The sequence below is a fragment of the Paraburkholderia sp. HC6.4b genome, assembly GCF_014200875.1.
GTDB classification, from domain to species: Bacteria; Pseudomonadota; Gammaproteobacteria; order Burkholderiales; family Burkholderiaceae; genus Paraburkholderia; species Paraburkholderia tuberum.
The window spans coordinates 115,344-229,745 of the sequence record NZ_JACHDC010000014.1 but is presented as its reverse complement, the minus strand read 5'-3'; the positions used below and the strand labels follow the sequence as shown (position 1 = coordinate 229,745).

The window sequence follows — 114,402 nt, the reverse complement described above, 5'->3', positions numbered from 1 at the left end:
GATCTGCGTCTCGGCGCGTTCGACGTGCTGGTCGGGATCAACCTGCTGCGCGAGGGGCTCGATATTCCCGAGGTGTCGCTCGTCGCGATTCTCGACGCGGACAAGGAAGGCTTCCTGCGCGCCGAGCGTTCGCTGATCCAGACCATCGGCCGGGCGGCGCGTAACGTGAACGGCAAGGCGATTCTGTACGGAGACAACATCACGGATTCGATGCGTCGCGCGATCGACGAAACCGAGCGGCGCCGTACGAAGCAGATCGCGTTCAACGCCGCGCACGGCATTACGCCGCGCGGCGTCGTGAAACGGATTCGCGACATCATCGATGGCGTGTACAACATCGACGAAGCGCGTGCCGAGTTGAAGGAGCAGCAGACTCGCGCGAAGTTCGAGGACATGTCCGAGAAGCAGCTCGCCAAGGAGCTCAAGCGCCTCGAAAAGCAGATGATGGAGCACGCGAAGAATCTCGAATTCGAGAAGGCCGCGCAGACCCGCGACCAGCTAGCGCTGCTGCGTCAGCGCGTGTTCGGCGCGAACGTCGGCGACCACGTGTCGGGCGTCGAATAGCTAGCGTCCCTCCACCGCTTTTGTCCACCACGAAAGGGCGCGGCCATTCGCCGCGCCTGTTCACATCGGCCGGCGCTTTAGCTCCCGCTGCAGCCGTCGGCGCAGCCAACTTGGCCGTGACGAATTCCGTCCCTGTTTCCCCGCCGCACGAAGGTTTCTTAAGCGAGCCTTAAGACCCTGCTGACATCAGGCAGAGTGTGCTGACAGGTTTGTTCTCGTCAACGATCGATGATAAACTCGCCCCAATATTGAGAATGGTTCGCATTTAAATTTACATCTGACTTGCGGCCGCAGTGTTTCAATGAAATCGATTCCAGTCTGATAGAAACAAGGAGCTTCAATGCGGATTTCTTCCTTTGTGCGCGGTGGCGCGGCAGCGGTAGCTGCTGTCGCGGCGCTGTCGGCCTCGGCCGCCGAATATCCGATCGGCAAACAGCAGATCCAGGGCGGCATGGAAATCGGCGCGGTCTACCTGCAGCCGGTCACGATGGAACCCGAAGGCATGATGCGCAAGGCGTCGGATTCGGACATTCACCTCGAGTCCGACATCCACGCGGTCAAGAACAATCCGACCGGTTTCGCCGAAGGCGACTGGATGCCGTATCTGCAGGTGCACTACGAACTGACGAAGGCCGGCTCGAACCAGCCGTTGAAGGGCGACCTGATGCCGATGGTCGCGAACGATGGTCCGCACTACGGCGACAACGTCAAGCTGCAAGGCCCGGGCAAGTATCACCTGAAGCTGATCGTCGAACCGCCGATGCAAATGGGCCACATGGCGTTCGGCCGTCACGTCGACAAGGAAACCGGCGTGGGTCCGTGGTTCAAGCCAATCACGCTCGAATACGACTTCACCTTCGCTGGCATCGGCAAGAAGGGCGGTTACTGATCGGCGCGCGGTGCCAACGCGGTCGCTCAACGTATCAGTGAATGCAGCAGACGGCGCGCGGACAGTCGGAGTCATATCTGGCATTGGCGCGTCGCGTTTTCCGGAAAGGGCAATGAGAATCAACCGAAAGATCGCGATGCTTGCCGCCGCGTTTTGCCTGGCGGCCACGGCTCATGCAGCCGACCTGCCGACCTTCAAGCTCGAAATGAACGACGGCAAACTGAACCCGGCCCGCATCGAAGTGCCGGCAGGCCAGCGTATCAAGATCGAAGTACGCAACACCGGCAAGGGCGCGGCCGAATTCGAAAGCGTGCAGTTGCGTAAAGAGAAGGTTCTGGCGCCGGGCGCCGATTCGTTCGTCGTGATCGCTCCGCTGGAGCCGGGCGAATACAAGTTTTTCGACGACTTTCACCAGCAGGCGCAGGGCGTGATCGTCGCGAAGTAAGCAGTGGTCTCGATCGAATGCGAACGCGAACTCGCCACGGCAAGCGGGCGCTGTCGGTCGCGCGAGGCAACGGAAGCGGGCAGTAGAAGGATCGAAGGGAGAGCTTGAATGGGTCAGATTCTGTTCGTCGTGTGGCGGGAGAGCGTCGAGGCGCTGCTGGTCGTCGGCATCCTGTACGCGTGGTTGAAAAATGGCGACGACGACGCCCGCCGCGGCTTGCCGTACCTGTGGGGCGGCGTGGCGGCCGGCGTGATCGCGGCGGTGGCGCTCGGCGCGGCGCTGGTCGGCTTCACCGAGGTGCTCTCCGGTGACGCGCAGGATTACTTCCAGACCGCGATGGTGCTCATCGCCTGCGTGCTGATCGTGCAGATGGTGCTGTGGATGAAGCAGCACGGCCGCACGCTGAAGCGCGACATGGAACAGTCGCTGCAAAAGAGCCAGCGCGATTCGAACTGGTGGGGCGTGGCGCTGCTGGTCGCACTGGCGATCGCGCGCGAAGGCAGCGAAACCGTGATCTTCCTGTACGGCCTCGGCTTTGGCCAGTCGGGTCATGTCGGCGGCAGTCAGATGCTCGCTGTCGTGATCGGTCTCGCGCTTGCGTTCCTGACCTTCTACGTGTTGCAGCTCGGCGGCAAGATCATCTCATGGCGGCTCTTTTTTCGCGTCACCGAAATCATGCTGCTGTTCCTCGGCGCGGGGCTGTTCCAGACCGGCGTCGACAAGCTGATCGACAAGGAAATCCTGCCGACGCTCGTCGACCAGCTGTGGAATTCGTCGGCGATTCTCGATGACTCGAGCACCTTCGGTTCGCTCGTCGCGACGCTGACCGGCTACCGCGCGCATCCGGCGCTGATGAATCTGCTCGCCTATGCCGTGTATTGGGCGGTCGTTTATCTGCTCGTGCGCCGCGCCAGTCGCAAGCCCGCGCAGCAGACGGTAGGGCGCGCGGCATGAGCGCCGTGATGGCTTCCCGGCCGGGCCGCCTCGCGGCGGCCGGCCAGTGGATGCAGCGCCACGGCGCGGTGATTCGCGGCATCCAGTGGGTCGTGGTCGCGGTGTATGTGTTCCTGATCGTCGTGCCCGCGCTGATGCCGCTGCCGGACGACACCGCGCATCTGTGGAACAACCTGACGCTCGCCGCGCAGTTCGTGTTCTGGGGCATCTGGTGGCCGTTCGTGTTGCTGTCGATGGTGATGCTCGGCCGCGTCTGGTGCGGCGTGCTGTGTCCGGAGGGCGCGCTCGCCGAATTCGCGAGCAAATTCGGCCGCGGCCGCGCGATTCCGCATTGGATGCGCTGGGGCGGCTGGCCGTTCGTCGCGTTCGGCATCACGACGATCTACGGGCAGATGGTGAGCGTCTACCAGTATCCGAAAGCGGTGTTGCTGGTGCTCGGCGGCTCGACCTTCGCGGCAATCGTGATCGGTCTGCTATACGGACGCGAGAAGCGCGTCTGGTGCAAATACCTGTGCCCGGTCAACGGGGTTTTTTCGCTTCTGTCACGGCTCGCGCCGTTTCACTACAAGGTCGACGAAGACGCGTGGCGCCGCTCGTATAAGAACGGCGAGCATGGGCATCGCGTGATTCCGATCAACTGCGCGCCGCTCGTGCCGTTGCGCAACATGAAAGGCGCGGCGGACTGCCATATGTGCGGCCGCTGCAGCGGACACCGCGATGCGATCGCGCTGACGTGGCGCAAGCCGTCGACCGAAGTCGCGCAGTTGGGCGACAAGAACGCGAACCCGTGGGACACCGCGCTGATCCTGTACGGCCTGCTCGGCATCGCGATCGGCGCGTTCCACTGGACCGCGTCGCGCTGGTTCATCGACCTGAAGATGTTCGCCGCGACGTGGCTCGTCGATCGCGACATCACGTGGCCGCTCGACACCAACGCGCCGTGGTTCCTGTTCACGCATTACCCCGACCAGAACGACGTGTTCTCGTGGCTCGACGGCTCGCTGCTGATCGGCTACATCCTGTCGACGGCGCTTGTCTACGGCACCGTGCTGCTGCTGTTGCTGACGGGCGCGACGCGCATGCTCGGGCGCTTCGACGCAACGCGTCTGCATCACTTGACGCAGGGGCTGATTCCGATCGCGGGCGCGGGCGTATTCCTTGGTTTGTCGGCGACGACGCTGTCGCTGCTGCGCGCCGAGCACGTGTCGCTGTGGTGGGCGTCGGATCTGCGCATCGCAATTCTCGTGATTGCGAGCGCGTGGAGCGCATGGCTCGCGTGGCTCGTCACGCGCCGCTACAGCGAGCGCTTCGTGCAACGCGCGCTGGCGATGCTGTGGTTCGTCGCGGCGCTGGCGGTCGTCAATAGCGCGTGGTGGCTGATGTTCTGGGGCTGGGCCTCGAAGTAAGTCTTTAGCCTGTGTCCGGTGCGAACGCAGGCGCAAGCGCAAACGAAAAGCCGTGGGATGGTCACATCCCACGGCTTTATCATTTTCAGCGATGTACGCCGTTGCGCGCATCGGCTTTCGAGCGAGAACCAAAAAAGCGGCCTGGCTTGCTGCGACGGCTGGCTTGGTGTCTGCACGAAGGGGTCTAGTTCTCGCGTGCAAACCGTCGTGGCTGGCTAATGCCTAACACCTCTCTGGGAGGTGGTCCCCACAATACCCGGTACTTACCTCGTGTTGCCTTGCTACTTCGTCAGGATCAGCTTGCCGAGGCGCGTCGCACGCAGTTGATACGTGTCGCCGTTGTGCACGATGCTGATGTGACTATGGCCTTGCAGCAGCGCGTCGCTGCGCACGACCCGTTCCGACGTCTCGCTCTGGCCGGCGGTGCGTTGCGCGCCGGGTTTCGCCGCGGGCACGGCCGTCGTCGACGATTTCGGGCGGCTGGTTAGCGCGGCCGCCGAGCGGCGCAGGCTGAGCGTGGAGGAGCGAGTCATATCGGTCATTCGTTTTAGCTTGTTCGTCGATTCGATGTGATCATTCTAAATGATAACCATTCCTATTTACAAGATCGAGAAATTGATCGGATCCGACTTTTTGATAGCTGGATGAAAGTGCGTCTAGATGGCGATTCTGGAAGCCATTCTGACATGGCCCCGCGAAAGCGCGGGCAGGGCGCCCGCGCGGTATGTCAGTGCAACGGTCCCGGTTCCTGCCCGGCCGCGACGTACTGGCGGATCAGCCGCACCGTATCGATATCGTTCTCGCGATACGCGGACTTGACGATCTCCTGCGTCTGCACGGCGTCCTGGTCGGTCGAGACGGGCAGCGTGGTCGCGTACTCGAAGCGTAGGAACAACTGCAGCTCATCGGGCTGCTCGATCGTCATCGTCAGTGAGCCGCCGACGTGCTCGGCGGTCGGCAGGATGTCGTAGCGCACGCTTTCGCTTTCCTGCAGCGTGACGCGATCGCGCACGGTGGCCTGGCCGTAGTGCAACTCACGCTCGAGCACATTGCCGTCGCGCGACAGGATCGTGCAGCTGTCGAGACCGATCACGAACAGTTGCGGCTGCTCGGCGCGCAGCACGAGCCCTTCCCACAGCTGCTCGCGGGTCATCGATTCGACGAAGGGATTCAACGGATCGTTGATCTGAATAAGGTGTTCGAAATTCAAGACGACTGCGTCCTATGAAAATATTGCAATACCCGTGACCCGAACGGACGGCGTCCGACCGTCCTATGCGCGTTTGCTGCGACTGTTAAGCGACCGCGAGCGCGGAGCGGATCGAGATCGTGTGCGTGAGGATCTTGTGCACCGGGCACGCATTGGCAATTTGCAAAAGCCGTTCCCGCTGCTCGCCGGAGAGTTCGCCATCGAGCATGATCTGACGGTCGATCGTCGAGCCTGCGTCGCCGGTTTCCATCGACAGTTTGACGCGTACGCCCGCGAGCGGCCAGCCTTTGCGCTGCGCGTACATCTTTAGCGTGATCGACGTACAAGCGCCGAGGCTCGACAGCAGCAGCGAGACCGGCGTCGGGCCGCGGTCGCCGCCGCCTAGCGATTCGGGTTCGTCGGCAAGCCAGGTGTGCTTGCCGTCATCGAATACGACCTGGAAATTCGTCGAACCGATGTGGGCGGTGACGGTGGGCTCTGCCATGCGCGGCTCCTCTGCTAGGGATCTAATAGCGTCGCGCGCCGCGGACTGTCGAAATCAACGCGGGCCGCGCGACATGAGCCGATATTGTGAACGAATTTAGCGGCGTTCGCGGCCCGTGGCGGATGATTTGGCGGCGCGCGTGGCTGGTGGCAAGCTTCGCCTCGCGCCGACAGGCGTGACAAACGCGCGGCACGCGCTCGCCTGTCAGTGCGTGATCGCGCCCATCCGCCCGGCCTGATAGTCGATCACCGCCTGACGAATCTCGTCTTCGGTATTCATCACGAACGGGCCATAGCGCACCACCGGCTCCTTCAGCGGCACACCGCCGAGCAGCAGTACTTCGAGTGGTTCGTCGCCGGCCGTGATGGTCACCGCGTCGCCGTCGTTGGCGAACACCACCATCGTGCGCGCGTCGATGTCCGCGCGCGCGTCGCCTTCGCCATACACGCCCTTGCCGGACAGCCCATACGCGAACACGCGATAGTCGGCCGGTACCGGCTGGCGGATCGTCGCGCCCGGCTGCAACGAGAAATGCTGATACAGGATCGGCGTGCGCGTTTCGATCGCGGCCTTGACGCCGAGCGCTTCGCCCGCGATGACCTTCACGCGCACCTGGCCGTCTTCGGACGTCGCGGCCGGAATGCGTGTCGACGGAATTTCCTGGTAGCGCGGCGCGATCATCTTGTCGCGACGCGGCAGGTTCACCCATAGCTGCAGGCCGTGCACGCGACCGCCGGTGCGCGTGAATTCCGGGTCCGGCATTTCGCTATGCACGACGCCCGCGCCCGCGGTCATCCATTGCACGTCACCGGCGTGCAGCGTGCCGGAATGGCCCGCCGAATCCTTGTGGCCGAACTGGCCCTCGAGCACATAGGTGACCGTCTCGAAGCCGCGATGCGGATGATCGGGCGCGCCGATCGCCTCGCCTGGCGCATAGTCGACCGGCCCCATTTCGTCGAGCAGCAGGAACGGATCGAAGTCCATCAGCAGACGCGTCGGAAACGGTCGATGAACGATAAACCCGCCGCCCTCCACTGTGCGAACCGACGGGAACGTGCGTTCGATCGTGCGTGACGTAGTCATCAATATCACCTCGAAAAATGGGAATAGCGCGATTTCTGAAACATGGGGCTATTATAGGGACCGTTTTTGGCGGTGCCAGACGTCCCTCAGCAATGGATTGTTCTATTCATGGAACGATGAGATGAAGATCGATTCACACAATCTGAACGACCTCATGTACTTTTCGCAGGTCGTCGAACATGGCGGATTTTCGGCCGCCGAGCGGGTGCTGGGCATTTCGAAGTCGCGCCTGTCGCGTCGGCTCACGGAGCTGGAAGCGTCGCTCGGCGTGCGCCTGTTGCAGCGTTCCACTCGCAAGCTCGCACTGACCGAAGCGGGGCAGCTGTTCTACCAGCACTGTCAGGCGATGCTCAGCGAAGCGCAGGCGGCGGTCAATGTCGTGCAGCAGCTGCGCTCGTCGCCGCGCGGCACGGTGCGCGTCAGCGTGCCGGTTACGATCTCGCAGACGATTCTGTCGACGATCCTGCCGGAATTCATGCACCGCTTTCCGGAGGTGCGCGTCGTGATGCGCGTGACGAATCGCGTGGTCGATCTGTTCGAGGATTCGATCGACGTCGCACTGCGCGTGCGTTCGGATCCGCCGGAAAACGCGAACATCGTCGTGCGGCCGCTGTGGCGCACCGAGCAGATGCTGGTCGGCGCGCCGAGCCTGCTGCAGCAGAATGCGCCGCCGCTGACGCCGGGCGACCTGAACCGCTTCGAAACACTCGACGTGCCGACGAGCGACGGCCGCCACGTGTACAACCTGATCTCGCCCGACGGCACGCGCCATGCTCACGAACACGAGCCGCGCCTCGTGACCGCCGATCTGATGACGATTCGCGAGGCGGTGCTCGCCGGCGTCGGCATCGCCGCATTGCCGGAGATGATGTATGGAGCCGCGTTGAGAGCGGGGCAACTGTCGCCCGTGATGCCGGGCTGGAGTTTTCCGACGCCGCAGTTGTACGCGGTGTTCGTGTCGCGTCAGGGGATGGTGCCGGCCGTGCGCGCGTTCGTCGATTATCTTGTCGAGATGCTCGATCCGGATGAGGGCAAGCACATCATCGGCGAGTGTCCTGAGCGCGCCGAAAAAGCGGCGGCGCAGGCATCGGTGGCGAGGGCGTCCTCCGCTGCGTCGGCGGCGGTTTCATGAGGCTCTGTGGCAACTTGAGGGGGCACGGTGCGCCGCGGGTCGCTAGCGCGCTTCGGAAATCGTTTTTAGCATTTAAGCGCGGCCTGTCATGATTACTTTCAATGGTCGTTTGCTTGAATGCGCGCGCACACAGGCATATAGTGAAATCCCTTTCGCTAAGGAGTGTCCTATGCGAAAACTCATGGCCGCTATCATAGCGGGCCTGATAGGGCTGACCGCGTTGTCCGTGTCGACCACGGCCCTCGCATGCGGTGATAAAAGCTATCAGTCTTCGGCCGATGGCAAATGATCCCGCCGCCCGAAGGCGCCGAGTGCGCACAAAAAAAGGCCTTCATCCGACGATGAAGGCCTTTTACTTTTTGGCCCTGTTTAAAAGGGTTTTCCCGTAGACGAGCGCGCTGCTCCGCTTGCCGCTCCGCGTGCCACGTTACCGTTTACTTCGCTTTGGGCTGCGTGACGAAACCGATCTTCGTCAGTCCGCCAGCCTGCGCGGCCGACATCACCTGAGCGACCTTCTCGTACGGCACCTTGCGGTCCGCATCGAGATGCAACTCCGGCTGCGGGCTCGCCTGCGCGGCCGCGGCGATCTTCGCGGCGAGCGCCGCATCGTCGACCTTGGTGCTGTCCCACAGCACGTTGCCGTCCGCGTCGATCGACACCGTCACGTGCGCGGGCTTCGTGTCTTCCCTCTGACTGCTCGCGTGCGGCAGATCGATCTTGACCGCGTGACGGATCACCGGAATCGTCACCATGAAGACGATCAGCAGAACCAGCATCACGTCGACGAGCGGCGTCATGTTGATCTCGTTCATCAGGCCGTCGTCATCGTCTCCGGCGAAAGGGCTCATTGCCATTGGGATGCCTCGTCGATCAGTTGGCGCGGGTTGCGAGACGCAGGCCGTCGCCGCGCTTGGTCGACGACAGACGGGCACCCGTTACGAAGAACGCATGCAGCCCGTGCGCGAAGCGGCTCAATTTCGCGACGATCGCCTTGTTGGCGCGCGTCAGCGCGTTGTAGCCGAGCACGGCCGGAATCGCGACGAACAGACCAAACGCGGTCATGATCAGCGCTTCGCCGACCGGGCCGGCGACCTGGTCAATCGACGACTGGCCGCTCGCGCCGATCGCGAGCAGCGCGTGATAGATGCCCCACACGGTCCCGAACAGGCCGACGAACGGCGCGGTGCTGCCGATCGACGCAAGAATCGCGAGACCGCTCTGCATGCGCGCGACGCTTTCGTCCATCGTGTCTTTCAGGCAGCGCGTGATCCAGTCGGACACGTCCATGCGGTCGTGCAGATGCGGCTGCGTCTGGTGATGATGGTCGGCCGCTTCCTGGCCCGACAGCGCGAGCGCGAGGAACGGGTTGTCATGCGGCGTCGAGGCGCCGCCGCCGAGCTTCTTCACGCCGTCGGCGAGGTCGTCCGAATGCCAGAACGCCTGCTCGGCGTTCTTCGTCAGGCGCTTCAGGCGCATCACGTTCCAGCCTTTGACGACGATCACGCTCCACGACATCACCGACATGATCAATAGCGCGAGCGCGATACCGCGCGTCACGAAATCCCCTTGCGCCCACACGTGTGCCAATCCGTAGTTTTGCATTGCAATTCCTTGTTTTTGAAATCTTGCTTCAGTCGGTCAGATTGAAGTTGAAAGGCTGGGTGTACGCGGCCCTGACGGGTTCGCCGTTCTCGAGATACGGCTTGCAGGCGCTCGCGCGTACGGCGGCCAAGGCCGCGTCGTCGAGACGGCTAAAGCCGCTGCTTTTCTTCAACTCGATGTTCTCGAGCTTGCCGTTCAGACCGACGACGAAGTGCACGTACGCGGTGCCGGATTCGCCGCGGCGCCGCGATAGAGCCGGGTATTCAGGCTGGGTGATATTGCAATCGAGGTGCGACACGTTTTTCGGCGCGCTGATTTCCATCGTGGGCTTGCCGATCGCGGGCGCTGCCGCGGTGGGCGGTGTCGCCGGCGCGGCGGGCGCGGGCGGCGTCGGATCGGGCGCCGCGACCCGCGTCGGCGATGGCGCAGCGGCCTGTGGCAACGGAGTTGGCGTCGGCTTGGGCGTCGGAGCCGGCTTCGGCTGGGCTTTCGGCGTCGTATGGACGGGCGGCGTTGGCCGGGGCGGCGGCGGAGCGATCGATTGCAGCGCGACCGGCGCGGCGAGCGGCGCGGGCGGCAGCAGTTCGGCGGTCATCACGTGCGATTCGAGCGCGACCGGCACAGGCTCGTGACGCAGCGTCATGATCACGGCGAGCAGAGCGACGTGAACCGCGGCGACTATGGCAGTGGCCGTCAGCGCGCGGGAATTCGGTCGGGTGGACGACGCCAGCGTGGCGCTGGCGGAAACGGGATGCGGAGCCTGCATGGTCAGTGTGGCAGTGCACCGTGCGGGCGGCGCGTCAAACAGGGCATCGTCATGTTCGGAAAATCAGCAGCGAAATGAACAAAGTAGTCACGAAACCAATCAGCAATTCCATCTCGAACTCCTTTCGAAGGGGGAGCGGGGTAGCTGGCTGGTACGAGTACTGGCTTGCTGACGGCGGTGGGATAACGCAGTACGGTGGACAGTACTGCGGTTGTGTTGCAGACGTGCGGCACATTCAACGTCGCATCGGAGCGTTACATAAAGCGTGCGTGAAGCGGAGGGGCTTTAGACGCACCGACACGGCTTGCACCGGGCCCTGCTAGCTGAGCTCAGGCTGCCTTGCGCTCGTAGAACGCGACTTGCACGACCTCGGCGACGCTCTGCACCTGCCGATGCTCGACCACGCCGCAACGGCTCGCGCACACACCGCTTTGCAGCATCACGTCACGCACGGATTCCTCGCATTTGCCGCAGCACGAGGCGACGCCGAGTTCAAACTGCAACTCGTCGAACGAGTCGATGCCGTCCGCAATCGAGGAGCGGATTGTGCGGTCGGATACGGATTTGCAGACACAGACGATCATGGCAGGCGTCATAGCTAACGTTAATGCGAATTATTATCATTTTGTTTGTTTCGTTTGGCAAGCGTCCCGTGCGATTTTTTGTAACAAAACCAGACTCTTAGAATGGATTTCGTCGGCAGGAAGGGCGGGGCGCGCGCCGGTTGCCGGCGCTAGGCGGCGCGAGAATCCGATGCGGCCGTGCGGCCCGACGGTATCGATACCTGCTCGACCGCGGCCTCGATCCGCAGCAGCGTGGCGGCGAGTTGCTGCTGATGGATGCCGTCGTCGGTGGAATAGAAGCGCGGCAGCGGCGTGCCCCCGGCCGACGCGGCGGCGCGCAGGCCGTGCTGCTCGAGCACGCGTTCTAGCTGACGCGCGATCGCCACGCTCGTATCGATCAGCGCGAGCCGCTCGCCGACGATGTCGCGGATCGCCGCGTCGAGAAAGGGGTAATGGGTGCAGCCGAGCACCAGCGTGTCGGCGCCCGCGTCGAGCATCGGTTCCAGGTAGCTGCGCAGCAGTGCGTGCAGCTCGGCCGAGCCGACGTCGCAACGCTCGACCGCCTGCACGAGCCCGTGGCCGGGCTGGCACAGAAAGCGGCAGTCGGCGGCGTAGCGTTCGAGCAGCCCCTGGAAGCGGGCGCTGCGCAGTGTCGCCTGGGTCGCGAGCACGCCGGCGACGCGGCTTTTCGATTGCAGCGCGGCGGGCTTGACACCCGGCTCGACGCCGACGAGTGGAATCGGCAGCTTTTCGCGCACCAGCGCGATCGACTGCGCGGTCGCCGTATTACATGCGACCACGAGCGCCTTCGCGCCTTGTGCGGCGAGCCATTCGCCGATGGCCAGCGTGCGGTCGGTGATGAAGTCGTCGTCGCGCTCGCCGTAGGGCGCGTATAGCGAATCGGCGACATACAGCAACGCCTCGTCAGGCAGTTGCGCGCGCACCGCGCGCAACACGGACAGGCCGCCGAGCCCCGAGTCGAAAATGCCGATCGGCGCCTGCGACGCGGCGCCAGCGGCAACACTGCGGACAGTCGGGGACGGCGAAGGGGCGGGCATAGGCGAAAAAAACGAGCGTGAAGTGGCGGTCGGCGAAAAGGGTGAAACCACGGTGAGGCGCGAACGAGCGCGCAAGTATATCGCCCGTGCGGTACGGTCCGGCGCGAATGCCTGCTGGGCAGGCGTCGTGCCGCTACCGCGCGGGATGCTTCAGCGTGCTTCGATCAGGACTCGACCGAGCCCATCGCGCTTTGCTGGTAGTTCTGGATACCGACCTTGTCGATCAGATCGAGCTGGGTTTCGAGCCAGTCGATGTGCTCTTCGGTGTCGTCGAGAATCTTCGTGAAGATTTCGCGCGAGACGAAATCGCGCACCGATTCGCAGTAGGCAATCGCCTCCTTGCAGGTGCCTTGCGAAATCTGTTCGAGCTTCAGATCGCATTCGAGGATCTCTTTGGTTTCCTCACCGATCAGCAGCTTGTGCAGGTCCTGTAGATTCGGCAGACCGTCGAGCATGAAGATCCGTTCGATCAGCATGTCGGCATGCTTCATTTCGCCGATCGACTCGTCGTACTCGTGCTTGCCGAGCTTGTCGAGGCCCCAGTGGCCGTACATTCGGGCATGCAGGAAGTATTGATTGATCGCGGTCAGTTCGTTCTTCAACTGCGCGTTCAGATATTCGATGACCTTCTTGTCGCCTTGCATGTTATTTCCTTTTTCGGGAACCTTGAATTTCCAACAACAATAAACGCCATGTCCAAAAAAGCCAAGAGATCCGATACAACTGTTGGCGGCGTTGGCGGCCTCGTGCGTGCGGCGCCTTGCGCATGCATGACGCACGGAAAGAAAAAGCCGGGATCGCGGCCCCGGCTTTTCGACTGACCTGAGTAGCGTTAATCGCGACTCATCAAGCCGTGGCGACCGGAATCTTGCCGATCTTGGCTTGCCATTCCTTCGGGCCGGTCTGGTGCACGGAGGTGCCGTTCGAATCGACGGCGACCGTGACCGGCATGTCCTGCACGTCGAACTCGTAGATCGCTTCCATGCCGAGTTCTTCGAACGCGAGCACCTTCGCGCTGCGGATCGCCTTCGACACGAGGTACGCCGCACCGCCGACGGCCATCAGATACGCGGCCTTGTGCTTCTTGATCGCCTCGATCGCGATCGGGCCGCGCTCAGCCTTGCCGATCATCGAAATGAGGCCCGTTTGCGCGAGCATCGTCTCGGTGAATTTGTCCATCCGCGTCGCAGTGGTCGGGCCCGCCGGGCCGACCGCTTCGTCGCGCACCGGATCGACCGGGCCGACGTAGTAGATCACGCGGTTCGTGAAATCGACCGGCAGCTTCTCGCCCTTCGCGAGCATGTCGGCGATGCGCTTGTGCGCGGCGTCGCGGCCCGTCAACATCTTGCCCGACAGCAGCAGTGTCTGGCCCGGCTTCCAGCCCGCCACTTCTTCCGGCGTCAGCGTGTTGAGGTCGACGCGCTTGCTGGTTTCCGTGTTCGGTTCCCAGTGCACCTTCGGCCATGCGTCGAGCGACGGCGCTTCGAGCCTGGCGATGCCCGAACCGTCGAGCGTGAAGTGCGCGTGGCGGGTCGCCGCGCAGTTCGGGATAATCGCGATCGGCTTGGATGCGGCGTGCGTCGGCGCGGCCATGATCTTCACGTCGAGAACAGTGGACAGACCGCCGAGGCCCTGCGCGCCGATACCGAGTGCGTTGACCTTCTCGTGCAGCTCGACGCGCAGTTCTTCGATCCAGTCCTTCGGGCCGCGCGCGATCACGTCCTGAATGTCGATCGGGTCCATCAGCGATTCCTTCGCCATCACCATCGCTTTCTCAGCGGTGCCGCCGATGCCGATGCCGAGCATGCCCGGCGGGCACCAGCCCGCGCCCATCGTCGGCACCGTCTTCAGGATCCAGTCCACGATCGAGTCCGACGGGTTCAGCATCGCGAACTTCGACTTGTTCTCCGAGCCGCCACCCTTGGCCGCGACCTGCACGTCGACGGTGTTACCCGGCACGATCTCGTAGTGGATCACGGCCGGCGTGTTGTCCCTGGTGTTCTTGCGCGCGCCTTCGGGCGGGCTCACGATCGATGCGCGCAGCACGTTGTCCGGATTCAGATAACCGCGGCGCACGCCTTCGTTGATCATGTCGGTGACGCTCATCGTGGCGCCGTCCCAACGCACGTCCATACCGACCTTCACGAACACCGTGACGATGCCGGTGTCCTGGCAGATCGGGCGCTTGCCTTCGGCGCACATGCGGCTGTTGGTCAGGATCTGCGCGATCGCGTCCTTCGCTGCGGGGCTCTGTTCGAGTTCGTACGCGCGGCCGAGCGCTTCGATGTAGTCGAGCGGATGGTAGTAGCTGATGTACTGCAGCGAATCAGCGATGCTCTGAATCAGGTCTTCCTGTTTGATGACGGTCATGGCTAGCTCAGTGGGGAGTGGCGCTTGTTGTCGGATCGCAGCACGGTGCGGTCAGTCTTGCGCCTTCATGGGAGTGGAAATTCTGGTGCCACCCACGGCGTGCAAGGCCGCGGGTCCTTCGAAATGTTTGGGGTGCGTGTGCGTGGTGTTCTGGTCGGGGCTGATGAAGGTCTTCAGCAGATGGATCGACGAGATGCTGATCAGCGCCATCGACAGCTTCACTTTCAGCACGCCGGCGTTCACGTGATCGAGCCATTCCGGTTCGTCCGGATGACCGTCGAGGCCGAGGCGCGATACGAACGTTTCATAGCCGCCGATGATCACCATGATCAGCATCAGCCCGAGGTACAGCGGCACCTGCAGCCAGCGGCTCATGAAAACGAGGTGGGGCAGCGCGCGCATGGGGCGGCGCGGACGGGCGGAGGCGGGTCGCGAAGCGGACATAGGCAACGGTCAGATGAAGCGCAGGTGACGGAACAGGGGGCCAGGCGCCGACGGCGGTGCGGGGCGCGGCCACCGAAGGGGCGCGAGACTCGCGTCAGGCGCGCCATTGTACAGCGTCGGTCGAATCTGCTGCTTTGCGGCGGGCAGCGCCCGCCACACCGGAATTACGATGCGATCGGCGGCACGCTGCGCGCCTTCAGGCTCGCGAGGCCGATACCGGCGACCACGCAGGCAAGCGCGATGCCGTGCGCGAGCGTGGGCCGCTCGCCGAGGAACTCGATGCCGTAGAGCGCCGCGGCGACCGGCAGCACCGCGCTGAACACGCCGGCAAGACTGCCCGGCACGTGACGGATGCCTTTCATCCACAGCCAGAACGAGAAGATGCTGGCCGACAGCCCGTACCACAAGACCAGCATCCAGACGCTCGACGGCACCGCGCGATAGTCGAAATGCGCGAGCGAGCCGGTGCCGGCCGTCGCATCCGCGCCCGCCTGGACGTGCGCGACATTGATGACGACGACGCCGACGATCGCCAGCGCGATCGACGCGAGCGCGCGGCCATCGGGCCGCTCCTTCATGATCAGCCACGACAGCAGCGCGACGACCGCCGGAATCGTGCTCGTGATCACGCCGGCCGCGACCGCGCTGGTACGCGCGACGCCGTTGAGCATCAGCAGCGTGAAACCGAAGGTGCCGAATAGCGCCTGCAAAAACAGGTTGATCCATTCATCGCGTTTGACGCGGCGCAGTTTGGTCGCGCGCAACAGCGGCCAAAGCACGGCCATCGCGATTACGAAACGCAGCAGCGCGAACAGCGGGACGGGGACGAAGGCGACGATCGATTTACCGATTCCGACGTTGCTGCCGACCAGCAGCATCGAGGTAATGAGAAGCAGGGCGTAGCGATTCAAGCTGGAATCCGGACGGCTAGTTCAGTTAGCATTGTAAAAGGCCGTGCGAGAGAGCGTAAGGGTGCGAAAGCGGGCGCGCTGGCGGTGCGTCGAGTTCGCATCAGCGGTATGCAATGTGCTGCGAGTGAGCGTAGAAGGCTCTGTAGACCGGGCGATCTTTTTCGCGCGCATCTCGTCTGATCAACGCGTAACTGCGTCGATGGCTGGCGCGATCTAAGGGTTTTCGCTTGCAGATCAATACGATGCGCGTAAGTGGCCGGTAAGTTGCAGCGCTTATGGTTAAGCCTTGACGCGGAATAGGATCGCGCAGGGCGCCCGCATGCACGGATGTTGCGATGCCGCACGCACGCGCGTTTGACGGTATCGCGAGGTGGGAGACAGCGCCGCTCGTGGCGGCTCGCACGGGATAAGGCCCGCGCGCCCGACGCGCGCCGGTACAGGTTTTACGTTTCATCTTCACCAAGGGGTTGTCGATGTCTGCGATTGAATCGGTTCTTCAGGAACGCCGCGTTTTTCCGCCCTCCGCTGACACTGCGAAGGGTGCCACGATCTCCGGCATGGACGCGTACCGGGCGCTCGCCGCCGAAGCGGAGCGCGACTACGAAGGCTTCTGGGGGCGTCTCGCGAAGGAGACGCTGAGTTGGCACAAGCCGTTTACGAAGGTGCTCGACGAATCGAAGGCGCCGTTCTACACGTGGTTCGAAGACGGCCAGCTGAACGCGTCGTATAACAGCATCGACCGTCACGTCGAGGCCGGCAACGGCGAGCGCGTCGCGATCGTGTTCGAAGCCGACGACGGTATCGTCACCAACGTCACCTATCAGGATCTGCTGCAACGCGTATCGCGCTTCGCGAATGCGCTGAAAAAACGCGGCGTGAAGAAAGGCGACCCGGTCGTCATCTATATGCCGATGTCGATCGAGGGCATCGTCGCGATGCAGGCGTGCGCGCGGATCGGCGCGACGCACTCGGTCGTGTTCGGCGGCTTCTCGTCGAAGTCGCTCAACGAGCGGCTCGTCGACGTCGGCGCGGTCGCGCTGATCACGTCCGACGAACAGATGCGCGGCGGCAAGGCTTTGCCGCTGAAGAACATCGCCGACGAAGCGCTCGCGCTCGGCGGCTGCGAGAAGGTCAGGAGCGTGATCGTGTACCAGCGCACCGGCGGCAAGGTCGCGTGGGACGCAGGGCGCGACCTGTGGATGCACGAACTCGCACAGGCCGAGTCGGACCAGTGCGCGCCCGAATGGGTCGGCGCCGAGCATCCGCTCTTCATCCTCTATACGTCGGGCTCGACCGGCAAGCCGAAGGGCGTGCAGCACAGCACCGGCGGCTATCTGCTGTGGGCCGCGCAAACGCTGAAATGGACCTTCGACTGGCGCCCCTCCGACGTGTTCTGGTGTACCGCCGACATCGGCTGGATCACCGGCCATAGCTACATTACGTACGGGCCGCTCACGCTTGGCGGCACCCAGGTCGTATTCGAGGGCGTGCCGACCTATCCGGACGCCGGGCGCTTCTGGCAGATGATCGCGAAGCACGGGGTCACGCTGTTCTATACGGCTCCTACTGCGATCCGCTCGCTGATCAAGGCCTCCGAGGCCGACGCTAAAGTGCATCCGAAGAGCTACGACCTGTCGACGTTGCGCATCATCGGCACGGTCGGCGAACCGATCAATCCGGAGGCGTGGGTGTGGTACTACGAGAACGTCGGAGGCGGCCGCTGTCCGATCGTCGATACGTGGTGGCAGACCGAGACCGGCGGCCACATGATCGCGCCGATGCCGGGCGCGACGCCGCTCGTGCCGGGTTCGTGCACGCTGCCGCTGCCGGGCATCATGGCCGCGGTCGTCGACGAAACCGGGCAGGACGTGCCGAACGGGCAGGGCGGCATTCTGGTGGTCAAGCGTCCGTGGCCGGCGATGCTGCGCAACGTGTGGGGCGATCCGGACCGCTACAAGAAGAGCTACTTCCCCGACGAGCTCGGCGGCAGGCTTTACCTCGCCGGCGACGGCGCGGTGCGCGACAAGGAGACCGGCTACTTCACGATCATGGGCCGCATCGACGACGTGCTGAACGTGTCGGGCCATCGTCTCGGCACCATGGAGATCGAGTCGGCACTGGTGGCCAATCCGCTCGTCGCGGAAGCCGCCGTGGTGGGCCGCCCCGATGCGACGACCGGCGAGGCGGTGTGCGCGTTCGTGGTGCTCAAACGTGCGCGTCCGCAAGGCGAAGAGGCCGTGAAGCTCGCGAACGACCTGCGCAACTGGGTCGGCAAGGAGATCGGTCCGATCGCGAAGCCGAAGGACATCCGCTTTGGCGAGAACCTGCCGAAGACGCGTTCGGGCAAGATCATGCGTCGTCTGTTGCGTTCGCTCGCGAAGGGCGAGGAAATCACCCAGGACGTGTCGACGCTGGAAAACCCGGCGATTCTCGATCAGCTCGGCGAGTCGATTTAAAGCGTTGTAAGCGGATCTGCGCGGACGGCGGCGGCGGTGTCGATCGACACGCTTGCGGGCACGCCGCGCAGACCCGTTATTCGAGCGGACGGCTTGCATCGCGGCGTTGCGCGGACAATCCCGATTGCCTCGCCGATGCCTTTTTGATACATAGGCGCATGGCCGCGCCGCACCTATCCTCCCACGCCAGGTTGAACCCCCCGCCCGAACCGCCACCGGTCTCGGCGGCGATGGCGCTGGCGCATCGCAAGTACTGGCGTTTCAACCTCGCGCTGATCGCGGTGCTGATGACGCTTGGCTTCTTCGTCTCCTTCGTCGTGCCATTGCTGGCGCCCGCGCTCGCGCAGGTGCACGCAGGCGGCTTCAGGCTGCCGTTCTACTTTGGCGCACAAGGCGCGATCCTGATCTACCTCGCGCTGATCGTCGTCTATATCGTGCTGATGCAGCGCGCCGATCGTCAGTTGCAGCACGCGTTCGAAGCGGATTCGCAGCGCGATGCGGCAAGCGGTCCCGCCGCGGATTCCACCAGCGGCGCGAACGATGACGTCACGATCGGCAAGGCCGCGCCGGCCGCGCGCGGGCGCTGAGCCGATGAAGCTCACGCATCGGCTGATCCGCTCGTACGCGCTCTATACGCTCGGCTTTCTGCTGTTCGTCTACGTGATGTGGCGCATCGAGCGCAGCACCGGTCCCGGGATGTGGATCGGCTATGTGTTCCTGTTCGTGCCGATCGCGGTGTATGCGGTGATCGGCGTGCTGTCGCGCACGTCCGACCTGGTCGAATACTACGTAGCGGGGCGGCGCGTGCCGTCGGCGTTCAACGGCATGGCGACCGCGGCCGACTGGTTGTCGGCCGCGTCGTTCATCGGTCTGGCCGGCTCGATCTACGCGACCGGCTACGACGGCCTCGCGTACATGATGGGCTGGACCGGCGGCTATTGCCTCGTCGCGTTCCTGCTCGCGCCGTATGTGCGCAAGCTCGCGCGCTACACGATTCCCGATTTTCTCGGCACGCGCTATTCGAGCAACGCGGTGCGCGGCCTCGCGGCGCTCGCCGCGATCCTGTGCTCGTTCGTTTATCTGGTCGCGCAGATCCAGGGCGTCGGGCTGATCGCGACGCGCTTTATCGGCGTCGATTTCGCGGTCGGCATTTTCTGCGGGCTCGCGGGCATTCTGGTGTGCTCGTTTCTGGGCGGCATGCGTGCCGTCACGTGGACCCAGGTCGCGCAGTACATCATCCTGATCCTCGCGATGCTGATACCGGTATCGATGATCGCGCACAAGGACGGCCTCGGCTGGGTGCCGCAATTCAGCTATGGGCGCCTGATGGAGCGCATGGAAGGGCTCGAGAAGCAGGTGCGCGACGCGCCGCTCGAGGAGCGCGTGCGCGACGACTATCGACGCCGCGCCGCGTTGATGCAACTGCGGCTCGATACGCTGCCGCAATCGTTCATCGAGGAAAAGCAGCGGCTCACGCAGGAGGTCGGCGATCTGCGCCGCCATAACGGTCCGTTGCGCGAGATCAAGGAGCGCGAGCGCGCGCTCGAACAGTTTCCGCGCGATGCCGCCGCCGCGCAGATCGTCTGGAGTCAGAAGCGCGACGACATGCTGATGCGGGCGAGCGCGCCGGTGCCGATGCAGGAACCGTTTCCTGCTGTCGGTGAGGAAGACCGGAGCACGCACGCGCGTAACTTTCTATCGCTGCTGCTGTGTCTGTCGCTTGGCACGGCGAGCCTGCCGCATATCCTGACGCGCTATAACACGACGACTTCGGTGGCGTCGGCGCGGCGCTCGGTCGGCTGGACGCTCTTTTTCGTCGCGCTGTTCTATCTGACCGTGCCGGTGCTGGCGGTGCTGATCAAGTACGAGATCCTGTCGAATCTGGTCGGCCATCATTTCGCCGATCTGCCGCAGTGGCTGATGCAATGGCGCAAGGTCGAACCGAGCCTGATCAGCCTCGCCGATACGAACGGCGACGGTATCGTGCGCTGGAGCGAGATACAGATGCAGCCCGATATGGTCGTGCTCGCGGCGCCCGAGATCGCGGGGCTGCCGTATGTGATGTCGGGCTTGATCGCGGCGGGGGCGCTCGCGGCGGCACTATCGACCGCGGATGGTCTGCTGCTGACGATCGCGAACGCGCTATCGCACGACGTGTACTACCACATGGTGGATCCGAACGCGTCGAGCCAGCGGCGCGTGACGATCTCGAAGATTCTGCTGCTGGGTGTCGCATTGTTCGCGTCGTACGTGGCGTCGCTGAATACGGGGAATATTCTGTTTCTGGTCGGGGCGGCGTTTTCGCTGGCGGCGTCGAGTCTGTTTCCGGCGCTCGTGCTCGGCGTGTTCTGGAAACGCACGACGCGGCTCGGCGCGGTGGCGGGGATGGTCGCGGGGCTCGTCGTGTGCATCTACTACATCGTGTCGACGTATCCGTTCTTCACGCAGATGACGGGATTCACAGGTGCGCGCTGGTTTGGCATCGAGCCGATCAGTTCGGGCGTGTTCGGTGTGCCGGCGGGTTTTCTCGTGGCGATCGGGGTGAGTTTGCTCGATCGAAAGGCGGACGCTTATACGATCGCGCTGGTCGACTATATCCGGCATCCGTAGGCGGTTTGCGCGGGGCTTTGGCCAGGGTGTGGCGCAGGGCGCGAAGTTTGCTATAATTCGGCTCCCCGCCGGAGAGATGGATGAGCGGTTTAAGTCGCACGCCTGGAAAGCGTGTATAGGTTAATAGCCTATCGGGGGTTCGAATCCCCCTCTCTCCGCCAGGACATCCAATGAATACGGGCCTTTCGGCCCGTTTTTCGTTTCTACCCGCACCAGTACCCACACGCGTGCACGCGGTGCAATTCCCCACCCGCCGGCGGCCATTTCGATGCGTCGTCTACGAACAACACAGGTCGGGGTTTTCGGGGGCTCGGCTCGACAAAGAGACTTACCGGGGAACAAATGAAAAGCCCCGCTCGGGGCGGGGCTCATTAAGGCCTGGGCCTAAGTCTTTCTGGCAGTTCGGTCGGCATGGCAAGAGAAGAAAATACCCGACCAGCTCCGTGGCATGCGTCGCCCCCGCCAAAGCTGCGCCATCTCCGTCGCGCGCGCGAGAATCCACATTGGGTCGTCTGCTCCAACGTCGGTCAACTCAACAATGTTGCGGGAATTGGGGCTCATATATCTAATCGCTGCCTCGGGGATACTCGACGATAAATGAGACAGGGTGTCGGTACTTCGAGGCGAACACCTCGGGGTGAAATGCAAACATTGTCGAGTGGATGCCCGGGTGATATCGAACCAACCTCGCGCGGCGACGAGTGGATTAATCGCTCAGAAGACGCTTCAATTCCTCGAGAAACGAAGCGGTCGTATAGCCCCACAACTCCGGGTCGAAATCTTGCCCGTAATCCGTTTCAAACGCTGAATCCAGATCATCCGGGTGCTCGTTTATGAACGAATCTATTTCGTGGATCATTTCGAGATGGCTTTCCCGTGGGCAGTCCCTCCTGTAGCACGAAACAATTTCCGGAATCGTTTCTCCCCATAAATCAGAATCCTGATTAAGGTATGCGCCAAACAACTGATAAAGTTTCGGGTAACGCTCTGACAGCATAATTTTCGCCTTCATCCAGCATATGCGGTAAAAATGTAGTACGGCATTCCATTGTAGGTTTGATATTTCAGTACAACGACAACCTCATTCATCCGCGTCATTTTTCCTGTCTGTCGTGCAATTCCATAGCCGACATCACTCGCCACACGCTGCGTCAGTGTAAGGGGGCCGCCACTACCTGAGCACTCCGCCCATTTCCTGATTTGTGTCGTATGGGCGCGCATTACTTCTGATATTGCCCATTCCGCCCGCTCCAGGTTCGTGAATGACGACACTCTTTTTCGATGCGGTTCAAGTCTCAGTCTTTCGCGCAATTGCGCTTCGGTCCGCCCCACGTGCTTTTCGAGTGTGTGCCCTCCCAGCCTCGGATTGAGCGCTTTTGCTTCATGCATTTGCAGATCGATCCGGCCCATCGTAACGCTGGCCACGCGTGCAGCCTTGATCGAGCCAGCGAACCCGAACGGCACGATCATATCGACTGACAGGCCGATGTTGTTCGCCATGTCAGGACCGGCGTTCATCGCCTCGGCCAGCTTCGCCGTACCTTGCTGGGTCAGCGTGACCGTATCCCGGCCCGTCCAGATTTGACGCAAACCTGCCGACGCCGTATCTGAGCCATGTACGCCGAACACAACACATCCGGCCTTGCTCGCCATCGTCGGTTCCGGCAGCACACATAGCGCTGCCGCCCCGACCATTTCCAGCACCCCGCCCACAACCTGCAAGCCGCCCCATAGCCGGTTGGAACGCATCTCGGTAGGGCTGATCGACTGACGGGAGAGCACTGCCGCTAGTTGCGGCGCACTGAGCACCACGCGCACGCCGTCCGAATTCTGTTGATACGACATTCCAGTGTCCTCTGTAGCTGTTGGGGCTGCTACGCTAGCAGGCGTCCCACAGGGGTATGGAATGGGCGATGGATGATTTTAGGCTTTCGCTTCGATCAACGAAATGTCAACATTTGTGCGCGCCGGAATGCGCGCCGTAGCGCGTATGGACAGTCTGGACAAGAACGGTTCCGTTCAGCAAGGCAGCGCTCGTATAGCGCAGCGTGGACATAGGGTTTGGCCATGCCCCCGTCGTCGCGCGTCGTTGTTCCAGCAGGTCCGTTCGGTGAGTGGCCGTCTCAACGTTGTTTGCCGCGGAATGCGCGAGCGCGCGCTGCGAGGTCTCGCGCATAGATCCGCCGGGACAGAACACAAAATCCGGTCAACGAGAATTTTGTGCACGCGGGATCGTCCCGAGAGGCGCGAAGCTTCGACAAGCCTCACCCCTCATCCCCCTCCCGCAACTCCCCCGTATTCCCCCGTTCCGCGCAAGCGCCCGTAACGGGCGGCCGCCCCCGCGTCGCCTCTGACAGCGTCACTCCCTGCTGAATCCCAGCCTTCGCCAGCATATGTGCGCTAATCGGCGCGGTGAGAAACAGAAACGCCGGAATCAGCAACTCATGCAGGCTCGCGAAGTTGTTATGCGCGCTGAAATACACCACCGACGCGAGCACGATGCCGCCCACACCGAGCGTGGTCGACTTGGTCGGACCGTGCAGCCGCATGAAGAAGTCGGGCAGCCGGGCGAGCCCGACCGCCCCGACCAGCGTGAACAGACTGCCGGCCAGCAGCAGCAAACAAACGATCGCTTCGACAAAAGTTTCCATCGGCATACCCCACGCTAGTTGAGTTCGATGATGTCGCCGCGCTGCAGGTACTTGGTGAGCGCGACGGTACCCACGAAACCCATCACGGCAATCAGAAGCGCAACCTCGAAGAGGATCGTCGAGCGCAAGCTGATGCCGTACACGACGATCAACGCGATCGCATTGATGTTGAGCGTGTCGAGCGCGACGATGCGATCGGGCAGCGACGGCCCGCGCACGAGGCGCCACAGCGCGAGCAGGAACGCGATGCCGAGGATCGCGAGCGAGATCGGAATCACGATGGCTAGCATGCGAAGATCTCCATCAATGGGGCTTCATAACGGGACTTGATGAGCGCGATGAGTGCCGCTTCGTCGCCGAGGTCGAGCACGTGCACGGAGAGGCGCGTGCGGTCGTCGCTGAGTTCGGCGCACAGCGTGCCAGGGCTCAGCGAGACCACGCTGATAAGCACCGTGAGCGCGATCTCGTGGGTGCTGTCGAGCGGCACTTCGATGAACGCCGGGCGCATCCGCCGCGTCGGGCCGAGCACGAGCAGCGCGACCTCGACGTTGGCCACGATGATATCGACCAACACATGCCAGGCGAGGAGCACGAGCAGCCACGGTCGGCCGAAGCGCACCGGTCGCAGCCACAAGCCTTCGGCGACGCGAAAAGAGATCACGTAGCCGAGCGCGGCGCCGAGCAGCAGATTGCCCGGCGAGACGTCGTTCATCAGCAGCACCCAGCAGATGATCAGCAAGACCGCGAGCCACGGGTGGGGGAAGAGCCTTTTCAACATCGTCAGTTCCCCTGTGCATCGGCCGTGGTCGCGGCGGCCGCTGGTGGCGAGGAGCGCGCCGCGGGCAGGATCGCGTGCACGTAGGCGGCGCGATCGAATAGCTGTGTCGCCGTATCGGTGAGATAGTGCCGCACCGCGCCCGCGCCGAGCGTGATGGCCACGACACAGCCGAGCAGGATCGCGCATGCGGCGAGCTTCGCATTACTGCCACGCGGTGCGCGCTCCTCTTTGCCGGCGGCGGCGCGCGCGGCCGGCGCGGCCCACATCAGGCGCGTGCCCGTGCGGCTCAGCGCGACGATCGAGAGCAGGCTCGACAGCAGTACGGCCGGCCACAGCACGACTGCCGCGCCGAGCGGCGTGGCGGCCAGCACCATCGCCTTGCCGAGGAACCCGGACAGCGGCGGCAGGCCCGCGGCGCCCACCGCGGCGATCAGATAGAGCAGCGCGGCGAGGTTCGATGGCCACGGTGCATGCGTGCGCGGGACCGCTTCGACCGTAGCTTCGGCTTCGGTGTGAGCCGGTTCCCCGACCATCACGGCGAGCGCGCCGGCCGTCTCGACCTGCAGCGGCTGCACCCGCGCCAGCGTCGCCACCGCTTCGCCGTCCGGGGCGGGCGAGATGGCCGCCGCGGCCGCGTCGTCGAGCGCTTCGAGCGAGCCGGGCTCGATCGAATTGGCATCGGCGGAAACGGCGGCATGGGCGGCGTGCGGGGTCGGGGCTTGCTCGGGTTCGAGCGTGTCGGCGAGCAGGAACAGCGCGCCAGTGCAGAGCGTCGTGCTGATCAGGTAGTAGAGCAGCGCGCTCCATGCGAGCGGCGTCTGTAGTGCGATCGCCGCGATCAGCAGACCCACCGAAACCAGCACGAGATAGCCCGTCGTGGTCTTGAGACTCGACACCGCCAACGCGCCCAGCGCGCCGAACACGATCGTCGCGATCGCGAGCCACCACGCCCACTGATGCATGAACGCATCGAGCACGCCGCCCGCCGCGCCGAACACGAGCGCGTCGCAGCGCAGCATCGCATAGATGCCGACCTTGGTCATGATCGCGAACAGCGCGGCCACCGGGCCGATGGCGCTGCGGTAGGCCTGCGGCAACCAGAACGACATCGGAAACACGGCGGCCTTGAGGCCGAACACGAGCATCAGCGTCGCGCCCGCGAACTGCGCGAGCGGCAGCGACTCCGGCCCGAGACGCGCCAGACGTTCGCCCATGTCGGCCATGTTGAGCGTGCCCGTGACGCCGTAGAGCACGCCGATCGCGACCAGAAAGAACGACGAACCGACGAGGTTCATCAACAGATAGTGCAGCCCGTTGCGCACCCGTCGCGCGCCGCCACCATGCAGCAGCAGCGCGTACGACGCGATCAGCAGCAGCTCGAAGAACACGAACAGGTTGAAGAGATCGCCCGCGAGGAAGGCGCCGTTCAGGCCCATCAGCTCGAACTGGAACAGCGCACGGAAATAGCGGCCGCGCCTCGCGTCCTCGCTCGAGGTGCCGAGCAGGCAGCAGACCGCCAGCACGGCGGTGAGCACCAGCATCAGCGCGCCGAGCCGGTCGAGTTCCAGCACGATGCCGAACGGCGCGGGCCATGCGCCGAGCGCGTAGCTGGCGATCTCGCCTTGCGCGGCGCGCGCCATCAGCAGGCACGCGACGGGCAGCAGCGCGATGATGGCGAGCGCGTTCAGCGCGCGTTGCAGGCGTTTCGCGCGCAGCGGCAGCACGACGATGACGCCCGCGGAAAAGAGCGGAATCAGGATCGGGAGCAGGAGAACGTGGTTCATTCGACGGGCGTCTCCTCGTCATTGACGTGATCGTTGCCCGTGATCGAAAACGAGCGCAGCGCGAGCACCACGGTGAAGGCCGTCATTGCGAAGCCGATCACGATGGCCGTCAGCACGAGCGCTTGCGGCACCGGATCGACGTATTGCGCCCCCGCCGCGATGACCGCTGGCTTGCCGATCGCAAGCCGGCCCATGCCGAGCAGGAACAGGTTGATCGCATACGAGAACAGCGTGATGCCGAGAATCACCGGCAACACGCGTGCGCACAGCAGCAGGTAGATGCCGCACGCGCAAAGCACGCCGATCGCGATGGCAAAGGCGGCTTCCATCAGCTTTTCTCCACGGACTGCATGTCCTTGTCGCGTACGCCGAGGTGCGAGACGATCGTGAGCGTCGTGCCGACCACCGCGCCCGTTACGCCGAGATCGAACAGCATCGCCGTGGACAGTTCGATCTCTCCGATCAGCGGCACGTGCAGGTGCCCGAACGCACTGGTCAAAAACGGCTGGCCGAACGCGAGACTGCCGAGCCCCGTGGTCGCGGCGATCAGAATGCCGAAGCCCGCAAGCGCGCGGTAGTTGAGGTGGATGCGCGACTCGGTCCACAGCACCCCGCTCGCGACGTACTGCAGCAACAACGCGATCGAGAGGATCAGCGACGCGATGAAGCCGCCGCCCGGCAGGTTGTGGCCGCGCAGGAACACGAACACGGCGACGAGCACGGTGAGCGGCAGCATCAGCCGCGCGAGGATCGCGAGCATCAGCGGATGCGATTGCGACGACCATGGCCGGCCATCCGGCCCCGCATCGGGCGACTTCAGGCGCAGCCCGCGCAGCAGCGCCTTGACGCCGAGCCCCGCGACCACGAGCACGCTGATTTCGACCATCGTGTCGAAGCCGCGGAAATCCACGAGGATCACGTTGACGACGTTGTGGCCGCCGCTGCCGGGCAGCGCATTGGCGAGGAAGTACGGAGCGATGCCTGGCAGCGGCGCGCTCGTCATGATCCTGTACGACACGGCGCCGAGCAGCGCGCCGCCCGCGAGCGCGAGCACGCCGTTGCGCAGCCGGACGGGGAGCGGCTCGACGGCGCGTTGCAGCGCGGGCAGGAAATAGACGGCCAGCACGAGCAGCAGGATCGTGACCAGTTCGACGGAGATCTGCGTGAGCGCGAGATCGGGCGCGGAGAAGCGCACGAAGGCGAGCGACACGAGCAGGCCGCAGGTGCTCAGCATCACGAGCGCGTAAAGGGTGCGCGCACGCACGCACACCACGCCGACGGCGAGCAACGCCATCAGCACGAGGCCGCCCAGCGTGAACGGATCGGGCGGCAGGCGCGTGTGGCTGCCGCTCCAGGTGTCGAGCGCGACGAGCGGCACGCCCGGCACGATCAGCATCGCCGCGATCATCCATGCGAGGTAGGCCGGCAGCGAGCGCGTCTCGAACAAGCGCACGATCACGCCGGCGCACTGTTCGAGACGCTGCACGAAGCGGTCGAAGATTTCGCTCGCGTTCAACTCGGTGAGCGCCGTGCGGCGGTGGCGGAACGCATTGCGGCGCAGGAAAAAGAGCGCCGCACCCGCCGCGAACGACACCGCGCTCATCACGAGCGGCGTATTGACGCCGTGCCACAGGCTCAGGCTGTAGTCGGGCAGCTTGCCGCCGAGCGTGACCCACGCGGCCGACTCGAGCAGCCTGCCGATGCTTTGCTGCGGGAACAGGCCGATCAGCAGGCACAGCGCCACGAGAATCTCGACCGGCAGCCGCATGAAGCGCGGCGCCTCGTGCGGCGGATAGTGCGGCAGATCGCGCGGCGTCTCGCCGTCGAAAAACACGCCCCAGACGAAACGTAGCGAGTACGCCACGGAGAGCGCCGCCGCCACGATCGCGATGACCGGCACGGCGAGGTTCAGCGGCCCGAACATGCTTTGCGCGAGTGTTTCGCCGAAGAACATTTCCTTCGAGAGAAAACCGTTGAGCAGCGGCACGCCGGCCATCGACAGCGACGCGACGCTCGCCAGCACGGCCGTATGCGGCATGTACCTGCGCAGGCCGCGCAGACGGCCCAGATCGCGCGTGCCGGTTTCGTGATCGACGATGCCCGCGGCCATGAAGAGCGACGCCTTGAACACCGCGTGGTTGACCGTGTGAAAGAGCGCGGCGACAGTCGAGAGCTGCGTGTCGAGGCCGAACAGCAGCACGATCAGGCCGAGATGGCTGATGGTCGAATAGGCGAGCAGGCCCTTCAGATCGCGCTGCAACAACGCCAACCCCGCGCCGCCCACCAGCGTGACGAGCCCGGCCACTGTCGCCGTGTAAGCCCACAGGTGGGTACCTTCGAAGAGCGGATAGAGACGCGCGAGCAGGAACACGCCGGCCTTCACCATCGTCGCCGAATGCAGATAGGCCGACACGGGTGTGGGCGCCGACATCGCGTGCGGTAGCCAGAAGTGAAAAGGAAACTGCGCCGACTTCGTGAACGCCGCGAACAGCGTGAGCAGCAGAATGGCCGGGTAGAGCGGATCGTGCTGCACCTTGTCAAGCTGGGCGAGCACGTCGTTCAGCTCGTAGCTGCCGCATACGTGGCCGAGCAACAGCACGGCCGCAAGCAGCGCGAGACCGCCCGCGCCGGTAATGGTGAGCGCCATGCGTGCGCCGCGCCTCGCGTCGGGCCGCGATGGCCAGAAGCCGATCAGCAGGAACGAGACGAGGCTCGTCAGTTCCCAGAAGATGACGAGCAGCAGCAGGTTGTTCGACAGCACGATGCCGAGCATCGCGCCCATGAAGAGCAGTAGCAGCAGGTACAGACGCGGCAACGAATCGCTGCCGGCGAGGTAGTAGCGTGCGTAGATGAAGACGAGCAGGCCGATCGCGAGTACGAGCAACGCGAACATGAACGAGAGGCCATCGAGGCGCAGCGACAGCGCGAGGCCGATGTCGGGCATCCACTCATGGCGCCATTGCAGCACGTCGTGGTCGCCCATGCGCACGCGCTCGCTCAGCAGCAGCGCGCAGCCGAACAGCGCCGTCGCGAACGCGATCCAGGTGCAGAGCGCGGCGGCGCGCGGCCTCGTGAGCGCAATGAGCGCCGCGGCCATGAACGGAAGTAGGACGAGCCACCCCAGTACCATTCGATGCCCTCCGGGAGTTCGAGTGTTAGACGGTGTGGCTGGCCGGTGGGACTGGGCCGGCGTGCCGCCAGCCGGGCGGCTGCCCACGGGGCACAATCATAGCCGCAAACAGCCCGGCAGTTCACATCGATACATCAAGCATAAATACCCACCGCGAAGCGCGCGGCGAGCCAGACTGATGCCCAATCGTGCCCATTGATGCGGACGCGCGTTCGATTTAACGCCCGTCGCGTGACATACGGCGCGCTGATGCACCGTAATCGGCAAACTTGACGATCAATCGAGGCGCCAAATTGAAAGGAACTGAACTGGATCTGTATGCAACTGAAGAGCCAGGCCACACTTTGGCTTTCAATCTTTTCGATGGCACATGGGTGTCCGATGTGCCGGGCTACGGTTTAGGTATGGCCCCCATTTCGACGATGGGCGTCTCCACTGGTTCGAGATCCGCCTCCTTTGTGCATGCCCTCCGGTCTTGCTCTAAACTAGCGCCCGCCCAACCCACGCCCCGATGCGCCCTGTCACGAGCAACAACCGATGCCCCCAGCCTCCATCGATCCCGCCGATTCCCCGCATTTCAGCCTGCCGAAACACCCGCCGTTCCAGCGTTTCTGGTGCACCCGCATCCTGTCGTCGCTGTCGTTCCAGATGCTCGCGGTCGCGATGGGCTGGCATGTCTACGCGCTCACGCATAGCGCGTTCGCACTTGGCCTCGTCGGTCTCGCGCAGTTTCTGCCGATGTTCCTGCTGACGCTCGTCGTCGGCCATGTCGCCGATCGTTACGATCGCCGCCGCATCGCCGCCGTCTGCCAGAGCCTCGAAAGTGTCGCTGCATTGCTGTTCGCGATCGGCACCTTCGGCGGCTGGATCAGCGCGCCGGTCATCTACGTGCTGGCTGCCTGCGTCGGCGCGTCGCGCGCGTTCGAATCGCCGGCCGTGGCGTCGCTGCTGCCGGCCGTGGTGCCGCGCGGCTATCTGCCGAAGGCGACCGCGTGGGCGACGTCCGCCAATCAGACCGCGCAGATCGCCGGGCCCGCGCTCGGTGGTCTGCTGTACGGCATCGGTCCCGGTGCCGCGTATCTCGCGTGCACGCTGACGTTCGCGGCGGCGGCCGCGTCGGTGTGGAGCATTCCGTTGCAGATGAAGCCGGCGAGCCGCGCGCCCGTCACGCTCGAATCGATCTTTTCGGGCATCGCGTTCATTCGTCGCGAGCCGGTGATTCTCGGCGCGCTGTCGCTCGATCTGTTCGCGGTACTGTTCGGCGGCGCGACCGCGTTGCTGCCGATCTTCGCGCGCGACGTGCTGCACGCGGGCCCGCTCGGTCTCGGCCTGTTGCGCTCGGGCACGGCGATCGGCGCGCTCGCGGGCACGATCTGGCTCGCGCATTTTCCATTGCGCAACCGGCCCGGCGCGGCGATGTTCGGCGGCGTGATCGTGTTCGGCATCGCGACGATCGTGTTCGGGCTGTCGCATCAGTTCCTCGTTTCGTTGTTCGCGCTGATGGTGCTCGGCGCGTCGGACACGATCAGCGTGGTGGTGCGGCTGTCGCTCGTGCAATTGCGCACGCCCGATGAAATGCTCGGCCGCGTCAGCGCGGTCAATTCGTTGTTCATCGGGACGTCGAATCAATTAGGCGAGTTCGAATCGGGCCTGACCGCGGGATGGTTGGGCGCGCAGCCGGCGGTGCTGGTCGGCGGTGTCGCGACGATCGCGATCGCGCTGTTGTGGATGCGGTTCTTTCCCGAACTGCGGCACACGCGCACGCTCGAGCGCGAAGAGGCGCTCGCGGCGAGCGCCTGATTGCCAGGGCCTGGGCGCCATCGCCCGATCCATGACACGACGAGGAGACGAACCACATGAGCCAGTCCGAACTGCACCCCGCCGCGCCGGTCGCGGCGACGATCTATCGTGGCGAATCCGTCGAGAACACGCATCTCGCGCACGTCGCGGTCGTCGATGCGGATGGTCGTCTGCTGTATTCGTTCGGCGACCCCGCGCGCATGACGCTCGCGCGTTCCGCGGCGAAGCCGGCCCAGGCGCTCGCGGTGCTCGAAACCGGCGCGCTCGAGCGTTGCGGTTTCGACGAAGCCGATCTCGCGCTGATGTGCGCATCGCACAGCAGCGAGCCGCGTCATATCGAACGCACGCGCGGCATGCTCGCGAAAGCGCAGGCGAGCGAGGCCGATCTGCGTTGCGGCGGCCATCCGCCGTTATCGGATGCGGTGTACGTCGACTGGATCCGGCGCGGCTTTGCGCCCACCGGCGTGTGCAGCAACTGTTCGGGCAAGCACGCGGGCATGCTGGCCGGCGCGGGTTCGATCGGCGCGGCGCTCGCCGGCTATGAGCTGCCCGGGCATCCGTTGCAGGTGCGTGTGAAGCAGACGGTCGCGAGCGTCTGCGATCTGCCCGACGAGGGCGTGCAATGGGCGATCGACGGCTGCAATCTGCCGACGCCGGCGTTTGCGCTCGACCGGCTCGCACGTCTGTTCGCGAAGCTCGCGGCGGCGCAGGATCAACAGGAAACCGAAGCCGCCGCGACGACGCCGCGCGCGGCCGCGCTCGCGCGCATCTATCGCGCGATGACGTCGTACCCGGAACTGGTCGGCGGGGAGGGGCGCTTCTGTACGCTGCTGATGCAGGCTTTCGATGGCGCACTGGTCGGCAAGGTCGGCGCGGACGGCAGCTATGCGATCGGCGTACGGGCATCGCGGCAGACCGCGCGGCTCGGCGCGAAGGGTGCGCTAGGCATCGCGCTGAAGATCGAGGACGGCAATCCCGCCGTGCTCTACGCGGTCACCGCCGAGTTGCTCGCCGTGCTCGATATCGGTACGCCTGAACAACGCGCGGCGCTCGACGGCTTTCATGCGCCGCAGCGCCTCAACACGATGGGCGTCGAGATCGGCCGGATGGACTTCTCGATCGAGCTTGCCGCGCATCGTTGAGCGCGGCGACCCGATTCACTGCTCGACACCCCAGAGCTCAAGCCGCCGCCGCCTTCGCCGGCGCGGCACCCAGCGCATCACGGATCGCATCGGCGAGCTCGCTCGCCGCGAACTTCGCGACATAGCCGTTGGCGCCCGCGTTCTTCACATGCGCCTCATTGGCCGCGCCCGTCAGCGACGAGTGAATGATCACCGGAATATCGCGCGTGCGTTCATCGGCCTTGATCTGGCGCGTCAGCATGAAGCCGTCCATCTCCGGCATCTCCAGATCGGTCAATACGAGCGCGATGGTGTCTTTCGCGCGCGCGCCGTTTTTCTGCGCTTCGCGCGCGACCTGCTGCAGCGTCTGCCACGCTTCCTCGCCGGTCTTCGTCATGATGTAGTCAGCGCCGATCGCGGTGAGCGCCTGTTCGATCAGCTTGCGCGCGAAGCCGGAGTCGTCGGCGGCGAGGATCTTCGCGCCGCGGCGGATGCCGAGCGCCTGGCCGACCGAGGCCGGATCGACGCTCGGATGCTGCGACGGGAACACGTCGCGCAACACCTGCTCGACGTCGATCACCTGGGCGAGGCGCGAGTCGCCGGTATTGCCGTCGATGCGCGCGATGCTCGTGACGAGCTTGCCGCCCGCCGAGCCATCGGCCGACAGCACCTGGTTCCATTCGAGTCGCACGATGTCGTCGACTTCCTCGACCGCGAAGGCCTGCGTCGAACGCGCGAATTCGGTGACCAGCAGGATGTTCAGGCCGCGCGTCGGCTCGCAGCCCATCAACCGCGGCAGATCGATCACGGGGATGATCTGCCCGCGAATGTCGACCGCGCCCATCACGTAAGGCGACGATCCGGCGATCGGCGTGACGGTCGGCATCGTCGAGATTTCGCGCACCTTGAACACGTTGATCCCATACAACTCGTGCGCGTCGCTGCCCGGCACGTGGCCGAGGCGGTATAGCAGCAGCTCGAACTTGTTGGAGCTCGTCAGGTTGCTGCGTTCGGTGTGGCGCTCGTGATTGGCACGGTGGTCGTCTGCCATCGGAATCGTTCTCCAGAATTGCGGTGCTGAGCGGTGCTGAGCGTTGCCTGTATCTGGTTATCGGCGCCGATGGCGAAAAATTCAGCACTGCGTGGCAGCGTCGAGCGGCGCGCGATTCACACGAATACGGCAAACGTGTGCGCATTCATATGAGGGTTACCTAAGGTTACAGAAGCGACAGCAGCGTTTCACCTGCCCGACGGCGTGGCTTCTAGAATCGGCAGCGATAAAAGCGTGGCGCCGCGCTGGGCTCGCAAGCAGTCCGCAGCGTTTTGCATCGCACGCTTCGTTCGCGGCGCACACGTGTCCGTCGTTTTGCTTTCAGATGCTTTCACCTCAAGGAGAACGTATGATCCGCCTGCCTTCCGTCCCTTCCGTCGCTTTGGCCCGCATCGCCACCGTTGCCTGCTTCGGTGGTCTTCTGACGGCCGCCTCGGTGGCCAGCGCGCAGAGCGCCGCGTCCACGGACACGGGCCGCCTGCATGCCGCCGACCAGACCTTCATCGCGGACGGCACGCAAGCCGTCGCGACGCAGCGCGATGCCGCGCGTATCGCCACCGCGCGTTCGGCCGACCGCGACGTGAAGGCCTTCGCCGAGCGCGTGTCGAGCGACGACGCCAGGATCACCGACGCGTTGCGCGCGGCGAGTCCGCGCGGTGTCGACGTGCCGAAGAACGATCCCGATGCGGCCGTGCTCGCAAGCATCAACCATCTGCGCGGCGCGGACTTCGACAAGGTGTACATCGAGCAGGTCGCGCTCGCGGGTGAACAGAAGGCGCTGTCCGCTTTCCAGGCGGAAATCGCAGCGGGCCGCGACGAGCAGTTGAAGGCCGCCGCGAAACAGGCGCTGCCGACGATCCAGCAGCACTATGCGATGGCGCAGGATCTCGCGAAGCGCAAGCATCTGTCCGTGGCCGCGCAATAAGCGGCGTCACGTCGCTACGCGGCAGGCGGCGGTACTTCGAACCCGGGCTTTTCGGCGATAATCGTGCTCTTCTTCCGACGATTCTTCGCGCCTCCGATTCCAGGTACCGCATGAGCAAGCACGCCAGTCTGCCGCAACAGTTGGACCATCTGCTTCGACAAGCCGTCGCGCTCCAGCAGAACGGCGCGCTCGTCGAAGCCGAGGAGCTGTATCGCGAGATACTCGAACTGAAGCCGAAGCATGGCGACGCGTTGCGCTGGCTCGGCGAACTCGCGCTGCAAACGGGCCGCTTGCAGGAAGGCATCGATCTGCTGAAGAAGGCGCTCGTGGTCAACGCGAGACAGCCGGCCGTGCATTCGAATCTCGCCTATGCGCTGAACGCGTTGCAGCGCCATGACGAAGCGCTCGCGTGTGCCGAGCGGGCGCTCGCGATGCAGCCGAAATTCGCCGATGCGTTGAACAATCGCGGCAACGCATTGGCGGCGCTGAACCGTCCGCTCGATGCGCTCGCGAGCTACGAACGCGCGCTTTCGCTCGTGCCGGAGTTTGCGCCGGCGTGGAACAATCGCGCATGCGTGCTGCGCGATCTCGGCCGCTATGCCGATGCGCTCGATAGCTGCGACCAGGCGCTCGCGTTGCAGCCGAACTATCCGGACGCGTGGAGCAATCGCGGCAACGTGCTCGGCGATCTGAACCAGCCGCACGAAGCACAACACTGCTACCAACGCGCGCTGGAACTTGCGCCTGCTTTCGTCGATGCGTGGAACAACCTCGGTCTCGCGCAGATCGATCTGAATCAGCGCGAACAGGCGTTGTCGAGCTATCGGCGCGCGCTTGCGTTGAATCCGGCGTCGGTCGAAACGCACTGGAACCAGGCGCTGTGCCTGCTGCAAATGGGCCGCTTCGATACCGGCTGGCGCGAATACGAATGGCGTTGGGAGCGCAGCCGCATCAAGGCCGGCAGGCGCGCGTTCGCGCAGCCGTTGTGGCTCGGCGATGTTCCGCTCGACGGCAAAACGATCCTGCTGCATGCGGAGCAGGGCCTGGGCGACACGTTGCAGTTCTGCCGCTATGCGCCGCTCGTTGCGAAGCTCGGCGCGAAGGTCGTGCTCGAAGTGCCGGGCGCGTTGTTGCGATTGCTGTCGACGCTCGATGGTGTCGATCAGTTGATCGAAGCGGGGCAGCCGTTGCCGCCGTTCGATTGTCATTGCCCGCTGCTGAGCTTGCCGCTTGCGTTCGGCACGAACGAAGCGAGCATTCCGGCGGCGACGCCGTATCTTTTTGCGCAGCCGGCGGCCGTCAGCGAATGGCGTGAGCGGATCGAACACGACGGCAACATCAACGCGGATGCCAACGCAATCAGGCCGCTGAAAGTCGGCCTCGTCTGGGCCGGCGAGAACCGCGCGCATATCGCCGAGCTGCGCAAGATCGACGCGCGTCGGTCGCTCACGTTCGAGCAACTCGCGCCGCTCCTCGAGGTGCCGAACGTTCGCTTTTTCAGCGTGCAGAAGGGCGCGGCCGCACCGCAATTAGCAGAAAGCGCCTACGGTGAACGCGTCGCCGATTACACCGGGCTGCTGCACGATTTCGCCGATACCGCCGCGCTCGTCGCCAGTCTCGATCTGGTGATTTCGGTCGACACCTCCACCGCGCATCTGGCCGGCGCGCTCGACAAACCCGTCTGGATCCTGAACCGCTTCGACACCTGCTGGCGCTGGTTGCTCGAACGCAGCGACACGCCGTGGTATCCGTGCGCACGTCTGTTCCGTCAACCGGCGCTCGGCGATTGGGGCGGCGTGATCGATGCCGTGCGCGATGCATTGGTGAATCTGAGCGCCCCGCCTTCGTGACGCCTTCGGGCGGACACGCGTAGACTGAACTTCCGTTCATCGATGGCAATGCCACGGAGAGTTCTTCAATGGAATACAGACATCTGGGTGCATCGGGTTTCAAGGTGCCGGTGCTGAGTCTCGGCACCGGTACGTTCGGCGGCAAGGGTGAATTTTTCCAGGCGTGGGGCGCGACCGACGTCGCCGAAGCGCGGCGTCTGATCGACATCTGCTTCGACGCGGGCGTCACGATGTTCGACACCGCCGACATCTATTCGAAGGGCGCGTCCGAGTCGGTGCTCGGCGAGGCGCTGAAGGGCAAGCGCGACAAGGCGATCCTGTCGACCAAGGCGACCTTTCGTTTCGACGACGATCCGAACGGCGTCGGCTCGTCGCGCTTCCATCTGATCCAGGCGGTCGATTCAGCGCTCAAGCGTCTGCAAACCGATTACATCGACCTGTTCCAGTTGCACGGCTTCGACGCGAAAACGCCGATCCCCGAAGTGCTGTCCACGCTCGACGACCTCGTGCGCGCGGGCAAGATCCGCTATATCGGCGTGTCGAATTTCTCCGGCTGGCATCTGATGAAGTCGCTTGATATCGCCGACCGTTACGGCTATCCGCGCTATGTCGCGAATCAGACCTACTACTCGCTGGTCGGGCGCGACTACGAGTGGGAGCTGATGCCGCTCGGCGTCGACCAGGGCGTCGGTGCCGTGGTGTGGAGTCCGCTCGGCTGGGGCCGCTTGACCGGCAAGCTCAAGCGCGGCCAGCCGCTGCCGGAGACGAGCCGTCTGCACAAGACCGCCGACATGGGGCCGCCGGTGCCGGAAGACTATCTGTTCCGCGTGCTCGACGCGCTCGACGAAATTGCCGCCGAAACCGGCAAGACCGTGCCGCAGATCGCGCTGAACTGGCTGCTGCAACGGCCGACCGTCGCGACGCTGTTGATCGGCGCGCGCAACGAGGAGCAACTGCGGCAAAACCTCGGCGCGGTCGGCTGGAATCTGACGCCGGAGCAGGTCGCGAAGCTCGATGCGGCCAGCACGGTGCGCCCCGCGTATCCGTACTGGCATCAGGAAGGCTTCGCGGAACGCAATCCAAAGGCGGTTTGAGCGGCGGGTCGACCACGTTCCAGGCGCCGCAGCCGGTGCAATGCGCTGGTCCAGCGCGGCCGCACGCTGGACCAGCGCATCCCGTCAGGCCAAACCGCCATTGGCCCGCAATACCTGGCCATTGACCCAACCCGCATCCGGGCCGACCAGAAACGCGACCACGCCCGCCACGTCTGCCGGCTCGCCGAGGCGTTGCAGCGGCGGCATCTTCGCGAACGTCTCGATCTGCTCGTCGGTCTTGCCTTCGAGGAACAGCGCGGTCGCGATCGGTCCCGGCGCGAGCGCATTCACTGTGATGTTGCGCCCGCGCAGTTCCTTCGCGAACACACGCGTGAACGCTTCGACGGCTGCCTTGGTCGCCGTGTAGATGCCATAGCCGGGCAGGTTCAGCGCGAGCACGCTGGTCGAGAAATTGACGATGCGCCCACCGTCGTTCAGGCGCGCGGCCGCTTCGCGCAGCGTGTTGAAGGTGCCGCGCACGTTGATGTCGAAGGTTTGGTCGTAGAGTGCGTCGGGCGTGTCGGCGAGCGGCGTGGGCTTCATCACGCCCGCGTTGTTGACGAGCACATCCACCTTGCCGAGTTCGCGTTCGGTGATTTCGAACATGCGACGTACATCGCCGGGCTTCGACACGTCGGCTTGCACCGCGACCGCCTTGCCGCCAGCTTCGCGGATCGCGCCGACGAGCGCGCCGGCTTCGCCCGCGCTCGATGCGTAGTTGACGGCGACCGCGTAGCCGTCGTTCGCGAGCCGCTGTGCGATCGCCGTGCCGATGCCGCGCGATGCGCCCGTGACGATGGCGACTTTCGGTTGTGGGTTCGTGCTCATGATTGGTTTCCTCATAGAAGGTGGTGGATCGGTGAGGTGAATCATGAACGCTTTGCGCGCGGAGATAATCCGGTTAGACTCGCCATCATCATTCCATTTGCTTTAATAATCCGCCGCTATGGACCGTTTCGAGGAAATGCGCGTATTCGTGCGGATCGCCGAGCGCCAGAGCTTCACGCGCGCCGCCGACGATCTGCAAATTCCGCGCGCGACCGTCACCAACCTGATGAAGCGCCTCGAGCAGCGGCTCGGCGCGCGGTTGCTCGAACGTACGACCCGCACGGTGCGGCTCACGCCCGACGGCGAAGCGCACTACCAGCGCTGCGTGCGCCTGATCGCCGATCTGGAGGAGGCCGAGGGGGCGTTTTCCAATCTCGCGCCAAAGGGGCTATTGCGCGTGAACGTGCAGGGCACGCTCGCGCGACACTTCGTGGTGCCGGCGCTGCCCGCGTTTCTCGCGCGCTTTCCCGACATCGAGCTGATGATCGGCGAGGACGACCGGCTCGTCGACCTCGTGCGCGAGGGCATCGATTGCGTGCTGCGCGCGGGCGTGCTGCAGGATTCGTCAATGGTCGGGCGGCGCGTCGCGCAACTGCAGCAGGTGACGGTCGCGAGTCCCGCGTATCTGGCCACGTATGGCGAGCCGGCCGATCCTGACGCGCTGTCGACGCATCGCGCGGTCAACTACGTGTCGAGCGCGACCGGCAAGCCGGTGCCGCTCGAATTCCGCGTCGACGGGCGGGATGCCGCGCTCGTGCTGCCGTCGGCGGTGTCGGTCAGCGGCGCCGAACTGTACACGGGCGCGGCCCTCGCCGGGCTCGGCATCGTGCAGGTACCGCGTTACCGCGTGGATGGCGAGTTGGCGGCGGGGCGGCTGCGGGTCATTCTGGCGGACTATCCGCCGCCACCGATGCCGGTGTCGGTGCTGTATCCGCAGAACCGGCAGTTGTCGTCGCGCGTGCGGGTGTTCGCGCAGTGGCTGCGGGAGATTTTCGAGCCGGTGAGCTGAGGGAGCGAAAAACGCAAAGGAATGCGTTTTCGTGGTTAACGCCTGGACATGTGCGCCTCGCATAATGTCATTCTCAAGAGCGCAGAAAGCCGCCCGTGATCGAGGGTGGACGCACAGAACGACCGGGGGATCTGATCATGAATCGTTTTCGTTCGCTGGGTGTGGCGACGGGCGCGGCGCAGTTCGCCAGTGCCGACATCCTCAGCCGGATGAGCATGGCGTCGCGCCGGCCAGGCGCCGCGCGCCCCTTCGATCTGATTTTCGAACCGCGCGCGTGGCAGGGGCCCGCCGCGCCCGAGGCGACGGACCCGCAGTTCAAGATCCACGTGTTCGACACGATGCGCGCGTTCGAAAAACGCGGCGTCGACGCGATCGTGCTGCCGTGCTTTCTGAGCCACACCTTCATCGACGAACTCGCGGCCAACGTCAGCGTGCCGGTCGCCAACATCATGACCGCGCTGTCCGCGCACGTGCGGCGCACCTATCCGTCGGCGCGCCGAATCGGCGTGCTGACGTCGGCGGCGATTCGCACGAACGGCCTGTTCGAGCGCTACTTCGAAGCCGGGCAGTTCGACGTGTGCTATCCGCGCAACGACACCGGTTTCGACGGCGTGACGAGCGCCGTCTTCGGTGTCGGGGGCATCCGCGATGGGCGCCTGCACGGGCGGCCCGTCGAGCTGTTGCGCGCGGCGTGCGCGGATCTGGTCGCGCAGGGCGTCGACGTGATCGTGCCGGGGCTCGCGGAGATCGGCCTCGTGCTGCGCGCGCTCGGGCGCATCGAGGTGCCGCTCGTCGATACGAACCAGGTGTATGCGCGCTATGTCGCGGCGGCGCAGTACACGCAGCCGGAGCGGGCGTTCCGCCTCGGCGTGGTCGGCGGCATCGGGCCGGCCGCGACCGTCGATTTCATGGCCAAGGTCGTGCGCAACACGCCGGCCGCGCGCGACCAGGACCATATCCGGATCATGGTCGAGCAGAATCCGCAGATCCCCGACCGCACCGCGGCGCTGCTCGAGCGCGGCGACGATCCCACCCTCGCGCTGTACGCGGCCTGCAAGACGCTCGAGGACGGCGGCGCGGATCTGATCGCGATTCCGTGCAATACCGCGCATGCGTTCGTCGAGCGGCTCCAGCCGGCGCTGCGCGTGCCGATCGTCAATATGCTGACCTGTACCGCCGATTATCTGCGCGAGACCTTTCCGGGTCTGCGCGAAGTGGGCGTGCTGGCCAGCTCGGGTACGCTCGCGAGCCGCGTCTACGAACAGGCGCTCGACGCGCGCGGCCTGGTGCAGATCGCGCCGTCCGCCACTGCGCAAGCGCGTCTGATGAACGCGATCTACGGCCCGCGCGGCGTGAAGGCGGGGCACGCGTCGGGTGAATGCTGCGAGGACCTCGCGGCGGCTGTCGACGATCTGCTCGCGCAGGGCGTGCAGGTGATCGTGCTCGCGTGCACGGAGTTGCCGTTGCTGTTGCGCGAACCGGTGCTCGCGTGTCCGGGCGGGCGCGTGGTGCGGCTGGTCGATCCGACCGACGTGCTGGCGAGGCGCTGTGTTGCGTATGCGCTTGGCGACGGTGTCGCACGTGGCACACCGGCGGGCTGCGCGACGCCGGATGCGGCCGGGCGCTCGCGGGTTGAAAGCGCGCTCGGCTAGTCGGGTGGCGTGACCGCGGCACAGCCGTTTGCGCCTCGCCGCCGATCCAGAGGTCAATGCGCGCCCGAGCCCGCCATGGAAAACTGTATAAACATACAGTATAGTATCCCCCTACAGCCAGGCTTCCGGGCGCTCCTCGCGCCGACCCGGCTGCACCGAACTTGCGCGGTCGCGAGAGCCGGCCGTGAGAGGTGACCCACTCCTTCAGACGGTCGGAAAAATTGTCCTCCAACGACGCAACCCTTGACACCCTCGCTGACACTCCCCAAGGCGGCAACCCGAGCGGCAACAAGATCCAGGGCACGATCCGCATTCGCGGCGCCCGCCAGCACAACCTGAAAAACGTCGACCTCGACGTGCGCACCGGCGAAATGACGGTCGTCACCGGGCCGTCCGGCTCGGGCAAGTCGAGCCTCGTGTTCGACACGCTGTATGCGGAAGGTCAGCGCCGCTACGTCGAAACCTTCAGCGCGTACGCGCGCCAGTTCCTCGACCGGATGGATCGGCCGCAGGTCGACCGCGTCGACGGCGTGCCGCCCGCCATCGCGATCGACCAGACCAACCCGGTGCGCAGCTCGCGCTCCACGGTCGGCACGATGACCGAGCTCAACGATCACCTGAAGCTGCTGTACGCGCGCGCGGCCGAGCTGTTCGACCGCCAGAGCGCGTATCTGGTGCGGCACGACACGCCGGAGACGATCTACGCGGAACTGCTCGAGCGCACCGCGCAGGAGGAGCCGCGGCTCGTCGTCACGTTCCCGGTCGAGCTGCCGGAGTCGGCGTCCGCGCAGGAGGTCGAGCAGTGGTTGTCGGCGAGCGGCTATACGCGCGTGCAGGCGCAGCGCGAAGTCGATTCGCCGACCGGCAAGCGCAAGCTGCTCGACGTCGTCGCCGACCGCTTCCGGCTGCGCTCGGTGGATAAAGCACGCGCGATCGAGGCGATCGAGGCATCGCTGAAGCGCGGCGGCGGGCGCGTCAATATTTACGTGCTGCCGGCTACCTCGGACGAGCCGCAGGCCGAAGCCGCCGAGCCGCGCATCTGGCGTTTCTCCACCGGCTTGCACAGCCCCGAAAGCGATCTGCGCTATGCCGACCCGCAGCCCGCGCTGTTCTCGTTCAACTCGGCCTATGGCGCTTGTGATGCCTGCCGCGGTTTTGGCCGCGTGATCGGCGTCGACCTCGGTCTCGTGATCCCCGACGCGCGCAAGACGCTGCGCGAAGGTGCGGTCAAGCCGATGCAGACGCCCGCGTGGAAGGAGTGCCAGGACGACCTGATGCGCTACGCGGCGAAAGCGGACATCCGCCGCGACACGCCGTGGGGCGAGCTCAGCGAGCGCGAACGCAACTGGGTCATCAACGGCTCGCCGGACTGGAACGGCAAGTGGCAGACGCATTGGTACGGCGTCAAACGCTTCTTCGACTATCTCGAATCGAAGGCGTACAAGATGCATATCCGCGTGCTGCTGTCGAAATACCGCAGCTACACGCCGTGCGAAACCTGCGGCGGCGCGCGTCTGAAAACCGAATCGCTGCTGTGGCGCCTCGGCAGCAAGGCCAATGCGAACGACGTGCTCGCGCCCGCGCAGCGCTTCATGCCGCGCGGCGTGAAGTGGTCGCGCGCGCAGCTCGAAGCGTTGCCGGGCCTGACCGTGCACGATCTCATGCTGATGCCGATCGAGCGCATCCGCCGCTTCTTCGACGACATCGCGCTGCCGAGCGCGTTGCTCGACGACGCGCTGAAGCTGCTGCTCGCCGAAGTGCGCACGCGCCTCAAGTATCTATGCGACGTCGGTCTCGGCTATCTGACGCTCGACAGGCAAAGCCGCACGCTGTCGGGCGGCGAGGTGCAGCGTATCAACCTGACCACCGCGCTCGGCACGTCGCTGACCAAGACGCTGTTCGTGCTCGACGAGCCGAGCATCGGCCTGCACCCGCGCGACCTGAACCGCATCGTCGAAGCGATGCACCGGCTGCGCGACGCGGGCAATACGCTGGTCGTCGTCGAGCATGATCCGTCGGTGATGCTCGCGGCGGACCGGCTCATCGACATGGGTCCGGGACCGGGCGAACGCGGCGGCTCGATCATTTTCGACGGCGCGCCCGAGGCGATTCGCTCGACCGGCACGCTGACCGGCGAGTACCTCGGCGGCCGGCGCCATGTCGCGGATGCCGCGCACTGGTCGCGTCGCGCGGTCGACGCGAGCACGCCGCGCATCGTGCTCGAAGGTGCGAGCGAGCACAATCTGCGCGACGTCACGGTCGAAATTCCATTGCAGCGGCTCGTCTGCGTGACCGGCGTGTCGGGTTCCGGCAAATCGACGCTGCTGCAGGACGTGCTGTATCCGGCGATGGCGCGCCACTTCGGGCTCGCCACCGAAGCGCCGGGCGCGTTCAAGGCGCTGAACGGCGCGGACCAGGTCACCGACGTCGTGTTCGTCGACCAGTCGCCGATCGGCAAGACCGCACGCTCGAATCCGGCCAGCTACGTCGGCGCGTTCGACGAAATCCGCAAGCTGTTCGCGAAGGCACCGCTCGCGCAACAGCGCGGCTACGGCCCCGGCATGTTCAGCTTCAATTCGGGCGACGGCCGCTGCCCGACCTGTGGCGGCTCGGGCTTCGAGCACATCGAAATGCAGTTCCTCTCCGACGTGTACCTGCGCTGCCCCGATTGCGACGGGCGCCGTTATCGCGCGGAAATTCTGGAGGTGAAGATCGAGCGCGACCAGCCGGCGCGCGGGTTGAGCATTGCCGACGTGCTCGAACTGACCGTCAGCGAGGCTGCCGCGTACTTCGCGCAGGACGCCGAAGTATTGCGCGTGCTGCAGCCGATCGTCGACGTCGGGCTCGAATACGTGAAGCTCGGCCAGCCCGTGCCGACGCTGTCGGGTGGCGAGGCGCAGCGGCTCAAGCTCGCGGGCTTTCTCGCGGAGTCGGCACAGGCGCGCGGCGCACGCGGCGCGAAGCAGGTGATCGCGAAGCGTCTGTTCATGTTCGACGAACCGACCACGGGTCTGCATTTCGACGACATCGCGAAGCTGATGCAGGCGTTCGGCAAGCTGCTCGCGAGCGGTCATTCGCTGATCGTAATCGAGCACAATCTCGACGTGATCCGCGCGGCCGACTGGATCATCGACCTCGGTCCCGAAGGCGGCGACGGCGGTGGCCGCGTATTGTGCGCGGGCACGCCGGACGAAGTGAAAGCGTGCGCCGAATCGCATACCGGCGAGGCGTTGCTGCAATACGACCGCGCGATGGACACCGCAACCGCGGCGGAGCCCCAGGGCATCCCGCTGCAGAAGGCCCTGAGCGCGGCCCGCGCACGTCGCGCGATCGAAGGCGAGAACGTCGTGCGCATCGTCAACGCGCGCGAGCATAACCTGAAGGCGCTCGACGTCGACATTCCGCACGGCAAGTTCAACGTGATCACCGGCGTGTCGGGCTCGGGCAAATCGACGCTCGCGTTCGACATCCTGTTCCACGAAGGTCAGCGGCGCTACCTCGAATCGTTGAACGCGTACGCGCGCTCGATCGTGCAGCCAGCCGGACGGCCCGAAGTCGACGCGGTGTACGGCATTCCACCGACCGTCGCGATCGAGCAGCGGCTCTCGCGCGGCGGTCGCAAGAGTACCGTCGCCACGACCTCGGAGGTGTGGCACTTCCTGCGTCTGCTGTACGTGAAGCTCGGCTTGCAGCACTGCATTCACGACGGCACGCCGGTCACGTCGCAAAGCGCCGAATCGATCGCGGCGCAGTTGCTGCGCGATCACAAGGGCCAGCACGTCGGCTTCCTCGCGCCGCTCGTCGTAAACCGCAAGGGCGTCTATACGGACCTCGCGAAATGGGCAAAAGCGCGCGGCAATACGCATCTGCGTGTGGACGGCGAATTCGTGCCGGTCGATCCGTGGCCGAAGCTCGACCGTTTCCGCGAGCACACGATCGAGCTGCCGGTCGCTGACCTCGTCATCTCGGCCGATCACGAAGCGGAGCTGCGCGAAGCGCTCGATCAGACGCTCGACATCGGTAAAGGCATCATGCATCTGCTCGCGCCGCTCGACGGTCTGCACGACGCGCTCAACGGCGGCGAGTCCACCGCGAAGCTCGGCGACGTGAAGGTGCTGTCGACCAAGCGCGCGTGTCCGGCGTGTGGCACGAGCTACCCCGAGCTCGATCCGCGCATGTTCTCGTACAACAGCAAGCATGGCTGGTGCACGAGCTGCGTCGGCACGGGGCTGTCGCTGACGCGCGAGCAGCGGGCCGCGTACGACGACACGATCGTCGACGACGACAATCGCGGTCGCGAGCAGAGCCTGCCCTCGGAGGAGCAGGAACCGGAAGGACTCGTCGACGAGCCGTGTCCGGATTGCGCGGGCACGCGTCTGAATCCGGTCGCGCGCGCGGTCACGTTCGACTCGCAGGCGATCGTCGACGTCGCGCAATGGACCGTGTCCGACACGCGCGCGTGGATCGATACGCTGCGCATGACGGGCCGCGACGCCGAAATCGCGCGCGACGTGGTCAGCGAAATCGGCAGCCGGCTGCAGTTCCTCGAAGAAGTCGGGCTCGGCTATCTGAGCCTCGATCGCGCGGCGCCGAGTTTGTCGGGCGGCGAAGCGCAGCGCATCCGGCTCGCCGCGCAGCTCGGCAGCAATCTGCAGGGCGTGTGTTACGTGCTCGACGAGCCGACCATCGGTCTGCATCCGCGCGACAACCAGATTCTGCTGAACGCGCTGCGCAAGCTCGGCGACAAGGGCAATACGCTCGTCGTCGTCGAGCATGACGAAGATACGATCCGGCGCGCGGATCACATCATCGATATCGGGCCGGGCGCTGGCAAGCGCGGCGGCACGCTGATCGCGCAGGGCAGCGTCGCGGACCTGTCCGCGCAGCCCGATTCGCTGACCGGGCGTTTCCTCGCGCAGCCGATCGTGCATCCGCTGCAGCCGCGCCGCGAGGTCGTCGCGCCGGGCAAGCGTGCGGCCGCGGTGCCGGAGAACTGGCTCACCGTGCATGGCGGCAAGCTGCATAACCTGCGCGACGTGACGGTCGGCATTCCGCTCGCGCGGCTCGTCGCGGTGACGGGCGTCAGCGGCTCCGGCAAATCGACGCTCGCGCGCGACGTGCTGATGACCAATCTGCTCGATGCGGTCGGGCGCTCGGTGCTGTCGTCGCCGGCCACGCGCCGTGCGCGTGCGGCCGCCCAGGAGAAGCCGGCCGCGAACCGGCGTTCGAGCGTGCTCGCGCGCTCGGCGCCGCGCGCGCCGCTGAACGTCACGCACATATGGCAGGGCTGCGATTCGGTCACCGGCTGGGAGAGCATCGACCGCGTGCTGGAAGTCGATCAGACGCCGATCGGCAAGACGCCGCGTTCGTGTCCCGCCACCTACATCGGCGTGTGGGATGCGATCCGCAAGCTGTTCGCGGGCACGCTGGAGGCGCGCGCGCGCGGCTATACCGCGTCGCGTTTCTCGTTCAACACGGGCGAGGGCCGTTGCCCCGCATGCGAGGGCCAGGGCGTGCGCACGATCGGCATGAGCTTCCTGCCCGACGTGAAGGTGCCGTGCGACGTCTGCCACGGCCAGCGCTTCAATCCGGAGACACTCGCGGTCACGTGGCGCGGCAAGAACATCGGCGACGTGCTGACCATGGAAATCGACGAAGCGGTCGAGTTCTTCGCGTCGATTACGAACATCGGGCATCCGCTGCAACTGATGAAAGACGTCGGGCTCGGCTATCTGACGCTCGGCCAGCCGTCGCCGACGCTGTCGGGCGGCGAGGCGCAGCGCATCAAGCTCGTCACCGAGCTGAGCAAGGTGCGCGACGACATCACGCGGCGTGGCCAGAAGCCGCCGCACACGCTGTACGTGCTCGACGAGCCAACGGTTGGCCTGCACATGGCGGACGTCGCGAAGCTGATTCGCGTGCTGCACCGGCTCGTGGATGGCGGGCATAGCGTCGTCGTCATCGAGCACGATCTCGACGTGATCGCCGAGGCGGACTGGATCATCGACCTCGGTCCGGAGGGCGGCGTGGGCGGCGGTACGATCGTTGCGGCAACGGATCCGGAAAGCCTGTCGCGCGTGGCCGCGAGTCACACGGGCGCGGCTCTGCGGCCGGTGCTCGCGCGCACGGCCGCTACGTCGACGCTGGCCGGCGAAGGGACGAATGGCTGAGGCACGGTGACGAGCGGTGGCGCGGCCGTTGCAACTTCGCAGGTTGCAACGGCCGGCGCCTCGTCGCGTGTCCGCCACACATGATTGCTGCGCTGCATCCAATCATCCGAAGTTCGATCAATGCGGCGCATGCGCGCGTTTAAATCATACGAAAGAGGCCAGCGATGTTTCAAAATAGAAACATTTTTAGATCCCCTGATAAATCAGCATTTGGATATTAATTTGTGGTGCGGAGCGAATGCCACGGAAATGCCTAATGCCGCGGGCAATAAATTTACGCTTTGCGAATAAACTACCGAATTGCCCGGACATAATAGGGCGATAAGCAGTTCACAATTGAAACATTTTTGAACCGCGCAAGAAACGTACTCGGTAACGCGCATTGGCCGGGCTTCGCATTATCGGCAACTTTGTCCGAATGCGCGAGAGTGCCGTCCATCAAGGCTTTGCGGTAAGATATCCTCAAGCTCTTCGCGCGGCTTGCATAGTTGCCCGGCGTGTCGCGCGCTCATATCAATCGCTCAATAACCGCTTTTCCTCAGACATGGGCTGTCCTGATGAAACTCGTTTTTCAAATTTACTATAGCGATCCATTCCGCTAACATCACGCTTAATCCTTTATGCGGCTGTGTCTGCTTTTTCGCCGTAATAACGCATTCTCTCGTTCCGTCTGATGGCGGGGCAAATCGGGGTCCGCAACGTATGACCGTTTGGGGAAGATCATGCCGCACATGCACCTTGATACAACGAGAATTACGTGGCTACACACGCCCGCTTTGAACGTCCGTACTGCAGCGCGGCGAATCGGCATTCTGCTGTTCGACGGCTTCTGGCTGCTCGGCCCCGGTACCGTCGTGGAAATGTTCCAGACCGCCAATGAGTTCGCGGGCACGCGAGCGGGCGAAGATCCGCCCTACGAAGTGCAGTTCCTGTCGATGGACGGCGGCAATGTCGCCAGTTCGTCGTCGGCGCGCATCTGGACTGACCACATCGACACGCGCTTTGGCGGCGGTTTCGACGTGCTGTTCATCGCTGGCGGCTACGGCGCCCACGTGGCCGCGCGCGACGAACGCCTGCTGAACTGGCTGCGCGCCGTGCAATCGCGCACACGCGCGATCGAAACGATCGGCGAGGGGCGCCTCGTGCTCGAAGCGGCCGGCCCGACCGAGCATGACGGCCTGATGAGCCGCTATCCGGGCGCGAGCGCGAGCGAAGGCGCGTTCAGCGCGGCCAACGACCGTCACGACTGCGCCCGCAGCGCGCTGATGTTCATCAAGCGTGACCTGGGCGCCGAGCTTGCGCGCAGCGTCGCCGATCGCGTGATGCCCGGCATGGCTGCGACGTGGGTGCCGCTGCCGGCCGAGGGCGGCACGCTGAGCGTCGCCGAAAAGATTCGCGCGGCCGCGCGCTGGATGGAGGCCAACTGCGACCGTCCGGTCTCGGTCGCCGATGCCGCGCAGGTCGCCGCAATGAGCGAGCGCAATTTCCTGCGCCGTTTCAAGCACGAGATGCAGATCACGCCGTCGGACTACCTGCTGCAGGTGCGGCTGCGTATCGCGTGCAACTTCCTGACCGAGACCGAATTGCCGGTCGACAAGATCGCGCGTCGCAGCGGCACCGGCAACGGCGATCGTCTCGCGAAAATTTTCCGCAAGCGTATGGCTTTGTCGCCAACCGAGTATCGCGCCCGCAGCCGGGCGGCCAGTGAGGCGTAGCATGTATCTTTAGCATGCGATAGGGCGCCCGCGTTGCGGGTGCGCCTCGTCGGTCGGACGCGGTCGCGAGAGCGGCCGTATGTTCGCTGGCCAGCCTTTTTACGAGCACAGTGGCGATGGGCAACAGGGTCATGGCGACGGCATTGCCGGAGGTGAAACTCATCGAGCCGGAAGTGTTCATCGACGAGTTCGGCTTCTGCTTCGAGAGTTTCAGCGCGGACGAGTTTTCGGACGACGTCGCGCAGGGTTTCAACTTCGTGCAGGACCGCCATCTGCGCGCCGTGCATGGCGTGCTGCGCGGCTTGCACTACCAGGTGCAGCGTCCCCAGGGGCGGCTGCTGCGCGTCGTGCGCGGCGAGATCTTCGACGTCTCGGTCGACGTGCGCCTGAACTCACCGAACTTCGGCAAATGGAGCGGCGAGTATCTGAGCGAAGCCAACCATCGGCAGATCTGGGTGCCGCCCGGTTTCGCGCACGGCTTCGTCGTGCTGTCCGATGTCGCCGAATGCATGTGGAAGACCACCGAGTACTGGTTCCCCGAACTCGAGCGCTGCCTGCTGTGGTCCGATCCCGACATCGGCATCCAGTGGCCGATCGACTTTCAGCCCATCCTCGGCAGCAAGGATGCGGCGGGCCGTCGTCTGTACGAGGCTGAAAACATCTCGTGAACGACGGGGCCAACCCTACACTTCGGGCATCCAGTCAGTACGAGGTGCTCAACGTGAAGCGTCGCGCAAGCCATCCGCAATCCGTTCCGGTCCGCTATGTGTGTCGCGCGTTTGCGCCGCTCGGCGCGCAGGGGCTCAATTGCACGTGCGTGGATCAGACCATCGAGACGACCCGCGGCCGTGTGCTGCGTGGCGATTGCCATGTCGCGGTGTATGAAGGACACATCGTCGGCACGATGACGCTTTATGCTTCGGATGGCGAAGCATCGTGCGAGCTATACCGGCACGGCGATGTCGCGAGCCTGCGTCAGTTCGCGGTCGATCCCGCATGGCAGGGGCGCGGCATCGGCACGTTACTGATCGCGTTCCATGACGCCGCAGATCGCGTATGCGGCCTGAAGCGATGCCGCAGACGCCTCTGGCATACGGAGAAAAGAAGCGGAAGGAAAGCAGAATTGAAGCGCCCGATGCTTCGGCAACTATTGCAATATGCTGCGGCAAGTATTGCAACGGCGACAGCGGCCGCGCAATCCTCAACGCGGTACCCACGCAGCGCGGCCAGTTCGCATCGGGCGAGGCGTGAATTCACCGAACGCTGTATGCAGCCGTCAGCGTCGGATCACGCCCATCAGCAGGGTGACGAGGAAGATCACCAGGAAGATGAAGAACAACACCTTGGCGATTTCGGTTGCGCCCGCGGCAATGCCTCCAAAGCCGAACACCGCGGCGATGATGGCGATGATGAAGAAAATCACAGCGTATCGAAGCATGGTGCCTCCACCGGTGGATTGTTGAAATGACGTTTGAACGGCGCCCCGTTGCGTACGTCACGCGGCTTCACGGGTGAGATGCCGGCGAGCGGATTTCAGCAATAGATGTGCCATCGCTTGATTGCCGCCGACGTTCCAGCGATTCACGATCAGATAGCCGACGAGCGCCGCCCGCCAAGCGCAGCGGTCCGCCGCGCGCGGCGGCTGGCCCGTCGACGACATCAGCGGCCTCGCGCTGCGTCTGCCGGAGGTCGAGACGGGGCGCTATTCCGATGCCCAGGCGAAGGAGGCTGACCAGCAGTCGCTGCTGAAGTGTCCGGTGCTCGCGCGGCTGATGAACCTCGTGCCGCGCGACGAAGCCGATGCGCCCGCCGCGCGAGGCGAGCCGCAAGAATCGGCGCTGAAATCAGGCCCGCGTCGAACGCTCAACGCAATTGCGTGAACGCGAGCAGCAACACCATGCTGCCGATCGCGCCATCCAGCACGCGCCACGCAGTTGCGCGGCGAAACAGCGGCGCGAGCATGCGAGCGCCATAGCCGAGCGCGACGAACCACACCGCGCTGACCGTCATCGCACCGAGCGCGAAGGCGACCCGCGCGCCTTCCGGTTCACGCGCGCCGGCCGTGCCGATCAACAGAAACGTGTCCAGATAGACGTGCGGGTTGAGCCATGTGAACGCAAGCGTCATCAGGATCATCGGCAGCGCGCGTTGCGCAGGCGGCGCCTGATCGCGGGACGCGCCGGCCGAGCCATCGAGCACCGCGTGTCCGGGCCGCACCGCGCGGCGCAGCGCGCTGATGCCGAACCAGGCGAGATACGCGAGCCCAACATAGAGCATCGCGTGCACGAAGCGCGGGAAACGCTCCATCAGCACCGCGGCGCCGCCGACGCCCGCGCCGATCAGAATGAAATCGGACAACGTACACAACAGCACGATCTTGCCGACATGCGAGCGCATGATGCCCTGCCGCAGCACGAACGCGTTCTGCGCGCCGATCGTAACGATCAGCGACGCGCACAGCGCAGCGCCATGGGAAAAAGACAACCAGTTCATAAATGGTCCGGAAAAAGGAAAGCAGCGGGGATAGACGGGAAAATCCAACAGCGCTAGTCTGCGGGTTGGCATCTCATAAGAGAAGCTAATTTGCTTAATGCCGATTAAGGAACGCTAATGCTCGACTACGCCTTGCTCGACGCGCTGGCCGCCGTGGTCCGCCACGGCTCGTTCGACCGTGCCGCAAGCGAGCTCAATATCACGCCGTCCGCGGTGTCGCAGCGGGTCAAGCTGCTCGAGGAGCGCGTCGGCAGCGTGCTCGTGAAGCGCGGGCAGCCGTGCGTCGCGACCACCTCGGGCGCGCTGCTATGCCGCCATACCGAACGCGTGCAACTGCTCGAAGCGGAGCTGAAAGGCCGCCTGCCGGCACTGCCCGGCGCGCTCGTCGAGCAGTGGCCGGCACTGCGCGTCGCGGTCAACGACGACAGCGTCGGCACCTGGTTCATCGACGCGGTCGCGCCGTTCTGCGTCGAACGCGAAATGCTGCTCGACCTCGTGATCGACGACCAGGACTACACCGCGCAGCGCATTCGCGACGGCAGCGTGCAGGGCGCGATCACGACGCAGGCCGAACCGGTGCAGGGCTGTCGCTCGACGCGCCTCGGCCGCATGCGATACCTGGCGGTGTGCTCGCCGGCGTTTTTCGCGCGCTATTTCGCCGACGGTGTCACGCGCGACAGCCTGCGGCGCACGCCGTGCGTCGACTTCAATCCAAAGGATCAGCTGCAAAAGCGCTTCATGCGGCGCATTACGCGCGCGGAGCTCGATCCGCCGCTGCACTGGATTCCGCACGTCGCCGGTTTTTTGCGCGCGTGCGTGATGAGCCTCGGCTGGGGCATGTGTCCCGAGCGGATGATCGCCGGGCATTTGCAGCGCGGCGAACTGGTCGAGATCGCGCCGGGCAAGCATATCGACGTCGATCTGTACTGGCAGAGCTGGCGTCTGTCGATCGGCTGGCTCGACGATTTCAGCGCGATGCTCAGAAAGCGGGCGGTAGAGTTTCTCGATTGACTACGCGGCGGTGCCGCATGCAGAAATGCGGCAGCTGCTATAGCAACAGCTCGATCGAATGAAACAGGCGGCGCTGTTCCGGGTCCTGCGAGCGCGCGCCTTCGTCGATCGTCTCGCGCAGGCAGTCGAGAAAGCAGGCGGCCGCCGGGCTCGTGGGCGCGCCACGCCGCGACGTGATGCTGATGATGGTTTCGTCCAGCGTTTCACGCAGCGGGAGCGCCCACAGGTTTTCCTTCGCGCGTATCACCTCGACGAGCGGCCACGGAAAGATGCTGACCATATCCGTGTGCGCGAGCAGGCCCAGCACGATCGCGAGCGAATGCGCGAGCACGATCGTGTGCGGCACCGGCATGCCGCGCTTGACGAACAGATTGTTCGACATCGACTCGCGGCTCGCCGGGTCCCAGTTCAGTATCCATTCCGCGTCTTGAAGGTCGAGCAGCGTGCGGCAACCGGCCTTCGGATGGTCGCGCCGCGCGACCACCGCCGCATGCGTCGAAAAGAGCGGCGCGTTCTGAAACTCCGACTGCGGCGACGCGGGCGGCGGCCGACCGATCGAAAAATCGAGGCTGCCGTCGCGCAGACGCGGCTGCACGACCGCGAGCAGGCCTTCGAAAAATTCCAGTTGCACCTCCGGCATCCGCTCACGAAAACGCCGCACGGCAGGCGGCAGAAAAGTCAGCGCGACCCACGGCGTGACGCCGATCGACAGCTTGCCGGCCGCGGCTCCGCGCAACGCCTCGATCTCGGCTTGCGCGCGCTGCAACTGGCCGAGCACGAGCCGCGCATGCACGACGAGCGCACGGCCGAACTCGGTGAACGCGACACCGCTCGCGCTGCGCACGACGAGCGGCGCGTGCAGATCGGCTTCGAGCTCGCGCATCGCCTTGGTCACGGCGGCCGGGGAAAGCCCCAGCGAGCGGGCGGCCGCCCGGATACTTCCGGTATCGGCGATCGCCGCCAAGGTATTGAGCTGATGCAGTTTCATTCGAATGAGAGGCGTGACGGGGGCAACCAAGGGTTGGCACCGCAACGATTCTACGCCTGCCGCCCGAATATCGGCGCCGCTATGCTGGGTTCACGCTGACAGGGGCGCAACCAGTTGCATGGGATCGGACTAAGCGCTGAAGCGCCAGGTCCGATCGACAGGAGATGGCATGAACACGATGGTCATTCCGGCGGGCATCGCCGAAGTCGAACAGGAAATGATCGCGCTGCGACGCAGCATCCACGCGCATCCGGAGCTGGCCTACGAGGAGTTCGCAACCGGCGATCTGGTCGCCGACCGCCTGCGGGAGTGGGGCTACAGCGTCCATCGCGGCTTGGGGCAGACCGGCGTGGTCGGGCAACTGAAGCTCGGCCACGGCACCCGCCGGCTCGGCCTGCGCGCTGACATGGACGCGCTGCCGATCCACGAAACCACGGGCCTGCCGTACGCGAGCAAGCTGCCCGGCAAGATGCACGCATGCGGTCACGACGGCCATACGGCGATGCTGCTCGCCGCCGCCAGGCATCTGGCGCGCGAAAAAAGCTTCGACGGCACGCTGAATCTGATCTTCCAGCCGGCCGAGGAAGGGCTCGCCGGCGCGAAGAAAATGCTCGACGACGGCCTGTTCGAACAGTTTCCCTGCGACGCCGTGTTCGCGATGCACAACATGCCGGGCTTTCCTACGGCCAAGCTGGGCTTCATGCCGGGGTCGTTCATGGCGTCGTCGGATACGGTGATCATCAAGGTGATCGGCCGCGGCGGCCATGGCGCGGTGCCGCACAAGGCGGTCGATCCGGTCGTCGTGTGTGCGCAGATCGTGCTCGCGCTGCAGTCGATCGTGTCGCGCAACATCGCGCCGCTCGATATGGCGATCATCACGGTCGGCGCGATTCACGCGGGCGAAGCGCCAAACGTGATCCCCGAAACCGCCGAGATGCGCCTGTCGGTGCGCGCGCTGCGGCCCGAGGTGCGTGACCATCTGCAGCAGCGCATCACCGAGGTCGCGACCGGGCAGGCGGCCGTGTTCGGCGCGCGTGCCGAGGTCGACTATCAGCGCCGCTACCCGGTGCTCGTCAACGATGCAGCCATGACCGCGCTCGCGCGCCAGGTCGCGCTCGACTGGCTGGGCGTCGACGGGCTGATTCACGACATGCAACCGCTGACCGGCAGCGAGGACTTCGCGTTCCTGCTCGAACGCTGCGCGGGCAGCTATCTGATCATCGGCAATGGCGACGGCGAGGGCGGCTGCATGGTCCACAACCCCGGCTACGACTTCAACGACGCTTGCCTCGCGACCGGCGCGGCCTACTGGACCAAGCTCGCGCAGACGTTCCTCGTTTGACGCGGCGGCGGTGCGCGAGCGCCTTGCCGTAGCAGCCACAAGATAATGACGGAGACACAGATGGACTATTCAGCCACACCGCGGTCCGCGAGCGCCAATGGGCTCGATGCGCTAGATGTGCAGCGCCTCGCCGATGAACCTAAAAAGCGCGTCGGCCACGCGAAGGCGATCGCCGCGATCACGCTCGGCAACGGCCTTGAGTTTTTCGACTTCACGATTTACAGCTTCTTCGCGACGATCATCGGCAAGCTGTATTTCCCGGTCGAAGGTCAGCTCGTGCAGCTGATGCTCGCGGTCGGCACGTTCGGCGTCGGCTTCATCATGCGGCCGGTGGGCGGCATCGTGCTGGGGGGCTACGCGGACCGCGCCGGACGCAAGGCCGCGATGAGCCTGACGCTGTGGCTGATGACGCTCGGTTCCGCGATCATCGCGTTCGCGCCGACCTATGCGGCGATCGGCGTCGCGGCGCCGCTGCTCGTGATTCTCGCGCGGCTGATCCAGGGTTTCGCGCTGGGCGGCGAGGTGGGCGCATCGACGGCGCTACTGCTCGAATACGGCAGCGATCGCACGCGCGGCTTCTACGGCAGCTGGCAGTTCGTGAGTCAGGGAATGAACACGGTAGTGGGCTCGCTGCTCGGCGTTGCCCTGGCCGCGACGCTGTCGCCGGCCGCGCTCGAAAGCTGGGGCTGGCGCGTGCCGTTCGTGATCGGCATGGCGATGGGGCCGGTCGGCATCTATATCCGGCGGCATCTCGACGAGACGCTGCCGGGTGTTGAAGATGGCACGGCAGCGTCTGGCGGCGCTGTTGCGCAGGCTGCTTCGGATACCGTTGCGAAGCCCGCTGCGCAAGTTCCGTCGCTACCTGTGCGCGACCTGTTCCGCGACCACGCGTGCTCGATCACGACCGGCGTGCTGACGACGATCGGCGGCACCGCGGCGAACTACATCGTGCTGTTCTACCTGTCGACGTACGCGATCCGCATCCTGCATCTGCCGATGGCGACCGCGCTGTGGGCCGCGTGGACCGGCGCAGTGGTCACGGTGATCTGCTCGCCGTTCGCGGGCGCGCTGTCGGATCGGGTCGGCCGCAAGCGCGTGCTGTGGGTATCGCGCGTGCTGCTGATTCTCGCCGTCTACCCGGCCTTCATGACGATCAACGCGTCGCCGACGGTGCCGGTGCTGCTTGCGGTGGTCGCGGGCCTCGCGCTGCTCGTCACGTTCACCGCGGTGCCCAATATCGTGATGCTGCCCGAGCTGTTTCCGCGCGCGATTCGCGCGACCGGCATGTCGATCGTGTACTGCCTCGGCGTGTCGATCTTCGGCGGCTTCGCGCAGTTTTTCGCGACCTGGCTGATCCAGATTTCGGGCAGCAATCTCGCGCCGGCGTGGTATCTGATCGGTTGCAGCCTCGTGTCGTTGCTGCCGTTGCCGTTCATGCGAGAGACCGCGGGTAGGGCGATCGATTGACGTGATGGCGATCGGGGTCCGCTGAAAAAAGAGGCGCGATCTTTTCGATCGCGCCTCTTTTGCCATTTGCCCTGCTTCACGCTGACTATCGGATCTTGATGACAACCTTACCCTTGGTACGTCCGGTTTCGACATAAGCCAAAGCTTCCTGGGTCGACTCAAACGGAAAGACCCGATCGATGACGGGTCGTATCGCTCGCGCGTCGATCAGTGCGGCAATCCGGCTAAGCTGTTCTCCGCTGGCCCGCATAAAGAGAAATGTATAGCTGACGTCATGACGTTTCGCGGCCTTCCTGATGCCATAACTCAGAAAGCGCATCACCGTTTTCAGGAACCACGACGCACCGATCTCTTTCGCAAATTCGGCATCAGGCGGACCGGCGATCCCGATGAGCTTGCCGCCGGCCTTGAGCACACGCAGCGACTTCTCGATCGCATTGCCGCCTTGCGTATCCAGTACCAGGTCGTAGTCCTTCAGGATGGTCGCAAAGTCGTCTTTCGTGTAATCGATGACGATATCCGCGCCGAGTTGCTTCACCAGTTCGAGATTCCGCGCGCTCGCTGTTGTCGCGACGGTCGCGCCCACATGCTTCGCCAGTTGAATGGCGAAGCTGCCGACACCGCCCGAGCCGGCATGTATCAGCACTTTCTGCCCTTTCTTCAATTGCCCTTTTTCGATCAGCGCCTGCCAGGCGGTCAATCCCACCAGCGGGATTGAAGCCGCTTCCTCCATCGTGAGTGCTGTCGGCTTGAGGGCCACGCCATCCTCTTTGACCGCGATGAATTCCGCGAAAGTGCCGATGCGATCCTTGTGCGGGCGCGCGTAGACCTCGTCGCCGGGCTTGAATCGCCGCACGCGCGAGCCGACGCGCACGACGACCCCTGCCAGATCGTTGCCCAAAATCAGCGGCAAACGATAGGGCAAAATGAGCTTGAACTCTCCGTCTCTGATTTTGGCATCGAGCGGGTTCACGCCCGCGGCGTGGATCTGGATCAATACGTCGTCCTCGCGCGGCTCTGGAACCGGCATATCGCCGGATCGTAAGCCATTGTTGCGTCCATATCGATCGACGACGAATGCTTGCATCATGGTTCCTTGTCAGTGGCTCGTTAAGTCTGGTTGTTTCGCTGGCAATAGCACGGATGCAGAGCCTTTGAACAGGGAGGAGACAGTCACGTCGTCTACGTTGCCAGCCGCAGATCTTTGCGGATACCGGCGTCCACCAGTCCAGCGGGCGCAAATCTGCGCAGCAATCGCAGACGGGCGGCGAGTCCGCCAGCGGTATAGCGGAGTTTCGGACGAGCCGCGATGGCGGCCTGCAGTACGGTTTCAGCCACGACCTCGGGACCGTCGGCGCCCTCGACCACTTCCTTCACTCGCTTGTCCACGGCCGAGCGCACCTCGCGGTATTCGTCGAGAGGGGCGTCGGGCGCGATCAAGTTCGCGTCGAAAGGCGTCTTGATGTAGGCAGGTTCAATGACCGATACGCGAATGCCCAGCGTACGCAACTCATGGTCGAGCGACTCCGAATAACCTTCCACCGCGTGCTTGGTGGCGGAATACAGCGCCATATAGGGCATGGGCAGAAAACCGAGCACGGAACCGATGTTGATGATGCGGCCGCTGCGTTGTCGCCGCATATGAGGCACGACAGCACGCGTCATGCGGATGATCCCGAAGAAGTTCGTATCGAAGATCGTGCGTGCCTGGTCGATCGAACTCTCTTCCGCGGCGGCAGGGGCGACGCCGAAACCGGCATTGTTCACCAGCAGGTCGATGCGGCCCTGCAGGCGCAGCACTTCGCTGACGGCGGCTGCAACGGATGCATCGCTGGTCACATCGAGCGGCAGCATGTCGAACGACTGTTGGCCGGCTCGTTGGCCGCGCCGACTGGTGCCGTAGACCTTGTATCCGGCCTTCGCAAGCCGCTTTGCCGTGGCTTCGCCGATTCCTGACGAGGCGCCCGTCACGAGCGCTATTTTGGTTTGCATGATGTTCTTCCCAAGATGTCTTTGCGTGGTTGGTTGAGCATTCGTTTCACTAAAATATGATGACAGTCATATTTTTGGTCCAACGAAAACCGGCACAGGGCCGGCGTATTTACGCATCAGTCGGTGCGAGTTTTTTCAATGCCGCTTCAAGAAAACTCTCCGATAGTTTGGGGTCGTCGACGGCACGCGCCATCACCATCGTGCCAACCATTGTGGCGATCATCAAAAGCGCCTGTTCGTGCGCGCCTGGCTGACCCCAATCGGGCAATTGGCGCGCAACGACATCGATCATCTCCTTGATGCGGCGGGTGGCCGCGCGCCGTACGGCCGGCGCCTGGCGCGGCATCTCCGAGCCGAGGGCAGAGATCGGGCAACCGGTCTCGATGCTCTCGCAATGCTCCTTCGACAGATAGGCGCGCATCATCGCCGGCAACGCCTGTTCCGGCGGCACGGACGCGGCGATACGCTCCGACAGCGCCACGGATTCAGCTCCGGCGCGGTCAGCGGCTTCGGCAAGCAGCACCTCGCGCGACGGGAAATGGGCATAGAAGCCGCCATGCGTCAGACCTGCCTCCTTCATGATGTCAGCCACGCCCGTGCCGTCGTAGCCGCTGCGCCGAATCGCGCGTGCGGCGACCTCGACGATGCGCTCGTGCGTGATTTCCTTGCGGCTGGCTGGCTTCCGGGTGATGGATGGATTTTTCATGACGACCATCATATATCATTTCGGCGGGATTTGCAGGGGCCATCCAGAGACCGACGGTTCAGGCGGTAACCGCTAGAATTGCGGCTTTAGCCCGGAATACGCCAATGTCTTTTGCCTCGCTTGGCCTGATCGATCCCTTGCTGCGCAATGTGCAGGACCTCAATTACCAGACACCTACGCCGGTGCAGGCCAAGGCGATTCCTGCTGTGCTCAGTGGCAAGGACGTCATGGCCGCGGCACAGACCGGCACTGGCAAAACGGCGGGTTTTGCGCTGCCGCTGTTGCAACGGCTGGTGCAACACGGCCCTGCGGTGTCCAGCAACCGCGCGCGTGTTCTGGTGCTGGTGCCCACGCGTGAACTGGCCGAACAAGTGCTGCAAAGCTTTATCGCTTACGGCAAAGGCCTCGACTTACGATTTCTGGCCGCCTACGGCGGTGTGAGCATCAACCCGCAGATGATGAAGTTGCGCAAAGGCGTGGATCTGCTCGTCGCCACGCCGGGCCGTTTGCTAGATCTCCATCGCCAGAACGCAGTGCAGTTTGATCAGGTACAAACGCTGGTGCTGGATGAAGCCGACCGCATGCTGGATCTGGGCTTTGCGCGCGAGCTCAACGCCGTCTTCGCTGCCTTGCCCGCTCAGCGCCAGACCCTGCTGTTCTCTGCCACGTTTACCGATGAGATCCGCGCCATGGCGGCGGGCATTCTGCGCGGCCCGGTCAATATCAGCGTCAGCCCGCCCAATGCCACGGCCAGTAAGATCAAGCAGTGGGTGGTGCCGGTGGATAAAAAGAACAAGCCCGACCTCTTCATGCACCTCGTGGCTGAGAACGACTGGAAGCACGCGCTGGTGTTCGTCAAAACCCGCAATGGCGTGGATTACCTGGCGGCCATGCTGGATGAAGCGGGCTATGCGGTCGACACCATCCACGGCGACAAACCGCAACCCGCGCGCCTGCGTGCGCTGGAGCGCTTCAAGACGGGCGAAGTACATATGCTGGTCGCTACCGATGTGGCTGCGCGCGGGCTGGATATCGACGATCTGCCGCTGGTGATCAACGTTGATCTGCCGATCGTGGCGCAAGACTATGTGCACCGTATTGGCCGTACCGGCCGAGCGGGCGCCAGCGGCGTGGCGGTGTCCCTTGTGTGCGCCGATGAAGCCCCGCAACTGGCCGCGATTGAAGCGCTGATCCGGCAAACGCTGCGCCGTGAAGAAGAGCCGGGTTTTGAAGCCGAACACCGCGTGCCGCAAACTGGCGCGACGGGCCAGATCATCAAGAAACCCAAAAAGCCTAAGAAGCCCAAAGTGCCGCAAGCTGCGCCGGGCGCCATGCAGGTGCTCAGCAAAAAACCGCGCCCGCAAAGTGGCGAAAACAAACGCAAGCCTGCAGCGCAACGCGCTGTGGCCGCGGGTAAAGGCACAAGCTTGTCCAGCGGTAGCCCATTCAGCGTGCAAAAGCCACGCAGCAAACCGGCCAGCAAGCCAGTTGCGGGTTCACGTAAGCCGGCTGGCAAACCCGCTGGTGGTCGCGGCAAACGCTAACCCTGATCCGTGTGTGACGGCAACGCACACGCCATTCCATCTCACATCATCCGACCTTAGCGGATTCCGCGTTTGATCAACGGAATGAGCGAGTCGATCGTCGCAGGTGTTTGGACACCTGCGCCGGTGTTGATGGTCAGTCCCGCGAAATGATAAGCAGCCGAGAGCACGCATTGCGTGACCGGCAGGAAGCCTTGCAGATAAAGTTGCTGGTCGAGCGTCGCGGTAATGTATTTGCTCTGCAGCCCCGAAATCGTGGCCGGTGCCAGATCGATGCCACCAATGATGATTTGCCCCGGCTTCTTGCCAGCCTGCTGGAGCGCCTGCGGAATGAACCCGGTTACACCGCCGTGCTGAGTTCCAATCGCCTTCAGATTAGGGTGCGCCTGGATAAAGGCGACCAGGATCGGCACGGCGAGCGATGAATCGGAATCCACCTGAGGGGAGATATTGAGCCTGGTCACCTTTACGCCGGCCTTCTCCAGCGTTTCGGCAAGGCCACGGTCAGACTGACTGCGCACACTCTCGTTGAACACACCGTATTCCAGCGCCTCGTCGCCCTTCTTGATCCCAGCGTTGAGCATCGCCTGCGCGGTGATCTGCCCGCCGACGTAGAGTTCGACGCCGGCGTAGCCGAAGCCCTTCGCGTCGTAAAGTTTCTGGTTCTCGGGTAGCGGCGTGTTGCCGACGGTAACGATGATGCCCTGGTCTACCGCCTGCTTGATCAGTGGCGCGAAGGCTGGATCGCCCGGATGCCCCATGATGCCGATGCACGTCGGATGCGCCGCCATCGCCTGGCGAAACTGCGCAAGCATTGTCTCCGGGCTCCAGGCCGAGAACTGCTCGATCACCTTGATGCCTAAGGCATGCCCCGCGTCCGCAGCCCCGGTCTGACGTGGCAGCGTCGCGCCGTCGCCAGGGTTTCCGCCCATCTGCATATACATTGTCATACCGGCGCCGAGCGGCCCCGGCGTGGTCGGCTCAGTGGCACCGGCCGTCTGCGCGAGGCCAAACGCGAGAATACTCGCCCCCAGGAGGGACCCCGTCATGATCTTGATCATTTCTGCTCCTTTCTCCTGATTTAACGGCTTTATCGCCCCCCAAGCCTGAATCTTTCGCGCAACACGCGCAGCTTGGCGGGATTCTCTACCAACAGATGCAGCGTCACAGCGACGATGAACACCACCCCTTCGATCGCCTGTACCCAGAAGCCGGCGATACCTGTCGCAACAATTCCGGCCTCCAGCATGCCTATCACGAAAGTGCCGAAGAAGGTACCCACGATCGTCGCCGTGCCACCAAACACCGAGGTTCCGCCGATGAACACGCCGGCCAGCGCCGGCAGCAGATAGCCCTGCCCCTGGGTTGAAAAATAGTTCAGATTCTCGAGCGTGAGCAGCACCGTGGCGAAACCGGCCAGCACACCCATCAGCGTGAACAATTTCACCGTCTCACGCACGACATTGATGCCCACGACCTTCGCCACGTTTCGGTTGTCTCCGATGAACAGCAGGTGCTCGCCAAAACGGTGACGATTGAGGATGAACCACATGAACACTGCGAGCCCGAGCGCCCAGAGCGCTTGCATCGGGATCACACCGAACAACGTGCCCGCGAATACTGCATAGGCTGAACCGTTGGCGAGCTCCTGTAGCGCATTGGAGAGCCCGCCGGACAGGATCGAAGCAACCCCAGCCCAGAGGAACTGCGTGCCGATTGTCACGATGATCGAAGGCACACCGACCACCGCGACCAGCACCCCGTTCACCACGCCGACCAGCGCGCCGCCCGCCAATGCCGCGATCCCGGCTAACCAGGCTGATCCGGTGGTGTTCACGCACCAGGCGAACAGGAAGCCCGAGAATGCCATCACGGAGGGGAAGGACAGATCAATTTCCCCCGCCGCAACCACCAGAGTGAGCCCGATCGCCAACACCGCCAGCGGTGGCACGGTGGTCAGGAAGGAGAAGTAGATTGGCCAGCCTAAAAAGACGCGCGGTGCGGTTGCCATGAACAGGCCGACCACCAACGCGAACACGACCAGGCTCGGCACTCCCTCTATGCGTGCAAAATCCGGCAGGCGAAAACGCACCAGCCGCGCCGGCTGTTCGTCTTTTATCGGATCACTCACGTCCTTGCCCCGCAGCCAGCGCCGGCCCGTGCCCGCTCTGCTGTAGCGAAATCAAGAACCGGGTGAGTTCCTCGAGGCTCATCTCACCCGACTTCATATCCGCGACGATCCGGCCACGATCGAGCACGACGAGCCGATCGGCGAGCTCGTGCACATGGGCGAGGTTATGTTCGATGTAGATGCAGGCGCGGCCGGACTCCTTGATCGACCGGACGAAGTCGAGAACCTTACGTACCTCGCTAATGGCAAGCGCAACCGTTGGTTCATCGAGAATGATCAGATCGCTGTCGAAATACATCGCCCGTCCGATCGCGATGCCCTGGCGCTCGCCACCGGAGAGTTTCGCAATCAGCGAATCCGCGTCGATCCCCACGCCGCGGAAACCGAGCTGGCGCTTCAAAATATCGTTGGCAATGCGCCGCTGTTCGGCAACTTTGATGAAGCCGAACCGGTTGGTGATCTGCCGGCCGACAAAAAAATTACGCCACAGCGGCTGCTTCTCGCCCAGCGATTTTTCCTGATAGACCGTCTCGAAGCGCAGTCGGTGCGCCTCGCGCACCGAAAAGCGGTTCCAGTCGACCTCCTTGTCCCGGATGAACAGCTTGCCGGTGCTCGGCCGCACGACACCAGTCAGTACCTTGATGAGCGTCGACTTACCCGCGCCGTTATCACCGATCAGGCCGACGATCTCGTTCCGCCCAATGGCCAGATCGATGCCGGACAGCGCCCGTATCTTGCCGTAGGACAGGCTGATACCTTGGGCGCGCACGATATGCTGATAGGCGCACGTACCGGGCGCTGCCTGGTTCGGCATCACGCCACGCTCCAGCTCGAATGACCCACAGCGATGTTGTGAACGACGACAGCCATAGATCTTTCCCCTTTGCTTATCGATCGCCGCATCAACTTACATTGGAAATGTCCCTGAAATTTAGCAAGCCTTAGAGTCCAGTTCAAGAATCGCTTACGAGACCGCTCATATTTCATCGGGAAAATATTAGTCTTGGGCACTTGAACAACGCACAACCTGAGCGATAGAAGAAGCGCGTCAGAAGGGTCCCCACAGGACGAGCGGCCACAAACGCCCGGTCAAAAAGGCGCAAAAAGCAGAGGTATCGGCATGCATCCGCCACTCCAGCGGCTATTCTTCAGACACTACGACTAACGCGTTTCAGGCCGGCTCTGCGGGTCGTCGTCAGCCATTCCGCGCCCCACGCGGAAAGGGGGGTGTATGTCACGTCCAGAACTACCTCGGCCCGCGCGACGCGCACTGCGTCGTCGGCAGTCAGCCGGACGCCGGTGGCTCGTCATCGGCAGCGCGCTCACCGGACTGTGCTTTGCCCATGCGACGCTCGCGGCGGGCAAACTTCCACAAGGCGGCACTTACGTGGCCGGCACGGGCGCAATAGCAAGCCAGGCCAACGGCCTCGTGATCACGCAACCGGGTTCGACGCGCGGCGTGATCGAGTGGAACAGTTTTTCGATCGGCAGGAACAACAGCGTGACGTTCGACAACGGCTCGGGCGCGACGCTGAACCGCGTGACGGGCGGCTCGCCGTCCGCCATCTTCGGCAGGCTCAGTGCAACGGGGAGTCTGTATGTGATCAATCCGCAAGGCATCGTCGTGGGGCCATCGGGCGTGATCAGCACCGGTGGCCGTTTCGTCGCGTCAACGCTTGATGTCTGCAACGACGCGTTCATGCAGGGCGGTGGTTCCCTTACGTTGTCGGGCGACCCGAACGCAAGCGTGATCAACCTCGGCAAGATCAGTTCGAGCAGCGGCGATGTGTTCCTGATTGCGCGACACGCCGTGATCAACGCGGGCACTATCACAGCGCCCAACGGTACGGCCGAACTGGCTGCAGGCGAACAGGTGTTGTTACAGGACTCGGGCAGCAGCAGACAGGTGTTCGTGCAGACGGGCGGCCAGGGTACCGTGGTCAACAAAGGGCGCATAAACGCCGCGCAGGTCAGCCTGCAGGCCGCCGATGGGAACGTCTATGCGCTTGCTGGCGGCGGCACGCGCATCCGCGCGACGGGCACGGCGGATCGTGACGGTCACGTGTGGCTCGTCGCCGATGGCGGCCGTGTCAGTCAACTCGGCAAGATCTCCGCGAGCAACGCGGATGGCAGCGGCGGAACGGTCGACACGCAAGCGGCACAACTCGCATTCGGCAGGCATGCAGCCGTTCACGCGGGCCAATGGAACCTGTTGATACCCACATTCACAATCGATAGTGCGGCCACCCGAGCGTTGCAGCAGAGCCTGAATTCGGGCACATCGGTCGCGGTCACGACGACGGGCGTCAATGGCGCAACGGGCGACCTGAGCATTGCATCCAGCCTTATCTGGGAGGGAGCGGCTTCGCTGACGCTTGCCGCGTACCACAACGTCTCAGTGACGACGGGCACGACGATAGCGAACCGCGGTACCGGCAATCTGACCGTGCGCGCTGACGCAACGGGCAGCGACAATGGAGGCAGCATCGCGAATAACGGCATCATCGACTGGTCGGCGAGCACGGGTATCGTCAGTGCGCTGTACGACATCGGGGGCAACTACAGCGCGGGAACCATTCTGTTGAATCAGGCGTGGACGGCGCCACCTGACAGCGGTCTCGTCACGCAGTCGACTGCCTATGAACTTATCAACTCTCTCGCCGATCTCCAGAAAATCAACCAGGACCTTTCGGGCATCTACGCGCTAGGCAAGGACGTGGATGCAACGCCGCCGTCGGGCACGTTCAATGCGCCGATTGGCGCTTTCCCAGCGAGTCCTTTCACCGGACAGTTCGATGGCATGGGCCATACGATATCCAACCTCAAGATTCAGGCATCACCGTCGGACATCGACCCGGGCGTAGGTTTGTTTTCCGCCATAGGATCTGGCGGTGTCGTACGCGATCTGACGGTGCAAGGCGAGGTCAGTGGCACGGCTAACGCCGGCTACTATGGGATTCTGGCCGGCCTGTTGGATACTGGGCTCAACACCAGCACCATTGCGTCCGTCCACACCAGTGGTACGGTCGCGGTCGAGAACGCTCAAGAGGCGGGCGGCCTCGTTGGCTGGTCCGATGGCACTATCACACGGTCCTCCAGCAATGCTGACGTGTCGTCGTCTCAAGGTTTCTCCGATGGTGGACTCGTCGGCTACAACGGGGGAGTCATCAGGCAGTCTTTCGCATCGGGGAGCGTTGAGGGCACTTCGGCCTATGCCGGCGGGCTGGCCGGTCAAAACGCAGGAACGATCACGCAGTCGTACGCGACGGGTGCTGTCAGCGCGACTGATGCAGCCGCGGGAGCGCTAGTGGGAGTGAATCTATATAGCAGTATTGAGCAATCATTTGCCACTGGCAGCGTTCAAGGGCAGGGAGGCGGAGGTGGCATCGCGGGCTTCAACTACGGGCCAGTGACCATAAGCAGCGACGTGTTCTGGAATACACAGACGACCGGTGCCACCGTCGCTGTAGTGAGTGTGGCTAATGGCGCCCAGGTTGGCAACGCCCAGGGCCTGACCACCGCTCAGATGAGCAACCCCGTCAGCTTCGGTCCCACATACGACTTCGGACCTGGCGGGGTATGGGCCATGCCCGCCGGAGCAACGCACCCCGTGCTGCGGTGGCAACTGGGTCAGTAGATGGCGAAGGCTTGTCGGCAAGAGGGAACTCGACACGACGCAGATGCTGTCGTGAAAATCATTTGGGCGGGACAACTCCGGGAGGTCGGCGATGAATTGCTCCATTCGCGCGAGGCTTATCCAGTCTGCCTGGATCATCCTTCTGGCCGTGCCCTGTGCGGCATGGGCGCAATCGCAAACGATAGTCACGATCGCTGGCACTGGGGCGCAAGGGTAGAGAATCAGCGGCCCAACGCGCTGGCTAGCCAGGCGATGCATCGCGGGCCCCAGCACTTCGTTGTGCATTTTTGCGGCGCCACGTCGAAACGCTGCAGCCGAAGCGGCCGTTGAACCAGCGGGAAAACGCGCTCAGCGATGAGAAGCCTACCAGCGTAGCCACTTCAGACAGCGGCCGGTCGCCGCTACTGACATACCGCATCACCTGTTCAACCCGCACCGCATCGACAATCGACAGAAAGCTGCCACCCTGACGGGCGAGGTGGCGATTCACGGTCGTGCGATCCACGCCCAGATGCTGCGCGATCCGGTCGGCCGAGCAGGTGCCAGACGGCAAAAGCGCAATGACCAGTTTCCTGACCTTGTCGGACATGGTTGCGTTGGACTGAAGCAGCATCGAATCCAGATACTGGCGCACCTGCTGCGCCATGACCGGATCGTAAGCTGGAATCGCGGCGTCGAGATCCGCTGCGAGGCACACGATGCCGTCGAAATCCTGATTGAACTCAACGGGCGCGCCAAATACACGCGCATGCATGGCGAGGCTGGCTGGAGCGCTGTACGTGAGACAGATGGTGCGCGGCTTCCAGGCGGCGCCCAGCACCAGGCCCAGTGTCCGGTACAGGACGCCCAGTATCAACTCCGTTGCCTGGCGCATCGAGCCAGGCATGCCGCCCATGAGGTCTTCGCGGATGATGGCGAGTCCTGCCGTCTCCTCGACGCGCATCACCACCGCCTCGTTCTGCAGGCGCAGATAGTGCGCCATCGATTCGAGGGCGCGGCGCAACGTCGGCTGTTCCCGCATCGCAAAACCGAGAGGGCCAAGGTTGGACAGGTGGCGGGTCTCGGCCATGCGCAGCGCGAAATCCTCGACGGCAGCGGCCCGGGCGGAGGTTTCCAGCAACCGCGCCACTGCCTCGGCCGGAATCATGATGTCGGGGTTCAGCAACGCGGAACGGTCAATGCCGGCATCACTTAACTGCTGGTAAGGATCAAGGCCCACCGATCGGGCCACTTCGACGTAACTGGTCAGGGAGGCACTGCGAAGCAGATAGGACATATGGTTTTCCCTCGTGCATCAAAATGTAAATTTTTTGCCTCAATTTGTCAAACCGCTATTTGCCAGTAGTCCGATACTTGCCTCCAGAGACGCGTAATGACCAACGCGTACGGAAATTCGAGAAGTTCGAGAGGAGGCGAAACAATGAGCAATGAGACGAGCCGCAGCGCGACCCCGGTCTGCGATCAGCTGCGCGCAACCGGCAACTGGAATCCCGCCTGGGATGCGATTGCAGAACTCGATCCTGTCTGGGCCGAGAAATTCATGGCGATGGGCATGCACACCGTGATGTCGGGTGTGCTGGAACCGAAGGTGTTCGAGTTCCTCGCCATCGCGGTCGACGCGTCCTGCACTCATATGTATGCGCCGGGCACACGCCGTCACATCCGCCGCGCGCTCGAACTGGGCGCCACCAGGGAAGAAATCGCTGCGGTCTTACAGGCGGTTAGCGTCCTTGGCATTCATTCCTCCAGTCTCGGCGCGCCGATCCTGCTGGAAGAACTGGCCGCCTTCGAGAAGGCAAACGTCGACGCTGCGCAGGCCGTTGCCTGACGTCAGCGCCGTCACTTCATTAATTTTCAAAGAGGAACACAGACCATGCATTTCCTTGACGACTCCCTGCTGCCTGAAAACCAGGAAAAACTCGTGATCCAGGTGGCGCCCTATGGGCCGCAATGGATCCCCGGCGATTCGGACGATATCCCGGTCACGATGGACGAGCAGGTGCAGAAGGCCGTCGACTGCTACAACGCAGGCGCGACCGTGCTGCACGTGCACGTGCGCGAGGAGGACGGCAAGGGCAGCAAGCGTCTGTCGAAGTTCAACGACATGCTTGCCCGTCTGCGCGATGCTGTGCCGAAGATGGTGCTGCAGGTCGGCGGCTCGATCTCATTCGCGCCGGAGAATGAAGGCGAAGCGGCCCAATGGCAAAACGATGACACACGTCACATGCTCGCGGAGTTGAACCCCCGTCCGGATCAGGTCACCGTCGCAATCAACACCAGCCAGATGAACGTGATGGAGTTGATGACCGAGGCCGACATCGCGGGTACCTCGCTCATGAACCCGGCGCTGCAGGCTGCCTATCGCGACATGATCGTGCCGTCCAATCCCTCATGGCACGTCGAACACATCAGGCGTCTCGTCGCCAACGGCATCCAGCCGCAGTTCATGCTGGGGAATCTGACGCAACTCGAAACGGTCGAGCGTCTTATTCGCAACGGTGCGTATAGCGGTCCGCTGAATATCAATTACGTGGCAATTGGCGGCGGCGCGGCCGGGTTGCATCCCGCCGACATGATCGAGTTTGCCCGCCGCACCCCGGAGGGCGCGGTGCTTACGTTCGAAACGCTGAACCGGAACGTGGTGCCGATGAATACGCTGGCGATTGCGCTGGGCCTGCATGTACGGGTCGGTATCGAAGACACGCTGTTCGGCCCGAACGGCGAGCGGGCGACTTCAGTGCAGCAGATCGAGCAGATGGTGCGCATTGCGCGCGAGCTCAATCGCGACATCGCGAGCGGCGAGGATGCCCACCGCATCTATCAGATCGGCACCCAGTGGGGTTCGGTCGACGAGACGCTGGACAACCTGCGCATGGTACCTAATCGCACGCCCGGCCGGCGCGACGTGCCGGCACGCAAGGTCGCGTGAGCGGGGATAACGGGGCGCAACGCGGCAGCGTATCGCGTTCCGCCTCGCTCTGAACCTCTCAGGCATGGAGACAGATGATGTTCTGGAAGAAAAGCCCCTCTGCGGTTCTGGCATCGCTACTGGTGATCCACTTGCTGGCACACATCGACCGCAATATGCTGCTCGGTTTCTCGCCGCAGATCATTAAAGACCTGGCGCTCAGCAACACGCAATACGGCTTTCTGGTCGGCGCGGTATGGGTGCTGAGCTTCGGCGTGATGGCGATGTTCATGGGCACCCTTGCGGACCGCTTCAGCCGCACCCGGGTCATCGCCGCCGGCGTGCTGATCTGGAGCGCCTGCACGCTGGCCTCGGGCCATGCCCAGAGCTTTGAGCAGATGGTGGTGGCGCGCTTTTTCGTTGCCAGCGGCGAGGCGGCGCTGGTACCTGCCGCGGTGGCCCTGCTGGCTGAACTCTTCTCGGAGAAGCGACGAGGCACGGCAATGGGGCTGTTCTTCATGGGGATACCCATGGGCGTCGGCTGCAGTTTCCTGCTCGCCGGCAGCTTTGGCGCCACGCATGGCTGGCGGACCACGTTCTATGTCCTTGGCATCGTCGGCGTCGCCGTTGCCTTGCCGCTCGCGCTGCTCAAGGAAGACCGTAGCCAGCTCGCACCGCAGGAACGCGGCGCACCGTTCGTAGCCCAGGCGCTCGCGGTGTTGCGCACCGTCGGCAGCAACCGTGCGCTGGGCTTCGTGATCGTTGGTTTCGTACTGGTGCACCTCGTTTTTGCCAGCTTTTCCTTCTCGCAGTTGTGGCTCGTCAACGAGCGCGGCATGAACGCGGCTGGCATTGCCACCAGGATCGGCGCGCTACAACTGGTGTTCGGCACGCTGGGCGCGGTGATGGGTGGCGTCATGGGCGATCGTGTGGCGAGCAAACTGCGCGGCGGACACGCCAGCTTCATGGCGCTCCTTGTCGTGATCTGCGCGCCGTTGATGCTGGCCTGCCGTTTCGTCCCGGTCAGTTCGCCGCTGTTCTACATCGGCATGTGCGCGGGATTCTTCCTGCCGCTGGCGGTGTACGGCCCGGGGGCGGCGGCGATCATGAGCATGGCACCCCAGAAGATGCGCTCGACGATCTTCGGTTTCACGATGCTGTCGATCAACGTATTCGCCCTTGCCATCGGCACCGTGGTCATCGGGATGGCCGCCGACCATTTCATCAAGGCTGGCGCCACCGCTCCGCTGACGGGTGTCCTGATCGCCACTGACGTGCTGACGATCAGTTCGGCGCTGTTTTTCGCCCTCGCGGCGCGCGCCTCGCGCAGGCAGCGTGCGCTCGCGCTGCAAAACATACAACCTGCGAGGTAATGGACATGCAAGACCAACGTCGGAATCTGGAAGGGCGCGTCGCCCTCGTCACCGGTGCCGGTCGCGGGATGGGCGGTGCCATCGCCGTGGATCTGGCCCGCGCCGGTGCACGGATCGCGATCTGCGACATTGACATGCCGGCTCTCGAAGAAACGCGCGCTGCCGTGCAAGCGGCCGGCGCACCGTGTCTGGCGCTGCGCTGCGACGTCTCGTCCAGCAGCGAAGTCGCCAACCTGTTCGCCGCGATCGTCGAGCGCTTCGGGACGTTGCACATTCTCGTCAACAACGCCGCGCTCGTGCCGAACACGCCGATCGATACGGCGCGCCGCAACAGGCATTACGCCTATCTCACCACGCCCGTGCAGCGGCAATCGCTGGCTTTCACCAGCAGCATCAGCGACGAGGAGTGGCATCGTTACTGGGACGTCAACGTGCACGGCCTCTTTTACTGCACCCGCGAAGCGCTCAGGCTGATGCAGCCGCAGCGCGACGGCAGGATCATCAACATCGCGTCGATTGCGGGCATCTCGGCCATGAGCGCCCATAGCCCGCACTACAGCGCCACCAAGGGCGCGGTGGTTGCCTTCACGAAGTCGGTCGCAGCCGAAGTCGCGGGTGCCAATATCTTCGTCAACGCGATGGCGCCAGGGGGTGTGGCCACTCCCGAATTCACGGAATACTTCGAGGCCGCCGGTGAGGAAAAGCGCAACCAGTTCTGGCAAGTGGTGCCAGCCGGACGCCTGGGCACGATGAAGGAATACGCCTCGACGGTGACCTATCTGGCCGGCGACCACTACCTGGTCGGCCAGGTGATCAGCCCGAATGGCGGCGTGGTGATATGACCGGGTGCGCCGCGTGACCTGAAGCGATCACGCCTGCAAATCCTTGCATCGACCTCTTCAGGATCAGCCATAACAATCAGTTGTGCAAATAGGATTGTGAGCGTTTCTGGAGATCGGTCTTTCACAAAAGACGACTGACCGGTAAACGACCGCAGGCGCTCAATGGCCCGAATGCTGCCGCGGGCGATGTCGGCTCGTGACTTTGCATTAAAGAATGGACGGACGAAATGAACGGTTTGATGCTGCAAAAGCAGTTGCTGATTTCCTCGCTGATCGTGCATGCCGATCGCCATCATGGGGATACGGAGATCGTGTCGCGGCGGGTAGAGGGTGACATCCATCGCTACACCTTCCGCGACTGTCACCGGCGCGCGCGACAGATGGCCAATGCGCTCACGAGTCTGGGCATCAGGCCGTCCGACCGTGTCGGCACCCTCGCCTGGAACGGTTATCGCCACATGGAGCTGTACTACGGCATATCCGGCATGGGCGCAGTGATGCATACGATCAATCCGCGCCTGCACGCAGACCAGATCGCCTACATCGTCGACCATGCGGAAGATCAGGTCCTGTTCTTCGATCTGACGTTCCTGCCGCTGGTCAAGGCCATTGCCGGCCGCTGCAAGACTGTCAAGGCGTTTGTCGCGATGACCGATCGCGCGCATATGCCGCTGGATACCGGCATTGCCAACCTGCTGTGCTACGAAGATCTGCTCGAGCGCAGCTCGTCGACCTACGTGTGGCCGAATTTTGACGAGGATACCGCCTGTGCGCTGTGCTACACGTCCGGTACCACCGGCAACCCGAAGGGCGTCCTCTACTCGCATCGCTCGTCGCTGCTTCACACGTTCGCTGCCGCACTGCCGGATGCGCTGAACTGCTCGGCGCGCGACGTGATCCTGCCGGTCGTGCCGATGTTCCATGTCAATGCGTGGGGCATTCCGTATGTCGCGTGCATGGTCGGGGCCAAGCTGGTTTTCCCCGGCCCCGGGTTGGACGGCCAAGCGCTCTACGAGCTCGTCGAAGCCGAGCAGGTCACCTTCGCGGCTGGCGTGCCGACAGTATGGCAAGGCCTGCTGACCTGGCTCGAGCAAGGTGGCCTGAACTTCTCGACCCTGAAGCGCACCGTCATTGGCGGCGCAGCCTGCCCGCCCGCAATGCTTCACACGTTCCAGGATGGGTACGGCGTGGAGGTCCTGCACGCATGGGGCATGACCGAACTGAGTCCGCTCGGGACCATCGGCGCGTTGAAAGCAAGGCACCTCGCAATGGGTCCGGAAGACCGTTGCGCCCTGCAATCCAAACAGGGGCGCGCGGTATTTGGCGTCGATATGAAGATCCTCGGTGAGAACGGCGAGGAACTGCCATGGGACGGCGTGAGCTCGGGCGATCTGCTGGTGCGTGGCCCATGGGTGGTGCGCAACTACTTCCGCAATGAAGGTGGCAACCCGCTGCGGATCGATGCCGACGCGCATGGCTGGTTCCCGACCGGCGATATCGCGACCATCGACGCCGACGGCTTCATGCAGATCACCGATCGCAGCAAGGACGTGATCAAGTCCGGCGGCGAGTGGATCAGCTCGATCGAGATCGAAAACCTCGCAGCCGCGCATCCCGCGATAGCGAGCGCGGCCTGCATTGCGGCGAAGCATATGAAGTGGGACGAGCGGCCATTGCTTGTCGCAGTGAAACAGCCCGGTGCACAGGTGACAGCCGAAGAATTGCTGGCGTTCTTCGAAGGAAAGATCGCGAAATGGTGGACGCCGGATGCAGTCGTATTTGTCGATGCGGTGCCGCTTGGCGCTACCGGCAAGGTGCTGAAGAACCAGCTGCGCGAAGCGTTTCAGGACTATCTGTTGCCGACTTAAGGAAGCAGGTGGCCTGGCGTGTTGAGTATTGAACGTACGTCTTGAACGTACGTCGTTACGGGTGGATTAAAGCTACAAAACTGGAGACGCAATGAAACTGAAATGGGTAGCTGCGGCCGCGGTGGCCGTCCTTGGAAGTCCGGCCTATGCGCAGTCGTCGGTGACGCTGTACGGCGTCGTGGATTCCGGTCTGCTATATCAAAGTACCTCGGCGGCCTCGTTCAGCCCGACGGCGAAGAATCTGGGCAAGGTCTATCGCTACAAGGACGGCGGGATCTACTCGAGCATCTGGGGCATGAAGGGGACCGAGGATATCGGCGGCGGCTATCACGTCAACTTCAAGCTGCAGGGATCGTTCGACAGCGGCACCGGCAAGTTCGGCCTGGCGGATACGCCGGGCGCGGTGGCGCAGTTCAACCAGTTCGCAACGGTCGGCGTGTCGGGACCGTTCGGCACGGTAAACGCCGGTCGCCAGATCGTGCCGATGGCCTACGCGATGGCCGATACCGACGTGCGGGCGGGCCAGTATTTCGGCAGCATCCTGACGGCATGGCTGGGCATGAACCAGGCCGCCGGCTGGTCCGGCACCAGCACCAATGGACCGATCGGCGCGCTGTACGACAGCAATGCGATCGTCTACGAGTCGCCGACATTCGCCGGCGTGTCCGCAGCGCTCGAATATGCGCCCGGCGGTGTGGCAGGCAGCTTCCAGGGCGGCACGCGCGAGTCCGCCGTGCTCAAATACTCGAACTATGGCCTCAATCTGAGAGCCGTCTACTACAACGGTCACGACACCAATCCCGGACCGACGACGGTGCCCACCGGACTCGCCAACAACCGCCTCTACTACCTCGGGGCGCTGTACACCTATCACGCCTTCTCCATGTCCGCGTCATATACCAACGGCAGGAATCCGGCGCACGCGAATCTGGTCAACCTCGACCTGTATTCGGCCGGCCTCGGCTATCAGTTCTCACCGGCATTCAAGCTCACCAGTGGCGTGTATTACCTGAAGGACGCGAACAATTCGGCCAACAAATCGCTCGAGGTCGCCGGAGGCGCCGAATACAGTCTGTCCAAGGCCACTTTGCTCTATGGCCAGGTGGGTTGGGTGAACAACCACGGAGATATGACGCAGACGATTACGTACGGCCAGCCCGTGGCGCCTGGCCTCGGGACGACGGCGGTCATGCTCGGGATACGCCACTACTTCTAGGGATCCTCCGTATTGAGCTCGAAATGAAGACCTCTGGCCGGTGAAGCGTGCCGGCTCGCCCCGCGGTAGCAGAACAGCGATTCCAACGGGGATCCCACAAGACTCAGGAAGATTGGAGAAAGCAATGAAGGTAATCAGGGCACTCAAACTGGCGGTCGGCGCACTGATCGTGACGACATGGATCAATGCATGGTCCCAGCCTGGCGAATCGGGCAGTGGGCCAGCGTCAACCGTCATGGCGTCGCCGGGCAGCGGCGCTTCGACGAGTTCCAGACAGGCTGATCGCGCGCTCGGCAGGAAGGTACGCGCTGCGCTCATGAAGGACAAGGAGATCAGTGCTTCAAACATCAGTGTCCGTGCGAGAGGTGGCGCGGTGACGCTGTTTGGCACGGTGCCCGATGCAGCGCAGATCGACAGGGCGGCCGGGGTTGCCGAAGCCGTGCCGGGCGTGACAACCGTGAAAAACAATCTGACACTCAAACGCGTATTCGGCCAGTAAGTTGTCATCCTAAGTAAGTCCGGACCGCTGCCAGGCTTGCACCGAAGCGACACCGCTCTGCCTACGACGTCAGTCCGCCGGCGCATCTGGTTGGCGGACGGCGCAAATGGATCGATTGCGCAGATGAGCCCGGTTTCGTCGAAGGGGTGACGGCATTCGTCGGGAGGCAAAACACCCAACGTCGACCGAGCGTGCCGCACCGTTCTTGAGCTTTAGCGAATAGACGAACCGACAGAAAAGTGCTGCTGTCGGTAACGTCCTACCTTGAACGAATCTCGGCAGTACAGAGGTCGCGCTGATGTGTGGCAATCTGCCATGTGTTTCCCCACGGATCTCTTACCATTGCTCGCCTGTCGCCGTATGGCATGTCGGTCGGAACTTCGAGTGAGATCGCATTCGCCGCAATCGCTCGCTGGTAGGTCGAATCGGCGTCCTCGACGTAGACATACAGAAATGCCGGCATCGGATCGCGAAGGCCGTCTGCGCCGCTAACCATCACGACGGAATCGCCGATCATGAGTTCGGCAGGCCGCCCGTGACGGAATTCGCCCTGTGCCTGAAACACCATCTTGATGAATGTGATCAGGTTTTCCGGATCCCGTACGACGATTCGGGGCGTGACGGTACGCCATCCATCGGGCTGAAATTTAGCCATGTTGGGCAGCCTCGGAAGAGATTCGCAAGGGCATTGTCCTCCGGGCGCCGGATGGCCGCAAAGGGGGGCGAACTCGGGCGAATCGGCATCTGGCTCGGTTCGGCCACAAACTGCCGGTCACATGCGCCGCCGGAAGGCCGCTCAGGCGTCGGCTCTGCTTCGCAACCGGCCATCTGATTGTCGCAAGGCGAGCGCTCGTTCAGCGGCCAGAAGGGACATCAATCTGGCTGGCCAAAGACGCCCTGTTCCACCGAGCGGAGGCATCTCCCCTGTTAATCCCTGTCAGCTTGCCGGATTTCGTGCCATGACGACCCATGCCGCGCCGTTGATCATCACCGACCCCTCGCCGGGGAGGCTCGCGAAGGCGGCACGAACTGCGGCGGAGGCACGGGCGCGGATGTCGTCGGGCTGACCAGCGAGCGCACGCGACAGCGGGCCGACCTCAAGCGTCATCCTCACTGCGTCGTCGATCGCCGCGTCCCGCGTTTCGCCCTCGCCGAATGGGACGGCCGCGTCGAAGGGCGAGATAACGATTTCGGTGAAACCGGCCGCCGTCAGGATGCGCGCCACGTGCTTCCGGTCGCCGAACGAAAACGGGCCGGGCGCTTCGGGATCGGGGAGCGCGCTCGGCGGGACGATGTCCTTGAGCGCGCCCACCGGCAGTCGCATCCAATCGTTCTCGGCCGCACCGCGCCAGCAGACGAAAGCGACCCGGCCGCCCGGCCGGAGCGCGCGTCGCATATGGGCGAACGCCGCTGTCGGATCGGGGAAAAACATCACGCCGAAACGCGAGAACAGAATGTCGAACGCGCCTTCGGGCAGCTCTGCGCTGCTGGCGTCGGCCACCTGAAACAGGGCCGGCGTATCGTGGCGCGCAAGCGCGCGCGCTCGATCGATCAGCGGTTCGGATATGTCCACGCCCAGCACTTGGCCCCCCGCGCCGACGCGAGCGGCCAGAGCCAGACTTGACGCACCCGCGCCGCAGCCGATGTCCAGCACGCGCTCACCCGTCGCGGGCGCGGCGGCTTCGATCGCGGCCTGGCCGAACACCGCCACCAGAGCGTCGAGCCGGGCCTGGTTGGCGACCCAGCGCTCCCCGCTTTGACCATTCCAGTCACCCACCTGATCAGCACTTTGCTTTGCCATGTCATCTCCTTGACTCGACGATCCGCCTTTCGCCGCGTCGATTTACGCCAACCTTTTCGAAGGCGACGACGCAACAAGGATCTGTGCTCTCAAACCACCATCGACTGCTGGGCGAAGATACCCGCCATCGCGCCCTGCGATGAAGCCTGGGTGACCGAGGGCAAGAAGGGCGTGGCGAGGTCGCCAGCGGCGTAGATGCCGGGCATGCTGGTTTGGCGGCGCTCGTCGACTTTGAGGACGATGCCGGTGGGCGTATCGACCGTGGCGAGGCCCAGTGATTCATGCAGGCGTGCGGACGGCTTGTTGCGCGGATGGGCGAACAGGACGTCGACCGCGACATTGCGGCGGGTATCGAGATTGACGGTGTTGATATGGCCCTTGTGATGGGCGATCTCGACGATCCGGCCATCGACGACAGGTATGTTGCGACGCGCCAGATCGACCTGGATATCGGGCGCAATGTCATGACCATCGGCGAAGACAGTCAGCTTGTCCGTCCAATCGCGGAACAGCCTGGCAGACTGGTGCGACTGCGGGCTGGACCAGACGAGGCCCCAATGCTGGCCGGCGACTTCAAAGCCGTCGCAATAGGGGCAGGGCACGATGGACGTGCCCCAGCTTTCGGCAAAGCCCGGAACATCAGGCATCTGGTCGGCGACGCCATAGCTCAGGATCAGGCGGTGCGCCCTCAGGCTTTCGTTATCGTCAGTGACGACGCAGAAATCGTCGATGGCGCCAGACACGCTCTCGGCCCGGGCATTGACCAGCCTGATCGTTGGATAGCGCGTCAACTGCTGCCGCGCCTCGACCAGGATGTCCAGCGGTGGCTTGTGATCGTGGCCGAGCAAGCCATGCGAGTGGCCTGCAAAGCGGTTGCGCGGCCGGCCGGTATCGAGAACCGTGACCTTGCGGCGGGCACGGCCGAGCTGCAGGGCGGCGGCGAGGCCGGCAAAGCTGCCGCCGACGATGATGACGTCATCCATGGTGATGGGCTCCGTGTTGTGATTGGAGGGGTGGGCTGGGCGTGGTGTGCAATATCGTCCAGCGATACGCGCTTGAGACGGTCAGCGAGTAGGGCTTCGGCATTGGCGAGAAAGTTGCTGATGGCTGTATTGATCGGCCCCACAATCCCGCATTCGATATCGCCAGGCGCCCCGGGGAAACCTGATTTGGGCAACTGGTTGAAACCTGTCCTTGGCTTGCACATTTAAGATACTGCGTGGTATCGTAGTGCAAGAATTTGAATACTGTCAAGTACTGGAATTGTTGTGACCGAAAACAGCCAGAGCCGGCGCGGCCGGCCCGCCAACGAGGCGCTTCGCCAAACGATCGTCGACGCCGCCTGCGAACTCTTTGTGGAATTGGGTTTTCAAGCGACGACCATGGACAAGGTCGCGCAGCGGGCGAAGATATCCAAGCTCAGCATCTATCGGCACTTCGAGAACAAGGAGGCGCTGTTCAGCGCGGCCATGGTGGCCCACTGCCATCAATTTGCACCCCAGGCCCTTTCTGAAAGCGTCGACGGTTCAGCCGAAGATCAGCTCATGGCGGTGGGATCATCCCTGCTTCGCACGCTGTTGAGCCCGGACGTCCGCAGTGTCGAAGCCATGGTTTTGGCCGACAAGACGAATCAAAAGTCGTTAAGCAAGCTCCATTACGAAGCCGGGCCCGCCCATGTCATCGCCCAAATCGAGGCCGTGTTGCGTCAGTTGCACGCGAAAGCGATTCTGAACGTACCCGATGCTCTCCGATCCGCCCGCTTGTTTGCCGCGCTTTTCAAAGGATCCGATCTTCTGCTTGTCGCACGCTTCGATGAGGCGAGAGCAGAGGATGACAACGAAATCGAATCCTATTGCCGGTCGGCCGTCGCCATGTTCATCGCCGCGCACGGTGGCATCTAAAGGTGCGCTATCGCGGCTTGATGAAGAACCCGCAGAGTTGCACACGCTGTTCGCTCTAAGCAATCTGTGGATGACGCGCGAACGACTGATGCGCGAGGCCGCTGCATGAGCGCAAAAGCCGCCCGCGCGGGCAGGCAATCGGCGCCTTCCTTATGCCGAACGTAGCGCTGCATTCGAGCCAGGTGCCGCACCGCTTCCACCGCATCGGCCCTATGTGGATGGCTCAGTGCGGCAAAACGAGTTCTGAACACCATCCCGAACCTTGCGGGCGCTTCCTTCGATCTGGTGAACGACAAGCTGATTGCTTATAGAGAAATCAAACTTAAGTTCGAGAGCAATTCGAGGGTCGAGCAAGACGTCATCCTTGCACGGCGTAAGCCGCCTCACCAACTCACGGGTCTAAGCGTCCGCAGAGGCCGATGACTTGTCCCCCAGGCGACGGCACGGAATGACCGTTCCACTCCGATACCTACCCTTAGAACAGAGACTGCTCGACCGGCTGCAACGGGTCGACTTGCGACGATCCTCCGTTGCGGGCCGGCAAGCGGTTCCATCGAACTATTGCATCGACCGGTTGAATCCGCCAGTGGAACTGGGACGTTCAAAGTTGCTTTGCCCCTTCAGGTGGGCGATAGTTCAGAGGGTGGAATGACAAACCCAAGGCCCGCCAGATATAGCCGCTCACTCCAGTTGTAGCAATTCTGTAGCAAACCAAAATTCACCCCGCAGTACCGCGCCCATAGCCCCACGCGGCAACAATCGACCGATATCCGAACGTTGCGATATGACAGCGCCTCTTCATCCAAAAAAACCGTCTTATTTTCGCTCGAAGTCTGTCACCATTTCATGCGACACCGACCGTGAGCGTAGCGTTGGTCCTGCATCGCGGAAGCGTGTCCTAACGGGAGAGTCCTGATGAGCAAGAAGTCCGAAGCGAGCGGTAAGAGCGGCGCGAATGAGTCGACCGCTGCGACGCTGGCCGCGCTGGCGAATTACATCAGTGAGTTCGTCATCAATGGGACGCTCGACACCAGATGCGCCGCGAAACTAGTTAAGCGCCTGAGAAAGGAAGCCGAAACCATTTTGGAAAATGGAAGCGCGACAAAGCTGGCACAAAAGGATCTGAAGAAAGCGTTCGACACGGTTGACGCTGCAGTCCAGGACCACGATGCGAAACTGCTGGTCACAGCCAACGCAGCACTACGTACAGCAGACGAGGGGAAAAAGGCGGAAAAGTAGCACTGAAGACTCGCGCGCCTTGACGCTGTAGTAGCTGCGTCCTTCGCCAAAAGCTGTCTCTCGCGCAGGGGCGTCCGCGTGACTGCTGGTGCTGATCAGAGGTTCGGCGAAGTGTCAAAAGGTCTCTTGCGACAAGCCGAGCTACACAAAGCGGTTCGCCGGCGCGTACGGCTCGAAGTATCGATCCATCACGCCGATGCACGCATTCAGGCTATGTCCGGCGCATGAAGGCAATGTAGGCGTTTCATGTCTCACCAGCCCGCCCCGCGCCCTCATCCAAACCGAACACAATAAGCAGGCGGCAAATGCGCTGAAATCAAATGCCAGCTTTCGCCGCCGTCGTCGGACGTCCATAGCGCGCCGGTGGTCGACGCCATTGCGAGGCGCGTGCCGGAGTCATCTACAGCGAGCCCGTGCCGATACACGAGGTCATACGCCGGTGCAGGCGGCAACCCGTTCGAGAAACGCTCGAACGTGCGGCCGCCGTCGCGTGTGCGCGTGACGACGAACTGGCCGTCCACCGGGGTCCGGCACTGGTCTTTCACGGCGGGCACAAACCACGCGGTGTCCGGCTCGCGCGGATGCACGGCAACCGCGAAGCCGAAGCTCGAAGGCTGCGCTTCGATCCGCTGCCAGTGCGCCGCGCCGTCGGTCGAGCGGAAGATCGCGCAGTGATGCTGCGCCCACAGCGCATCTGGATTTGCGGCGCATTGCACGACGCGGTGCGGGTCTTGCACGTTGGCATCGCCGCGCCGCTCCGGCGGCATGTAGTCGGCCTCCATGCCTTCGGCACTAACGCGCCAGGTCGCGCCGCCGTCGGCGGTTTGCCAGACGCCGCCACACGACACGCCGATCGTCACGTGCCGGCTGTCGCGCGGATCGACCATCACGGAATGGATGCCCGGCGCGTCGTAGCCGCCTCCGAACCATTCTCGGCGCTCCGGGCGATCCCACAGCGCCCGGTTGAGCAGCCATGTATCGCCGCCATCGTCGGAACGGAAGAGCCCGCCGGGAATCGTGCCGGCCCACAGGACGCCCGGCTCGTCCGGGCCGCCGGTTTCAAGCGACCAGATTTGCTGGAGCGTCCAGGGAGGAGCCGGCGGGCTGGGCACGGCCGCGCTCGCATTGTCCGCGCCGTCACCGGCATGCGTCTCGTCGGCAGGCTGCGGCGGGTAGACGGGGACCGCGCACTCTTCCCAATCCTCTATGCCCGCGCGCCGGCGATGCAGCTTCACGCCGAAGTGGCCGAGATTGAGCGCGGCATACAGCGAACCGTCGCGCGGATCAGGCAGCACCATGCTCACCGGCTCGCCGACGAAATACGGCTCACCGAGCGTCCAGCCGCCCTCGCCGTCGGCTTGCAGAACGAACAATCCCTTGCGGGTTGCAACAAGCAATCGATCGCTCATGTGGAGTGTCTCCTGTCGACCAGAGTTGGCGCTTTAGCGCTTACTCTGGTCCCATGCAAAGCTCGAGTAAGAGTGGAACCTTCTTATCCGCCCGACAACGCCTGTATGACGTAAACCCGGCTTTCCTCGCCGAGCGCATCGGACAGACGTTGTCGGTCGCGCACCGGCCGGCCGTCGACAAACACGGCGAGATGTCTTCGCAGTGAGCCCTGATCGTCAAGGATGTAGCCGCGCAGTCGAGGTTGCGCGGCGAAGACGGCCTTCAGTGCTTCGCCGAGCGTGCGCGCGTCGATCTCGCGCTCGGGCGTTGCGATATGCCGTTGAATCGAAGCAGCGAAGAAGATGTGCGCCATGGCGGGGTAGCCGAGCGGGAATGGCCTGTTCGTCGATTCTGCAGTTTAGACGATCCGCCGGGTGCTTCGGGGCATCGCCATACAACAGACGACAGGTTGCGCCTCCGAAGCGGCCGTTGCGGTGTCGCGAGTCCGAAAGTCGGCTCGGGGTCGCGTGCCGCCGAGCGCAGCCTTGCGAGGTTCAAGCTGCGCAGCCTAATACATGAGGCGGCACGCGGCCAACAGCCGCCCTTCCCATAGAACGCGCGAAGGCCGGCTTCCGCCTCGGACAGCGACGTTCAATTTCCGTGCGTGGCGATGCGCTAAACCCACGCATTTTTCGCTCGTCGCCACGGCGCAGCATCATTTCACATTGCCGAGCGCATCGAGCATCATTGACCAGATACAAACGTCTGCCGGTCGCCCGAACCGTTGCAGCCCGGGTCCTTAAATTTCGCGATCGATTTCGCGCAGCCTGCAAGCGTCATTACTGGCCGGTTGCGCTCTTCACCGCGCATTGCCCGACGATACTCTCCCCGTCACTGAATTTGAACGTGACGGGAACCGTCGAACCGACCGTCAGCGGCTTCTTTTCCTTCTCGAACATCACGTGATAGCCGCCCGGCGCGAATGCGAGTGTCCCGTTGGCCGGGACGGTCACCTTGTCGACCATGACCATCTTCGACGTGCTCCCGGTAGTCTGCGTCTGATGCAGCATGGACATCCCGAACGCATCGGTGCTAACACCTTCGAGATCGACGGGCTTGTCTCCCATGTTCATCAGCTTGAAGTAGCCTCCGGACGGCACGTCGCCCGGCATCGAGCGGATCCAGCAGTCGGACACCATCATGGCGCCCGACGAAGCGGCGAAAGCGGTTAGCGAAGCAGCCGCGAGCGGCAGCGCGATAGCCAGGCGGAAAAAGGGGTGGTGCATGGCATAACCTCCTGTTCTACGTTAAGGAAAATGTGATGGGCCGGTGAGACCTACGTCGCGGCACCGAGGCAAGGCTCGATCGTCATATCGGTCGCATGTCTACATGGTCGCTCCGCTATCCGCCCGTCGGCGACGTATGGCCCAGCACCGCAGCCAGCGCAAGTACGGCTAGCATGACGAGCGCTTCGACAGAGAGAACGCCGTCGAAGCGGCGTTGCGCGGCGGGGTAATCCGGATCGTTCCGCTCGGCAAGCACGAGCAGATCGGGCAGAATCGCCATCCGGTTCCAGCCGCCGAGCAATGTCGCCAGGACCACACATGCAAGCTTTGCGGCGAGCAACCGGCCCCAGTGTGTGCGCAGCAGCGGCGCGCTGGCCTGCGCCGTGTCCTGAACGGCGTTGTAGAAACCGGTGACGAGAACAAACACGAGCGCAGTCGTCGCCAGATGAGACAGCGCCGAGCAGAACGCAGCCCTCCGGCCGGGCGGACGGCCTGGTTCGCGTTCGAGCCGGCGCAGCAGGATCGCGGCGACGATGACACTGCCGGCCCAAAGCGCAGTCGCGGAAAGGTGGACGACGTGGATCGCCTCACGCCACGAGAAGTCGCCGGAGTCGGCCGCATGGCTCGCGGCTGCCTTGCCCGCGACCCACAGGACGAACCCCGCAGCAAAGAGCGCTGAGCCGCGCTCTTTCTTGAGGCCACTCAACGCCGCGAGCAGCGCGCCGGCAACGCCGATCGACCATGCCTTACCGAAGTGGGACTGCGTCAGTACTGGGGCGATAGCCGAACCAGCTTCACCGAGCGGCGAACCGCTCATGACTGCGGCCTGAAGCCAGAGGTACGCCAGGGCGGTGAGAGCGAGTGCGACTGACGCGACGGTCCGCCAGACTCGCGTCGTGTCTTGCCCAGGCAATCCGCTACGCGCGCCCAGCACGCCGCATGCAAGAGCGCCGGTAGCGACGGCAAACAGAATGTCCTGCATCGCGGCCAGTGCAATCTGGGCGACGACGAGCGGATCCACCGTTACTTCACCGTGAACGTGTAATGCCCCTGGGTGCGATGGCCGTCGTCGGCAACGGCGACCCACGAGACGGTATAGGCGCCCGGCACTAGGGGATTTAGCCCTACCGACATGTGCTTCCTGTTCGACGGGTCAACCGCAGCTTTGCCGCTCGTCACGGACTTGCCTCGCGAGTCGGTGACGGCGATCGAGCTGAAGGCGGGCTCCAGACCATCGTCGAAATCGATCGCCACGTCCTTCTGCGAGGTCGTGACGGTCGCACCGGCCCCCGGCGCCTCCTGGGTCGGGTAGGCGTGCGCCTGCGCGAGATTGCAGCCGGCGATCATCAGCGCGGCGATGGCCGCGCGTGCAATCGTGTGCAGTTTCATGAGAGGACTCCTTACACGTTAGAACAGCGGCTTGCCGAGCGTTTTCGGCGCAATATCGTCGAAGAAAAGATGGGCCTGTACCAGGATGCCCACATGCGAACCGCTCGCGCTGTTGATTGGTATCTGGGCTTCGACACCGAACTGGCCATAGCGGTTGATCCAGATGAACCCCGGATTGATCGTGCCAGTGGTTTGGCCCTGACTTCGCGATAGCGGAAACTCGACGATGGGAACAATGTTCGAGAGCGGCTGCGGCAAGCCGAAATCATGCACCTGCTGCTGCAGATAGGGCAGGCTGTACTGGACCGTGAAACCGTAGTCGAAAGAATTGGGCTGACCGGCCCCGGTGGTCAACGAAGGCCCAGCTTCGGCGGTAATGGCAACGGGTCGGAGATAGGCCAGTGAGTCAGGCAGATCGCCCATACCCTTGCCCACGTAGATCGTCGGCGAGATGGTCGAAAAGCTGTCCGCAATCGCGTGGCTGCCGGTTCCACCCAATTCCGCATGCACCCCGACTGAAGTCATGAATTCGTGCGGGGCGTTCACATACAGCAGATACTTCAGGCCGACTCCAAAGTTATCGAACCCGTGCGCAGTCGGATTGTTCTGCATCACGTAAGCGCCGTCGACGGACAGGGCAAGCCTTGACGTGATCAGCTTGTCGTACTCGAAGCTGAACGTATTGATGCTTTGATCGCCGTTGTCTCCAGGAACACGCTGATGCCCGTATTCGAAGTTAGCTTCATCGCCGACACCTGGATCATCGACAGCCAACGTTGACGGAAAGACGCGGTCGCCCGCGATGGCATGGGCAGCGGCTGGCGATGAGGCGAGCAGGAGCGCAGTTGCAGCGAACGAGATCGATGCCGTGGCGAAGAAGGGTTTGCCATGGCGCAAGGTATTGGCATTCATGTTTCATCCATTGATTGAGGTCGTCATTGCGCCGCCGCGAGTCTGTGAAGAGACACGACGACGCCTGGCGATGCGTTCGTGCACGGCATCGCCATCAGGGCTCAATTCAGGATGAAACGGGGGGCGCGCGCGGCTGGGCGGATGCCAGCGGTTCGACGCGACGGATGCTCTCGAACCGCGTCGCAATGCGATGCTGGATGGCCCAGACCGTGACCGCAAATTCAGGCTGGACGCTCGGCAGTACGGGCGTGTGCGCAATCAGGTTGCAGTAGCCGCAAGCATGCCAGTGAGCAGCCAGCGAGTGGGAGGTGTCCTCGTTGCCCGGCGGATTGCCTGGAGTCGAATGTGCGGAGCAGAGCGAGGCTGAAGGAAGCCCAGCCTCGTTGCGGTCAGCCAGTGCGTGCGAAACCGTCGGCGCGAGCGTTGCCATCAGGATTGCCAGCAATCCCAGATAGGAGCCCAATTTCCGGCAGAAGCAGCTCAGCATAAGGCCGACGATTCGATATTGGTCTGGTGAAGGTGAATGCGGCGCATTATGCCATGTGTTACTTGCAGGCATCGACCTATGACAGCTTGCCGCGTCAGACACGGCGACCCCAGGTACGCAGATGTAGCCTTGGCTGAGGCGCTTGGGTCCAAAGGCTCTTGCGATCGGTGTCGTGCTTCTGGACTGGAACCACGCACAGGCCGGCGCGGCTCTCGGTTACCGAGTTATCGCTAGTGCGCGGAACCGGTTTCCTGAATGACCGGACCCCGCTTGGCAACGGACGGCTGTCAGCCCCAAAGTCGAAGGTCTCTTTGGGGTCGACAACAGCCGAGCGCATCGGGTGGTAGCCGGCCCATCTCCAGCCATTCGCTCGCGTGCGCCCGCACCTGCTATTTGCTGATGGGTCTTCGGCTGGCTCGACTGAGCAAAACCGCCACAGCGACGGCGCCAGCCGCGGCGACCACGAAAGCTTCAACGAACGATTTCATGAGCCGTGGGAGCAAGGTGGCCGACATGCATCGGCGTCGGCAGCCTCACCAAAACTGAGCCAGCTTCAAACCACCTCAGTGGGCAAAGCAGATCTTTACTTCTCCCGATCGACCGCTCAAACCGACTCCCGCAGCACCAACTGATGCTGCAGGATGCGCGACGCTGGGCGTTGGCCGTCGAGCAGCGCCAGCAGCATTTCGGCCGCCGCGGCGCCCAGCTCGACCATGGGCTGGGCCACGGTCGTCAGCCCCGGCTCGAAGATGCCAGCGATGGGCACATCGTCGAAGCCCATTACCGCCACGTCGTGCGGCACCCGCCGGCCGGCTTTGCTAAAGCCCTTGATCGCGCCGATGGCCAACGTGTCCGACACGGCGAACACGGCGCTCGGTGGATCCACCACCGCCAGCAGCTTTGCCGCCGCCTGGCTTCCGGCGGCGTAACTATTGTCGCCAGTAACGCAGACAAGCTCGGGCGCAGGCGCGAGACCGGCGCGCAGTAGTGCCGCGTGATAGCCCTCGCGGCGCTGACGCGCATACAGGAAGCGCTCATCGCTGGTGATGAAGCCGATGCGCCGGTGGCCCTTGTTGATGAGGTACTGCACGGCATCCGTACCGGCCTGGCGGTGGTCGATGCTGACATAAGGCACGTCACTACCGGGCAAGAATTCCGAGCAATTGACCCATGGCTTGCCGTTCGCCGCCTCGCGCCGGGCTGCCGGGTCGGACATGGGCACGAGATTGATGACGCCGTCGCTCAGACTGCCGGCCAGCGTCGGCAGCGAGGCGTCCGCCGTGCCAGTCCAGGCTTCCAGGTCCGCCGGAAGCAGCGTGTAACCGGCCTGGCGACTGACCGCGCCGGCCCCGCGCACGATCTCGGCGTAGTAGGGGTTGGCGAAATCCGGCATGAGCATCAGCAGAATGCGACTCTGACCGGTACTCAGGCTGCGGCCGAACGGATTGGCCCGGTAGTTCAGTGCCCGTACGGCTGCCTCGACCCGCTCACGCGTGGCCGCCGCCACGGCCTTCGTCCCGTTGAGCACACGCGACACCGTGGCAATGGAAACGCCAGCCTCGCGGGCAACGGCTTCGATGGAGGGTTTGCTTCGCATTGGTTCGTTCAGGCAGCGGCGCGTTTGTCGCCCGCAGGAAGGTAATAATTTTAGCATCACGGGAAAAGGTTTTCCCCTCATGCGTCATCGAACCTCGAAACTGAGCGGGGATTCAGACTCGGCTTGCGGGAATCCATGGTGTTGCTGCAAACCGCAGCGTTATGCAATCTGCTTATCCGAAGCTCATCGCGTACTCCTGTTTGTGCCGGCCCCTGCTGCATAGGGTAAAGCACCTGTTCCAGGTAAACGGGAAAGCGCTTACCTTTTGACTTGCGCCCAGCTCCGTAGGCCATCCGTGCCGCATCCACCTTGACTCTTTGATTGACGACCATGAATCAAGCCTTGCCCATTTCCATCCAGATTTACAGCCTGCGTAATGCGGGCGAACTCGACCGGCAGTTCGACATTGCCGCCCAGGCCGGATTTCGCCAGGTGGAGCTGATCGGGTCCTTGCTCGAAAATGCGGCCGACACCCGGAACAAGCTTCAGGCGCGCGGCCTGAGCGCCTCCTCCAGCCACCTCAGCATGGCCATGCTGCGTGAGCGTTTGCACGAAGTGAGCGCGGCGTGCGAGACCCTCGGTATCACCCAGTTGGTCATGCCCGCGGTGCCGCCCGCCGAGCGCGACAGTGACGCCGCATACTGGCGGGCGCTCGGCAACGAGTTGGGCAGCCTCGCCCATCGGCTAGCCGCTCAGGGCATCGCCCTCGCTTACCACAACCATGATTGGGAACTCAGCGCCAAGGAGAACGGCGCAACGGCGCTGGAACTGCTGTTCGAGTCCGCCGGGGCAAGCCCGCTCGGCTGGCAAGTGGATGTAGCCTGGCTCGTGCGCGGCGGCGCCGATCCTCTGCCATGGCTTCGTCGTTATACGGGCCGCGTGGTCTCGGCCCATGCGAAAGACCTCGCGCCCGCGGGTGAAAAACTGGACGAGGACGGCTGGGCCGACGTCGGTCACGGCGTCATGGATTGGCCCACGCTGGCCGCCGCCTGCCGCGAAGCGGGCGCGCGTTTCCTCGCCGCCGAGCACGACAATCCCAGCGACGGCGAACGCTTCGCCCGCAATGCCTTTGCCTATCTGCACCAGCTCGGAGCCTGATCCATGAAACCTGTCTTCGTCGGCATCATCGGTTGCGGCAACATCAGCGATGCCTATTTCACCGGCGCGGCGAATTCGGAATTCGTCCGCATCAAGGCCTGCGCCGACTTGCGTCCGGAGGCCGCCCGAGCCAAGGCCGCGCAGCACGGCGTTGCCGCGATGACGGTGGATGCGCTGCTGGCCGACCCCGACATCGAAATCGTCATCAACCTTACGGTGCCGCACGCGCATATGCCGGTAAGCCTGCAGATTCTGGAGGCGGGCAAGCACGTCTACCTCGAAAAGCCCCTGGGTACCGAGTTCGCGTCCGCACGCGCGATGCTGGCGCGAGCCGAGGCTTCGGGATTACGCGTGGGCTGCGCGCCGGACACCTTCTTCGGCGCGGCCCATCAGGCGTGCCGCGCGGCGCTCGATGCGGGCCGCATTGGGCGTGCCATTGGCGGGGCCGTGGCCGTGTTGTCCCGCGGCATGGAGTCCTGGCATCCCAATCCTGAGTTTTTTTTCAAGCCTGGCGGGGGCCCGATTCACGACATGGGCCCGTATTACGTGACGCAGTTGGTCAACCTGCTTGGGCCGGTGGCACGCGTGTCTGCTTGCGCCACCATCGGTTTTCCCCAGCGCATCGTCTCCAGTGAGCCGCTGAGGGGCCAGGTCATCGAGGTCGAGGTGCCCACCACGGTCAACGGTATCCTGCATTTTGAGGGTGGGGCCAACGTGGTGATGAGCGCCTCCTGGGACGTGTGGGCCCATCAGCGTGCGCCTATCGAGATCTATGGCACGGAAGGTAGCCTGTTGGGCGTCGATCCCAATTTCTTTGGCGGGAGTCCGCGCGTGGCTGAACGTGATAGCGGCTTTAAGCCGCTCGACACACAGGTCCATGCTTTTGGCGTCGACAACTTCACGTTGAGGAGTGGTGCGCGGGTGGCCAATTACCGCGCTGTGGGCGTGCTGGACATGGCCATGGCGTTGCGTCGAGGTCGGCCGCATCGCGCGAGCGGCGAACTGGCGTTACACGTGCTGGAGGTGCTGGATGCCTTCGAACGCTCGTCGCGCGAGGGGCGGCACATCGATATCGAGACCGTCGTGCAGCGACCCGTCGTCGTGCCATTGGGTCGAGGCGAAGAGGTGTTTCTCGCCGACTGACTCACCTGACTTCCAGAGTGATCAAGCCGGTTGCGACGTGATCCGACTGCGACCATCAGATCACGCCCCGGCTGATACAGCTCGCGCGACTCTCCTCGCCGCCGACTATCCACGACCGGGCACAGCCGCGCCGTCGCCGTTGCTCGCCGTCGCCGCGTCGCGCGTCTCGGGCATCGCCGCCCACACCAGCAGCACCGCGAGCGCACCGGCCGCCGCGAGGCAGAAGAAGCTCACCGTGTTGCCGAAACGATCGGCGACGAAGCCCGCCGCCGTCGTGCTCAACGTCGCGCCGATGCCGGCCGCGAGCCCGAACAGGCCGATACACAGGTTGTAGCGGCCCTTGTCGCCGGCGACGTCGGCGGCGATCAGCGGCAGCATCACGCCGAACACCGCGGCGCTCAAGCCGTCGAGCATCTGCACCGGCACGAGCAGATAGGGGCTGCTGATGCCCGCGAACAGCAGCGCGCGGATCGGCAACGCGGAGAAGCCGAGCAGCAGAATCGGCCGGCGGCCCCAGCGTTCGGCCGAGCGCCCGACCCACGGCGACATCATCGCGACGATAGCCTGCGGCACGATGATGCATGCCGCGATCACGAGCTGCACGTTGTCTCCCATGCCGGCCGTCACTTCGCCGGCGGCCAGGTTCAGCATCGCCGCGTTCGACAGATGGAACAGCACGATGCACGCGGCGAACAGCAGCATGCGCTTGTCGCGCAGCAGCTCGCGCAGGCTTTCGCGCCGCTCGAGCTGCTCGGGGGTGGGCGCCGCTTGCGGCAGCTCGATCGTGTCGGTGCGCTGGATCATCGCGAGCGCGATCAGCGCGGGAACCGCGAGGCCCGCGGTCAGGACGAACACCGCGCGCGGGGAGTAGTACTCGCCGAACAGTCCCATCAGACCGGCCGCGACCGCGCTGCCGATCGACGCCCAGCGCGCATTGCGGCCGAGCCGGTCGCCGAGATTCGCGCGACCCACCAGCGCGAACGAGATCGCCGCGAGCGCCGGCGTCAGCATGCAGCTCGCGAAGCCGTGGAACACCTCGGCGGCGATCACCGGCAGCACGGTCGGGCTGATCGCGAGCAGCATCGCGCTGAGGATGATCGCGCCGATCGCCCACGCGGCCGCCGCTTTCTTGTTGCGCAACGCGTCGACCGCGGCGCCGCCGGGCACCTGGCTGACCATCGCGCTGATCGTGCCGACCGACAGCACCATGCCGATCTCGCCCTGGGTCCACTTGTGCGATGCGAGGTAGGACGCGATGAACGGCCCGAAGCCCGTCTGCACGTTGGCGACGAAGAAGTTGAGCCAATCGAGCGCGCGCAGACTTCGCGCCGTGACCATAGTACGGACCGTCATCGGACCGCCCGTGCGTTGGAAACCGCGACGGCCGACGATGCGGCCGGCGGCGCCGAGGCCGCCGGCGCGGCGCTGGCGGCAGGCTGCGCGGGCGGCGCCGGCGACACCGCGCGAATCGGCTTGTCGCTCGCGTAGAGCGGCGTCGCGTTGATCTGCGCGTCGCTCAGATCGATCTGCGGATGCAGTTCCTTGTCGCGCGTGACGAAGCGCAGCGCCGACCAGTTCGCGGCGATCGTGCGCCGGTCGGGGCTGACCATGCCGCCGACGTCGAGGACGATCGCCTGCGGCTGCGCGTTGCCGTCGATCAGCACGTCGACCACACGGCCCACCTTGGCGCCGTTCGCGCGCTCGACGGTCGCATCGAGCAGCGGCAGTTCCAGCGGGTTCGATTTGTTCGCGGTGCTCGGCACGGCCGTCGGGTTCAGCGTGATCGGCGCCCCCTTCGCGGTCGGCGTGAAGTGGAACGCGCCCCACGGGAAGTTCACCTTGCGGTCGCCGACGCCGAGGAAGCCCTGCAGATTGACGACCATCTCGCGCGGCTTGCCGGCTGCGTCGGCGATCATGTCGACCGCGCGGCCGACCACCTTGCCGTCGGGCTTCTGCACCTGGCTGTCGAGCAGCGCGCGCGCGTCGCTGCGCTCGATCGTGCGCAGCACGATCAGCGGCGGCGGCGGCGGGGGAGGCGGCGGAGCCGGCACGACAACGGGCGGCGGCGGTTCGACCTTGTGCGGCTTCACGACCGGCTTCTTCGGTTTCTTCGGCTCCTCGGGCCCCTCGTTCGCCTCGCTCTCGACCGGCTCGGGCGCGGACGCGGCGAGCGGCGCGCTTGCCGGCTCGACCGGCATCACCGTCGCATCGACGATCGGCGCCTGCTGCGTACCCCACAGCAGGCTGCTGCAGCCGGACAGCGCGGCGAACGCGAACAGCGCGGCCACGGTGCACAGCCAGCGCAACAGTCGAAGCACATCGAGCGAATCAGGCGAATCGAGCGGGCGAAGCGATCCAAGCGGTCCAAACGGGACAATCGGCAGGCGCCCGGCGGGGCGCGGAAAACCGCCAGTCATCAGGAAAAACTCCACGGGCAGGTGCGGACCGGCGCGATGAGCCGCCGCGGTTGGATGGGATACGGCCCAGAGTTTAACCTGCGCTGCCGCGCGGGCAGCCTTTCGCCGGTTGCGTTGCAGGCGGTTTCGCCGATGCGCTGGCGGTATAGCGCTGCACGCCGCGTGCCTGGAACGCGATCGCCGGGGTGGGTTCGGCGCGTTTCGCGGCTGCCCGTATGCCGTAGGTGTATACGCGCGCAGCGCTCGCGCGAGCGACCGTCGCGCAAAAGATATAAGTCGCGCGACATGTCCGGCATGCCATTCATGCGATTGGACACATAGTTCGCTTCACCTACATTTCGACTCAGAAAAGCGTTACCCACACCAAGCAATCCACGAGACGAACCTGATGACGGCCGCTTTAGCGGCCGTTTCAGCGCGCTGATAAAGGAGGCACTCATCATGATGGAACCCCAGGCCCTCGCGAATGCCGACGTCGCGAGCGAATCCCTCGACACCGAATCATTCCGCGGTAAGGGCTTTCTCGACCGCTACTTCGACATTTCCGCGCGCGGCAGCACGCAGCGCCAGGAGATCGTCGCCGGCATCACGACCTTCCTCGCGATGGTCTACTCCGTGTTCGTCGTGCCCGGCATGTTCGGCAAGGCGGGCTTCGATACCAGCGCGGTGTTCGTCGCCGTGTGTCTGACCACGGCGTTCGGCTCGCTCCTGATGGGCGTGTGGGCGCGTCTGCCGATCGCGATCGGCTGCGCGATCTCGCTCACCGCGTTCACCGCGTTCGGCCTCGTGCTCGGCAAGGGCCTGCATCCAACCGTTGCGCTCGGCGCGGTGTTCCTGATGGGCGTCGTGTTCACGACGATTTCGGTGACCGGCGTGCGCTCGTGGATTTTGCGCAACCTGCCTGTCGGCATCGCGCACGGCACCGGGATCGGCATCGGCCTGTTCCTGCTGCTGATCGCCGCGAACGACGTCGGGCTCGTGGTCAAGAATCCGGGCGCGGGGCTGCCGGTGTCGCTCGGCAATATTGCGGCGTTGCCGGCGCTGATGTCGGTCGCCGGACTCGCCGCGATCGTCGGGCTCGTGCGGCGGCGCGTGCCGGGGTCGATCCTGATCGTGATCGTCGCGATCTCGGCGATCGGGCTCGCGATCGATCCCGCCGTAGCGTTTCACGGCATCTTCGCGGTGCCGTCGTTGAGCGCGCCGGGGCATGCGTCGCTGATCGGCTCGATGGACGTGAAGGGCGCGCTGTCGATGGCGGTGCTGCCGAGCGTGCTCGCGCTCGTGATGACCGCCGTGTTCGACGCGACCGGCACGATCCGCGCGGTCGCGGGCCAGGCGGGGCAGCTCGACGAAAACGGCCGCATCATCAACGGCGGCCGCGCGCTGACCGCCGATTCGCTGAGCTCGATCTTCTCGGGCCTGCTCGGCGGCGCGCCGGCGGCCGCGTATATCGAGTCGACGGTCGGCGTCGCGGCGGGCGCGAAGACGGGGATGGCGGCGGCGGTCGTCGGTCTGCTGTTTCTCGTCGTGATGTTCTTCTCGCCGCTCGCCGCGCTGGTGCCTTCGTATGCGACCGCGCCCGCGCTGATGTACGTGGGGCTGCTGATGCTGTCGAACGTCAGCAAGCTGCATATGGACGACATGGTCGACGCGATGGCGGGGCTCGTGTGCGCGGTGTTCATCGTGCTGACCGCGAACATCGTGACCGGCATCATGCTCGGCTTCGCGACGCTCGTGATCGGACGCGTCGTCAGCGGCGAGTATCGCAAGCTCAATGTCGGGACCGTGGCGATCGCAGTCGTGCTGGTCGGGTTTTATGTCGGCGGCTGGGCGATCTGAGTTTCGTGGCGGCTCCTTGACTTTCACGTCAGCGTCTCTAAACCTTAAGCTTGAGGTCAAGCCCTGCATCCGCAGGAAAGGAGACGCAGATGGAACCGCAACATCGCATCGGCAGCCAGGAAGAGTGGCTTGCCGCGAGCCGCGCGCTGCTCGCCGACGAAAAAGCGCATATGCGCGCCGGCGACGAACTCGCGCGCAAGCGCCGCGAATTGCCGTGGGTCAAGGTCGACAAGGTTTATACGTTCGATACGCCGGAAGGCCGCAAGACGCTCGCAGAGCTGTTCGACGGCCGCAGCCAGCTGATCGTTTATCACTTCATGCTGGGCCCGGACTGGGAAGAGGGGTGCGTCGGCTGCTCGTTTTTGTCGGACCATATGAGCGGCATTCTCACGCATCTGGTCCATCACGACGTCAGCTATGTGACGGTATCGCACGCGCCGCTCGAGAAGATCGACGCGTTCAAACGGCGCATGGGGTGGACCTTTCCGTGGGTGTCGTCGAGCGGCAGCGATTTCAATTTCGACTACCACGTGTCGTTCACGCCGGAGCAGCTGGCGAGTAAAAAGGCGTTCTACAACTTCACCGAGCAGGACGTCGGCATCGACGAACAGCACGGCCACAGCGTGTTCTACAAGGACGCAAACGGCGACGTGTATCACACGTACTCATGCTACGCACGCGGCGACGAGCGCTTCGTGAACATCTACGCGCTTCTGGACATCGCGCCGAAAGGCCGCAACGAGAACAGTAATCTGACCGACTGGGTCAGACATCACGACCGCTACGACGACCACGCGCGCGCGGCTTGCCCGGCGTGCGGATCGTACACGGTGTGAAGCGGTGAAGTGGTGAAGCGGTGAAGCGGGTCGACGAAGGGGGCGAGGGGCGCGCGCCGCGCTAGCTGGCGCGGCGCCTCTGTGCTGCACGAGCGCTGCATCAGCTCGCTACAGCGCCATCTCGAAGGCGGGTCTGAGGAACATTTCCATCGCCATCACGATGAGGCTCATCGCCGCGGCCGCGAGCGTCAGCACGCCGTATTCGTCGTAACGCGTGTCGTACAGACACGCGACGACGAACAGAATCGCCATCAGGTTAGTCAGCCAGTCGAAGTTCAGCGCGAAGCTCATCGGTCGAATCGGGGCGTGTGCGCGACGGTGGAATCGCACCGTCAGGTGCCCGCGATTTTATCGAAAGGAGCTTACGGATTCGCAACGACCGCGCTTACATAGCTTACGTCGCGCGGCGCGCAAAGCCGCGTCAAACGGTGCTTTGCGGCCCCGTCATGTCGCGTTCGATCCATTCGATCACCGACCTGCGCCGCGGTTGCCAGCCGAGCAGTTTGCGCGCGCGTTCGCCGCGCACGCGGCTGTTCGAGCCAAGACCGTACGAGGCCATTTCGTAGCCCCATTCCTGTTTCGCGTCTTCGAGCGGCCAGTCCTGCGGCGCGCCGAGCTTCATCGCGCGTGCGATCGCGGCGCTCATGTCGCGGAACGACGCTTCGCCGCTTTCGACGAAATAGAACGTGCCGGCAGGGGTTTTATCGAGTGCGAGGCGATACAGCTCGGCGACGTCGTCGATATGCACGTTCGACCAGACGTTGCCGCCGCTGCCCACATGACGCACGACGCCGCTTTTCTGCGCCTGGCGCACGAGTCGCGGCAACTGCACGCTCGCGCTGCCGGCCACCGCGCCGTGACCGTAAATCAGCGTGTTGCACAGCACGGCCGAGCGCACGTTGCGTTGCGCGGCGTCGAGCACCGTTTGATCGATCGCGACGCGCGCGGCCTTGTCGGCGGTCGGGGTGGGCAGCGCGTCTTCGTGATAGATGCGTGCTTCACCCGCTTCGCCGCCCGACGCATCGCCGACGATGCTCGACCCGCTGGTGTGCAGGAACACCTTGCCCGAACCGGCGAGTCCGTCGATCAGCGCGCGTACCGCGCCTTCGTGATCGCTGCTCGCGGCGTTGATCACCGCGTCGGCCGCTTGCGCTTCGGCGATCAGCAACGCGCGGTCGTCGAGCGTGCCGAGCACGGGCTCGATGCCGAGCCGCTGCAACTCGCCGCTGTGTTCGGGTTTGCGAATCAGCCCGCGCACCTGATGGCCGGCGCGCGCCAGATGCGCCGCGATCGAGCCGCCGATAAAACCGCTTGCGCCAGTAACGAAAATCTTCAAGACGTTCTCCTGAGGGAAATGCCACGACCGCAATCTCTTGCATGGGATCGGAGTAAGCGCTAAAGCGCCAACTCCGATCGACAGGCACGCAGTATCGCTCGCGCGGATTCTCGCAAAAAGCGTGTTAGTCTCAAATCAATCTTGATCTGAAATCAACAATGAAAACCTCCACCGACGAATTGCTGGTGTTCGTCACCGTGATCGACAGCGGCTCGATTACCGCGGCGGCCGAGAAGCTGGGGCAGACCGTCTCCGGCGTGAGCCGCGCGCTCACGCGCCTCGAGCGGAAGCTCGACACCGCGCTCGTGCGGCGCACGACACGGCGTCTGCATCTGACCGAGGAAGGCGACGCGTTCCTGCGGCGCGCCCGCGCGATCCTCGACGCGCTCGAAGAGGCCGAGGAGTCGGTCGCGCGCGGGCGGCAACGGCCGTCGGGGCGCTTGCGCGTCGATGCGGCGTCGCCGTTCATGCTGCATTGCGTGGCGCCGCATATGACCGCGTTTTCGGCGCTGTATCCGGAGATCCGGCTCGAATTGACCAGCAACGAGCGGATCGTCGATCTGCTCGAACAGAAGGTCGACATCGCGATTCGCATCGGCGCGCTGCAGGATTCGACGCTGCATGCGCGCGCGCTCGGCGAGAGCAGGCTGCGCGTGCTCGCGAGCCCGGCGTATCTGGCCGAGCACGGCGAGCCGACCACGCTCGACGCGCTGCACGCGCATCGGCTGATCGGCTTTACGGCGCCGGAGCATTTGAATCGCTGGCCGTTGCGCGAAGGGGGCAGGGGAACGAAGCGCGCCAAGGGGCAGCGCGACGAAGCCGCGCTGCTGAAGATCGAACCGTCGATCACCGCATCGAGCGGCGAAACCTTGCGGCAACTGGCGCTGTCCGGCTGGGGCGTCGCCTGTCTGGCCGACTTCATGACCGCCGGCGACGTGCGCGAAAACCGCCTCGTGCCGATTCTCGGCAACCTGCTCGTCGATGAACGGCAGCCGGTGCATGCGGTGTACTACCAGAGCGCATCGCTCGCGGGGCGCGTGCAGTGCTTTCTGGATTTCATCGTGGCGCGGGTCAAGCTCTGATCCGCGTCGCGGAGCCTTCTGTCCTATAACCCAGATATCGGCGGAGCCGGCGTGTTCGGCTTCCCGCCAGCGAAAGCGCGCCAATTTTGGCCAGATGGCGACCCGCGCCGCGAAGGTGTATATACAACTGTGGGCTAAATCACGGCGGCCACGCCGACCCATGCGTCCAGCACACGCCGCCTACGACCTGCCGCCAAACCTGCCGCGCTCCCGCCGAGCCACGTGCCAAATAATGGAAATCACCAGGCACGAAATCTCGAAAAACAAGTTGTATATACAAGGCCCGCCGGCTAGACTTATTTGAACTTGTATAGACAGGACGACAACCATGATTCTGAAGCCCGGCTACCTGAGCCTCCCGCAACTGCGCCAGATCGCGCGTGAGCAGGTCACCCTGCAACTCGATCCCGCAAGCCACGCCGCCATCGACGCGTGCGCGCAGGCCGTCGCCGACATCACCGCCAGGGGCGAGCCGGCTTATGGCATCAATACCGGCTTCGGCCGCCTCGCCAGCACGCACATTCCGCGCGATCAGCTCGAACTGCTGCAACGCAATCTGGTGCTGTCGCACGCGGTCGGCGTCGGCGAGCCGATGTCGCGCCCGGTCGTGCGTCTGTTGATCGCGCTGAAGCTGTCGAGCCTCGGCCGCGGCCACTCGGGCATCCGCCGCGAAGTGATGGAGGCGCTGATCGCGCTGTTCAACGCCGACGTGCTGCCGGTGATCCCGGTGAAGGGCTCGGTCGGCGCATCGGGCGACCTCGCGCCGCTCGCGCATATGTCGGCGACCCTGCTCGGCGTCGGCGAAGTGTTCGCGAAGGGCGAGCGCATGCCGGCCACCGAAGGCCTCGCGCTCGTCGGTCTGAAGCCGCTGACGCTGCAGGCGAAGGAGGGTCTCGCGCTGCTGAACGGCACCCAGGCTTCGACCGCGCTCGCGCTGTACAACATGTTCGCGATCGAAGACCTGTACCGCACGGCGCTCGTGGCCGGCGCGCTGTCGGTGGATGCGGCGATGGGCTCGGTCAAGCCGTTCGACGCGCGCATCCACGAACTGCGCGGCCATCGAGGCCAGATCGACGCGGCCGCGGCTTATCGCTCGCTGCTGCAAGGCTCGGCGATCAACGTGTCGCACGCCGATTGCGACAAGGTGCAGGACCCGTACAGCCTGCGCTGCCAGCCGCAGGTGATGGGCGCGTGTCTGGACCAGATGCGTCAGGCCGCCGAAACGCTGCTGATGGAAGCGAACGCGGTCTCCGACAATCCGCTGATTTTCCCGGACACCGGCGAAGTGCTGTCGGGCGGCAACTTCCACGCCGAGCCGGTCGCGTTCGCGGCCGACAACCTGGCGCTCGCCGTGGCGGAAATCGGCGCGCTCGCCGAACGCCGCATCGCACTGCTGATCGACGCGACGCTGTCGGGCCTGCCGCCGTTCCTCGTCAAGGATGGCGGCGTGAACTCCGGCTTCATGATTGCGCACGTGACGGCCGCCGCGCTCGCGTCGGAAAACAAGACGCTCGCGCATCCGGCTTCGGTCGATTCGCTGCCTACGTCCGCGAACCAGGAAGACCACGTGTCGATGGCGACGTTCGCCGCGCGCAAGCTCGGCGATATCGCCGACAACACCGCGAACATCCTGTCGATCGAACTGCTCGCTGCCGCCCAGGGCGTCGATCTGCGCGCGCCGCACAAGACCAGCCCGAGCCTGCAGAAGGTGATGGACCTCGTGCGCAAGGACGTCGCGCACTACGAGCTCGATCACTACTTCGCGCCGGATATCGCGGCGGTCACGAAGCTCGTGCAGGCCGGCGCGGTCGCGAAGCTGAGCCCGTTCTCGTTCGCGTCGGAACAATGAGTCGTCGAGAGCGCGGATCACACCCATGAACGCACCCGCTTATCAGGGCATCAAGGACTTCATCCTCGCGCGCATTCATGCGGGCGAGTGGGCCGAAGGCGACCAGGTGCCCTCCGAAAACGAGCTTGCGCGCGAGTTCAGCGTCGCACGCATGACGGTCAACCGCGCGTTGCGCGAGTTGACCTCGGAGCAGGTGCTGACACGTGTACAAGGCTCGGGCACTTTCGTCGCCCGTCCCAAGTACGAGTCGACCCTGGTGGCGATCCGCAGCATCTCCGATGAAATCGTTGCGCGCGGTCATCGCTATCAGGCGAGGGTGCTGAACATCGGCGCCAGCATCGCCGATGCGGCGCTCGCCGAAGAGATGCAGGTGAGCGCGGGCAGCCCCGTGTTTCATTCGCGCCTGCTGCATTTCGAAAACGAGGAGCCGGTGCAGCTCGAGGAACGCTCGGTCAATCCGGCCGTCGCACCCGAATACGCGCTGCAGGACTTCACGAACACCACGCCCAACCAGTACCTCGTGCGCGTCGCGCCGCTGCAGCGCGTCGAGTACCGCATCGAGGCGCTCGCCGCCGACGAGATCACGCGCGAGCTGTTGAACATGAGTGAACGCGAACCGTGTCTGGTGCTGCACCGGCGCACGTGGTCGCAAGGCGAGGTCGCCTCGATCGCGAATCTGTGGCATCCGGGCACCCGTTACCGCTTCACCGGGCATTTCTGAATTCGCTTTTTCGTCTTCGCCGAATCTTTATCGAACCTCTTCACGCATGATTAGGGACACCATGAACAATCCGAAACACGTCGATCCGCGTCTCGATCCGACTCGCACGATCCGCGCACCGCGCGGCGCGGAAAAGACCTGCAAGACCTGGATCGCGGAAGCCGCGTACCGGATGATCCAGAATAATCTGGACCCCGAAGTCGCCGAGCACCCGCACGCGCTCGTCGTGTACGGCGGCATTGGCCGCGCCGCGCGCAACTGGGATTGCTTCGATCAGATCCTCGCGTCGCTGAAGGACCTGAACGAAGACGAAACGCTGCTGATTCAGTCGGGCAAGCCGGTCGGTGTGTTCCGCACCCATGCGGACGCGCCGCGCGTGCTGCTCGCGAACTCGAACCTCGTGCCGCACTGGGCGACGTGGGAACACTTTCACGAACTCGACCGCAAGGGCCTGATGATGTACGGCCAGATGACCGCGGGCAGCTGGATCTACATCGGCAGCCAGGGCATCGTCCAGGGCACCTACGAGACCTTCTTCGCGGTCGCGAACCAGCACTTCAACGGTGACCCGAAGGGCCGCTGGATTCTGACCGGCGGTCTCGGCGGCATGGGCGGCGCGCAGCCGCTCGCGGCGACGATGGCGGGCTTCTCGATGATCGCGGTCGAATGCGACGAGACGCGCATCGACTTCCGTCTGAAGACGCGCTACGTCGACAAGAAGGCGAAGACGCTCGACGAGGCGCTCGCGATGCTCGACGAAGCGAAGCGCGCCGGCAAGCCGATCTCGGTTGGCCTGCTCGGCAATGCCGCCGACGTGTTCGCCGAGTGCGTCGCGCGCGGCATCACGCCGGACTGCGTGACCGACCAGACGAGCGCGCACGATCCGATTCACGGCTACCTGCCACAGGGCTGGACGGTCGGAGACTGGCGCGAGCGCATGAAGACCGCGCCGGAAAGCATCGTCACGCCGGCCAAGCAGTCGATGGCCAGCCAGGTGCAGGCGATGCTGACGCTGCAGGAACGCGGCGCGGCAACGCTCGACTACGGCAACAACATTCGCCAGATGGCGCTCGAAATGGGCGTGGAAAACGCGTTCGATTTCCCGGGCTTCGTGCCGGCGTATATCCGGCCGCTGTTTTGCGAAGGCAAGGGCCCGTTCCGCTGGGTCGCGCTGTCGGGCGATCCCGAGGACATCTACAAGACCGATGCGAAGGTGAAGGAACTGATCCCCGACGATCCGCATCTGCACAACTGGCTCGACATGGCGCGCGAACGCATCGCGTTCCAGGGTCTGCCGGCGCGGATCTGCTGGGTCGGCGTGAAGGATCGCTATCGTCTCGGCCAGGCGTTCAACGAAATGGTCAGGAACGGCGAGCTGAAGGCGCCGATCGTGATCGGCCGCGATCACCTCGATACCGGTTCGGTCGCGAGCCCGAACCGCGAAACCGAATCGATGAAGGACGGCTCGGACGCGGTCAGCGACTGGCCGTTGCTGAACGCGCTGCTGAACACGGCGGGCGGTGCGTCGTGGGTGTCGTTGCATCACGGCGGCGGCGTCGGCATGGGCTTCTCGCAGCATGCGGGCGTCGTGATCGTCGCGGACGGCACGCAAGCCGCGCACCAGCGCCTCGGCCGCGTGCTGTTGAACGATCCGGCCACCGGCGTGATGCGTCACGCGGATGCGGGCTACGAACTCGCGCAGCAGACGGCGCGCGAGGCCGGTCTCAATCTGCCGATGCTGGGCCGCTGATCGTGACCATGGCCAACCACGCGGGCGGCATGGCAGGCGTCACGCTGATTCGCGGCGCCGACCTCGTGGCGACGCCGTGGAAAAACGGCGGCGGGCTCACGCGTGAGGTCGCGGCATTTCCGTCGCCAGGCCGCGGCCAGGGCGCGGCGAGCGCCGACTTCGTGTGGCGCGTGAGCGTCGCCGACGTTGCGCAGGCGGGACCGTTCTCGCGCTTCGACGGCGTCGACCGGACGCTGGTGTTGCTGTCTGGCGCGGGCATGCTGCTCGATGAGCTGGGCGACGCGGGCGTCGCCTCGACGCATGTGTTGCGGCAGCCGCTCGACATCGCGCGCTTCGATGGCGCGACGCGCATCGACGCGCGGCTCGTCGACGGGGCCACGCGCGACTTCAACCTGATGGTGCGGCGCGACGTGGCGCAGGGCGAGTTGGACGTGTGGCGCACTGGCACGCGGCAGGATGCGCCGCGCGTGCTCGACGGCGACGTGGCGCTGCTGTTTTGCGCGGGCGGCGCGGTCACGGTCGGACTGGCGGCGGACCACGCGCAAGCCGTGCGGCTCGACACCGGCGACACGCTGCGCGTCGACGGGCCGAACGCGCTCGCTTGCACGCTGACGGGCGACGGCGCGGTGCTCGCGATCACGATCCGCTACACGCGATGACGAATCAACCGTGATAGGGCCTCACATGCGCTCCATCGCGGACAACCCATCCACAGACACGCAACGAGCGGCAAAGAGCACGCGATGAAGCAAACCGTCTGGCATCACCTGAATTTGTGCCCGCAGGGCGATCCTCGCCACACGCTCGCCGATGCCGCGATTGCGGTCGACGGCGGCCGTATCGCGTGGCTCGGCGCTTTCGCCGATTTACCCACGCCCTATGCCGCATGGCCGCGCGAAGATCTGCGCGGCGCATGGGTGACGCCGGGCCTGATCGATTGCCATACGCACCTCGTGTACGGCGGCCAGCGCGCCGACGAATTCGCGCAGCGGCTCGCGGGCGTCAGCTACGAAGCAATCGCGCGACAGGGCGGCGGCATCGTGTCGACGGTGCGCGCGACGCGCGCCGCGGACGAAGCATCGCTGTTCACGCAAGCGGCCGCGCGGCTCGAACCGCTGCTCGCCGAAGGCGTGACGGCGATCGAAATCAAATCGGGCTACGGTCTCGATCTCGCGAGCGAGCGCAAGATGCTGCGCGTCGCGCGGCAACTCGGCGAGCGCTATCCGGTCACGGTCTATACGACGTTTCTCGGCGCGCACGCGTTGCCGCCTGAATTCGCGGGCCGAGCGGACGCGTATATCGATGAAGTCTGCAACACGATGCTGCCCGCGCTCGCGGACGAAGGCCTCGTCGATGCGGTCGACGTGTTCTGCGAGCGCATCGGTTTTTCGCTGGAACAGAGCGAGCGCGTGTTCAACGCGGCCGCGCGCTACGAGCTGCCGGTCAAGATGCACGCCGAGCAGTTGTCGAACGGCGGCGGCACCGCGCTCGCGGCACGGCATCGCGCGCTGTCGGCGGATCACCTGGAGTTTCTCGACGAAGCCGGCGTCGCGGCGATGAAGGAAGCGGGCACCGTCGCGGTGCTGCTGCCGGGCGCGTACTACTTCATCCGCGAGACCCAGTTGCCGCCGCTCGAACTGCTGCGGCGCTACGAGGTGCCGATCGCGATCTCGACCGACAGCAACCCGGGCACCTCACCGGCGACTTCGTTACTGCTGATGATGAACATGGCGAGCACGCTGTTTCGCATGACCGTGCCCGAGGTGCTGCAAGGCGTCACCACGCACGCTGCGCGCGCGCTCGGCAAGAGCGATCGGCACGGTGCGCTGCAGGTCGGTCGCGCGGCCGACTTCGCGGTGTGGTCGGTCGATTCGCTGGCGGAGCTCGCTTACTGGATTGGCCGGCCGCTCTGCGCGCGCGTCGTGCGCGCGGGCGAAACCGTCTATACGCGGCGCGAGTCGCGTGCGACCTGAACCAGAACCTGAGAGATGACGCAATCCAATCAATCGCTGTTCGCCGCTGACGCGTATCTGCCTGAGGGCTGGCGCCGCAACGTGCTGCTCGAATGGGACGCTCACGGCACGCTGACCGCGGTCACGACGGATCAACCCGAGGCGCCGGCGGGTGTGCCGAAGGCGGCGGGCCCGCTGATGCCAGGCATGCCGAATCTTCACTCGCACGCGTTTCAGCGCGCGATGGCGGGGCTCACCGAATTTCGCGCCAATGCGACGGATAACTTCTGGTCGTGGCGCGACCTGATGTATCGCTTTGCCGCGCGCATCACGCCGGAAGGCCTCGCGAGCGTCGCGCAGTGGCTCTACATCGAGATGCTGAAGGCGGGCTATACGTCGGTGTGCGAGTTCCACTACGTGCACCACGCGCAGGACGGCCAGCGCTACGCGAATCAGGCCGAGCTTGCGCAACGCGTGGTGGACGCGGCATCGGCGAGCGGTATCGGCATCACGATGCTGCCGGTGCTGTATCAGTACAGCGGCTTCGGCGCGCGCGCGCCGCGCGACGATCAGCGGCGCTTCATCAATACGCCTGAGAGCCTGCTCGATCTGCTCGGCACGCTACGCGCCGCGCGCCCCGAACATGCGGCGCTGCGTTACGGCGTGGCGCCGCATTCGCTGCGCGCGGTATCGGAGGCGTCGCTGCGCACGTTGCTCGGCGGCATCGACGCAACCGTGCCTGTCCACATCCATATCGCCGAACAGACCGCCGAGGTCGACGCGTGCCTCGAAACCGAAGGCACGCGGCCGGTGCAATGGCTGCTCGATCGTTTCGATGTGGACAGCCGCTGGTGTCTCGTGCACGCGACCCACGTCGACGCGAACGAAACGCTCGCGCTCGCGAAGAGCGGCGCGGTCGCGGGTTTGTGTCTGACCACCGAGGCCAATCTCGGCGACGGCATTTTTCCCGCGCAAGACTATCTCGACGCGCACGGCCGCATCGGCGTCGGCTCGGATAGCCATGTCGGCGTCGATTGGCGCGCCGAGTTGCGTCTGCTCGAATACGGCCAGCGTCTGACGCGCCGGCAGCGCAACGTGCTGGCGTCGGCGCAAGCTCCGCATGTCGCGGATCGTCTGTACGCGGCCGCGCTCGACGGCGGCGCGCGTGCGACCGGCCGCGCGGTCGGCGCGTTGCAGCCGGGCCATCGCGCGGACTGGCTCGTGCTCGACGCCGACCATACGAGCATCGCCGGGCATGAGCGCGAGGCGTGGCTCTCAGGCGTCGTATTCTGCGAGCACGGCGACACGCCGATCCGCGACGTCTACGCGGGCGGCGTCAAGGTTGTCGACGATCGCCGGCATCGCGACGAAGAGGGTGCCTATGCGCGCTATCGCGCGGCGCTCGCGGAACTGCGCAAATAACGGCCATGACCCGCCGAACTGATTCTCCGATCCCACTGATTCCGGACTGACATGACTGCTTCGAACCTCACGCCGGTTTTCTCGCTGCATCAGGGAAGCCTGCCGCTGCTGATCTCGATCCCGCATCTGGGCACGCAAATCCCCGCCGACATCGCCGTGACGATGACACCGGTCGCGCAACGCACCGACGATTGCGACTGGCATCTCGATCGCCTGTACGCATTCGCGAAGCGCCTCGGCGCGTCGATCCTGACGCCGACCTACGCGCGCTACGTGGTCGACCTGAATCGTCCGCCCGACGGCGCGAACCTGTACCCGGGGCAGGACACTACGGGTCTGCTGCCGGTCGACACGTTCGACAAGGAGCCGCTCTATCGCGACGGCCATCTGCCCGACGACGCCGAAATCGCGCGCCGTCGCGACGCTTACTGGAAGCCGTATCACGACGCGCTGACCGGCGAGCTCGCGGCGCTGAAGGCGAAGCACGGCAAGGTGCTGCTGTGGGAAGCGCATTCGATCCGCTCGCGCGTGCCGCGGTTTTTCGACGGACGTCTGCCGGATTTCAACTTCGGCACGTCGAACGGTGCGAGCGCCGCGCCGGGCCTGGCCGACGAACTGGCCGCGCTGGTCGGGCGTCACGGCGGCTATACGGCGATCGCGAATGGCCGCTTCAAGGGCGGCTATATCACGCGGCAGTACGGGCAGCCCGAGCAGGGCGTGCATGCGGTGCAACTCGAGCTGTCGCAGATCACCTACATGGAAGAGCGCCTGCCTTATGCATACGATGAAGACCTCGCCGCGAAGGTCGCGCCGCTGCTCGAAGCGCTGGTAACGACGGCGCTCGCTCGCGTGAAATCCGCCTGAAGCTTGTATTCCTTTCTCACCACGCGGATCACGATTGCTGCAAGAACGCGCGGCATCGCGGTCCGCGTCGGCCCGCATCGGTCAGCGTATCGCGAAGGTGTAACAGCATGTGTCCGTGATTGCGTGCGGGCGCGTTCATATGGAATGGTTTGAGCGTCGAGCGCGCACAGCGTATCGTGCGCCGGCTGTTTCAAGACGCGGCGCGCCATGAAAAAAAGCCCCGCGAAAGCGGGGCTTTTTGATGTGCACCGCGTCCATCGGACACGGTTTCACCGCCATTAGTGGCAGCGCTTTTCCCAATGATGATGCACGCGCACCTTATGGCACTCGTGCTGATGCTCATTGGCCTGAGCGGGGACGATCGTGCTCAGGGTGGCGACGGCTGCGGCGACGGCGAGAACGATTTTCTTCATTACAAAACCCTTAAGTCAGTGTTGTGGAGCAAGCCATGCAGCACGACGCGTGCCGCATCGGCGTGTAAGCATGCCACATCAAGCGGCTGCGGATAGGACCGGCGCGCGAATACGTGTGTCAATGCAACACGCGATGTGTCGTCAGCCCTGTTTTGACGCGCTTTGCGCTGAATTGGCCGGTGCGTACCGTGTCAAATGTGTACCTTCGGCATCTGGGCCCCACCGCACGCAAAGCGGCTAGCGGCATTGCACGCGACACCGCGAGACGACGACCCTTTCAAAACGATGACATGCGCGACGCGGTCATCGATTCATCAGGCGAAAAGATGGAAGACCCAGCGATGGAAGATTCCGACGAATTGCTGCTGCCAGTCTGGCGCGCGAACCTGGTGTTGCTGACCAGCGAGGTCGGCGCCGCGAGCCGGCTCGCGCGCATGATGACGTTTTCCGCGAGCTACCTGAAGCTGATGCTGTCCGGGCAACGCGAATTCAGCGAGGAATTCGTGCGCGGCGTCGAGGCCGTCACCGGTTTGCCGGGCGGCTGGATGAACGTGCCGCACACCGGTCACGAGATCCCGCCGAATGCACGCGAGGCGATCGACAACGAGCAGCCGCTCGCGCGCTTTCGGGGCACGGCGCATCCGGTGCGCAAGAAGACGGTGTTGCGGCCCGAGCCGATTTTTGGGCAGCCGGCGCCCGCGCGACGCCTCGAGGAAGAAACGCTCGATGTCGAAGCGCACCGCCGTCATGCGCATTTTCGCAAGGTGCGCGATCTCGCGACGCAGGAGGTGCGGCGCTTCGAGCGGCATCTGCTGCACGCGCCGGTGGAGCTCGCATCGATGCGAGCGAAGGTCGAGGACGTGATGGCCGCGGCCGAACTCGACGACCGCATTCAAGCCGACCTGGAGGGCCGGCTTGAACAGATCGACAAGCACCGGCACATGCTGCTGCGGCACGTGGAAAAACTGCAGGCGCTGCTGAGCCAGCTCGACGACGGCGAGTGAAGACGATCGACGCCGGCCGCTGCGTCACGGGTGCGCCGGTGACTCCAATGCCGCTCGAGCTCGACGCGGCAACGCCGACCCCGCCCCGAAACGCACGGGTCGGCGATGTGCTACAACGACGACACGAACCTGGCCGAGGTGGATCTTGGGGAACGTCGTCGTCACGTTGGCGCACACGTCGATCGCGATGATCGGGCTCGCGTGCCGCGGGCGCGGCGTGCGCGCCGCGGCGTTGCTTGCCGCGGTATCCGCCGCGAGCGGCATCGCCTTGCCCCTTTGCGCGGCAGCCGGCGAAATCGCCACCTCCACCAACGAACGCGCCCCTGCGACGATCGAGCGCGACGTCCATTTGTTCGTGATCCAGAAAGACGGTTCCGTCGAGGAACACGACGACACGCTGATGCGCGCGGACACGGCCAGCGGCGTCGACGAGATCGCGCAACGCTACGTGTGGTTCAACAAGGACATCGAGCAGGTGCAACAGTTGGCCGCCGAAACGATCGACCCCGACGGCACCGCGCATGCGGTCGGCCCCGAGGCGATCCGCGACGTGCAGGAGCCGCGCTCGTCCGGCGCGCCGAGCTTCGAGGACGGTGTGTTGCGCACCGTGATCTTCCCCGGCGTCACGATCGGCTCGCGCGTGCAACTGGCATTTCGCAAGACCCGCGCGAAGCCGCTGCAAGCGGGCACCTTCGCCTATCTGGTCGAGCCGTCGCTCCAGCCCGTCGACGAGCAGCGTCTGATCTTCGATCTGCCCGCCGACGTGCCGCTCTATGCGGATGCGCGCGGCTACGTCGCGATGCCGCCCGTCACCGCGAACGGCCGCACGCGCTACGAGTTCGACTACCGGCACGGCCCCTATGCGCGGCTCGAAGCGGGCGCGGTCGGCTACGCGAACTGGGGCGACCGGCTGATGGTGTCGACGGTGCCAGACTTCGCGAGCTTCGCCGCGCGCTATCGCGGTCCCGCCGAGAACGACGCGACCCGCGACGATCCCGCGATCATCGGTCTCGCGCAGCAACTGACGGCGGGCCTTACCGATCCTCGCGACAAAGCCCGCGCGCTGTACGACTGGATGCGTCTGAACATCCGCTACGTCGCGCTTTTTCTCGGCGAGACGGCGGCGATTCCGCACAAGGCGGCCGACATCCTGCGCAACCGCTATGGCGACTGCAAGGACCACGTCGCGCTATACGGCGCGCTGCTCGCGGCCGCCGGCATTCGCAGCGAGCCGGTGCTGCTCAATCTCGGTCCGTACTACACGTTGCCCGAGGTCCCCGGCTACGGCGCGAGCGCGATCAATCACGCGATCATCTGGATTCCCGAACTGGCGCAATTCGCGGACACGACGGCGGGCGGCACCGCGTTCGGCTATCTGCCTGGCGGCGTCATGGACCGGCCGGTGCTGCTCGTCGACGACGGCGTGCTCGCGCGCACGCCGGCCACTCAACGGCGCGAACGCAAGGCGCGCGTGCAGATCGACATCGACGAAAACGGCACCGCACATTATGCGTACCGCGTCGAGGATCGGGGCTATACCGCGGAGCTCGAACGCAACACGTTCCGCCGCGCGACGCGCCAGGGCGCGCAGCAGCTTGCCGCCAGGCGTCTGCTGCAAGCGGGCTTGCACGGCTCCGCGCAATTGCAGACCGACGACGTCGCCGTGACCGGCGGTCCGTTCGCGACGTCGATGCAGGGCAGCGTGCCGCATCTGATCTGGCCGGACGGCACGACCGCCGTGCGGGCGCTCACGAGCCTCGCCGGCGGCATGGGCTCGCAGGTCGAGGCGTGGCTCGCGGAGCCAGTCAGAACGCAGCCGTGGGCGTGCATCGGCGGGGACTTCGATGAAACGCTGGAAATGAGCTTGCCGCGCTTCGTGCGCGTGACGGACCTGCCGACCGACAGCACGATCGAGAACCCGTTGCTCACGTTTGCGTCGCACTACGTCTTCGATCCGGCGACGCGCACGTTGCAGGTCAACCGGCATCTGCGCGCCGCGTTCGGCCATCAGATGTGTACGCCAAACGAATTCGCAGCGATTCGCGACGCCCTCGTGCGCATCGAGCGCGATCTCGATGCCGAGGTGGTCGTCCGGGCGGCGAGCGCGTGGCAGTAGCGCGCCCCGCGCCGGCCACGCGCCGGGCAGGGCCGCGACGATCTACCGGACGTGGAGCTTAGGTGCCGCTCTTCGTCACGACCGGCACCCACGCGCCGTTCTTCACCTGATACAGCGTCGACGCGCCGCTCTTCAACGCGCCGGTGCTGTCGAACGAGATCTTGCCGGTCACGCCGTCGTAGTCGATCGACTTGAGCGCCGGACGGTACACGTTCGGCGAGTCGGATTTGGCCTGCTGCATCGCCTTGATCGCGACCCACGCGCCGTCGTAGCCGAACGGCGCATAGGACAGCACGTCCGCGCCGAAGCGCTTCTTGAACTTCGCGTTGAAGTCTTTGCCACCCGGCAGTTGCGCGAGCGGGCGGCCGTATTCCCAGGCCATCGCACCGTCGGACGCATCGCCCGCGAGCTTGATGAAGTCCTCGTCCATCACGCCGCCGCCGCCGACCAGCTGTGCGTTCAGGCCGAGCTGCTTCATGCGCCGCGCGAAGCCCGCCGCCTGGCTGTCGAGGCCGGCGAAGAACACGAGGTCGGCATTGGCGCCCTTGAACTTGGTGATCTGCGTGCTGAAGTCGACCGCGTGGTTGTCGGTGTAGTCGCGCGCGACGATGTTGCCGCCGTGCGCCTTCACGGCCTTCTCGAACTCGTCGGCTTCGCCCTGGCCGAACGCGGTGCGATCGTCGATGATCGCGATGCGCCTGGCCTTCGTCACGTCGACGGCATAGGCGCCCGCATTGCCGGCGTTCTGCGCGTCGGTCGAAATCACCATGAAGGTGTTCGCGAAGCCGCGGCCCGTGATGATCGGATTCGTCGCGGCGGGATCGAGCACCGGAATGCCAGCCTGCTCGTAGACCTGCGAGGCCGGGATCGTCGTGCCCGAGTTGAAGTGGCCGACGACCACCGCGACGCCCGAGTCGACCAGCTTCTGCGCGGCCTGCACGCCGACGCGCGGGTCGGCCTGGTCGTCCTGCGAGACGATCTCGAAATGCGCGACCTTGTCGCCGATCTTGATCTTCTGCGCGTTGGCTTCGTCGATCGCGAGCCGCACACCGTTTTCCAGATCCTTGCCGTAGCCGGCATTGGCGCCCGTCAGCGGCGCGGCAAAGCCGATCTTGACCGGCAGGTCGTCGGCGAAACTGGCAACAGGCGCGACGGCAAACATCGCACCCACGAGCATGGCCAGCGGTTTCAGCGTGTTGCGAAGACTCATGGTCTCTCCTTGCATCGACGGTTGTTATGAAAGCGGTACGACAGCGAAGCGGTACGACACGTGAGGCCGAGGCAAGCCCTCGCGCATCGCAAGACTACGAAGGATCGCTCGCCGCTCACAATGCTGGAATACGCGCACTGGCGTTGAGCCTCGCAGCGTGTTCGCGACGTCAATCTGGGGCGAATATAGAAAGCCAAATTGCCGTCGTCTTGGCAATTCGTGGCGTTTTGGATGAGCATTTCGGCATAGGCGGCAACAGGTGCATGTGGTGCACATGGAGCGTGCGTGAGGCATGCAAGCTGGCTTGCCGTGCGAAGGTCCGCCTGGGCTGCGGATTACGGCATATGCTTAAGAAGCCGGCGCGAGCGCGCCGGCCGGTGTTGCGGTGTTGCGTTGTCGGAGGAGATTCGAGCCTTTTGCCTAGCGCTCGCCTTGCTGGCGCAGCAGCTCTTCACGCAGACGCAAAAGCGGCGCCTTCGTGTCTTCGTCGGCCCACGTGTCGAGATCGTCGATTGCGCGCTGGCAGCCGTCGAGCACCACGTCGAGATCGACCGGCACGCCGTTGTTCAGCGCGAATTCGATCGTCTCGGCGAACTGCTGGCAGTCGTCCTCGCCGTACGAGATGTCGAGATTGTCGGCGATGATTTCGGCGATGTTGCTGCGTGCCTTGTCGTCGGCCGTCACCATGTCGACGATGCCGCGCGCGACGGCGGCCGAGTAGTAGAGCGCGATATCGAGCCATTGCGCGGGATCGAAGTCGGGCTGGTCGAACTGGTTCTCGAAGAACTCGATCGCTTCCTGTTCGTGCGCTTCGTCCGCGTCGACGCTGATGCACAACTGCTCAAAAAATTCTTCCCGCTCGCTGCGGATATGACCGTCCATCGAATGCCTCGTCTGCTGAATGCCGGATGCTGAAAATGCCGTGGCGCGAGGGCGCAAGCCCTGGTCCACGCGGCACGCATTATAGGACGGCCGCCAGCAGGGTGCTGGCGAGGGCGCTCGGCAACGAGCGACGTGCCTAAGTTATCTAAGCCGTTTCCGCGACCCACGCATCGAACCACTCGCGCGGCTGGGCGATTTCATTTTGCATCGCCACCAGTTCGAGTTCATAGCGTCCGGCCTGCCAGGTCGCCTTGACGACCGCGTTGACCGCGGCGAGCGTGTGCTCGAAGGCCGAGCGGATCGAATCGCCGAGCAGCGTGCGCGCGACGAAGACCGCGCTCGTCAGATCGCCGACGCCGACCGGCTGGCGCGCGAACGGATAGAGCGGACGCTGTCCCATCCACGCTTCGCGTTCGGTGACGACGAGCATGTTGAAGCGGTCGGCGGGGCTGTTGCGATCGAGCAGATGCTTGACGAGCACGAGCTTCGGCCCACGCGCGAGCAGCTCGCGGCACGCGGTGACGGCTTCCTCGAACGTCTCGATCTCGCGACCGACGAGGCGCTGCAATTCGATGTGATTCGGCGCGATCCCGTCGGCGACTTGCGGCATTTCTTTCACGAGGAATTCCTGGATGCCGGGCTCGACCTTGTAGCCGCCCGTGGCGCCCATCACCGGATCGCAAAAGTACCAGGCGCGGGGATTGGCCGCCTTCACGGCCTTGACGATGTCAATCACCGCCTGCGCCTGTTCCTTCGTGCCGAGATAGCCGGAGACCACTGCGTCGCAGCGCGGCAGCATGCCGATCGCGCCGATGCTGTCGACGAGATCTTCCATCTGCGATGCGTCGATCGCGCTGCCGCTCCAATGCCCGTATTGCGTGTGATTCGAGAGCTGCACGGTGTTGAGCGGCCACACGTTGACGCCGAGCCGGCACATCGGAAACACGGCCGCGCTGTTGCCGGCGTGACCGAACACGACATGGGACTGGATGCTAAGAACGTTTTTCGTCATGGTAAGGCTCGCGCAACCGGTCATGCGCGGTCAACAAAACACTGGAAGGGGAGGCTCGCGCGGGCGGGCCGATGGCCCGGGCGCCGCGCGGCAGACATGCCTGATACAGATGGTGCAGGAAAAACCCACGAACTGCATAGCCGGCAAGCCAGCAAACGATACAGGAGTTTGACAGCCGCGAGTTGATCCGTCCCCGTGCTGTTGCGCCGAACCATCAAACGCGCGTGAAGATTAACGAAACCTGACAGTTCAGCGTGCGGCCGGATGCTTCAGACGAGTTCGCGATACAAGGCCAGATAGCGGTCGGCCGACGCGCCCCAGCCGAAGTCCTGGCGCATCGCGCGCCGCTGCGTGGCCTTCCATTCGGTGCGGCGTCCGTACAGCGCGAACGCGCGGCGGATCGCCGAGGCGAGTCCCTTCGGATCGAAGCGTTCGAACACGAAGCCGGTGGCGAAATCGTCGGCGAGGTTTTCGAGCGATGCGTCGGCGACCGTATCCGCGAGACCGCCGATGCAGTGCACGAGCGGCAGCGACCCGTAGGCGAGCGCATAGAGCTGGGTGAGCCCGCACGGCTCGAAGCGCGACGGCACCGCGACCACGTCGCTGCCGGCGATGATCGTATGCGCGAGGGTTTCGTCGAAGCCGAGCTCGACCGCGACCGATTCCGGATGCGCCTGCGCGACCATCCTGAGGCCATTCTCGAGCGCCGGATCGCCGGTGCCGAACACGACCAGTTGCCCGCCGCGCTTGACGATCTCGGGCACCGCGCCGAGCAGCAGATCGAGGCCTTTCTGCTCGGTCAGCCGGCTCACCACGCCGAACAGCAGCGCGTCGCTTCTCTGCGCGAGGCCGAAGCGCTTTTGCAGCGCTTCCTTGCAGGCGAGCTTGCCCGCCAGTCTCGACGCGCTGTAGTGCGTCGCGAGCAGCGTATCGGTGGCGGGATTCCACACCGTGTAGTCGACGCCGTTCAGGATGCCGCTCAGATCGCGCGCACGATGGCGCAGCAGTGCATCGAGCCCGCCGCCGTGCGCGAGCGTCTGGATTTCGCGCGCATAGGTCGGGCTGACGGTCGTGATGCGCTCGGCGTAGTAGAGCCCCGCCTTCAGGAACGACAGCTGACCATAAAACTCGACGCCGTGCATGTTGAAGAAATCGTGCGGCAGGCCGAGCAGGCCGAACTGATGCGCGGGAAAAATCCCCTGGTAGGCGAGGTTGTGGATCGTGAACACGCTGCGCGCGGGCGCGCGGCCGTGCTCGCGTTCGGCGGCCTTCAGGTAGGCGGGCGCGAGCCCCGCGTGCCAGTCGTGCGCGTGGACGATCTGCGGCGACCACGTCGGGTCCGTTTGCTGCGCGAGTTGCGCGGCGACCCAGCCGAGCAGCGCGAAGCGCTGCGCGTTGTCGCCGTACGGCACGTGTTCGTCGTTCAGATACGGGTTGCCGGGGCGATCGTACAGCGACGCGGCGCGGATCACGTAGACGGCGAGCCCGTTGGTGGGCAGCGTGCCGCGTTCGAGCGTCACGTTCGGCGCGCCGAAGCGGCTGCCCAGTTGCGCGACCGGCTGCAGATCGCGCAGGCCGGCGAGCACGGCCGGAAAGCCCGGCAGCAGCACGCGCACGTCGGCGCCGCGCTCGATCAGCGCGGACGGCAGCGCGCCCGCGACGTCGGCGAGACCGCCCGTTTTGAGGAGGGGATACAGCTCGCTTGCGACGTGCAGGGCGCGAATCGTCATAGGCCGGGTCTCTGTCGGGGTGGCAGGGTTGCTCGGGGTCGGCAAATAGTCAGCGGTGGTTCGGGCGAAGCCGGGTGAAGCAAGGTGAAGCCTGGCCGGCGGCGCGTGGCCGCCGGCGCGGGCAGGTGGCGGGGCGCGCTACTCCGGATGCTGGCGCAACGCCTCCTGCGTGACCAGCACGACGCCTTCGTCGGTGCGATAGAAGCGCTCGGCGTCGCGCGCCGGGTCTTCGCCGATCACCGTGCCTTCCGGAATCGTGCAGCCACGGTCGATCACGACCTTCTGCAGGCGGCAACTCGCGCCGACCGTGACCTGCGGCAATAACACTGCCTCATTGATATTACAGAACGAACTCACTTTCACGTTCGATGACAGCACCGAGCGCGAAATCTGCGAGCCCGAGATCACGCAGCCGCCGCAGACGATCAGATTGTTGCCCGAGCCCTGCAGCCCCTTCATGTCGCGTACGAACTTCGCGGGCGGCAACTGCTCCTGGTATGTCCAGATCGGCCATGACTCGTCGTACAGGTCGAGCGTCGGTATCGTCGAGGCGAGGTCGAGGTTCGCGGCCCAGTACGCGTCGATCGTGCCGACGTCGCGCCAGTACGGCTCGACGCTCGGGTCCGACGACACGCACGACATGCTGAACGGATGCGCGATCGCCACGCCCTGCGTGACGACGCGCGGCAGGATGTCCTTGCCGAAGTCGTGATCGGTATCGATCGCGGCGATGTTCTCTTCGAGCTGCGTGTACAGGTAGTCGGCGCTGAACACGTAGATGCCCATGCTCGCGAGCGCCGTGTCGGGGCGACCGGGTATCGCAGGCGGGTCGGCCGGTTTTTCGACGAAGCCGGTCACGCGGCGATTTTCGTCGACCGCCATCACGCCGAACGCGACCGCTTCCATGCGCGGCACCTCGATGCAGCCGACCGTGCAGTCGGCGCCGCTGTCCGCGTGATCGGCGATCATGCGCGTGTAGTCCATCTTGTAGATGTGGTCGCCCGCGAGCACGACCACATACTTCGGGCGGATCGAGCGGATGATGTCGAGGTTCTGGAACACCGCGTCGGCGGTGCCGCGATACCAGTGCGCGCCTTCGACGCGCTGCTGCGCGGGCCACAGGTCGATGAACTCGCCCATCTCGCCGCGCAGGAAGCTCCAGCCGCGCTGCAGATGCCGCAGCAGCGAATGCGCCTTGTACTG

Annotated in this window: 102 protein-coding genes, 1 tRNA gene and 2 pseudogenes (2 of these 105 running past the window's edge); 50 read left to right on the top strand and 55 right to left on the bottom strand. The window is 64.4% G+C overall.

Features of this window, described 5'->3' with window-relative positions; translation table 11 throughout:
• From uvrB to HDG34_RS21995, 5 genes are all read left to right on the top strand, one after another.
• Nucleotides 1-564, top strand: partial view of an excinuclease ABC subunit UvrB gene (gene uvrB / locus HDG34_RS22015; protein ID WP_184062154.1) — the final stretch only. The gene continues 1,530 nt to the left of window position 1, outside the view; only the last 564 of its 2,094 coding nucleotides appear in the window; its start codon lies off the left edge, out of view; its stop codon occupies nt 562-564.
• Nucleotides 565-904: 340 nt separating this feature from the next.
• Nucleotides 905-1,453: an iron transporter gene (locus HDG34_RS22010; protein WP_184032585.1), complete on the top strand. Its 549-nt coding sequence runs from the start codon at nt 905-907 to the stop codon at nt 1,451-1,453.
• A 112-nt stretch (nt 1,454-1,565) separates the two neighbouring features.
• Nucleotides 1,566-1,898 carry a cupredoxin domain-containing protein gene (locus HDG34_RS22005; protein WP_184062153.1) on the top strand — a complete coding sequence of 111 codons (333 nt, stop codon included), beginning with the start codon at nt 1,566-1,568 and terminating at the stop codon, nt 1,896-1,898.
• A gap of 108 nt (nt 1,899-2,006) precedes the next feature.
• Nucleotides 2,007-2,852, top strand: coding sequence for an FTR1 family protein (locus HDG34_RS22000; protein WP_184062152.1), 846 nt, complete (start codon nt 2,007-2,009; stop codon nt 2,850-2,852).
• Nucleotides 2,849-4,258, top strand: a complete 1,410-nt coding sequence (locus HDG34_RS21995) for a 4Fe-4S binding protein (protein WP_184062151.1) — start codon at nt 2,849-2,851, stop codon at nt 4,256-4,258. The genes HDG34_RS22000 and HDG34_RS21995 overlap by 4 nt, the downstream gene beginning before the upstream one ends.
• A gap of 281 nt (nt 4,259-4,539) precedes the next feature.
• On the opposite strand, the gene hemP is transcribed toward HDG34_RS21995, so the two are convergent.
• The 4 genes from hemP to HDG34_RS21975 all read right to left on the bottom strand — a co-directional run bounded on the left by hemP (nt 4,540) and on the right by HDG34_RS21975 (nt 7,035).
• Complete coding sequence (gene hemP / locus HDG34_RS21990) at nt 4,540-4,800, bottom strand: hemin uptake protein HemP (protein ID WP_184062150.1); 261 nt, start codon at nt 4,798-4,800, stop codon at nt 4,540-4,542.
• 185 nt (nt 4,801-4,985) lie between these two features.
• Nucleotides 4,986-5,468 (bottom strand): SRPBCC family protein, encoded by a 483-nt coding sequence (locus tag HDG34_RS21985; RefSeq protein ID WP_090803848.1) that lies wholly within the window; start codon nt 5,466-5,468, stop codon nt 4,986-4,988.
• Nucleotides 5,469-5,553: 85 nt separating this feature from the next.
• On the bottom strand, nt 5,554-5,952 hold the full coding sequence (locus HDG34_RS21980; protein ID WP_184044399.1) for an OsmC family protein: 399 nt from the start codon (nt 5,950-5,952) through the stop codon (nt 5,554-5,556).
• 204 nt (nt 5,953-6,156) lie between these two features.
• A complete protein-coding gene (locus HDG34_RS21975; RefSeq protein ID WP_090803851.1) occupies nt 6,157-7,035 on the bottom strand; it encodes a pirin family protein in 879 nt (292 codons plus the stop codon).
• A gap of 121 nt (nt 7,036-7,156) precedes the next feature.
• On the opposite strand from HDG34_RS21975, the gene HDG34_RS21970 reads away from it, so the two are divergent.
• Complete coding sequence (locus tag HDG34_RS21970; RefSeq protein ID WP_184062149.1) at nt 7,157-8,167, top strand: LysR family transcriptional regulator; 1,011 nt, start codon at nt 7,157-7,159, stop codon at nt 8,165-8,167.
• Nucleotides 8,168-8,601: 434 nt separating this feature from the next.
• Here the strand turns inward: HDG34_RS21970 and HDG34_RS21965 are convergent, their stop codons facing one another.
• The 9 genes from HDG34_RS21965 to HDG34_RS21925 all read right to left on the bottom strand — a co-directional run bounded on the left by HDG34_RS21965 (nt 8,602) and on the right by HDG34_RS21925 (nt 15,881).
• Complete coding sequence (locus HDG34_RS21965) at nt 8,602-9,021, bottom strand: biopolymer transporter ExbD (RefSeq protein ID WP_184062148.1); 420 nt, start codon at nt 9,019-9,021, stop codon at nt 8,602-8,604.
• 16 nt (nt 9,022-9,037) lie between these two features.
• Entirely contained in the window at nt 9,038-9,769 is a 732-nt protein-coding gene (locus tag HDG34_RS21960) for a MotA/TolQ/ExbB proton channel family protein (RefSeq protein WP_184044393.1), read from the bottom strand.
• Between the two features lie 28 nt (nt 9,770-9,797).
• Nucleotides 9,798-10,535 (bottom strand): energy transducer TonB, encoded by a 738-nt coding sequence (locus tag HDG34_RS21955; RefSeq protein WP_184062147.1) that lies wholly within the window; start codon nt 10,533-10,535, stop codon nt 9,798-9,800.
• Nucleotides 10,536-10,864: 329 nt separating this feature from the next.
• Nucleotides 10,865-11,119, bottom strand: coding sequence for a bacterioferritin-associated ferredoxin (locus tag HDG34_RS21950; protein WP_090803857.1), 255 nt, complete (start codon nt 11,117-11,119; stop codon nt 10,865-10,867).
• Between the two features lie 149 nt (nt 11,120-11,268).
• Nucleotides 11,269-12,156 carry a glutamate racemase gene (murI, locus tag HDG34_RS21945; protein ID WP_184062146.1) on the bottom strand — a complete coding sequence of 296 codons (888 nt, stop codon included), beginning with the start codon at nt 12,154-12,156 and terminating at the stop codon, nt 11,269-11,271.
• Between the two features lie 164 nt (nt 12,157-12,320).
• Complete coding sequence (bfr, locus tag HDG34_RS21940; protein ID WP_184062145.1) at nt 12,321-12,800, bottom strand: bacterioferritin; 480 nt, start codon at nt 12,798-12,800, stop codon at nt 12,321-12,323.
• A 202-nt stretch (nt 12,801-13,002) separates the two neighbouring features.
• Nucleotides 13,003-14,526 carry a fumarate hydratase gene (locus HDG34_RS21935; protein ID WP_184062144.1) on the bottom strand — a complete coding sequence of 508 codons (1,524 nt, stop codon included), beginning with the start codon at nt 14,524-14,526 and terminating at the stop codon, nt 13,003-13,005.
• 51 nt (nt 14,527-14,577) lie between these two features.
• Nucleotides 14,578-14,928 (bottom strand): YqhA family protein, encoded by a 351-nt coding sequence (locus HDG34_RS21930; RefSeq protein WP_184062143.1) that lies wholly within the window; start codon nt 14,926-14,928, stop codon nt 14,578-14,580.
• 206 nt (nt 14,929-15,134) lie between these two features.
• Nucleotides 15,135-15,881, bottom strand: coding sequence for a DMT family transporter (locus tag HDG34_RS21925; protein WP_184062142.1), 747 nt, complete (start codon nt 15,879-15,881; stop codon nt 15,135-15,137).
• Nucleotides 15,882-16,354: 473 nt separating this feature from the next.
• Here HDG34_RS21925 and acs point away from each other — a divergent pair, with 473 nt between their 5' ends.
• The 4 genes from acs (at nt 16,355) to HDG34_RS21905 (ending at nt 21,108) form a co-directional block, all read left to right on the top strand.
• A complete protein-coding gene (gene acs, locus HDG34_RS21920; RefSeq protein ID WP_184062141.1) occupies nt 16,355-18,337 on the top strand; it encodes an acetate--CoA ligase in 1,983 nt (660 codons plus the stop codon).
• Nucleotides 18,338-18,495: 158 nt separating this feature from the next.
• The gene (locus HDG34_RS21915; protein WP_184062140.1) at nt 18,496-18,924 is read left to right on the top strand and encodes a DUF4212 domain-containing protein; all 429 of its coding nucleotides are present in this window, start codon (nt 18,496-18,498) and stop codon (nt 18,922-18,924) included.
• 4 nt (nt 18,925-18,928) lie between these two features.
• A complete protein-coding gene (locus HDG34_RS21910) occupies nt 18,929-20,947 on the top strand; it encodes a sodium:solute symporter family protein (RefSeq protein ID WP_184062139.1) in 2,019 nt (672 codons plus the stop codon).
• A gap of 70 nt (nt 20,948-21,017) precedes the next feature.
• A tRNA-Ser gene (locus tag HDG34_RS21905) sits at nt 21,018-21,108 on the top strand.
• A 545-nt stretch (nt 21,109-21,653) separates the two neighbouring features.
• Here the strand turns inward: HDG34_RS21905 and HDG34_RS21900 are convergent.
• From HDG34_RS21900 to HDG34_RS21865, 8 genes are all read right to left on the bottom strand, one after another.
• Nucleotides 21,654-21,959 (bottom strand): contact-dependent growth inhibition system immunity protein, encoded by a 306-nt coding sequence (locus HDG34_RS21900; protein ID WP_311734820.1) that lies wholly within the window; start codon nt 21,957-21,959, stop codon nt 21,654-21,656.
• Nucleotides 21,956-22,792 carry an RNase A-like domain-containing protein gene (locus HDG34_RS21895; protein ID WP_184062138.1) on the bottom strand — a complete coding sequence of 279 codons (837 nt, stop codon included), beginning with the start codon at nt 22,790-22,792 and terminating at the stop codon, nt 21,956-21,958. Before HDG34_RS21895 ends, HDG34_RS21900 begins: the two co-directional genes overlap by 4 nt.
• Nucleotides 22,793-23,211: 419 nt before the next feature.
• The gene (locus HDG34_RS21890) at nt 23,212-23,604 is read right to left on the bottom strand and encodes a Na+/H+ antiporter subunit G (protein WP_090803870.1); all 393 of its coding nucleotides are present in this window, start codon (nt 23,602-23,604) and stop codon (nt 23,212-23,214) included.
• A gap of 8 nt (nt 23,605-23,612) precedes the next feature.
• Nucleotides 23,613-23,888 carry a K+/H+ antiporter subunit F gene (locus tag HDG34_RS21885; protein ID WP_184062137.1) on the bottom strand — a complete coding sequence of 92 codons (276 nt, stop codon included), beginning with the start codon at nt 23,886-23,888 and terminating at the stop codon, nt 23,613-23,615.
• Nucleotides 23,882-24,376 carry a Na+/H+ antiporter subunit E gene (locus HDG34_RS21880; protein ID WP_184062136.1) on the bottom strand — a complete coding sequence of 165 codons (495 nt, stop codon included), beginning with the start codon at nt 24,374-24,376 and terminating at the stop codon, nt 23,882-23,884. Before HDG34_RS21880 ends, HDG34_RS21885 begins: the two co-directional genes overlap by 7 nt.
• 2 nt (nt 24,377-24,378) lie before the next feature.
• Complete coding sequence (locus HDG34_RS21875) at nt 24,379-26,160, bottom strand: monovalent cation/H+ antiporter subunit D (protein WP_184062135.1); 1,782 nt, start codon at nt 26,158-26,160, stop codon at nt 24,379-24,381.
• The gene (locus HDG34_RS21870) at nt 26,157-26,489 is read right to left on the bottom strand and encodes a Na+/H+ antiporter subunit C (RefSeq protein ID WP_090803875.1); all 333 of its coding nucleotides are present in this window, start codon (nt 26,487-26,489) and stop codon (nt 26,157-26,159) included. Before HDG34_RS21870 ends, HDG34_RS21875 begins: the two co-directional genes overlap by 4 nt.
• The gene (locus tag HDG34_RS21865) at nt 26,489-29,290 is read right to left on the bottom strand and encodes a monovalent cation/H+ antiporter subunit A (protein ID WP_184062134.1); all 2,802 of its coding nucleotides are present in this window, start codon (nt 29,288-29,290) and stop codon (nt 26,489-26,491) included. Before HDG34_RS21865 ends, HDG34_RS21870 begins: the two co-directional genes overlap by 1 nt.
• Nucleotides 29,291-29,827: 537 nt before the next feature.
• Here HDG34_RS21865 and HDG34_RS21860 point away from each other — a divergent pair.
• Both HDG34_RS21860 and HDG34_RS21855 read left to right on the top strand, forming a co-directional pair.
• Nucleotides 29,828-31,090, top strand: coding sequence for an MFS transporter (locus tag HDG34_RS21860; RefSeq protein ID WP_184062133.1), 1,263 nt, complete (start codon nt 29,828-29,830; stop codon nt 31,088-31,090).
• A gap of 56 nt (nt 31,091-31,146) precedes the next feature.
• Nucleotides 31,147-32,232, top strand: coding sequence for an asparaginase (locus tag HDG34_RS21855; RefSeq protein ID WP_184062132.1), 1,086 nt, complete (start codon nt 31,147-31,149; stop codon nt 32,230-32,232).
• 37 nt (nt 32,233-32,269) lie between these two features.
• On the opposite strand, the gene HDG34_RS21850 is transcribed toward HDG34_RS21855, so the two are convergent.
• Complete coding sequence (locus HDG34_RS21850) at nt 32,270-33,262, bottom strand: chemotaxis protein (protein WP_090803881.1); 993 nt, start codon at nt 33,260-33,262, stop codon at nt 32,270-32,272.
• 349 nt (nt 33,263-33,611) lie between these two features.
• On the opposite strand from HDG34_RS21850, the gene HDG34_RS21845 reads away from it, so the two are divergent.
• The 3 genes from HDG34_RS21845 to HDG34_RS21835 all read left to right on the top strand — a co-directional run bounded on the left by HDG34_RS21845 (nt 33,612) and on the right by HDG34_RS21835 (nt 37,131).
• On the top strand, nt 33,612-34,187 hold the full coding sequence (locus HDG34_RS21845; protein ID WP_184062131.1) for a DUF4142 domain-containing protein: 576 nt from the start codon (nt 33,612-33,614) through the stop codon (nt 34,185-34,187).
• Nucleotides 34,188-34,297: 110 nt separating this feature from the next.
• Nucleotides 34,298-36,037 carry a tetratricopeptide repeat protein gene (locus HDG34_RS21840; RefSeq protein ID WP_184062130.1) on the top strand — a complete coding sequence of 580 codons (1,740 nt, stop codon included), beginning with the start codon at nt 34,298-34,300 and terminating at the stop codon, nt 36,035-36,037.
• A 68-nt stretch (nt 36,038-36,105) separates the two neighbouring features.
• On the top strand, nt 36,106-37,131 hold the full coding sequence (locus HDG34_RS21835) for an aldo/keto reductase (RefSeq protein ID WP_090803887.1): 1,026 nt from the start codon (nt 36,106-36,108) through the stop codon (nt 37,129-37,131).
• A gap of 84 nt (nt 37,132-37,215) precedes the next feature.
• Here HDG34_RS21835 and HDG34_RS21830 read toward each other — a convergent pair whose 3' ends face one another.
• A complete protein-coding gene (locus tag HDG34_RS21830; RefSeq protein ID WP_184062129.1) occupies nt 37,216-37,959 on the bottom strand; it encodes an SDR family oxidoreductase in 744 nt (247 codons plus the stop codon).
• 118 nt (nt 37,960-38,077) lie between these two features.
• On the opposite strand from HDG34_RS21830, the gene HDG34_RS21825 reads away from it, so the two are divergent.
• The 6 genes and pseudogenes from HDG34_RS21825 to HDG34_RS39865 all read left to right on the top strand — a co-directional run.
• Nucleotides 38,078-38,968, top strand: coding sequence for a LysR family transcriptional regulator (locus HDG34_RS21825; protein WP_090803890.1), 891 nt, complete (start codon nt 38,078-38,080; stop codon nt 38,966-38,968).
• Nucleotides 38,969-39,105: 137 nt separating this feature from the next.
• Nucleotides 39,106-40,620: an amino acid racemase gene (locus HDG34_RS21820; protein WP_184062128.1), complete on the top strand. Its 1,515-nt coding sequence runs from the start codon at nt 39,106-39,108 to the stop codon at nt 40,618-40,620.
• Between the two features lie 221 nt (nt 40,621-40,841).
• Complete coding sequence (gene uvrA / locus HDG34_RS21815; RefSeq protein ID WP_184062127.1) at nt 40,842-46,790, top strand: excinuclease ABC subunit UvrA; 5,949 nt, start codon at nt 40,842-40,844, stop codon at nt 46,788-46,790.
• A gap of 722 nt (nt 46,791-47,512) precedes the next feature.
• Nucleotides 47,513-48,505, top strand: coding sequence for a GlxA family transcriptional regulator (locus HDG34_RS21810; RefSeq protein WP_090803900.1), 993 nt, complete (start codon nt 47,513-47,515; stop codon nt 48,503-48,505).
• Between the two features lie 116 nt (nt 48,506-48,621).
• Entirely contained in the window at nt 48,622-49,173 is a 552-nt protein-coding gene (gene rfbC / locus HDG34_RS21805; RefSeq protein WP_090803902.1) for a dTDP-4-dehydrorhamnose 3,5-epimerase, read from the top strand.
• Nucleotides 49,170-49,565 (top strand): annotated as a pseudogene (locus HDG34_RS39865) (GNAT family N-acetyltransferase); the annotation flags it as partial. The gene rfbC and the pseudogene HDG34_RS39865, both read left to right, overlap by 4 nt.
• A 216-nt stretch (nt 49,566-49,781) precedes the next feature.
• On the opposite strand, the gene HDG34_RS21795 reads toward HDG34_RS39865, so the two are convergent.
• From HDG34_RS21795 to HDG34_RS21785, 3 genes are all read right to left on the bottom strand, one after another.
• Nucleotides 49,782-49,943, bottom strand: coding sequence for a DUF1328 domain-containing protein (locus tag HDG34_RS21795; protein WP_013089029.1), 162 nt, complete (start codon nt 49,941-49,943; stop codon nt 49,782-49,784).
• Between the two features lie 57 nt (nt 49,944-50,000).
• Entirely contained in the window at nt 50,001-50,165 is a 165-nt protein-coding gene (locus HDG34_RS21790; RefSeq protein ID WP_184062126.1) for a hypothetical protein, read from the bottom strand.
• 203 nt (nt 50,166-50,368) lie between these two features.
• Nucleotides 50,369-50,998, bottom strand: coding sequence for a LysE/ArgO family amino acid transporter (locus tag HDG34_RS21785; RefSeq protein ID WP_184062125.1), 630 nt, complete (start codon nt 50,996-50,998; stop codon nt 50,369-50,371).
• 117 nt (nt 50,999-51,115) lie between these two features.
• On the opposite strand from HDG34_RS21785, the gene HDG34_RS21780 reads away from it, so the two are divergent.
• Nucleotides 51,116-52,009: a LysR family transcriptional regulator ArgP gene (locus HDG34_RS21780; RefSeq protein ID WP_184062124.1), complete on the top strand. Its 894-nt coding sequence runs from the start codon at nt 51,116-51,118 to the stop codon at nt 52,007-52,009.
• 37 nt (nt 52,010-52,046) lie between these two features.
• On the opposite strand, the gene HDG34_RS21775 is transcribed toward HDG34_RS21780, so the two are convergent.
• Nucleotides 52,047-52,997, bottom strand: a complete 951-nt coding sequence (locus HDG34_RS21775; protein ID WP_184032685.1) for a LysR substrate-binding domain-containing protein — start codon at nt 52,995-52,997, stop codon at nt 52,047-52,049.
• A 169-nt stretch (nt 52,998-53,166) separates the two neighbouring features.
• Here HDG34_RS21775 and HDG34_RS21770 point away from each other — a divergent pair, with 169 nt between their 5' ends.
• Nucleotides 53,167-54,339: a M20 aminoacylase family protein gene (locus HDG34_RS21770; RefSeq protein ID WP_184062123.1), complete on the top strand. Its 1,173-nt coding sequence runs from the start codon at nt 53,167-53,169 to the stop codon at nt 54,337-54,339.
• Between the two features lie 60 nt (nt 54,340-54,399).
• A complete protein-coding gene (locus HDG34_RS21765) occupies nt 54,400-55,806 on the top strand; it encodes an MFS transporter (RefSeq protein WP_184062122.1) in 1,407 nt (468 codons plus the stop codon).
• 85 nt (nt 55,807-55,891) lie between these two features.
• On the opposite strand, the gene HDG34_RS21760 is transcribed toward HDG34_RS21765, so the two are convergent.
• The 3 genes from HDG34_RS21760 to HDG34_RS21750 form a co-directional block, all read right to left on the bottom strand.
• Entirely contained in the window at nt 55,892-56,893 is a 1,002-nt protein-coding gene (locus HDG34_RS21760; protein WP_184062174.1) for an NADP-dependent oxidoreductase, read from the bottom strand.
• A gap of 95 nt (nt 56,894-56,988) precedes the next feature.
• Nucleotides 56,989-57,798 (bottom strand): oxidoreductase, encoded by an 810-nt coding sequence (locus HDG34_RS21755; RefSeq protein ID WP_184062121.1) that lies wholly within the window; start codon nt 57,796-57,798, stop codon nt 56,989-56,991.
• Between the two features lie 109 nt (nt 57,799-57,907).
• Nucleotides 57,908-58,516, bottom strand: coding sequence for a TetR/AcrR family transcriptional regulator (locus HDG34_RS21750; RefSeq protein WP_184062120.1), 609 nt, complete (start codon nt 58,514-58,516; stop codon nt 57,908-57,910).
• Between the two features lie 92 nt (nt 58,517-58,608).
• On the opposite strand from HDG34_RS21750, the gene HDG34_RS21745 reads away from it, so the two are divergent.
• Entirely contained in the window at nt 58,609-60,048 is a 1,440-nt protein-coding gene (locus HDG34_RS21745) for a DEAD/DEAH box helicase (protein WP_184062119.1), read from the top strand.
• A 56-nt stretch (nt 60,049-60,104) separates the two neighbouring features.
• Here the strand turns inward: HDG34_RS21745 and HDG34_RS21740 are convergent, their stop codons facing one another.
• From HDG34_RS21740 to HDG34_RS21730, 3 genes are read right to left on the bottom strand one after another with little or no spacing between them, the layout of a single operon-like run.
• The gene (locus HDG34_RS21740; RefSeq protein WP_184062118.1) at nt 60,105-61,109 is read right to left on the bottom strand and encodes a substrate-binding domain-containing protein; all 1,005 of its coding nucleotides are present in this window, start codon (nt 61,107-61,109) and stop codon (nt 60,105-60,107) included.
• A 29-nt stretch (nt 61,110-61,138) separates the two neighbouring features.
• Nucleotides 61,139-62,179 carry an ABC transporter permease gene (locus HDG34_RS21735; protein WP_311734821.1) on the bottom strand — a complete coding sequence of 347 codons (1,041 nt, stop codon included), beginning with the start codon at nt 62,177-62,179 and terminating at the stop codon, nt 61,139-61,141.
• On the bottom strand, nt 62,172-62,993 hold the full coding sequence (locus tag HDG34_RS21730; RefSeq protein ID WP_221309219.1) for an ATP-binding cassette domain-containing protein: 822 nt from the start codon (nt 62,991-62,993) through the stop codon (nt 62,172-62,174). Before HDG34_RS21730 ends, HDG34_RS21735 begins: the two co-directional genes overlap by 8 nt.
• Nucleotides 62,994-63,410: 417 nt before the next feature.
• Here HDG34_RS21730 and HDG34_RS21725 point away from each other — a divergent pair, with 417 nt between their 5' ends.
• Complete coding sequence (locus tag HDG34_RS21725) at nt 63,411-65,816, top strand: filamentous hemagglutinin N-terminal domain-containing protein (RefSeq protein ID WP_184062116.1); 2,406 nt, start codon at nt 63,411-63,413, stop codon at nt 65,814-65,816.
• A 241-nt stretch (nt 65,817-66,057) separates the two neighbouring features.
• On the opposite strand, the gene HDG34_RS21720 is transcribed toward HDG34_RS21725, so the two are convergent.
• Nucleotides 66,058-67,092, bottom strand: a complete 1,035-nt coding sequence (locus HDG34_RS21720; RefSeq protein WP_184062115.1) for an AraC family transcriptional regulator — start codon at nt 67,090-67,092, stop codon at nt 66,058-66,060.
• Nucleotides 67,093-67,236: 144 nt separating this feature from the next.
• On the opposite strand from HDG34_RS21720, the gene HDG34_RS21715 reads away from it, so the two are divergent.
• The 7 genes from HDG34_RS21715 to HDG34_RS21685 all read left to right on the top strand — a co-directional run bounded on the left by HDG34_RS21715 (nt 67,237) and on the right by HDG34_RS21685 (nt 74,522).
• A complete protein-coding gene (locus HDG34_RS21715; protein WP_184044320.1) occupies nt 67,237-67,644 on the top strand; it encodes a carboxymuconolactone decarboxylase family protein in 408 nt (135 codons plus the stop codon).
• A gap of 45 nt (nt 67,645-67,689) precedes the next feature.
• A complete protein-coding gene (locus HDG34_RS21710; protein WP_184062114.1) occupies nt 67,690-68,745 on the top strand; it encodes a 3-keto-5-aminohexanoate cleavage protein in 1,056 nt (351 codons plus the stop codon).
• A gap of 77 nt (nt 68,746-68,822) precedes the next feature.
• The gene (locus tag HDG34_RS21705; protein WP_184062172.1) at nt 68,823-70,097 is read left to right on the top strand and encodes an MFS transporter; all 1,275 of its coding nucleotides are present in this window, start codon (nt 68,823-68,825) and stop codon (nt 70,095-70,097) included.
• 5 nt (nt 70,098-70,102) lie between these two features.
• Nucleotides 70,103-70,939 (top strand): SDR family NAD(P)-dependent oxidoreductase, encoded by an 837-nt coding sequence (locus HDG34_RS21700; protein WP_184062113.1) that lies wholly within the window; start codon nt 70,103-70,105, stop codon nt 70,937-70,939.
• A 227-nt stretch (nt 70,940-71,166) separates the two neighbouring features.
• Entirely contained in the window at nt 71,167-72,807 is a 1,641-nt protein-coding gene (locus HDG34_RS21695) for a 3-(methylthio)propionyl-CoA ligase (RefSeq protein ID WP_184062112.1), read from the top strand.
• A 91-nt stretch (nt 72,808-72,898) separates the two neighbouring features.
• On the top strand, nt 72,899-74,023 hold the full coding sequence (locus HDG34_RS21690; protein ID WP_184062111.1) for a porin: 1,125 nt from the start codon (nt 72,899-72,901) through the stop codon (nt 74,021-74,023).
• A gap of 124 nt (nt 74,024-74,147) precedes the next feature.
• Complete coding sequence (locus HDG34_RS21685) at nt 74,148-74,522, top strand: BON domain-containing protein (RefSeq protein ID WP_184062171.1); 375 nt, start codon at nt 74,148-74,150, stop codon at nt 74,520-74,522.
• Between the two features lie 259 nt (nt 74,523-74,781).
• Here HDG34_RS21685 and HDG34_RS21680 read toward each other — a convergent pair whose 3' ends face one another.
• From HDG34_RS21680 to HDG34_RS21670, 3 genes are all read right to left on the bottom strand, one after another.
• Nucleotides 74,782-75,177 (bottom strand): VOC family protein, encoded by a 396-nt coding sequence (locus HDG34_RS21680; protein ID WP_184062110.1) that lies wholly within the window; start codon nt 75,175-75,177, stop codon nt 74,782-74,784.
• A 282-nt stretch (nt 75,178-75,459) separates the two neighbouring features.
• Complete coding sequence (locus tag HDG34_RS21675) at nt 75,460-76,323, bottom strand: class I SAM-dependent methyltransferase (RefSeq protein WP_184062109.1); 864 nt, start codon at nt 76,321-76,323, stop codon at nt 75,460-75,462.
• 89 nt (nt 76,324-76,412) lie between these two features.
• On the bottom strand, nt 76,413-77,306 hold the full coding sequence (locus HDG34_RS21670; RefSeq protein WP_184062108.1) for an NAD(P)/FAD-dependent oxidoreductase: 894 nt from the start codon (nt 77,304-77,306) through the stop codon (nt 76,413-76,415).
• A gap of 285 nt (nt 77,307-77,591) precedes the next feature.
• Here HDG34_RS21670 and HDG34_RS21665 point away from each other — a divergent pair, with 285 nt between their 5' ends.
• From HDG34_RS21665 to HDG34_RS21655, 3 genes and pseudogenes are all read left to right on the top strand, one after another.
• Entirely contained in the window at nt 77,592-78,224 is a 633-nt protein-coding gene (locus HDG34_RS21665) for a TetR/AcrR family transcriptional regulator (protein WP_018421953.1), read from the top strand.
• Nucleotides 78,212-78,333, top strand: a pseudogene (locus tag HDG34_RS21660) (IS5/IS1182 family transposase); the annotation flags it as partial. The gene HDG34_RS21665 and the pseudogene HDG34_RS21660, both read left to right, overlap by 13 nt.
• 806 nt (nt 78,334-79,139) lie before the next feature.
• Nucleotides 79,140-79,463: a hypothetical protein gene (locus HDG34_RS21655; RefSeq protein ID WP_184062107.1), complete on the top strand. Its 324-nt coding sequence runs from the start codon at nt 79,140-79,142 to the stop codon at nt 79,461-79,463.
• A gap of 272 nt (nt 79,464-79,735) precedes the next feature.
• On the opposite strand, the gene HDG34_RS21650 is transcribed toward HDG34_RS21655, so the two are convergent.
• The 8 genes from HDG34_RS21650 to HDG34_RS21615 all read right to left on the bottom strand — a co-directional run bounded on the left by HDG34_RS21650 (nt 79,736) and on the right by HDG34_RS21615 (nt 86,523).
• Nucleotides 79,736-80,872, bottom strand: coding sequence for an exo-alpha-sialidase (locus HDG34_RS21650; RefSeq protein WP_184062106.1), 1,137 nt, complete (start codon nt 80,870-80,872; stop codon nt 79,736-79,738).
• 83 nt (nt 80,873-80,955) lie between these two features.
• The gene (locus tag HDG34_RS21645) at nt 80,956-81,225 is read right to left on the bottom strand and encodes a MoaD/ThiS family protein (protein ID WP_184062105.1); all 270 of its coding nucleotides are present in this window, start codon (nt 81,223-81,225) and stop codon (nt 80,956-80,958) included.
• Between the two features lie 466 nt (nt 81,226-81,691).
• Nucleotides 81,692-82,138, bottom strand: coding sequence for a copper chaperone PCu(A)C (locus tag HDG34_RS21640; RefSeq protein WP_244145121.1), 447 nt, complete (start codon nt 82,136-82,138; stop codon nt 81,692-81,694).
• 115 nt (nt 82,139-82,253) lie between these two features.
• Nucleotides 82,254-83,159: a CopD family protein gene (locus HDG34_RS21635; RefSeq protein WP_184062104.1), complete on the bottom strand. Its 906-nt coding sequence runs from the start codon at nt 83,157-83,159 to the stop codon at nt 82,254-82,256.
• A gap of 2 nt (nt 83,160-83,161) precedes the next feature.
• Nucleotides 83,162-83,527: a copper resistance protein CopC gene (locus tag HDG34_RS21630; protein WP_184062103.1), complete on the bottom strand. Its 366-nt coding sequence runs from the start codon at nt 83,525-83,527 to the stop codon at nt 83,162-83,164.
• Nucleotides 83,528-83,545: 18 nt separating this feature from the next.
• Nucleotides 83,546-84,439 (bottom strand): hypothetical protein, encoded by an 894-nt coding sequence (locus HDG34_RS21625; RefSeq protein ID WP_184062102.1) that lies wholly within the window; start codon nt 84,437-84,439, stop codon nt 83,546-83,548.
• 106 nt (nt 84,440-84,545) lie between these two features.
• Nucleotides 84,546-84,926, bottom strand: coding sequence for a DUF2946 domain-containing protein (locus HDG34_RS21620; protein WP_184062101.1), 381 nt, complete (start codon nt 84,924-84,926; stop codon nt 84,546-84,548).
• Between the two features lie 604 nt (nt 84,927-85,530).
• Nucleotides 85,531-86,523, bottom strand: coding sequence for a LacI family DNA-binding transcriptional regulator (locus tag HDG34_RS21615; RefSeq protein ID WP_184062100.1), 993 nt, complete (start codon nt 86,521-86,523; stop codon nt 85,531-85,533).
• 330 nt (nt 86,524-86,853) lie between these two features.
• On the opposite strand from HDG34_RS21615, the gene HDG34_RS21610 reads away from it, so the two are divergent.
• Nucleotides 86,854-87,621 (top strand): sugar phosphate isomerase/epimerase, encoded by a 768-nt coding sequence (locus HDG34_RS21610; RefSeq protein ID WP_184062099.1) that lies wholly within the window; start codon nt 86,854-86,856, stop codon nt 87,619-87,621.
• Between the two features lie 3 nt (nt 87,622-87,624).
• The gene (locus tag HDG34_RS21605) at nt 87,625-88,764 is read left to right on the top strand and encodes a Gfo/Idh/MocA family protein (RefSeq protein WP_184062098.1); all 1,140 of its coding nucleotides are present in this window, start codon (nt 87,625-87,627) and stop codon (nt 88,762-88,764) included.
• A gap of 105 nt (nt 88,765-88,869) precedes the next feature.
• Here the strand turns inward: HDG34_RS21605 and HDG34_RS21600 are convergent, their stop codons facing one another.
• Nucleotides 88,870-90,117, bottom strand: a complete 1,248-nt coding sequence (locus HDG34_RS21600) for an MFS transporter (protein ID WP_184062097.1) — start codon at nt 90,115-90,117, stop codon at nt 88,870-88,872.
• The gene (locus tag HDG34_RS21595; protein ID WP_221309215.1) at nt 90,114-91,181 is read right to left on the bottom strand and encodes a PRC-barrel domain-containing protein; all 1,068 of its coding nucleotides are present in this window, start codon (nt 91,179-91,181) and stop codon (nt 90,114-90,116) included. The genes HDG34_RS21600 and HDG34_RS21595 overlap by 4 nt, the downstream gene beginning before the upstream one ends.
• A 444-nt stretch (nt 91,182-91,625) precedes the next feature.
• Between HDG34_RS21595 and HDG34_RS21590 the strand changes: the two genes are divergently transcribed.
• Nucleotides 91,626-93,020 carry an NCS2 family permease gene (locus HDG34_RS21590; protein ID WP_409259506.1) on the top strand — a complete coding sequence of 465 codons (1,395 nt, stop codon included), beginning with the start codon at nt 91,626-91,628 and terminating at the stop codon, nt 93,018-93,020.
• An 89-nt stretch (nt 93,021-93,109) separates the two neighbouring features.
• Nucleotides 93,110-93,856 (top strand): thioredoxin family protein, encoded by a 747-nt coding sequence (locus HDG34_RS21585; RefSeq protein ID WP_184062095.1) that lies wholly within the window; start codon nt 93,110-93,112, stop codon nt 93,854-93,856.
• Nucleotides 93,857-93,964: 108 nt separating this feature from the next.
• On the opposite strand, the gene HDG34_RS21580 is transcribed toward HDG34_RS21585, so the two are convergent.
• Entirely contained in the window at nt 93,965-94,147 is a 183-nt protein-coding gene (locus tag HDG34_RS21580; protein WP_018418561.1) for a hypothetical protein, read from the bottom strand.
• A 130-nt stretch (nt 94,148-94,277) separates the two neighbouring features.
• Nucleotides 94,278-95,192 carry an NAD-dependent epimerase/dehydratase family protein gene (locus HDG34_RS21575; protein WP_184062094.1) on the bottom strand — a complete coding sequence of 305 codons (915 nt, stop codon included), beginning with the start codon at nt 95,190-95,192 and terminating at the stop codon, nt 94,278-94,280.
• A gap of 158 nt (nt 95,193-95,350) precedes the next feature.
• On the opposite strand from HDG34_RS21575, the gene HDG34_RS21570 reads away from it, so the two are divergent.
• The 8 genes from HDG34_RS21570 (at nt 95,351) to hutG (ending at nt 104,832) form a co-directional block, all read left to right on the top strand.
• Nucleotides 95,351-96,274: a LysR family transcriptional regulator gene (locus tag HDG34_RS21570; RefSeq protein ID WP_184062093.1), complete on the top strand. Its 924-nt coding sequence runs from the start codon at nt 95,351-95,353 to the stop codon at nt 96,272-96,274.
• Nucleotides 96,275-96,602: 328 nt separating this feature from the next.
• On the top strand, nt 96,603-98,123 hold the full coding sequence (hutH, locus tag HDG34_RS21565) for a histidine ammonia-lyase (protein ID WP_184062092.1): 1,521 nt from the start codon (nt 96,603-96,605) through the stop codon (nt 98,121-98,123).
• A gap of 25 nt (nt 98,124-98,148) precedes the next feature.
• Nucleotides 98,149-98,844 (top strand): histidine utilization repressor, encoded by a 696-nt coding sequence (hutC, locus tag HDG34_RS21560; protein ID WP_184062091.1) that lies wholly within the window; start codon nt 98,149-98,151, stop codon nt 98,842-98,844.
• Nucleotides 98,845-98,905: 61 nt separating this feature from the next.
• Nucleotides 98,906-100,594, top strand: coding sequence for a urocanate hydratase (gene hutU, locus HDG34_RS21555; RefSeq protein ID WP_184062090.1), 1,689 nt, complete (start codon nt 98,906-98,908; stop codon nt 100,592-100,594).
• Nucleotides 100,595-100,602: 8 nt separating this feature from the next.
• Entirely contained in the window at nt 100,603-101,253 is a 651-nt protein-coding gene (locus tag HDG34_RS21550; RefSeq protein WP_184062089.1) for a HutD family protein, read from the top strand.
• An 84-nt stretch (nt 101,254-101,337) separates the two neighbouring features.
• Entirely contained in the window at nt 101,338-102,567 is a 1,230-nt protein-coding gene (gene hutI / locus HDG34_RS21545) for an imidazolonepropionase (protein WP_184062088.1), read from the top strand.
• A 15-nt stretch (nt 102,568-102,582) separates the two neighbouring features.
• On the top strand, nt 102,583-103,968 hold the full coding sequence (locus tag HDG34_RS21540) for a formimidoylglutamate deiminase (protein WP_184062087.1): 1,386 nt from the start codon (nt 102,583-102,585) through the stop codon (nt 103,966-103,968).
• A 51-nt stretch (nt 103,969-104,019) separates the two neighbouring features.
• Nucleotides 104,020-104,832, top strand: a complete 813-nt coding sequence (gene hutG / locus HDG34_RS21535; RefSeq protein WP_184062086.1) for an N-formylglutamate deformylase — start codon at nt 104,020-104,022, stop codon at nt 104,830-104,832.
• Nucleotides 104,833-105,110: 278 nt separating this feature from the next.
• On the opposite strand, the gene HDG34_RS39370 is transcribed toward hutG, so the two are convergent.
• Nucleotides 105,111-105,245: a hypothetical protein gene (locus HDG34_RS39370; protein ID WP_260321281.1), complete on the bottom strand. Its 135-nt coding sequence runs from the start codon at nt 105,243-105,245 to the stop codon at nt 105,111-105,113.
• A 341-nt stretch (nt 105,246-105,586) separates the two neighbouring features.
• On the opposite strand from HDG34_RS39370, the gene HDG34_RS21530 reads away from it, so the two are divergent.
• Together HDG34_RS21530 and HDG34_RS21525 are read left to right on the top strand one after the other, a co-directional pair.
• Nucleotides 105,587-106,249: a hypothetical protein gene (locus HDG34_RS21530; RefSeq protein WP_184062085.1), complete on the top strand. Its 663-nt coding sequence runs from the start codon at nt 105,587-105,589 to the stop codon at nt 106,247-106,249.
• A gap of 145 nt (nt 106,250-106,394) precedes the next feature.
• A complete protein-coding gene (locus HDG34_RS21525; protein WP_184062084.1) occupies nt 106,395-108,365 on the top strand; it encodes a DUF3857 domain-containing transglutaminase family protein in 1,971 nt (656 codons plus the stop codon).
• Between the two features lie 58 nt (nt 108,366-108,423).
• On the opposite strand, the gene HDG34_RS21520 is transcribed toward HDG34_RS21525, so the two are convergent.
• The 5 genes from HDG34_RS21520 to glgC all read right to left on the bottom strand — a co-directional run.
• A complete protein-coding gene (locus HDG34_RS21520) occupies nt 108,424-109,575 on the bottom strand; it encodes a branched-chain amino acid ABC transporter substrate-binding protein (RefSeq protein ID WP_090803969.1) in 1,152 nt (383 codons plus the stop codon).
• Nucleotides 109,576-109,995: 420 nt separating this feature from the next.
• Nucleotides 109,996-110,457 (bottom strand): hypothetical protein, encoded by a 462-nt coding sequence (locus HDG34_RS21515; protein ID WP_090803970.1) that lies wholly within the window; start codon nt 110,455-110,457, stop codon nt 109,996-109,998.
• Between the two features lie 145 nt (nt 110,458-110,602).
• Complete coding sequence (pdxY, locus tag HDG34_RS21510) at nt 110,603-111,469, bottom strand: pyridoxal kinase PdxY (RefSeq protein WP_090803972.1); 867 nt, start codon at nt 111,467-111,469, stop codon at nt 110,603-110,605.
• Nucleotides 111,470-111,738: 269 nt separating this feature from the next.
• Nucleotides 111,739-113,199: a glycogen synthase GlgA gene (gene glgA, locus HDG34_RS21505; protein WP_184062083.1), complete on the bottom strand. Its 1,461-nt coding sequence runs from the start codon at nt 113,197-113,199 to the stop codon at nt 111,739-111,741.
• Nucleotides 113,200-113,337: 138 nt separating this feature from the next.
• A protein-coding gene (glgC, locus tag HDG34_RS21500; protein WP_184062082.1) for a glucose-1-phosphate adenylyltransferase crosses the window boundary here: on the bottom strand, nt 113,338-114,402 show its 3' portion. 201 nt of this gene lie beyond the right edge of the window; the window shows 1,065 of its 1,266 coding nt (coding positions 202-1,266); the start codon falls outside the window, past its right edge; the stop codon is at nt 113,338-113,340.

Excerpts from the sequence above, each read along its gene's own strand:
- HDG34_RS22010 (WP_184032585.1), top strand. The coding sequence starts at position 905 with ATGCGGATTTCTTCCTTTGTGCGCGGTGGCGCGGCAGCGGTAGCTGCT.
- HDG34_RS22005 (WP_184062153.1), top strand. The coding sequence starts at position 1,566 with ATGAGAATCAACCGAAAGATCGCGATGCTTGCCGCCGCGTTTTGCCTG.
- HDG34_RS22000 (WP_184062152.1), top strand. The coding sequence starts at position 2,007 with ATGGGTCAGATTCTGTTCGTCGTGTGGCGGGAGAGCGTCGAGGCGCTG.
- HDG34_RS21995 (WP_184062151.1), top strand. The coding sequence starts at position 2,849 with ATGAGCGCCGTGATGGCTTCCCGGCCGGGCCGCCTCGCGGCGGCCGGC.
- hemP (WP_184062150.1), bottom strand. The coding sequence starts at position 4,800 with ATGACCGATATGACTCGCTCCTCCACGCTCAGCCTGCGCCGCTCGGCG.
- HDG34_RS21980 (WP_184044399.1), bottom strand. The coding sequence starts at position 5,952 with ATGGCAGAGCCCACCGTCACCGCCCACATCGGTTCGACGAATTTCCAG.
- HDG34_RS21975 (WP_090803851.1), bottom strand. The coding sequence starts at position 7,035 with ATGACTACGTCACGCACGATCGAACGCACGTTCCCGTCGGTTCGCACA.
- HDG34_RS21970 (WP_184062149.1), top strand. The coding sequence starts at position 7,157 with ATGAAGATCGATTCACACAATCTGAACGACCTCATGTACTTTTCGCAG.
- HDG34_RS21965 (WP_184062148.1), bottom strand. The coding sequence starts at position 9,021 with ATGGCAATGAGCCCTTTCGCCGGAGACGATGACGACGGCCTGATGAAC.
- HDG34_RS21960 (WP_184044393.1), bottom strand. The coding sequence starts at position 9,769 with ATGCAAAACTACGGATTGGCACACGTGTGGGCGCAAGGGGATTTCGTG.
- HDG34_RS21955 (WP_184062147.1), bottom strand. The coding sequence starts at position 10,535 with ATGCAGGCTCCGCATCCCGTTTCCGCCAGCGCCACGCTGGCGTCGTCC.
- HDG34_RS21950 (WP_090803857.1), bottom strand. The coding sequence starts at position 11,119 with ATGATCGTCTGTGTCTGCAAATCCGTATCCGACCGCACAATCCGCTCC.
- murI (WP_184062146.1), bottom strand. The coding sequence starts at position 12,156 with ATGCCCGCCCCTTCGCCGTCCCCGACTGTCCGCAGTGTTGCCGCTGGC.
- bfr (WP_184062145.1), bottom strand. The coding sequence starts at position 12,800 with ATGCAAGGCGACAAGAAGGTCATCGAATATCTGAACGCGCAGTTGAAG.
- HDG34_RS21935 (WP_184062144.1), bottom strand. The coding sequence starts at position 14,526 with ATGACCGTCATCAAACAGGAAGACCTGATTCAGAGCATCGCTGATTCG.
- HDG34_RS21930 (WP_184062143.1), bottom strand. The coding sequence starts at position 14,928 with ATGCGCGCGCTGCCCCACCTCGTTTTCATGAGCCGCTGGCTGCAGGTG.
- acs (WP_184062141.1), top strand. The coding sequence starts at position 16,355 with ATGTCTGCGATTGAATCGGTTCTTCAGGAACGCCGCGTTTTTCCGCCC.
- HDG34_RS21915 (WP_184062140.1), top strand. The coding sequence starts at position 18,496 with ATGGCCGCGCCGCACCTATCCTCCCACGCCAGGTTGAACCCCCCGCCC.
- HDG34_RS21910 (WP_184062139.1), top strand. The coding sequence starts at position 18,929 with ATGAAGCTCACGCATCGGCTGATCCGCTCGTACGCGCTCTATACGCTC.
- HDG34_RS21900 (WP_311734820.1), bottom strand. The coding sequence starts at position 21,959 with ATGAAGGCGAAAATTATGCTGTCAGAGCGTTACCCGAAACTTTATCAG.
- HDG34_RS21895 (WP_184062138.1), bottom strand. The coding sequence starts at position 22,792 with ATGTCGTATCAACAGAATTCGGACGGCGTGCGCGTGGTGCTCAGTGCG.
- HDG34_RS21890 (WP_090803870.1), bottom strand. The coding sequence starts at position 23,604 with ATGCCGATGGAAACTTTTGTCGAAGCGATCGTTTGTTTGCTGCTGCTG.
- HDG34_RS21885 (WP_184062137.1), bottom strand. The coding sequence starts at position 23,888 with ATGCTAGCCATCGTGATTCCGATCTCGCTCGCGATCCTCGGCATCGCG.
- HDG34_RS21880 (WP_184062136.1), bottom strand. The coding sequence starts at position 24,376 with ATGTTGAAAAGGCTCTTCCCCCACCCGTGGCTCGCGGTCTTGCTGATC.
- HDG34_RS21875 (WP_184062135.1), bottom strand. The coding sequence starts at position 26,160 with ATGAACCACGTTCTCCTGCTCCCGATCCTGATTCCGCTCTTTTCCGCG.
- HDG34_RS21870 (WP_090803875.1), bottom strand. The coding sequence starts at position 26,489 with ATGGAAGCCGCCTTTGCCATCGCGATCGGCGTGCTTTGCGCGTGCGGC.
- HDG34_RS21865 (WP_184062134.1), bottom strand. The coding sequence starts at position 29,290 with ATGGTACTGGGGTGGCTCGTCCTACTTCCGTTCATGGCCGCGGCGCTC.
- HDG34_RS21860 (WP_184062133.1), top strand. The coding sequence starts at position 29,828 with ATGCCCCCAGCCTCCATCGATCCCGCCGATTCCCCGCATTTCAGCCTG.
- HDG34_RS21855 (WP_184062132.1), top strand. The coding sequence starts at position 31,147 with ATGAGCCAGTCCGAACTGCACCCCGCCGCGCCGGTCGCGGCGACGATC.
- HDG34_RS21850 (WP_090803881.1), bottom strand. The coding sequence starts at position 33,262 with ATGGCAGACGACCACCGTGCCAATCACGAGCGCCACACCGAACGCAGC.
- HDG34_RS21845 (WP_184062131.1), top strand. The coding sequence starts at position 33,612 with ATGATCCGCCTGCCTTCCGTCCCTTCCGTCGCTTTGGCCCGCATCGCC.
- HDG34_RS21840 (WP_184062130.1), top strand. The coding sequence starts at position 34,298 with ATGAGCAAGCACGCCAGTCTGCCGCAACAGTTGGACCATCTGCTTCGA.
- HDG34_RS21835 (WP_090803887.1), top strand. The coding sequence starts at position 36,106 with ATGGAATACAGACATCTGGGTGCATCGGGTTTCAAGGTGCCGGTGCTG.
- HDG34_RS21830 (WP_184062129.1), bottom strand. The coding sequence starts at position 37,959 with ATGAGCACGAACCCACAACCGAAAGTCGCCATCGTCACGGGCGCATCG.
- HDG34_RS21825 (WP_090803890.1), top strand. The coding sequence starts at position 38,078 with ATGGACCGTTTCGAGGAAATGCGCGTATTCGTGCGGATCGCCGAGCGC.
- HDG34_RS21820 (WP_184062128.1), top strand. The coding sequence starts at position 39,106 with ATGAATCGTTTTCGTTCGCTGGGTGTGGCGACGGGCGCGGCGCAGTTC.
- HDG34_RS21810 (WP_090803900.1), top strand. The coding sequence starts at position 47,513 with ATGCCGCACATGCACCTTGATACAACGAGAATTACGTGGCTACACACG.
- rfbC (WP_090803902.1), top strand. The coding sequence starts at position 48,622 with ATGGGCAACAGGGTCATGGCGACGGCATTGCCGGAGGTGAAACTCATC.
- HDG34_RS21795 (WP_013089029.1), bottom strand. The coding sequence starts at position 49,943 with ATGCTTCGATACGCTGTGATTTTCTTCATCATCGCCATCATCGCCGCG.
- HDG34_RS21790 (WP_184062126.1), bottom strand. The coding sequence starts at position 50,165 with ATGTCGTCGACGGGCCAGCCGCCGCGCGCGGCGGACCGCTGCGCTTGG.
- HDG34_RS21785 (WP_184062125.1), bottom strand. The coding sequence starts at position 50,998 with ATGAACTGGTTGTCTTTTTCCCATGGCGCTGCGCTGTGCGCGTCGCTG.
- HDG34_RS21780 (WP_184062124.1), top strand. The coding sequence starts at position 51,116 with ATGCTCGACTACGCCTTGCTCGACGCGCTGGCCGCCGTGGTCCGCCAC.
- HDG34_RS21775 (WP_184032685.1), bottom strand. The coding sequence starts at position 52,997 with ATGAAACTGCATCAGCTCAATACCTTGGCGGCGATCGCCGATACCGGA.
- HDG34_RS21770 (WP_184062123.1), top strand. The coding sequence starts at position 53,167 with ATGAACACGATGGTCATTCCGGCGGGCATCGCCGAAGTCGAACAGGAA.
- HDG34_RS21765 (WP_184062122.1), top strand. The coding sequence starts at position 54,400 with ATGGACTATTCAGCCACACCGCGGTCCGCGAGCGCCAATGGGCTCGAT.
- HDG34_RS21760 (WP_184062174.1), bottom strand. The coding sequence starts at position 56,893 with ATGCAAGCATTCGTCGTCGATCGATATGGACGCAACAATGGCTTACGA.
- HDG34_RS21755 (WP_184062121.1), bottom strand. The coding sequence starts at position 57,798 with ATGCAAACCAAAATAGCGCTCGTGACGGGCGCCTCGTCAGGAATCGGC.
- HDG34_RS21750 (WP_184062120.1), bottom strand. The coding sequence starts at position 58,516 with ATGATGGTCGTCATGAAAAATCCATCCATCACCCGGAAGCCAGCCAGC.
- HDG34_RS21745 (WP_184062119.1), top strand. The coding sequence starts at position 58,609 with ATGTCTTTTGCCTCGCTTGGCCTGATCGATCCCTTGCTGCGCAATGTG.
- HDG34_RS21740 (WP_184062118.1), bottom strand. The coding sequence starts at position 61,109 with ATGATCAAGATCATGACGGGGTCCCTCCTGGGGGCGAGTATTCTCGCG.
- HDG34_RS21730 (WP_221309219.1), bottom strand. The coding sequence starts at position 62,993 with ATGCCGAACCAGGCAGCGCCCGGTACGTGCGCCTATCAGCATATCGTG.
- HDG34_RS21725 (WP_184062116.1), top strand. The coding sequence starts at position 63,411 with ATGTCACGTCCAGAACTACCTCGGCCCGCGCGACGCGCACTGCGTCGT.
- HDG34_RS21720 (WP_184062115.1), bottom strand. The coding sequence starts at position 67,092 with ATGTCCTATCTGCTTCGCAGTGCCTCCCTGACCAGTTACGTCGAAGTG.
- HDG34_RS21715 (WP_184044320.1), top strand. The coding sequence starts at position 67,237 with ATGAGCAATGAGACGAGCCGCAGCGCGACCCCGGTCTGCGATCAGCTG.
- HDG34_RS21710 (WP_184062114.1), top strand. The coding sequence starts at position 67,690 with ATGCATTTCCTTGACGACTCCCTGCTGCCTGAAAACCAGGAAAAACTC.
- HDG34_RS21705 (WP_184062172.1), top strand. The coding sequence starts at position 68,823 with ATGTTCTGGAAGAAAAGCCCCTCTGCGGTTCTGGCATCGCTACTGGTG.
- HDG34_RS21700 (WP_184062113.1), top strand. The coding sequence starts at position 70,103 with ATGCAAGACCAACGTCGGAATCTGGAAGGGCGCGTCGCCCTCGTCACC.
- HDG34_RS21695 (WP_184062112.1), top strand. The coding sequence starts at position 71,167 with ATGAACGGTTTGATGCTGCAAAAGCAGTTGCTGATTTCCTCGCTGATC.
- HDG34_RS21690 (WP_184062111.1), top strand. The coding sequence starts at position 72,899 with ATGAAACTGAAATGGGTAGCTGCGGCCGCGGTGGCCGTCCTTGGAAGT.
- HDG34_RS21685 (WP_184062171.1), top strand. The coding sequence starts at position 74,148 with ATGAAGGTAATCAGGGCACTCAAACTGGCGGTCGGCGCACTGATCGTG.
- HDG34_RS21680 (WP_184062110.1), bottom strand. The coding sequence starts at position 75,177 with ATGGCTAAATTTCAGCCCGATGGATGGCGTACCGTCACGCCCCGAATC.
- HDG34_RS21675 (WP_184062109.1), bottom strand. The coding sequence starts at position 76,323 with ATGGCAAAGCAAAGTGCTGATCAGGTGGGTGACTGGAATGGTCAAAGC.
- HDG34_RS21670 (WP_184062108.1), bottom strand. The coding sequence starts at position 77,306 with ATGGATGACGTCATCATCGTCGGCGGCAGCTTTGCCGGCCTCGCCGCC.
- HDG34_RS21655 (WP_184062107.1), top strand. The coding sequence starts at position 79,140 with ATGAGCAAGAAGTCCGAAGCGAGCGGTAAGAGCGGCGCGAATGAGTCG.
- HDG34_RS21650 (WP_184062106.1), bottom strand. The coding sequence starts at position 80,872 with ATGAGCGATCGATTGCTTGTTGCAACCCGCAAGGGATTGTTCGTTCTG.
- HDG34_RS21645 (WP_184062105.1), bottom strand. The coding sequence starts at position 81,225 with ATGGCGCACATCTTCTTCGCTGCTTCGATTCAACGGCATATCGCAACG.
- HDG34_RS21640 (WP_244145121.1), bottom strand. The coding sequence starts at position 82,138 with ATGCACCACCCCTTTTTCCGCCTGGCTATCGCGCTGCCGCTCGCGGCT.
- HDG34_RS21630 (WP_184062103.1), bottom strand. The coding sequence starts at position 83,527 with ATGAAACTGCACACGATTGCACGCGCGGCCATCGCCGCGCTGATGATC.
- HDG34_RS21625 (WP_184062102.1), bottom strand. The coding sequence starts at position 84,439 with ATGAATGCCAATACCTTGCGCCATGGCAAACCCTTCTTCGCCACGGCA.
- HDG34_RS21620 (WP_184062101.1), bottom strand. The coding sequence starts at position 84,926 with ATGCTGAGCTGCTTCTGCCGGAAATTGGGCTCCTATCTGGGATTGCTG.
- HDG34_RS21615 (WP_184062100.1), bottom strand. The coding sequence starts at position 86,523 with ATGCGAAGCAAACCCTCCATCGAAGCCGTTGCCCGCGAGGCTGGCGTT.
- HDG34_RS21610 (WP_184062099.1), top strand. The coding sequence starts at position 86,854 with ATGAATCAAGCCTTGCCCATTTCCATCCAGATTTACAGCCTGCGTAAT.
- HDG34_RS21605 (WP_184062098.1), top strand. The coding sequence starts at position 87,625 with ATGAAACCTGTCTTCGTCGGCATCATCGGTTGCGGCAACATCAGCGAT.
- HDG34_RS21600 (WP_184062097.1), bottom strand. The coding sequence starts at position 90,117 with ATGACGGTCCGTACTATGGTCACGGCGCGAAGTCTGCGCGCGCTCGAT.
- HDG34_RS21595 (WP_221309215.1), bottom strand. The coding sequence starts at position 91,181 with ATGACTGGCGGTTTTCCGCGCCCCGCCGGGCGCCTGCCGATTGTCCCG.
- HDG34_RS21590 (WP_409259506.1), top strand. The coding sequence starts at position 91,626 with ATGGAACCCCAGGCCCTCGCGAATGCCGACGTCGCGAGCGAATCCCTC.
- HDG34_RS21585 (WP_184062095.1), top strand. The coding sequence starts at position 93,110 with ATGGAACCGCAACATCGCATCGGCAGCCAGGAAGAGTGGCTTGCCGCG.
- HDG34_RS21580 (WP_018418561.1), bottom strand. The coding sequence starts at position 94,147 with ATGAGCTTCGCGCTGAACTTCGACTGGCTGACTAACCTGATGGCGATT.
- HDG34_RS21570 (WP_184062093.1), top strand. The coding sequence starts at position 95,351 with ATGAAAACCTCCACCGACGAATTGCTGGTGTTCGTCACCGTGATCGAC.
- hutH (WP_184062092.1), top strand. The coding sequence starts at position 96,603 with ATGATTCTGAAGCCCGGCTACCTGAGCCTCCCGCAACTGCGCCAGATC.
- hutC (WP_184062091.1), top strand. The coding sequence starts at position 98,149 with ATGAACGCACCCGCTTATCAGGGCATCAAGGACTTCATCCTCGCGCGC.
- hutU (WP_184062090.1), top strand. The coding sequence starts at position 98,906 with ATGAACAATCCGAAACACGTCGATCCGCGTCTCGATCCGACTCGCACG.
- HDG34_RS21550 (WP_184062089.1), top strand. The coding sequence starts at position 100,603 with ATGGCCAACCACGCGGGCGGCATGGCAGGCGTCACGCTGATTCGCGGC.
- hutI (WP_184062088.1), top strand. The coding sequence starts at position 101,338 with ATGAAGCAAACCGTCTGGCATCACCTGAATTTGTGCCCGCAGGGCGAT.
- HDG34_RS21540 (WP_184062087.1), top strand. The coding sequence starts at position 102,583 with ATGACGCAATCCAATCAATCGCTGTTCGCCGCTGACGCGTATCTGCCT.
- hutG (WP_184062086.1), top strand. The coding sequence starts at position 104,020 with ATGACTGCTTCGAACCTCACGCCGGTTTTCTCGCTGCATCAGGGAAGC.
- HDG34_RS39370 (WP_260321281.1), bottom strand. The coding sequence starts at position 105,245 with ATGAAGAAAATCGTTCTCGCCGTCGCCGCAGCCGTCGCCACCCTGAGC.
- HDG34_RS21530 (WP_184062085.1), top strand. The coding sequence starts at position 105,587 with ATGGAAGATTCCGACGAATTGCTGCTGCCAGTCTGGCGCGCGAACCTG.
- HDG34_RS21520 (WP_090803969.1), bottom strand. The coding sequence starts at position 109,575 with ATGAGTCTTCGCAACACGCTGAAACCGCTGGCCATGCTCGTGGGTGCG.
- HDG34_RS21515 (WP_090803970.1), bottom strand. The coding sequence starts at position 110,457 with ATGGACGGTCATATCCGCAGCGAGCGGGAAGAATTTTTTGAGCAGTTG.
- pdxY (WP_090803972.1), bottom strand. The coding sequence starts at position 111,469 with ATGACGAAAAACGTTCTTAGCATCCAGTCCCATGTCGTGTTCGGTCAC.
- glgA (WP_184062083.1), bottom strand. The coding sequence starts at position 113,199 with ATGACGATTCGCGCCCTGCACGTCGCAAGCGAGCTGTATCCCCTCCTC.